Origin of the sequence: Photorhabdus thracensis, from assembly GCF_001010285.1 — a bacterium.
GTDB lineage: Bacteria > Pseudomonadota > Gammaproteobacteria > Enterobacterales > Enterobacteriaceae > Photorhabdus > Photorhabdus temperata.
Genome location: NZ_CP011104.1, coordinates 1,037,228 through 1,152,570 on the forward strand (window position 1 = coordinate 1,037,228; position 115,343 = coordinate 1,152,570).

At 43.8% G+C, this 115,343-nt stretch carries 82 protein-coding genes, 2 tRNA genes, 3 rRNA genes and 8 pseudogenes (2 of these 95 running past the window's edge); 34 read left to right on the plus strand and 61 right to left on the minus strand.

What is annotated here, in order from left to right; translation table 11 throughout:
- Window positions 1-688, plus strand: the end of a protein-coding gene (locus VY86_RS04135) for a non-ribosomal peptide synthetase (protein ID WP_052760771.1). 20,492 nt of this gene lie to the left of the window's left edge; the window shows 688 of its 21,180 coding nt (coding positions 20,493-21,180); its start codon lies off the left edge, out of view; it ends in the stop codon at window positions 686-688.
- Between the two features lie 193 nt (window positions 689-881).
- Window positions 882-2,531, plus strand: coding sequence for a cyclic peptide export ABC transporter (locus VY86_RS04140; protein WP_046974041.1), 1,650 nt, complete (start codon window positions 882-884; stop codon window positions 2,529-2,531).
- A gap of 575 nt (window positions 2,532-3,106) precedes the next feature.
- Here the strand turns inward: VY86_RS04140 and fbpC are convergent.
- The 9 genes from fbpC to cysJ all read right to left on the minus strand — a co-directional run bounded on the left by fbpC (window position 3,107) and on the right by cysJ (window position 15,546).
- Window positions 3,107-4,162, minus strand: coding sequence for a ferric ABC transporter ATP-binding protein (fbpC, locus tag VY86_RS04145; protein WP_046974042.1), 1,056 nt, complete (start codon window positions 4,160-4,162; stop codon window positions 3,107-3,109).
- 15 nt (window positions 4,163-4,177) lie between these two features.
- Complete coding sequence (locus tag VY86_RS04150) at window positions 4,178-6,256, minus strand: ABC transporter permease (RefSeq protein ID WP_046974043.1); 2,079 nt, start codon at window positions 6,254-6,256, stop codon at window positions 4,178-4,180.
- Between the two features lie 131 nt (window positions 6,257-6,387).
- Window positions 6,388-7,419: an ABC transporter substrate-binding protein gene (locus tag VY86_RS04155; protein WP_046974044.1), complete on the minus strand. Its 1,032-nt coding sequence runs from the start codon at window positions 7,417-7,419 to the stop codon at window positions 6,388-6,390.
- A 17-nt stretch (window positions 7,420-7,436) separates the two neighbouring features.
- Entirely contained in the window at window positions 7,437-8,768 is a 1,332-nt protein-coding gene (gene uhpC, locus VY86_RS04160; RefSeq protein ID WP_046974045.1) for an MFS transporter family glucose-6-phosphate receptor UhpC, read from the minus strand.
- 88 nt (window positions 8,769-8,856) lie between these two features.
- On the minus strand, window positions 8,857-10,401 hold the full coding sequence (locus tag VY86_RS04165) for an MASE1 domain-containing sensor histidine kinase (RefSeq protein WP_046974046.1): 1,545 nt from the start codon (window positions 10,399-10,401) through the stop codon (window positions 8,857-8,859).
- Entirely contained in the window at window positions 10,398-11,030 is a 633-nt protein-coding gene (locus VY86_RS04170; RefSeq protein WP_046974047.1) for a response regulator transcription factor, read from the minus strand. Before VY86_RS04170 ends, VY86_RS04165 begins: the two co-directional genes overlap by 4 nt.
- A 252-nt stretch (window positions 11,031-11,282) precedes the next feature.
- Window positions 11,283-12,017 (minus strand): phosphoadenylyl-sulfate reductase, encoded by a 735-nt coding sequence (locus VY86_RS04175; RefSeq protein ID WP_046974048.1) that lies wholly within the window; start codon window positions 12,015-12,017, stop codon window positions 11,283-11,285.
- Window positions 12,014-13,744 carry an assimilatory sulfite reductase (NADPH) hemoprotein subunit gene (gene cysI / locus VY86_RS04180; RefSeq protein WP_046974049.1) on the minus strand — a complete coding sequence of 577 codons (1,731 nt, stop codon included), beginning with the start codon at window positions 13,742-13,744 and terminating at the stop codon, window positions 12,014-12,016. The genes VY86_RS04175 and cysI overlap by 4 nt, the downstream gene beginning before the upstream one ends.
- Window positions 13,744-15,546, minus strand: a complete 1,803-nt coding sequence (gene cysJ / locus VY86_RS04185) for an NADPH-dependent assimilatory sulfite reductase flavoprotein subunit (protein WP_046974050.1) — start codon at window positions 15,544-15,546, stop codon at window positions 13,744-13,746. The genes cysI and cysJ overlap by 1 nt, the downstream gene beginning before the upstream one ends.
- A 266-nt stretch (window positions 15,547-15,812) precedes the next feature.
- On the opposite strand from cysJ, the gene queD reads away from it, so the two are divergent.
- Window positions 15,813-16,175, plus strand: a complete 363-nt coding sequence (queD, locus tag VY86_RS04190; protein ID WP_046974051.1) for a 6-carboxytetrahydropterin synthase QueD — start codon at window positions 15,813-15,815, stop codon at window positions 16,173-16,175.
- Between the two features lie 41 nt (window positions 16,176-16,216).
- Here the strand turns inward: queD and queE are convergent, their stop codons facing one another.
- Window positions 16,217-16,888, minus strand: a complete 672-nt coding sequence (gene queE / locus VY86_RS04195) for a 7-carboxy-7-deazaguanine synthase QueE (protein ID WP_046976705.1) — start codon at window positions 16,886-16,888, stop codon at window positions 16,217-16,219.
- Window positions 16,889-17,058: 170 nt separating this feature from the next.
- Between queE and VY86_RS04200 the strand changes: the two genes are divergently transcribed.
- Window positions 17,059-18,441, plus strand: a complete 1,383-nt coding sequence (locus VY86_RS04200; RefSeq protein ID WP_046974052.1) for an amino acid permease — start codon at window positions 17,059-17,061, stop codon at window positions 18,439-18,441.
- Between the two features lie 311 nt (window positions 18,442-18,752).
- On the opposite strand, the gene VY86_RS04205 is transcribed toward VY86_RS04200, so the two are convergent.
- The 7 genes from VY86_RS04205 to gmhB all read right to left on the minus strand — a co-directional run bounded on the left by VY86_RS04205 (window position 18,753) and on the right by gmhB (window position 25,927).
- On the minus strand, window positions 18,753-19,535 hold the full coding sequence (locus VY86_RS04205) for an endonuclease/exonuclease/phosphatase family protein (protein WP_046974053.1): 783 nt from the start codon (window positions 19,533-19,535) through the stop codon (window positions 18,753-18,755).
- 139 nt (window positions 19,536-19,674) lie between these two features.
- Window positions 19,675-19,751: transfer RNA gene (locus VY86_RS04210), tRNA-Asp, on the minus strand.
- A 198-nt stretch (window positions 19,752-19,949) separates the two neighbouring features.
- Window positions 19,950-20,065: ribosomal RNA gene (gene rrf / locus VY86_RS04215) — 5S ribosomal RNA — on the minus strand.
- A gap of 116 nt (window positions 20,066-20,181) precedes the next feature.
- Window positions 20,182-23,092: ribosomal RNA gene (locus VY86_RS04220) — 23S ribosomal RNA — on the minus strand.
- A gap of 189 nt (window positions 23,093-23,281) precedes the next feature.
- Window positions 23,282-23,357: transfer RNA gene (locus VY86_RS04225), tRNA-Glu, on the minus strand.
- An 82-nt stretch (window positions 23,358-23,439) separates the two neighbouring features.
- Window positions 23,440-24,985, minus strand: a 16S ribosomal RNA gene (locus VY86_RS04230).
- The 16S, 23S and 5S rRNA genes sit together here with 2 tRNA genes alongside, the layout of an rRNA operon.
- 375 nt (window positions 24,986-25,360) lie before the next feature.
- Window positions 25,361-25,927, minus strand: a complete 567-nt coding sequence (gene gmhB, locus VY86_RS04235) for a D-glycero-beta-D-manno-heptose 1,7-bisphosphate 7-phosphatase (protein ID WP_046974054.1) — start codon at window positions 25,925-25,927, stop codon at window positions 25,361-25,363.
- Between the two features lie 185 nt (window positions 25,928-26,112).
- On the opposite strand from gmhB, the gene metN reads away from it, so the two are divergent.
- From metN to proS, 6 genes are all read left to right on the plus strand, one after another.
- Entirely contained in the window at window positions 26,113-27,144 is a 1,032-nt protein-coding gene (metN, locus tag VY86_RS04240; protein ID WP_046974055.1) for a methionine ABC transporter ATP-binding protein MetN, read from the plus strand.
- The gene (locus VY86_RS04245; protein WP_036838473.1) at window positions 27,137-27,790 is read left to right on the plus strand and encodes a methionine ABC transporter permease MetI; all 654 of its coding nucleotides are present in this window, start codon (window positions 27,137-27,139) and stop codon (window positions 27,788-27,790) included. The genes metN and VY86_RS04245 overlap by 8 nt, the downstream gene beginning before the upstream one ends.
- A 64-nt stretch (window positions 27,791-27,854) precedes the next feature.
- Window positions 27,855-28,670 carry a MetQ/NlpA family lipoprotein gene (locus VY86_RS04250; protein WP_046974056.1) on the plus strand — a complete coding sequence of 272 codons (816 nt, stop codon included), beginning with the start codon at window positions 27,855-27,857 and terminating at the stop codon, window positions 28,668-28,670.
- Between the two features lie 196 nt (window positions 28,671-28,866).
- Window positions 28,867-29,214 (plus strand): Rcs stress response system protein RcsF, encoded by a 348-nt coding sequence (rcsF, locus tag VY86_RS04255; protein ID WP_324251565.1) that lies wholly within the window; start codon window positions 28,867-28,869, stop codon window positions 29,212-29,214.
- Window positions 29,211-29,918, plus strand: coding sequence for a tRNA (N6-threonylcarbamoyladenosine(37)-N6)-methyltransferase TrmO (gene tsaA / locus VY86_RS04260; RefSeq protein WP_046974058.1), 708 nt, complete (start codon window positions 29,211-29,213; stop codon window positions 29,916-29,918). Before rcsF ends, tsaA begins: the two co-directional genes overlap by 4 nt.
- A 125-nt stretch (window positions 29,919-30,043) precedes the next feature.
- The gene (gene proS / locus VY86_RS04265) at window positions 30,044-31,762 is read left to right on the plus strand and encodes a proline--tRNA ligase (protein WP_046974059.1); all 1,719 of its coding nucleotides are present in this window, start codon (window positions 30,044-30,046) and stop codon (window positions 31,760-31,762) included.
- 120 nt (window positions 31,763-31,882) lie between these two features.
- Here the strand turns inward: proS and nlpE are convergent, their stop codons facing one another.
- Window positions 31,883-32,548, minus strand: coding sequence for an envelope stress response activation lipoprotein NlpE (nlpE, locus tag VY86_RS04270; protein ID WP_046974060.1), 666 nt, complete (start codon window positions 32,546-32,548; stop codon window positions 31,883-31,885).
- Window positions 32,549-32,880: 332 nt separating this feature from the next.
- Here nlpE and rof point away from each other — a divergent pair, with 332 nt between their 5' ends.
- Window positions 32,881-33,147: a Rho-binding antiterminator gene (gene rof / locus VY86_RS04275; RefSeq protein ID WP_046974061.1), complete on the plus strand. Its 267-nt coding sequence runs from the start codon at window positions 32,881-32,883 to the stop codon at window positions 33,145-33,147.
- A gap of 139 nt (window positions 33,148-33,286) precedes the next feature.
- On the opposite strand, the pseudogene VY86_RS23000 reads toward rof, so the two are convergent.
- Window positions 33,287-34,198, minus strand: a pseudogene (locus VY86_RS23000) (transposase).
- Between the two features lie 129 nt (window positions 34,199-34,327).
- Between VY86_RS23000 and VY86_RS04285 the strand changes: the two are divergent.
- From VY86_RS04285 to VY86_RS04320, 9 genes and pseudogenes are all read left to right on the plus strand, one after another.
- Window positions 34,328-34,988: pseudogene (locus tag VY86_RS04285) on the plus strand (ISAs1 family transposase); the annotation flags it as partial.
- A 144-nt stretch (window positions 34,989-35,132) separates the two neighbouring features.
- Entirely contained in the window at window positions 35,133-35,693 is a 561-nt protein-coding gene (locus tag VY86_RS04290; protein ID WP_052760774.1) for a cysteine peptidase family C39 domain-containing protein, read from the plus strand.
- A gap of 38 nt (window positions 35,694-35,731) precedes the next feature.
- Complete coding sequence (locus VY86_RS26410) at window positions 35,732-36,019, plus strand: ABC transporter transmembrane domain-containing protein (protein WP_420800622.1); 288 nt, start codon at window positions 35,732-35,734, stop codon at window positions 36,017-36,019.
- Between the two features lie 58 nt (window positions 36,020-36,077).
- Window positions 36,078-37,214 (plus strand): ISAs1 family transposase, encoded by a 1,137-nt coding sequence (locus tag VY86_RS04295; protein WP_046973608.1) that lies wholly within the window; start codon window positions 36,078-36,080, stop codon window positions 37,212-37,214.
- A 22-nt stretch (window positions 37,215-37,236) separates the two neighbouring features.
- Window positions 37,237-37,719, plus strand: a pseudogene (locus tag VY86_RS23010) (ABC transporter transmembrane domain-containing protein); the annotation flags it as partial.
- A 73-nt stretch (window positions 37,720-37,792) separates the two neighbouring features.
- On the plus strand, window positions 37,793-38,317 hold the full coding sequence (locus VY86_RS04305) for an ATP-binding cassette domain-containing protein (protein ID WP_082111175.1): 525 nt from the start codon (window positions 37,793-37,795) through the stop codon (window positions 38,315-38,317).
- A gap of 44 nt (window positions 38,318-38,361) precedes the next feature.
- Window positions 38,362-39,471, plus strand: a complete 1,110-nt coding sequence (locus VY86_RS04310; protein WP_046974065.1) for an ISAs1 family transposase — start codon at window positions 38,362-38,364, stop codon at window positions 39,469-39,471.
- Between the two features lie 37 nt (window positions 39,472-39,508).
- Window positions 39,509-39,742, plus strand: coding sequence for an SEL1-like repeat protein (locus VY86_RS04315; protein WP_046974066.1), 234 nt, complete (start codon window positions 39,509-39,511; stop codon window positions 39,740-39,742).
- 11 nt (window positions 39,743-39,753) lie between these two features.
- Complete coding sequence (locus VY86_RS04320) at window positions 39,754-40,752, plus strand: SPM autocatalytic domain-containing protein (RefSeq protein ID WP_052760775.1); 999 nt, start codon at window positions 39,754-39,756, stop codon at window positions 40,750-40,752.
- Window positions 40,753-41,197: 445 nt separating this feature from the next.
- Here the strand turns inward: VY86_RS04320 and VY86_RS25640 are convergent.
- Both VY86_RS25640 and VY86_RS04330 read right to left on the minus strand, forming a co-directional pair.
- Window positions 41,198-42,048, minus strand: a pseudogene (locus VY86_RS25640) (DDE-type integrase/transposase/recombinase); the annotation flags it as partial.
- A complete protein-coding gene (locus VY86_RS04330) occupies window positions 42,049-42,453 on the minus strand; it encodes a hypothetical protein (protein WP_228940596.1) in 405 nt (134 codons plus the stop codon).
- A 38-nt stretch (window positions 42,454-42,491) separates the two neighbouring features.
- Here VY86_RS04330 and VY86_RS23970 point away from each other — a divergent pair.
- The 4 genes and pseudogenes from VY86_RS23970 to VY86_RS24500 all read left to right on the plus strand — a co-directional run.
- Window positions 42,492-42,955 (plus strand): annotated as a pseudogene (locus VY86_RS23970) (IS982 family transposase); the annotation flags it as partial.
- A gap of 94 nt (window positions 42,956-43,049) precedes the next feature.
- Complete coding sequence (gene ltrA / locus VY86_RS04340) at window positions 43,050-43,859, plus strand: group II intron reverse transcriptase/maturase (protein ID WP_238591664.1); 810 nt, start codon at window positions 43,050-43,052, stop codon at window positions 43,857-43,859.
- A gap of 29 nt (window positions 43,860-43,888) precedes the next feature.
- Window positions 43,889-44,158 (plus strand): group II intron maturase-specific domain-containing protein, encoded by a 270-nt coding sequence (locus VY86_RS25645; RefSeq protein WP_228940717.1) that lies wholly within the window; start codon window positions 43,889-43,891, stop codon window positions 44,156-44,158.
- Between the two features lie 73 nt (window positions 44,159-44,231).
- Window positions 44,232-44,403, plus strand: a pseudogene (locus VY86_RS24500) (IS982 family transposase); the annotation flags it as partial.
- 89 nt (window positions 44,404-44,492) lie between these two features.
- On the opposite strand, the gene tilS reads toward VY86_RS24500, so the two are convergent.
- From tilS to rpsB, 18 genes are all read right to left on the minus strand, one after another.
- Window positions 44,493-45,821: a tRNA lysidine(34) synthetase TilS gene (gene tilS, locus VY86_RS04345; protein ID WP_046974067.1), complete on the minus strand. Its 1,329-nt coding sequence runs from the start codon at window positions 45,819-45,821 to the stop codon at window positions 44,493-44,495.
- A 184-nt stretch (window positions 45,822-46,005) separates the two neighbouring features.
- The gene (gene accA / locus VY86_RS04350; RefSeq protein ID WP_046974068.1) at window positions 46,006-46,965 is read right to left on the minus strand and encodes an acetyl-CoA carboxylase carboxyl transferase subunit alpha; all 960 of its coding nucleotides are present in this window, start codon (window positions 46,963-46,965) and stop codon (window positions 46,006-46,008) included.
- A 12-nt stretch (window positions 46,966-46,977) separates the two neighbouring features.
- Entirely contained in the window at window positions 46,978-50,460 is a 3,483-nt protein-coding gene (dnaE, locus tag VY86_RS04355; RefSeq protein WP_046974069.1) for a DNA polymerase III subunit alpha, read from the minus strand.
- 57 nt (window positions 50,461-50,517) lie between these two features.
- Window positions 50,518-51,105, minus strand: coding sequence for a ribonuclease HII (gene rnhB, locus VY86_RS04360; RefSeq protein WP_046974070.1), 588 nt, complete (start codon window positions 51,103-51,105; stop codon window positions 50,518-50,520).
- Window positions 51,105-52,289 (minus strand): lipid-A-disaccharide synthase, encoded by a 1,185-nt coding sequence (gene lpxB, locus VY86_RS04365; RefSeq protein ID WP_046974071.1) that lies wholly within the window; start codon window positions 52,287-52,289, stop codon window positions 51,105-51,107. The genes rnhB and lpxB overlap by 1 nt, the downstream gene beginning before the upstream one ends.
- A gap of 4 nt (window positions 52,290-52,293) precedes the next feature.
- Window positions 52,294-53,082 (minus strand): acyl-ACP--UDP-N-acetylglucosamine O-acyltransferase, encoded by a 789-nt coding sequence (gene lpxA, locus VY86_RS23975; RefSeq protein WP_046974072.1) that lies wholly within the window; start codon window positions 53,080-53,082, stop codon window positions 52,294-52,296.
- Between the two features lie 3 nt (window positions 53,083-53,085).
- Complete coding sequence (gene fabZ, locus VY86_RS23980; RefSeq protein ID WP_021324819.1) at window positions 53,086-53,538, minus strand: 3-hydroxyacyl-ACP dehydratase FabZ; 453 nt, start codon at window positions 53,536-53,538, stop codon at window positions 53,086-53,088.
- 120 nt (window positions 53,539-53,658) lie between these two features.
- Window positions 53,659-54,687 (minus strand): UDP-3-O-(3-hydroxymyristoyl)glucosamine N-acyltransferase, encoded by a 1,029-nt coding sequence (gene lpxD / locus VY86_RS04380; protein WP_046974073.1) that lies wholly within the window; start codon window positions 54,685-54,687, stop codon window positions 53,659-53,661.
- A 3-nt stretch (window positions 54,688-54,690) separates the two neighbouring features.
- Window positions 54,691-55,188, minus strand: a complete 498-nt coding sequence (skp, locus tag VY86_RS04385; protein WP_021324817.1) for a molecular chaperone Skp — start codon at window positions 55,186-55,188, stop codon at window positions 54,691-54,693.
- 126 nt (window positions 55,189-55,314) lie between these two features.
- On the minus strand, window positions 55,315-57,708 hold the full coding sequence (gene bamA, locus VY86_RS04390; protein ID WP_046976708.1) for an outer membrane protein assembly factor BamA: 2,394 nt from the start codon (window positions 57,706-57,708) through the stop codon (window positions 55,315-55,317).
- 34 nt (window positions 57,709-57,742) lie between these two features.
- Window positions 57,743-59,098, minus strand: coding sequence for a sigma E protease regulator RseP (gene rseP, locus VY86_RS04395; protein ID WP_082111177.1), 1,356 nt, complete (start codon window positions 59,096-59,098; stop codon window positions 57,743-57,745).
- A 29-nt stretch (window positions 59,099-59,127) separates the two neighbouring features.
- Window positions 59,128-59,976, minus strand: coding sequence for a phosphatidate cytidylyltransferase (gene cdsA / locus VY86_RS04400; RefSeq protein WP_046974075.1), 849 nt, complete (start codon window positions 59,974-59,976; stop codon window positions 59,128-59,130).
- 9 nt (window positions 59,977-59,985) lie between these two features.
- The gene (ispU, locus tag VY86_RS04405) at window positions 59,986-60,747 is read right to left on the minus strand and encodes a (2E,6E)-farnesyl-diphosphate-specific ditrans,polycis-undecaprenyl-diphosphate synthase (protein ID WP_046976709.1); all 762 of its coding nucleotides are present in this window, start codon (window positions 60,745-60,747) and stop codon (window positions 59,986-59,988) included.
- A 217-nt stretch (window positions 60,748-60,964) separates the two neighbouring features.
- The gene (gene ispC, locus VY86_RS04410) at window positions 60,965-62,161 is read right to left on the minus strand and encodes a 1-deoxy-D-xylulose-5-phosphate reductoisomerase (protein WP_046974076.1); all 1,197 of its coding nucleotides are present in this window, start codon (window positions 62,159-62,161) and stop codon (window positions 60,965-60,967) included.
- Window positions 62,162-62,303: 142 nt separating this feature from the next.
- A complete protein-coding gene (gene frr / locus VY86_RS04415) occupies window positions 62,304-62,861 on the minus strand; it encodes a ribosome recycling factor (protein WP_046974077.1) in 558 nt (185 codons plus the stop codon).
- 119 nt (window positions 62,862-62,980) lie between these two features.
- Window positions 62,981-63,709: a UMP kinase gene (gene pyrH, locus VY86_RS04420; protein ID WP_046974078.1), complete on the minus strand. Its 729-nt coding sequence runs from the start codon at window positions 63,707-63,709 to the stop codon at window positions 62,981-62,983.
- 148 nt (window positions 63,710-63,857) lie between these two features.
- Window positions 63,858-64,715, minus strand: a complete 858-nt coding sequence (tsf, locus tag VY86_RS04425; RefSeq protein WP_046974079.1) for a translation elongation factor Ts — start codon at window positions 64,713-64,715, stop codon at window positions 63,858-63,860.
- Window positions 64,716-64,865: 150 nt separating this feature from the next.
- Window positions 64,866-65,591, minus strand: a complete 726-nt coding sequence (gene rpsB / locus VY86_RS04430) for a 30S ribosomal protein S2 (protein ID WP_046974080.1) — start codon at window positions 65,589-65,591, stop codon at window positions 64,866-64,868.
- A 437-nt stretch (window positions 65,592-66,028) separates the two neighbouring features.
- Here rpsB and map point away from each other — a divergent pair, with 437 nt between their 5' ends.
- From map to VY86_RS04450, 4 genes are all read left to right on the plus strand, one after another.
- On the plus strand, window positions 66,029-66,826 hold the full coding sequence (gene map, locus VY86_RS04435) for a type I methionyl aminopeptidase (protein ID WP_046974081.1): 798 nt from the start codon (window positions 66,029-66,031) through the stop codon (window positions 66,824-66,826).
- Window positions 66,827-66,964: 138 nt separating this feature from the next.
- Window positions 66,965-69,613 carry a bifunctional uridylyltransferase/uridylyl-removing protein GlnD gene (gene glnD / locus VY86_RS04440; protein WP_046974082.1) on the plus strand — a complete coding sequence of 883 codons (2,649 nt, stop codon included), beginning with the start codon at window positions 66,965-66,967 and terminating at the stop codon, window positions 69,611-69,613.
- Between the two features lie 49 nt (window positions 69,614-69,662).
- On the plus strand, window positions 69,663-70,487 hold the full coding sequence (dapD, locus tag VY86_RS04445; protein WP_046974083.1) for a 2,3,4,5-tetrahydropyridine-2,6-dicarboxylate N-succinyltransferase: 825 nt from the start codon (window positions 69,663-69,665) through the stop codon (window positions 70,485-70,487).
- 209 nt (window positions 70,488-70,696) lie between these two features.
- Complete coding sequence (locus VY86_RS04450; protein WP_023044746.1) at window positions 70,697-71,083, plus strand: DUF3461 family protein; 387 nt, start codon at window positions 70,697-70,699, stop codon at window positions 71,081-71,083.
- Window positions 71,084-71,142: 59 nt separating this feature from the next.
- Here VY86_RS04450 and VY86_RS04455 read toward each other — a convergent pair whose 3' ends face one another.
- The gene (locus tag VY86_RS04455) at window positions 71,143-71,592 is read right to left on the minus strand and encodes a flavodoxin (RefSeq protein ID WP_021324805.1); all 450 of its coding nucleotides are present in this window, start codon (window positions 71,590-71,592) and stop codon (window positions 71,143-71,145) included.
- 669 nt (window positions 71,593-72,261) lie between these two features.
- On the opposite strand from VY86_RS04455, the gene VY86_RS04460 reads away from it, so the two are divergent.
- Window positions 72,262-73,326: a hypothetical protein gene (locus VY86_RS04460; protein WP_046974084.1), complete on the plus strand. Its 1,065-nt coding sequence runs from the start codon at window positions 72,262-72,264 to the stop codon at window positions 73,324-73,326.
- Window positions 73,327-73,548: 222 nt separating this feature from the next.
- On the opposite strand, the gene truC is transcribed toward VY86_RS04460, so the two are convergent.
- From truC to VY86_RS24510, 11 genes and pseudogenes are all read right to left on the minus strand, one after another.
- A complete protein-coding gene (gene truC, locus VY86_RS04465; protein WP_046974085.1) occupies window positions 73,549-74,295 on the minus strand; it encodes a tRNA pseudouridine(65) synthase TruC in 747 nt (248 codons plus the stop codon).
- A gap of 1 nt (window position 74,296) precedes the next feature.
- Window positions 74,297-74,629, minus strand: coding sequence for a YqcC family protein (locus VY86_RS04470; protein ID WP_036838526.1), 333 nt, complete (start codon window positions 74,627-74,629; stop codon window positions 74,297-74,299).
- A 535-nt stretch (window positions 74,630-75,164) separates the two neighbouring features.
- Window positions 75,165-75,716, minus strand: a complete 552-nt coding sequence (gene syd / locus VY86_RS04475; RefSeq protein WP_023044750.1) for a SecY-interacting protein — start codon at window positions 75,714-75,716, stop codon at window positions 75,165-75,167.
- Between the two features lie 1,142 nt (window positions 75,717-76,858).
- A pseudogene (locus tag VY86_RS24505) lies at window positions 76,859-77,722 on the minus strand (filamentous hemagglutinin N-terminal domain-containing protein); the annotation flags it as partial.
- A gap of 62 nt (window positions 77,723-77,784) precedes the next feature.
- Window positions 77,785-79,464, minus strand: a complete 1,680-nt coding sequence (locus VY86_RS04485) for a ShlB/FhaC/HecB family hemolysin secretion/activation protein (protein WP_052760776.1) — start codon at window positions 79,462-79,464, stop codon at window positions 77,785-77,787.
- A gap of 2,124 nt (window positions 79,465-81,588) precedes the next feature.
- Entirely contained in the window at window positions 81,589-81,969 is a 381-nt protein-coding gene (locus tag VY86_RS04490; RefSeq protein WP_023046454.1) for a hypothetical protein, read from the minus strand.
- Complete coding sequence (locus VY86_RS04495) at window positions 81,966-82,559, minus strand: CdiA family toxin C-terminal domain-containing protein (protein ID WP_152552729.1); 594 nt, start codon at window positions 82,557-82,559, stop codon at window positions 81,966-81,968. The genes VY86_RS04490 and VY86_RS04495 overlap by 4 nt, the downstream gene beginning before the upstream one ends.
- Window positions 82,560-82,697: 138 nt before the next feature.
- Entirely contained in the window at window positions 82,698-82,961 is a 264-nt protein-coding gene (locus VY86_RS04500) for a DUF8617 domain-containing protein (protein WP_021324798.1), read from the minus strand.
- Window positions 82,961-83,887, minus strand: a complete 927-nt coding sequence (locus tag VY86_RS22505; RefSeq protein WP_052760777.1) for a hypothetical protein — start codon at window positions 83,885-83,887, stop codon at window positions 82,961-82,963. The genes VY86_RS04500 and VY86_RS22505 overlap by 1 nt, the downstream gene beginning before the upstream one ends.
- Before the next feature lie 144 nt (window positions 83,888-84,031).
- A complete protein-coding gene (locus VY86_RS04510) occupies window positions 84,032-84,442 on the minus strand; it encodes a DUF6911 family protein (protein ID WP_023046451.1) in 411 nt (136 codons plus the stop codon).
- Window positions 84,439-87,936 carry a DUF637 domain-containing protein gene (locus tag VY86_RS24510; protein WP_052760778.1) on the minus strand — a complete coding sequence of 1,166 codons (3,498 nt, stop codon included), beginning with the start codon at window positions 87,934-87,936 and terminating at the stop codon, window positions 84,439-84,441. The genes VY86_RS04510 and VY86_RS24510 overlap by 4 nt, the downstream gene beginning before the upstream one ends.
- 41 nt (window positions 87,937-87,977) lie before the next feature.
- On the opposite strand from VY86_RS24510, the pseudogene VY86_RS23035 reads away from it, so the two are divergent.
- Window positions 87,978-88,136 (plus strand): annotated as a pseudogene (locus VY86_RS23035) (IS5/IS1182 family transposase); the annotation flags it as partial.
- Between the two features lie 3,028 nt (window positions 88,137-91,164).
- Here the strand turns inward: VY86_RS23035 and VY86_RS04520 are convergent.
- Both VY86_RS04520 and VY86_RS26655 read right to left on the minus strand, forming a co-directional pair.
- On the minus strand, window positions 91,165-91,668 hold the full coding sequence (locus VY86_RS04520; protein WP_021326925.1) for a hypothetical protein: 504 nt from the start codon (window positions 91,666-91,668) through the stop codon (window positions 91,165-91,167).
- Complete coding sequence (locus VY86_RS26655) at window positions 91,668-100,865, minus strand: two-partner secretion domain-containing protein (RefSeq protein WP_238591571.1); 9,198 nt, start codon at window positions 100,863-100,865, stop codon at window positions 91,668-91,670. The genes VY86_RS04520 and VY86_RS26655 overlap by 1 nt, the downstream gene beginning before the upstream one ends.
- A gap of 473 nt (window positions 100,866-101,338) precedes the next feature.
- On the opposite strand from VY86_RS26655, the gene queF reads away from it, so the two are divergent.
- The 3 genes from queF (at window position 101,339) to xni (ending at window position 104,490) form a co-directional block, all read left to right on the plus strand.
- Window positions 101,339-102,187: an NADPH-dependent 7-cyano-7-deazaguanine reductase QueF gene (gene queF, locus VY86_RS04530; RefSeq protein WP_046974086.1), complete on the plus strand. Its 849-nt coding sequence runs from the start codon at window positions 101,339-101,341 to the stop codon at window positions 102,185-102,187.
- Window positions 102,188-102,297: 110 nt separating this feature from the next.
- Complete coding sequence (ppnN, locus tag VY86_RS04535) at window positions 102,298-103,665, plus strand: nucleotide 5'-monophosphate nucleosidase PpnN (RefSeq protein ID WP_046974087.1); 1,368 nt, start codon at window positions 102,298-102,300, stop codon at window positions 103,663-103,665.
- A 66-nt stretch (window positions 103,666-103,731) separates the two neighbouring features.
- Complete coding sequence (xni, locus tag VY86_RS04540; protein WP_036837271.1) at window positions 103,732-104,490, plus strand: flap endonuclease Xni; 759 nt, start codon at window positions 103,732-103,734, stop codon at window positions 104,488-104,490.
- Here xni and VY86_RS04545 read toward each other — a convergent pair.
- From VY86_RS04545 to VY86_RS04580, 8 genes are all read right to left on the minus strand, one after another.
- Window positions 104,487-105,863 carry a TolC family outer membrane protein gene (locus tag VY86_RS04545; protein ID WP_036837273.1) on the minus strand — a complete coding sequence of 459 codons (1,377 nt, stop codon included), beginning with the start codon at window positions 105,861-105,863 and terminating at the stop codon, window positions 104,487-104,489. The two genes, xni and VY86_RS04545, sit on opposite strands and share 4 nt — an antisense overlap.
- A gap of 2 nt (window positions 105,864-105,865) precedes the next feature.
- On the minus strand, window positions 105,866-107,194 hold the full coding sequence (locus VY86_RS04550; protein WP_036837274.1) for an HlyD family type I secretion periplasmic adaptor subunit: 1,329 nt from the start codon (window positions 107,192-107,194) through the stop codon (window positions 105,866-105,868).
- A gap of 66 nt (window positions 107,195-107,260) precedes the next feature.
- A complete protein-coding gene (locus VY86_RS04555) occupies window positions 107,261-108,985 on the minus strand; it encodes a type I secretion system permease/ATPase (RefSeq protein ID WP_036837275.1) in 1,725 nt (574 codons plus the stop codon).
- Between the two features lie 91 nt (window positions 108,986-109,076).
- Window positions 109,077-109,463 carry a protease inhibitor Inh/omp19 family protein gene (locus VY86_RS04560; protein WP_021323496.1) on the minus strand — a complete coding sequence of 129 codons (387 nt, stop codon included), beginning with the start codon at window positions 109,461-109,463 and terminating at the stop codon, window positions 109,077-109,079.
- A 52-nt stretch (window positions 109,464-109,515) separates the two neighbouring features.
- Window positions 109,516-110,967, minus strand: coding sequence for a serralysin (gene prtA / locus VY86_RS04565; protein ID WP_274521081.1), 1,452 nt, complete (start codon window positions 110,965-110,967; stop codon window positions 109,516-109,518).
- A gap of 1,241 nt (window positions 110,968-112,208) precedes the next feature.
- On the minus strand, window positions 112,209-113,309 hold the full coding sequence (rlmM, locus tag VY86_RS04570) for a 23S rRNA (cytidine(2498)-2'-O)-methyltransferase RlmM (protein WP_046974089.1): 1,101 nt from the start codon (window positions 113,307-113,309) through the stop codon (window positions 112,209-112,211).
- Window positions 113,302-113,697, minus strand: coding sequence for a DUF423 domain-containing protein (locus VY86_RS04575; protein WP_046974090.1), 396 nt, complete (start codon window positions 113,695-113,697; stop codon window positions 113,302-113,304). The genes rlmM and VY86_RS04575 overlap by 8 nt, the downstream gene beginning before the upstream one ends.
- Window positions 113,698-113,760: 63 nt before the next feature.
- Window positions 113,761-114,681, minus strand: a complete 921-nt coding sequence (locus VY86_RS04580; protein WP_046974091.1) for a transcriptional regulator GcvA — start codon at window positions 114,679-114,681, stop codon at window positions 113,761-113,763.
- Window positions 114,682-115,123: 442 nt separating this feature from the next.
- Here VY86_RS04580 and csdA point away from each other — a divergent pair, with 442 nt between their 5' ends.
- On the plus strand, window positions 115,124-115,343 hold the 5' portion of the coding sequence (csdA, locus tag VY86_RS04585; protein ID WP_046974092.1) for a cysteine desulfurase CsdA. Its footprint extends 989 nt past the window's final position; only the first 220 of its 1,209 coding nucleotides appear in the window; it begins with the start codon at window positions 115,124-115,126; its stop codon lies beyond the right edge, outside the window.

Genomic DNA, 115,343 nt, shown 5'->3' on the forward strand with positions numbered 1-115,343 from the left:
GCACCTTCCTCCTTATATTAGCGTTGAAAGTACGGCTCACGCTTATATTCAGGCCATTCGTCAAACACAGCCTCATGGCCCCTATCACCTGCTAGGGCATTCCTTCGGTGGTTGGATAGCCTTTGAGATCGCGTTGCAACTACAGGCTCTGGGAGAAAAGGTCACTGATCTCATACTCGTTGATACCAGTGCTCCTGATCCGCAGGATAGTGTTCCTAAAGCTGTCGGCCGGATTGAAACGTTAATGAAGTTGATCGATATCTACAACATGATATTGACTCAACCATTACCGTTTACCAGACAAGACTTCGAAAACCAAGAACCGGATGAACAGATTCGCTCCCTGCTTCGAGCCTTGGTGAATGCGGGCATTTTCCCAGAGAATGTGAGTACATCTCTGTTGCAAGGTGTTGTCCAAGTTATGCAAGCCAATCTGAACACGAGTTATACACCACATACCAGCTATAAGGGCCTTGTTTATCTGATTAACGCTAAAGAAGGAGATGCTGATAAAACAGCAAATCACGAGAAAATGTGGCGTAGGCATGTTACTCAGCTAAGTACGATAATCGCACCTGGTAATCACATGACCATGCTGTCTAGCCCACACGTTAATCAACTTGCCACTTTACTGTGGGAAAAATTGGATTATGTGAGCTCTAATTTCGAGGGTTTGTTCATGAAGTAGAATAACCCGATTTTGTTACCTTAAGCCAGCCTTGCGGGGCTGGCATTTTATCATCCTTTATCTATCTGGCTTTCAGTGTAGTGGTGTGGAAATTTGCTTCCTTGGATTAGACAAGGTTTAGTGTGCCACCCGCCAGAAGGGATAAATACATTATGTTTAACGCCAGATTATGTACAGAATTTATGGATTATAAATGAACACTTCGAAAATTAAACAACCGACCTATCGGATCTTACTCTCACTGTTATACCGTTCACGCTGGGCACTTGCCATTGCCGTTTTTGCCAGCATTGCTAATGGTATTTCCAGCGTTTCTTTGATCACATTAATCAATAAAGCAGTGACAACCGCCAACGATAGCTATTCCTCGCTCGCTTGGTATTTCGGTATTCTGGCTGTGCTAGCCATTGCCTGCCGCATACTTAGTGGCGTGATTTTCGCTAAACTGAGCCAGAATACGATGGCAAAGATGCGCGAACTCATCTCAGAACGTGTTACCCGTGCACCATTCCGTCAGATTGAGGTGCTTGGCGCCTCTCGCGCTCAATCCATCATCACTGACGATGCAACCAATGTATCACTGTTATTCTTCACTCTGCCCAATATCGTGATGCAAGGTTCAATTGTATTGGGCTGCCTGGGTTATCTGGCCTGGTTGTCGTGGCCCGTATTTTTCTTAGCGCTGGCTATAGTCATCATTGGTTCACTCGGTTATAGCCTCGGCGGAACTAAAGCTATCAACTCATTCAACGCAGCGGGCAAAGCACAAGATCGCCTATTCAGCCATTTCAACGCATTATTCTCTGGCGCAAAAGAGTTAAAGTTACACTTCTCACGTACTCAGGCTTTCTTCACTAACTCCCTTGGTCATGAAATTGACGCAGTACGCCAGCATCGCACCCGTGCTTTCGGTGTTTATGCCTTCGGTGCTGGCTGGATACTCTTTTTATTCTATATGTTTCTGGGGCTGGTTATATTTGCCCCGACGGTAATACCGGGCCTCGAAGTAACGACACTCGCTGGTTATGTGATTATATTTCTGTTTATGTTGATGCCATTAGACGGTTTGTTAAACAGTATTCCAGCACTGAATGCGGCGCGTGTATCGCTGAATCGCATTGGAAATGTATTATCAGAGCTGAATGAGCAAGACCAATTTACACAGCAGATTTCTGCTAATGAATTCGGTGAAGCTACTTTACTGCGCCTGTCTGGCCTTACCCACAGTTATTATCGAGAGAAGGAAGATAAGGTATTTCAACTTGGTCCAATCGATATGAAACTAAAACGAGGGGAAATTACTTTTTTAATTGGCGGTAACGGCAGTGGCAAAACGACTCTCGCTAAGTTGTTGGTCGGACTCTACACACCAGAAAACGGCACAATTACCGTTGATGGACATGTGATCACTGACAACAACAGAGCCAACTATCGTCAACTATTCTCGGCGGTTTTCTCCGATTTCTATCTCTTCGAAACATTGATGGGTTTGAGCGATACCGATTCGACATTGGATTCACGTGCTAATGAATTGCTCACTAAACTACATTTGGATCACAAGGTAAAGATTGAAAATGGATGTTTCTCAACTCGCGATTTGTCACTGGGACAACGAAAACGTCTTGCTCTAGTGGTTGCCTATTTGGAAGATCGGCCATTCTATCTGTTTGATGAATGGGCCGCTGATCAGGATCCGCTGTTTAAGACGGTGTTCTATCAGGAGCTATTACCCGAGTTGGCTGCGCGCGGTAAAGCAGTACTCGCTATCACCCACGACGATCGTTTCTTTCACTTAGCCGATCACTGTATCAAGCTGGAAAGTGGTCGACTCCTTGTCAATTAAGGAGCAAATGGTAATAGCTCAATAACATTGCTGGATAAATATGGTCAACCTGCGCCATTAGGTAGTATTAGAATGAATGGCATAGTTAAGAATGTGTTTAATATTGATGTTGAATACTCCAAGATTTTTATAAATTCCACATTAAAGCAGTTTTCTTCTTTTGTTTCTACGAAGATAGGAATGGACACATGATTATTTGCCATTGGTTTTTACCTCCTGAAAAAGTTATATTTTAATATTATTGACAATCATAAATAGCTAATAAATTAGTGACTGACTATGGCGATTTTATGATGATGGATATGTAATTCCTTGCCCCAGCTATAATAGTTGGGGCAAGGCAAGCATTTTTTCTTATGAACTAACGTATAATCTAAATAAGTGCGATTAATATCGCTCCATTTTAGCCAAACCGGGTTTATTTCCTGGAGATGGAGAACAAGCTCCCATACATCCTCTGACTTTCCTCAACAAATGACTGAAAATTTCTAAATTATTCACTATTTTCCGTGTAACAGGTTAAATTTAAAGTAAAAATTCATATCTTTAACAAAAAGTACGCTTTTTAAATCAAATTAACTTTTGCTTTTCTCTGCCAAAATAAACATCCCAAATGGATGAATCTCCAGATAATAATTATCGCCAACATTAGGCTGTAATTGGGTCGCATTAATCTGTAGCAGCAGAGTTTGATCTTGCCAGTTTACTGTGACTTCATATTGTGGACCCATATAAGCCACATGACTAATGGTACAACGCTGGCTCGCATTTCCATGACGGCTTAGGGTAATGGCTTCTGGCCTGACACCAACCGTTACCGATTGACGGTTGGTGGTAAAGTTTTCTGGCCGTGGCAGGCGATAGTGGAAAATTTCCACATAATCAGAACCCAAAGTGGCAGGGAAGATATTGGCATCCCCCATAAAGCTCGCCATAAACTCAGATGCAGGTTGGCGATAGAGCGTTTGTGGCGCGCCAATTTGCATGATTTTGCCTTTGTTCATCACCAATACGGTATCGGAAACCGCAAATGCTTCACTCTGATCATGAGTGACATATAACGAGGTGATATTGAATTGTTGCTGCAATTCACGGATCTTTTCACGCATACTACGGCGCAGATTAGCATCGAGGTTACTGAGCGGCTCATCAAAAAGCAGGACTTTTGGCTTAAGGATCAGAGCGCGGGCAAGTGCAACACGTTGCTGTTGACCACCAGAGATCTGATCTACATAACGATCTTCAAAACCAGCCAAGTCTACCAGTTCCAATGCTTCTTTAACCCGCGCGCGTACCTCTGCTTTAGGTCGCCCCAGCATTTTCAGTCCATAACCAATGTTTTCTCCCAGCGACATATGCGGAAACAGGGCGTAGGATTGGAATACCATACAGATATCCCTCTGCTGAATAGAACGATCTGTAACGTCTTCACCATCAATGAAAATTTTACCTTCGCTGGGTTTTTCCAGCCCGGCAACCAGACGCAATACGGTGGTTTTACCACAGCCGGATGGCCCTAACAGCGTTACCATATGCCCTTGTGGGATAGACAAATCCAGATTATCGATCACGGTGTTGCTACCGAACCGTTTGGTTACATTTTTCAGTTCGACAAAATTTTGTTGTGCCATGTCGTCACTCCGTGATTACTGTGCATTTTTGGCTTTGGAACGGGAAACCCGTGCTTCGCCAATCAGATAGTCAAATAAGAAAATAATGGCCAGCATGACCACAATCAGAATAGAGCCGTAAGCGATAGCGACACCATACTCACCATCTTCCACCCGGTTCAGGATATAAGCAGTCGCTACGCGGGTTTCGGGTGTCACCAGAAATACAATAGCGCTGACGGTAGTAATGGCGCGAACGAAGCTGTAAATCAGGGCAGACAAGATTGCCGGGCGCAATAACGGCAACAGAATATGGAAGATGGTTCTCATCGATCCGGCGCGCAAGCTCAACGAAGCTTCATCCAGTGATTTATCAATCTGCCCAAGGCCGGCAATTCCTGCGCGGATACCTACCGGTACGTTTCTCATAGTCATAGAGATAATCACGATAGCCGCGGTGCCAGTGAGGTAAAAAGGTGAATCATTGAAAGCCAAAATATAGGAAACCCCGGCAACGGTACCCGGTACGGCAAAGCACAGCATAGTGGTAAATTCGATCGTTTTCTTACCACGGAATTCCTGACGTACAACGATATAAGCGATAAGCAGACCAAAGATAGCGGTGATGGGGGCGGCGATACCGGCGTAGAGCAGTGTATCCAGTAATGAAGGCCATGCACCATCATGCATCCCCTGACCAAACAGCTTGATAAAGTTATCCAGTGTCAGTGTGTAATCCACTCCCCAGTTTACGGTGAAACTGCCGTAGAAAATGCTGCCGTACAACAGAACGTTGAACACAACCCAGATAAACAAAATGGCACAGACACCCCAAACCAGAGAAATCGGCAGCGGCTGTACATCACCACGATAGGATTTACCGGAAACCGTGACATAGGAGCGTTTACCAATCCACATATACTGAACGCAGAATATCAGCAGAGAGAAAACCAGAAGCGAAGCGCCCAGCGTACTGGCTGCTTGATAATCAAGTTGGGAACCGGTGATATAAAAATAAATCTGGGTCGCCAGTACATCAAAGCTACCACCCAGTACCAGTGGGTTACTGAAATCCGCCAGCGATTGAACAATCACGATCAGGAAAGCGTTTGCCAGTGCAGGTTTCAACAGCGGAATAAAAACATGGAAGAAAGTTTGATAGCGATTGGCGCGCAGAGTATAGGCGGCTTCTTCCAGTGAAGGATGGATAGTTTTAATGGCGCCATCAAGGATCATAAACGCCATTGGCGTAAAGGCCAGTACCTGAGCCAGCCAGATACCGGTAAAACCATACAGCCAGTTAGTATTGGTGAGACCAAACCAGGTCGCCATAAACTCAGTAATATAACCGGAACGGCCCATCATTAGTGTGACGCCTAAGCCGACAACAAACGGTGGTGTGACGATAGGTAAAATAGAGAATACCCGGCCAATAATGGCGGAGCGGCGGGCGATTCTGGCGGTATAAATTGCCAGAACCAATCCGAAGAAGGTACAGCCTACACCCACGGCTAGCGAGAGCAGAATGGAGTTAGTGATAACCTGAATAATATGTGCCTGTCCCAAGATCGAGATAAAGGCAAACGGAGCAAATTGACCGGCATCATCCGTAAACATCGGTATAAAGATGGCGATACTTGGATAAAGGATAAATGCCCCGATCAGGACAATAACCGCAACCAGTGAGCCGATAACAAAACGATCACCACCCAGCCATTCAAGGCGGGTCAGAGCGAGGGTAATAATTGCGCTCAGTGAGATAAACAGAATAATCGTCGAGTAGCCCAGTCCACGGCCGATAATGGCTGCACTGATAATGACAAACAAGGCGCATAATAAGGCGTAACCCGCATCAAAATAGTGCCGGTTACGCTGATTGCGGTTTGCTGGTGTAAGTGGGCGCAGTAACAGCGCCGATGGGAGTAGGAACCACGATAAACTGACGTTTAATCCGTTCCAGCCATAGGCGGTGAAAATTTCATCTTGAGTGGAGTCGAAAAGGCCGTAGTCCAGGCTCCAGGATGGCAAAAGGGCGAAAGCCAGCCATGTCAGGGCAATCCACCAGAACACAGCATCCCGCTTCTGTCTGGTAGGCAAAGTAAGAGTGTAAGACATAATTTCCCTCTTTTATTATTATCGTGAGGCAACAACAGTAAGAATCTATCCTTGGGACGTTATGAGTACGGGAAAACAAGATAGCCCGATAGATAGTTTCTAAGGGCGGTGTTATCCGCCCTTGATAGACTTTATTTAGCCATCTTCACATCTGTCACCCATTCGGTGATGAGTGCTTTACGCATATCATTGGCGCCAAATTTATCCATGTTGTAATTGATCAGCTTCAGATCGGACAATTTAAGTGCCAGAGGAGACGCTTTTGCCGTGGTATTGGTCAAGATCTGATAGGCTTTACCTTTCTTCCAGCTCAGTTCTTGTGCTTCTTTGGACAGCGCCCAGTCAATAAACAGTTTAGCGTTGTCCATATTGCGGGCATTTTTGATGATACTGACGCCGCCGATTTCATAACCGGTGCTTTCACATGGTGCGATAAGTTTCAATGGTGCACCATTTTCCACTTCCAGAGAGTAATCATGCAGGAAGCCGATGCCGATGGCGGATTCACCACGGGCGGCGTTACGTGCTGGTGCGACACCGGATTTGGTGTACTGGGAAATGTTGGCGTTCAGCTTTTTCAGGTAATCAAATGCCTGATCTTTGCCCCATAACTGGACAAAAGTTGCCAGTGCAGTGTAAGCGGTGCCTGAACTTTGAGGGTCCGCAATCTGAATTTCACCTTTATAAATCGGTTTGGTCAGATCTTTCCAGCAGGTTGGAACAGGGATATTTTTCTCTTTCAGACGTTCGGTATTGACGCCATAGCCAAGAATTCCGACGTAAACCGCAGAAGTGTAGTTGCCCTTACGTTTGGCCGGATCACGGAACTGTGGCATGATCTGCGTAAGATTTGGGGATTTATATGGGGCCAGCAGATCCATCTCTCCCGCCTGAGAGTGTGGATCCAGCGTGCCGCCGTACCAGACGTCAGCTTGTGGATTGCGTTTTTCCGCTTCAATTTTCGCCAGAGTACTGCCTGAACCGTTACGGACAAACGTAGTTTTTACATTATATTTTTCACCGAATGCTCTGGTTTCGGCTTCACACAAGGCGTTAGTCGCACTGCAATAAACGATCAAACGGCCGGCGGCCTGAGCACTGTGGGTAAATGCAGCAACGACCAGGCCCGCGGCGATAAGTGTAGAGAGAGGTTTCAGTTTCATTATTTTGTCCTTTGCATTCAGAACTTCTTATCATTGAAAAGTAGCGATGCTACTCCTGCCATATGTTCCCTTTTACTGACGTCTGCCATTAACAGTGGCATCAACAGCAAACCCATCATGGCGGCTGCGATGGTGAGCAGGGCAAACATCCCTGACCAGCCATAATGTGCAACGACCTGACTTAGCGGCCAGCCTGCCATTGCAGCGCCCAGGTAGGCGTACAACCCCAGATAACCAGTGACTGTTCCGGCGGCTTGTTTATGGCAATATTCTGTTGCCGCCAGCCCAATCAGCATTTGCGGGCCAAATACAAAAAAACCGATACTGAAAAAACAGACTGCCAACAGCACATAGTGATGAATGGGCATTAGCCACAATGCGGTGACAGAGATAAACACCCCCAGAGCAAACAGTAAAATCATCGGGGCACGTTGACCGCGGAACAGTAAATCAGATCCCCAACCGGAAAAAAGTGCGCCTGTCAAACCGCCCAGCTCAAACAGCGAGAGTGTGGCGTTGGCACTGAGCAGATTGGTACCATGTGTTTCTGACAGCCACAGATTTCCCCAGTCATTAATCGCCATTCTGATGAGGTAGACCAGAATGTAGGAGAGCCCTAATAACCAGATAGTTCTGTTAATCAGAATCGTGTCCCGCAGTATCTGCATCATCGGCATGGGTGGCGATAACTGCTCGTGTTGAAGCTCCAGTGAATCCTGTCGCCAGTGCCCCACACTGGGTAAACTTTGCCTTTGTGGTATGTCGCATAACTGATGGCAGAGCCAAATGCCCAGTAAAATGCCGATAATTCCCGGCATCATCAGTGCTGCTTGCCAGCCGTAAGTCGTCGCCAAAAAAGCTGACAGCATCGGGATAGTGACACCAACAATATTGATGGAGATATTCCAGCATCCCCACCAGAAACCCCGTTCATTGCAGGAGTACCAGTGTGTCAGTAACCTGGCGCAGGGCGGCCATCCCCACCCCTGAAAGAAGCCGTTCAGTGTCCAGATAAGCAGTAGTGCAGGAAATGATGAACAAAAAGCGAAAATAATGTTCAGCACGCCCGTCATCACTAATCCGGCACCCATAAACCAGCGATAGCCGGTGCGATCATGAAATACACCGGAGACAAATTTTGAGCCGCCGTAAGCCAGGTAAAACAGACTGGTTATCCAGCCAATATCCCCTTTATCCAGCCCCAGCTCCAACTGCATGACCGGCATAACAAAGTTGAAGCTTTTTCGTGTCAGATAAAATGCAGCATAACCAATAATCATGGAAATCAGCAAACGGCTGCGCCAGTAGCGATAACGTTGTGAAACTTGTTCCTGGCTGGTGGTTTGCATATGCGACTCCTCCATGAAAAAGGAATGTAAAGAAACATTAATGAAAATGGATGGGATAAGGTTTTAGGTAATTAGGAATCATTCTTAGTTATGCTTGATTTTCATCAGAATTTGTGGGCAGGTTAACAATTATCCGAGTGCCGTTATCGTTGTTTAACTGCCAGTCTCCGCCTAACGCCCGGATGCGCTCTTCAATCCCCTGGAGGCCAAATCCGCCTTTCCTTTTATCTTCAGTGATACCAATGCCGTTATCACTGATTCTGAGTTCGATCACATCCCTGCATTGCCGCAGCGTGATATTGATGCGGGTCGCTTTGGCATGTTTGCTGGTATTGTTCAGTAACTCCTGAACCAAGCGATAAAGGGTAAAGACCACTGTTTCATTCGCTGGATTTTGGGGAAGTTGATAATTCAACTGGCAATCAATACCCTGCTGCTTAAAAGCAAACTCATTGATTAAATGGTGGAGCGCTTTTTCTAAAGACATCTCTTCCAGAACCGGTGGTCGCAATTGGCGCAGTAATTGACGAGTAGATTGATGGATTTGTTGGGCAAGATGATTGATTTGCTCTGCGATCGTTGCTATTGCCGGGGTAGTGGCAGTGCGTTTTACCAGTGTTGCCTGAATTTGGATAGCAGTAATATTTTGCCCAATTTCGTCATGTAACTCGCGGGCAATACTTTTGCAGATATCTTCTTCTGTGTGAACCAGTTTCTGCATTAGAATATGGCGGGCGGTTAACTCCTTCTCCAATAATTCACGGTAGCGTTGCAGGTTTTCAGCGAGTTGCTGTTGACGGCTGATGGCTATTCCAAGCCCTATTCCTAATAGCGCCTGAATGGTCAGGAACATCTCCAATTCGCGTAAATCGTTAAAAGCGCCACTGAATTGCCGGGCTGACGTTATCATCAGACTGCCCAGTAAAGCTGCCAATACGCCACCTTGCCAGCCATAGCGATAGGCCATAAATACATTGGGAATAAATACCAGGGCTACCAAAAGCCTCTCAATTTCCGGTGACATAAAGATCTGAGCACTCAATCCCAGAAAGCAGAACAGACAGCACCACATCAGCAGTGAAGTACGTAACTGTGGATCCGGATGGTCAGGTTCCAGCATATTTCTCAGATGCTGCTGACGCAGATATTCATAGATCAGGTAAACAAAAGGCGATAGTAAAACACCGCCGGTCAAAGAGGTAAGAAACAGATGGCTGGCGCTGGCAGTCAGAAAAAATCCCAGGCAAACAGCCTGTAACACACTATTGGCGGCTACGGCTGCCAGCAAAATAGAGAGCCGTTGCCAATATAAAGTATAGCGCCACCAGATCCGCTGTACCATAAAGGTAGGCATCAGGCTGAGAAATGGCGATAACAGAATAATATTGTTAGTAATAAGCTGCTCGCTATCGAGCCATAGCAAGATGATAACCTCGGTTGCTAACAGGGTTGGCAGGTAGCGACGTCCCAGCAGAACAAGCAGCGCCAACCGTAACCCTTGTGGCAGCAGCAGTGCAGCCTGTTGCCCATTGTCATTCAGGTAGAAGCTGATGGTCCACAGAGCAAGCCAGCTCAACGAATAAAAAATCAGCAGGAATAGTGATAACAGGCCAAATCGTGTTCCTCCGTTCATACGTTACCTGTCAGAATCTGATGTTGCAGGGCATAATGAACCAGCTCGATCGTGCTCTCGCACTGCAATTTGCCAAGAATATTGGCACGATGAACATGAACAGTTTTATGGCTGAGATTAAGTTGTTCGGCGATAGCTTTAACAGTGATGCCATTGATGAGCAAATCAAATATTTCCCGTTCTCTGGGCGTTAGAGCTTGCAGTGCTTTAACTTCTTGTGGTGTTTGACGCAGGGCTTTCAGGGCATCAGCACACAGATAAAAACCGCCTTTATGTACCGAGCGTACTGCCTGTACTAATTCTTCCGGGCCGCATCGTTTGGTGAGATAACCGCAGGCTCCGGCATCCAACGCGCTTTGTACAAATGCGGTGGTGTCATAAATGCTGAGAATAATGGTGCGAAAATCAGGCCGTTTTTGCCGTAACCGAGTGAGCAGATACAAACCACTCTCATCCGGCATAGCGATATCCATCACTGCCACATCAATAGGGTTTCTGAGTAAATCCAGCCAAGCTTCGCTGGCACTGGCGTATTGTCCGACAATCTCAAGATCATGCTCAAGCGTTAGTAATTGGGCAAAACCGGAACGGACGACTACATGGTCGTCAATAAGTGCAACTTTAATCATAGTTTTTATTAAGAAGTCATTATAAATACAATAAGTTTCATGATGTGCAGGAATGGCAGGTTGTGCAAATTAATCAACTAAATCTGCAAGAAAGCTAACAGATTTAGTAAATTGTAAGGTGATAATTAAGTAGATAAGTGGAAGGGATTGTTTGTCAACTATGCGACCCGGCTGCGGAAGCAACCACGCCTGTCCCCGCCATAAAACAAAGCGAAGGCTTTATCATCAATCCACTCAGGAAATATCCATTTTTTAATTTTCATGTAACCCACATTCTCGCTTTAATCCAAAGAAACGGGTTTGTTCTTCACTCATGCCCGGTTCCCATTTTTGGGTTGTATGGGTATCGCCAACAGAGAGATAACCCTGTTCCCATAATGGATGATATTCCAAACCATGCTTTGTAAGATATTGATACACACGTCTATTATCCCAGTCGATAATCGGCAAGATCTTAAATACACCACGCTGTATAGACAAAACCGGTAATTTTGATCGGCTTTCAGATTGCTGGCGACGTAAACCAGCAAACCAGCTTTGCGCATTCAGATTTTTTAAAGCACGATTCATTGGCTCGACTTTATTAATCTGATTGTAACGTTCTATTCCCTCTACACCTTGTTCCCACAATTTTCCATAACGAGCTTCTTGCCAGGCTGGAGAGTGTTCAGCACTGAATACTTGCAGATTCAGTTTCAGCTGCGTTGTTAATTTATCTATGAATTGATAAGTTTCAGGGAATAAATAGCCAGTATCGGTAAGGATGACAGGAATATCCGGGTATTCCTGTGTCACTAAATGAAGACATACCGCCGCCTGAATGCCAAAACTGGAAGAAAGAACAAACTCCCCCAGCAAATTCTCCAATGCCCAATTTACCCGCTGATGAGCATCCATAATTTCAAGTCGCTGATTAATTTCAACCAGTGATGTCTCCTGCTGTTCTGTCTCCACTCCAACCAATTGTGATAAGCTGAGTTGGCTCATACCGCCTCCTGCCAATCATAAAAATCGCGGGCAGAATCCAGTACCGGTTTGATAATATCGGTACGGATCAGGAAATCGCCAAAGCCCTCATTTGGTTGCCGCCCTGCCGCCCAACGCCCGATAAGTTCATCCATGATGGATAAGATCGCTTCAGAACTGATATTTTCTTTATACATTCGAGGAATACGGGTACCGATCCGGTTACCGCCAAGATGAAGGTTATAACGATCAAGCGCTTTACCCACCAGCCCCACTTCCGCCAACATAGCTCTACCACAGCCATTTGGGCAACCTGTCACCCGCAAGACAATATGTTCATCACCAATACCATGTTTATTCATCAGTTGTTCAACGTAAGTGACAAACTCCGGTAAGAATCGTTCAGCTTCAGCCATTGCTAACGGGCAGGTTGGGAAAGAGACACAGGCCATTGAGTTTTCACGCTGGACTGTGGTTTTATTATCAATCAGCCCATGTTCTCGAGCGATAGTTTCAATTCGTTGTTTTTCACCTTCAGGAATACCAGCAATGATTAAGTTTTGGTTGGCTGTCAGGCGAAAATCCCCTTTGTGGATTTTTGCAATTTCGGCAACACCACTTTTCAGTGGCCTGCCAGGATAGTCCAAAAGGCGGCCATTCTCAATAAACAGCGTCAAATGCCATTTATCATCGATTCCTTTCAACCAGCCAATTTGATCACCACGACCAGTAAATTCATAAGGCCGGATTGCTTCAAATTTCACGCCTGCGCGTTTTTCCACTTCCTCTTTAAAGGTGTCAACACCAACCCGCTCCAACGTATATTTGGTTTTGGCGTTTTTACGCTCGGTCCGGTTCCCCCAGTCACGCTGAGTGGTCACTACAGATTCAGCAATCGCCAATGTATGCTCAAGCGGAATATAACCAAATTCACTCGCCATACGTGGATACGTATTTTTATCACCGTGAGTCATTGCCAACCCCCCCCCCACCAGCACGTTAAAACCAACCAACTTGCCAGCTTCTGCAATAGCAATAAAGTTCAGATCGTTGGCATGTAGATCAACATCATTCTGCGGAGGGATAACAACCGTAGTTTTAAATTTACGAGGCAAATAAGTCGCACCAAGAATCGGCTCTTCATCAGTAGTTGCAACTTTTTCCTCATCCAACCAGAGTTCAGCGTAAGCTCGGGTGCGTGGCAGCAAATGTTCTGAAATTTTCTTCGCCCATTCGTAGGCTTGCTGATGCAGCTCGGATTGAATAGGATTCGAAGTACAAAGCACATTTCGGTTAACGTCATTCGCTGTCGCAAGCGAATCCAGACCAACCTGATTCAGTAATTGATGTGCAGGTTTTACATCCCCTTTCAAAATGCCATGAAATTGAAATGTCTGACGGTTAGTCAACCGGATACTGCCATACAGAGTGTTCTCTTCAGCAAACTTATCAATACCCAGCCATTGTTGCGACGTAATAACACCGCCCGGCAGACGACAGCGCAACATCATCGCATGGCGTGGCTCCAGTTTTTGCTCTGCCCGTTCAGCACGGATATCACGATCATCCTGTTGATACATGCCATGAAAGCGAATTAGCAGGAAATTGTCCCCTGCAAAACCTCCCGTTAAGCCATTGGTTAAATCTTCACTGATTGTACCTCGCAGGAAGTTACTCGCCTGCTTCATGCGCTCACTATCAGCCAGTTTACCTTCGACAATCAAAGGACCATGTTGTTTATCACTCATTAGTACACATCCCTCTGATAACGGCGCTCAAGGCGCAGTTCACTTAAGAATTCATCTGCCTGTTCGGTATCCATGCCACCATACTCAGAAATAATATCCAGCAATGCACGCTCCACATCTTTCGCCATGCGGTTTGCATCACCACATACATACAGATGTGCCCCTTCCTTGATCCAACGCCATACTTCTTCGCCCTGTTCACGCAATTTATCCTGAACATAAACTTTATGCTGCTGATCGCGGGACCACGCCAGATCAATACGAGTCAACAGGCCATCTTTGACATAACGCTGCCACTCCACTTGATAGAGAAAATCTTCCGTAAAATGTGGATTACCAAAGAACAGCCAATTTTTCCCCTCAGCGCCATCTGCATCTCTTTGCTGCATAAATGCCCGGAATGGAGCTATTCCGGTTCCCGGCCCAATCATAATGACAGGTGTTTGCGGATTGGCAGGCAAGCGGAAATTGTCGTTATGCTCGATAAAAATACGAATATCGCCCTCTTCCTGTAAGCGATCTGCCAAATAACCGGATGCACCACCAGTGCGAGCCCGGCCATCAATTTCATAACGAACAACACCGACTGTAATATGAACTTCATTTTCTACTTCAGCCTGAGAGGAGGAAATTGAATAAAGCCTTGGCGTTAGAGGCCGCAATAAATCAATAAACTGTTGAGCTTCTGGCTGAGAAGCAGCCTCTCTTACCATATCAGCAATAGGTTTATTGTGAGCGTATTGCTGTAATGCCTGTTTATCGGCAATCAGAGACAGTAATTTTTCATTTTTTGCCAGCACAGCATATTTTTCTACAATCAAGCTAGTGTTTTGGGTTAGTTCAATATGGCTGATCAGTGCTTCCCTTAATGGTAATTTCTGACCATTAACCTCAACCTGTTCTGTTCCTTCCAACCAGAGTAGATTCAACAATTCATCCACCAGAGCTGGATCATTTTTAAACCAGATACCCAAAGCATCACCCGGTTGATAGCGCAGACCTGAATCTCCCAGATCAATTTCAATATGGCGAACATCTTTATCAGAACCACGGCCCGTTATTTTCTGACAGGTTGCTAAGGCCGCTGTCAATGGCGCCTGCTTAGTATAAGGAGTTGAAAAAACTTCATGTACCGATTCGCTCTGTACAGAAGTAACCGCCGTATTTGTCCGCATAGGAATACGCTGTTTCAGGATTTCAGTTAATCGCTTACACCACTGAGCCGCAGCCTCCTGATATTCCACATCACCATCGACACGATCCAGAAGCCGTTGAGCTCCCAATTCATTCAGACGATTATCAAAATCTTTTCCTACCTGACAGAATTTTTCATAAGAAGTATCACCCAGACCAAAAACAGCAAACTCAGTATCACTCAGCTTCGGCGCCTTTTTAGAATAAAGATATTTATATAATGCAATCGCTTCTTCGGCTGGTTCTCCTTCACCTTGCGTAGAAGCGACAATGATGAGCATTTTCTCTTGAGCAATTTGTTTGAATTTATAATCACCGGCATTGAACAGATTAACATTGAGTTTCTCTGCCAACAGATCATCACGAAGCTGTTCAGCTAAACGACGGGCATTACCTGTTTGTGAAGCTGAAATTAATGTAATCGTCTCCTGTGCCGGAATCACTGGAGCCACGGACTGAACCTTTGGCTGTTGATTCATCATTCCCCAAAAATAACCAGACAGCCAGGCTAACTGATTCGGTGAAAAATCCCCAATTGCCGATTGCAAACGCGCCAGCTGTTCAGGCGAAACCGGCAGAAGTGAAATTGAAGGTGGTTTTATGCTCATTATCCTGTGCTGCCCTTTACGATTACCAATGTCTGTTATCTTTAGTAAAGAAAATAAATAGGGTATTTAGTAAGGTTATCTCAGCAACTTGTCACTATTTAAAGAAACTATCGCAATATCAAATAACCAAAACGCCTAACCATATTTACAGATTTAATATATCTATAAAACTGTTAATAAGGGCAATTGCAAAAAAAGGAAAAAACCGGGTTTAATTCAGAAGATCGGGTAGAATAGCGGGTTTTTTGAAGTCAGGGAGAACCACTATGAATACAACAATTTTTAAAGATTTTCAGTTTGAAGCCGCCCACCACCTGCCACATGTTCCAGAAGGCCATAAATGCGGGCGCCTACATGGGCACTCATTTATGGTTCGGCTGGAAATTACCGGGGAGGTCGATCCTCATAGTGGTTGGATTATGGACTTTGCTGATCTAAAAACTGTATTTAAACCCGTTTGGGAACAGTTAGATCACCACTACCTGAATGATATCCCTGGACTGGAAAACCCAACCAGCGAAGTACTGGCAGCCTGGATTTGGGCTAAGGTTGAACCCTCAATTCCACAACTCAGTGCCGTTATGGTGAAAGAAACCTGTAACGCAGGATGTATTTTCCGCGGAAAGTGAAACAAATTACTGCACCAGGAAACCTCCAGTGCAGTAATCTCTCAGGCAATATTCAAATACTTATGTGTTTGCATAGAAAGCCGCCAATTGCGCGCAATACAAGTTTCAATACATAAACGGGTAGCGTCTTCTTTCTGGCTAATCGGTTGCAATGCAATAATACGCGATGAGTTGTCATCCAATGCCGCTAATAACTCATCCAGTGCTTCAATGTCTCTTTCACGTGCAACTGGATGTTTTATTTCATTAGCTCTCTGCAAAGCTTGCTGCAATACCTGATAACCACCACGCATTTTAACTTTTGGCGAAACTGTCACCCAAGTGGCAGAAGAACATTTAACATAATACGTACCACTGGTTTCTATCTGGCATTGATAGCCAAGGCTTTCGAACTCTTCAGTCAGAGGAGTAAGATCATAAAGGCAAGGCTCACCACCAGTAATAACAACATGACGCGCGGTATATCCCTGTTGAACAAACAGTGCTGCAATTTGCTTAGGTGATGCTTCACCCCATTCATCGCTTTCACGCGTCTTCAGTAAGATTGACTCCAGCATTCGTTGCTTTGCGGCTTCTTTCTCCCAAGTGTGTTTAGTATCACACCAGCTACAACCGACCGGACACCCTTGCAGACGAATAAAAATTGCCGGGACTCCCGTAAAAAAACCTTCTCCCTGCAATGTCTGGAATATTTCGTTAATCGGGTAAAACATAAAAATCTCTGGTTTCATTAGATAGGAGCGCATTATTACAGATATCTATCCCGCGGACATCAATCTTTATGGTAAGGTACAGGGTTTGCTTCGCTCGGCTAATTATAAAGCTTGTCGGGGCATTGTGTGCTTAAAATATATCTAGCCTGAGAAAGTGACAGGAATAAATAATGCAGAATAATGAAACTCAGCTGAAACGGGGTCTAACCGGGCGGCACATCCGCTTTATGGCATTAGGCTCCGCTATAGGCACAGGGCTGTTCTATGGCTCCGCAGCTGCTATCCAGCAAGCAGGCCCAGCCGTATTACTCGCCTATTTAATCGGCGGGGCCGCCGTATTTATGGTGATGCGTGCATTAGGTGAAATGGCTGTTCACCACCCAGTAACCGGTTCTTTTTCACACTATGCCAGCTATTACCTCGGCCCTTTGGCCGGATTTCTAACCGGATGGAATTATATATTTGAAATGCTGATTGTCTGCCTGGCTGACGTTACTGCATTCGGCTTTTATATGAAGCTCTGGTTTCCTCATGTGGAACAGTGGATCTGGGTGCTGAGTATTGTCTGCTTCATTGGCGCAATTAATCTTTGCCATGTGAAGATTTTTGGTGAAATGGAATTCTGGCTGTCTATTGTGAAAGTTACCGCAATTATTGCTATGATTATCGGCGGCATGGCTATCATGATATATGGATTCGGTCAGGAAACAGACCATGTAACCGGTATTTCCAGTTTATGGGAATATGGCGGTTTTATGCCTAATGGCATCAGTGGTGTAATAGCTTCACTTGCCATTGTGATGTTTGCTTTTGGTGGTATTGAAGTTATTGGCATCACTGCCAGCGAAGCTAAAAATCCTGAAAAAACTATTCCAAAGGCAATCAATGCTGTTCCTTTCCGTATTTTACTGTTCTACGTATTGACCCTGTTTATTCTGATGTGTATCTATCCGTGGAATCAAATTGGTCAGGAAGGAAGTCCATTCGTACAGATTTTTTCCAGCTTAGGTATCAATTCTGCGGCTAATATTCTCAACATTGTGGTTATTACTGCCGCAGTTTCTGCGATTAACAGCGATATTTTTGGTGCCGGCCGCATGATGTATGGCATGGCCCAAGAAGGACAGGCGCCTAAATCATTCACCAAGCTGAGCCGTAATGGTGTACCGTGGATGACGGTGGTCGTTATGTCAGCCGTCCTGCTGATTGGCGTTGTTCTTAACTATCTGCTTCCCAATGAAATTTTCGTTATCATTGCTTCTATCGCAACATTTGCCACTGTGTGGGTATGGCTGATGATCCTGCTTTCTCAGGTTGCTATGCGCCGCAAAATGAGTAAAGAAGAAGTTAAAACACTAAAATTCCCTGTTCCTATGTGGCCAATAGCACCAATATTAACAATTATCTTTATGGTATTCGTTATTGTATTACTGGGCTATTTTGAAAAAACCCGTATTGCATTAATTGTGGGAGTTGCATGGGTAGCTTTATTGTCAATTACCTATTTCTTGAGCATAAAGAAAAACACTTCCCAAACTCATCAAATTAAATAATTCATCCTGATAAATGCCAGAATAATCTGGCATTTATTTTCATTTATCTGAATATGATATAATTAATATTTCAATATTATTTTGTTAAGCAGTGTAAATTAAATAATTTCAATCTATTTATATCATTGCATTTTGTTTTCTAAATTGTAATGATTATATATTACTTTAATAAGAATAATTTTTTATTTTTTAAATATAAATCAACTTACACATAACAAAAAATTAATTTCGTTTACTTTCAACAAGTTAAATTAAAAATCAAATGATAATCTTTTATAAAAAATAGATAAACATACTTTTAAAATAAAATATTAATAAAAATTTGCAATAAGAGGATTATGATCAGAAGCATCTGTAGGCATAACAATAGCATTAGCTACATTTAACTCTCGATAAAAAATAAAATCTAAAGGTCTTCCAAATACAATTGTTCGACAGTCATCAGCAAAAGATACTTCTTTAAGATGTAAATGTCCGGTAAAACGCTTAAGAGCATTTAATCGTTGCTTACTCCATGCATTAAAGTCACCAGCCATAATTACCGGGCCATTATGTAAACGAATATGAGCACCAATATTATTCAGCTGACGGCTATATACATCCACACCAAAGCTGAAATTTATCGCATGTACATTAATAACCATCAACTGGCGATTATCCTGTAAAGAGTAAACCGTGATAAGAGCTGATTTAGATAAACGTAAAAGAGGCTCTTTCTCTCTCAATGGGCAACAATAGATAGGGTGAGAAGCTGCTAGCGTCATTACACCAGAGGGATGTTGAGGCAATAAAAATGCGGGAACTTGATCAGCTGTCAGATAATTTGAAGTAGCAAATTCAACTAAATCAGGGGTTGTCTGCGCTTCTTGCAATAAAATTAACTGGCTTGCATCAGTAAGTTCCTTCAAAACCTTTCGCCATGAAGGACGCTGCTGTTTATAAATATTCCATACAACAACCCTAAGCTCATTTGTATCAGTAATCAAAGGGATACCTACAGGTAATGACTTTCCAAGCTGATAGGTTGACATCGGAAAGACACGTTCAACAGGTTGCCCAGCGACATATCTTATTGCATAGGTTTTCTTTACCACGTGAAAAACCTCTTCAATGCAGAAAGTAATATTAAAACTTTCTGATTCTATCAAATATAATGAGGGAATTATTGATTTTAATATTTATTAAACAGAAAAAAACCCTGAGATTTCTCTCAGGGTTTCTCTGGAAATTAAGTGGCGGTGCGGACGGGGCTCGAACCCGCGACCCCCGGCGTGACAGGCCGGTATTCTAACCAACTGAACTACCGCACCACCGAATTTCTTGTTCTCTATGTTGCTACCACAACATAAAATCTCAACACCAATCAGGGTAGTCTACGAACGGACCTTCTGCCATTCATCCTTCGGACCGTCGCTTTCCGCGACGTTCAAAATCACTCTCTGCAATTTTGTCCGACTTTCTACCCACAACACTCTGTGTCATTCTTCATCACACAAAGCTAAATTAAAGCCTGGCAGTTCCCTACTCTCACATGGGGAGACCCCACACTACCATCGGCGCTACGGCGTTTCACTGCTGAGTTCGGCATGGGGTCAGGTGGGACCACCGCGCTATCCCCGCCAGGCAAATTCATTTCATCCCGACCGTTATCTGCCTTCTCGACACATAACCATCCGAATCAATCTCTCAAACAAGCCAAAAATTCTCTCTTCTCTCGCCCCAAAACACCTTCGGTGTTGTAAGGTTAAGCCGCTCGGTTCATTAGTACTGGTCAGCTCAATGCATCGCTGCACTTACACACCCAGCCTATCCACGTCTTCGTCTTAAACGTTCCTTCCGTGACCTTACGTCAAGGGAAGACTCATCTCAAGGCAAGTTTCCCGCTTAGATGCTTTCAGCGGTTATCTCTTCCGCACTTAGCTACCGGGCTATGCCATTGGCATGACAACCCGTACACCAGCGGTGCGTCCACTCCGGTCCTCTCGTACTAGGAGCAGCCCCTTTCAATCTTCCTGCGCCCACGGCAGATAGGGACCGAACTGTCTCACGACGTTCTAAACCCAGCTCGCGTACCACTTTAAATGGCGAACAGCCATACCCTTGGGACCAACTTCAGCCCCAGGATGTGATGAGCCGACATCGAGGTGCCAAACACCGCCGTCGATATGAACTCTTGGGCGGTATCAGCCTGTTATCCCCGGAGTACCTTTTATCCGTTGAGCGATGGCCCTTCCATGCAGAACCACCGGATCACTAAGACCTACTTTCGTACCTGCTCGAGCCGTCACTCTCGCAGTCAAGCTGGCTTATGCCTTTGCACTAACCTCACGATGTCCGACCGTGATTAGCCAACCTTCGTGCTCCTCCGTTACGCTTTAGGAGGAGACCGCCCCAGTCAAACTACCCACCAGACACTGTCCCCGATGCGGATCACGCACCCGGGTGAGAACATCGAACATTCAAGGGTGGTATTTCAAGGATGGCTCCATGCAGACTGGCGTCCACACTTCCAGGCCTCCCACCTATCCTACACATCAAGGCTCCATGTTCAGTGTCAAGCTATAGTAAAGGTTCACGGGGTCTTTCCGTCTTGCCGCGGGTACACTGCATCTTCACAGCGAGTTCAATTTCACTGAGTCTCGGGTGGAGACAGCCTGGCCATCATTACGCCATTCGTGCAGGTCGGAACTTACCCGACAAGGAATTTCGCTACCTTAGGACCGTTATAGTTACGGCCGCCGTTTACTGGGGCTTCGATCAAGAGCGTCGCACTGACGTGCTAACCCCATCAATTAACCTTCCAGCACCGGGCAGGCGTCACACCGTATACGTCCACTTTCGTGTTTGCACAGTGCTGTGTTTTTAATAAACAGTTGCAGCCAGCTGGTCTCTGCGACTGGCTTCAGCTCCGGGCGCTCGGCCCTTCACCTACCGCCAGCGTGCCTTCTCCCGAAGTTACGGCACCATTTTGCCTAGTTCCTTCACCCGAGTTCTCTCAAGCGCCTGAGTATTCTCTACCTGACCACCTGTGTCGGTTTGGGGTACGATTCAATATGACCTGATGCTTAGAGGCTTTTCCTGGAAGCCGGGCATCAACCACTTCACCGCCGTAGCGGCTCGTCATCACGCCTCAGTGTTGCAGCAGAACGGATTTGCCTGTCCTGCCCACCTACACGCTTAAACCGGGACGACCGTCGCCCGGATGGCCTAGCCTTCTCCGTCCCCCCTTCGCAGTCACATTCAGTACAGGAATATTAACCTGTTTCCCATCGACTACGCTTTTCAGCCTCGCCTTAGGGGTCGACTCACCCTGCCCCGATTAACGTTGGACAGGAACCCTTGGTCTTCCGGCGAGCGGGTTTTTCACCCGCTTTATCGTTACTTATGTCAGCATTCGCACTTCTGATACCTCCAGCGGGCCTCACGACGCCGCCTTCGCCGGCTTACAGAACGCTCCCCTACCCAACGACACATTCATGTCGCTGCCGCAGCTTCGGTGCATGGTTTAGCCCCGTTACATCTTCCGCGCAGGCCGACTCGACCAGTGAGCTATTACGCTTTCTTTAAATGATGGCTGCTTCTAAGCCAACATCCTGGCTGTCTGAGCCTTCCCACCTCGTTTCCCACTTAACCATGACTTTGGGACCTTAGCTGGCGGTCTGGGTTGTTTCCCTCTTCACGACGGACGTTAGCACCCGCCGTGTGTCTCCCGTGATACCATTCTTCGGTATTCGCAGTTTGCATCGGGTTGGTAAGCCGGGATGGCCCCCTAGCCGAAACAGTGCTCTACCCCCGAAGATGAATTCACGAGGCGCTACCTAAATAGCTTTCGGGGAGAACCAGCTATCTCCCGGTTTGATTGGCCTTTCACCCCCAGCCACAAGTCATCCGCTAATTTTTCAACATTAGTCGGTTCGGTCCTCCAGTCAGTGTTACCTAACCTTCAACCTGCCCATGGCTAGATCACCGGGTTTCGGGTCTATACCCTGCAACTTATGCGCCCAGTTAAGACTCGGTTTCCCTGCGGCTCCCCTAAACGGTTAACCTTGCTACAGAATATAAGTCGCTGACCCATTATACAAAAGGTACGCAGTCACCCCTATTAATAGAAGCTCCCACTGCTTGTACGTACACGGTTTCAGGTTCTCTTTCACTCCCCTCGCCGGGGTTCTTTTCGCCTTTCCCTCACGGTACTGGTTCACTATCGGTCAGTCAGGAGTATTTAGCCTTGGAGGATGGGCCCCCCATATTCAGACAGGATACCACGTGTCCCGCCCTACTCGTTGAGTTCACAACTTGTGTGTTTTGGTGTACGGGACTCTCACCCTTTACTGTGCGACTTTCCAGACGCTTCCACTAACACACCCGCTGATTCAGACTCTGGGCTGCTCCCCGTTCGCTCGCCGCTACTGGGGGAATCTCGGTTGATTTCTTTTCCTCGGGGTACTGAGATGTTTCAGTTCCCCCGGTTCGCCTCGTTTGACTATGAATTCATCAAACGATAGTGCAACGGATTGCACTGGGTTTCCCCATTCGGACATCGCCGGCTATTACGCTTCATATCAGCTTACCGACGCTTTTCGCAGATTAGCACGTCCTTCATCGCCTCTGACTGCCTAGGCATCCACCGTGTACGCTTAGTCGCTTAACCTCACAACCCGAAAATGTCTCGGATTGCCGATTGTTGAGAGACTGGTCAATAATACCTCGGTGATATTATCGACGGTTTCAATTTTCAGCTTGTTCCAGATTGTTAAAGAGCATTTATCGTTAAACCGACTTCATCAGAAATCCGCTTAACGATAACACGACGACGGCTTTCACCCGTCATCACCGCAAGTGGCGTCCCCTAGGGGATTCGAACCCCTGTTACCGCCGTGAAAGGGCGGTGTCCTAGGCCTCTAGACGAAGGGGACACAATGGCCGGCTTCGCAGACGCGTCTTGCTCGACTTTCATCAGACAATCTGTGTGAGCACTGCACTCAACCGCATCTCAGGTAAGGAGGTGATCCAACCGCAGGTTCCCCTACGGTTACCTTGTTACGACTTCACCCCAGTCATGAATCACAAAGTGGTCAGCGCCCTCCAAACGGTTAAGCTACCGACTTCTTTTGCAACCCACTCCCATGGTGTGACGGGCGGTGTGTACAAGGCCCGGGAACGTATTCACCGTAGCATTCTGATCTACGATTACTAGCGATTCCGACTTCATGGAGTCGAGTTGCAGACTCCAATCCGGACTACGACAGACTTTATGTGTTCCGCTTGCTCTCGCGAGGTCGCTTCACTTTGTATCCGCCATTGTAGCACGTGTGTAGCCCTACTCGTAAGGGCCATGATGACTTGACGTCATCCCCACCTTCCTCCGGTTTATCACCGGCAGTCTCCTTTGAGTTCCCACCATTACGTGCTGGCAACAAAGGATAAGGGTTGCGCTCGTTGCGGGACTTAACCCAACATTTCACAACACGAGCTGACGACAGCCATGCAGCACCTGTCTCTCAGTTCCCGAAGGCACTTCGCTGTCTCCAGCAAATTCTGAGGATGTCAAGAGTAGGTAAGGTTCTTCGCGTTGCATCGAATTAAACCACATGCTCCACCGCTTGTGCGGGCCCCCGTCAATTCATTTGAGTTTTAACCTTGCGGCCGTACTCCCCAGGCGGTCGATTTAACGCGTTAGCTCCGGAAGCCACTCCTCTTAGGGAACAACCTCCAAATCGACATCGTTTACCGCGTGGACTACCAGGGTATCTAATCCTGTTTGCTCCCCACGCTTTCGCACCTGAGCGTCAGTCTTCGTCCAGGGGGCCGCCTTCGCCACCGGTATTCCTCCACATCTCTACGCATTTCACCGCTACACATGGAATTCTACCCCCCTCTACGAGACTCTAGCCAACCAGTCTTAGATGCCGTTCCCAGGTTAAGCCCGGGGATTTCACATCTAACTTAATTGACCGCCTGCGTGCGCTTTACGCCCAGTCATTCCGATTAACGCTTGCACCCTCCGTATTACCGCGGCTGCTGGCACGGAGTTAGCCGGTGCTTCTTCTGCGGGTAACGTCAACATACCGCTCTGTTCAAGCGGTATCCTTCCTCCCCGCTGAAAGTACTTTACAACCCGAAGGCCTTCTTCATACACGCGGCATGGCTGCATCAGGCTTGCGCCCATTGTGCAATATTCCCCACTGCTGCCTCCCGTAGGAGTCTGGGCCGTGTCTCAGTCCCAGTGTGGCTGGTCATCCTCTCAGACCAGCTAGGGATCGTCGCCTAGGTAGGCCATTACCCTACCTACCAGCTAATCCCATCTGGGTTCATCCGCGGGCGTGAGGCCCTTTCAGGTCCCCCACTTTGGTCTTGCGACATTATGCGGTATTAGCCACCGTTTCCAGTGGTTATCCCCCACCCTCGGGCAGATCCCCAGACATTACTCACCCGTCCGCCGCTCGTCAGCAAAAATGCAAGCATTTTCCTGTTACCGCTCGACTTGCATGTGTTAGGCCTGCCGCCAGCGTTCAATCTGAGCCATGATCAAACTCTTCGATTAAAAGCTTGATGCTCAAAGAAACTGACTGTTCATTCGTTATGAATTAACTGTTGTTCACTCTTTAAGACTTTAGTGTATTCTTTTGTGATACCGTCTTGTGAGTGCCCACACAGATTGTCTGATTAATTGTTAAAGAGCAGGCTGAAATAAAAAGTAATATTCTCGTTCAGCCGGGCTGCGTATACTACGCTTTTCGCCCGCAGAGTCAAGCGCTTATTTGCTTTGTTCTGCCTGGCCTCACACGTTTTGTCAGCGTTGTGTCGGTCAGTGGTGGCGCATTATAGGGAGTTCTTCGGCGCTGGCAAGCGTTTATTTAAAAAAAACTTTCGCCCGCACACTTTTTCAACAAGACGATGATATAAAGAACAAAAAAGCCTACTTCCTGATGCTTTTAATCGCTTTAGGCAAGTCTGCAAGGCTATTTATTATCAAATCAGCCGCTTGTTCTGCTTCATTTGTAATTGGTTTGCCTGTACGAACTAATACCCTAGTACCAACTTTCGCCATCACCGCCGCTTGCATATCTTCCAGTTTGTCACCAACCATATAAGAAGCAGCCATATCAATGCCAAGCTCCTTCTGTGCATCCAGCAGCATACCTGGTTGTGGTTTACGACAATCACAACTCTTCTTATATTGTTCTTCAGTCGCATCTGGATGATGGGGACAATAATAAATGCCATCCAAATCTACACCGCGATCTGCCAGTGACCAATCCATCCATTCTGTCAATTGCAAGAATTGTTCTTCATTGAAAATGCCGCGGGCAATACCTGACTGGTTTGTGACTAATACCAGTGCATACCCCATTTTTTTCAATTCAATCATGGTTTCAATGGCACCATCGATAAATTGAAAATCATCTACTTCGTGTACATAACCATGATCGATATTTATTGTTCCGTCACGATCTAAAAATACGGCAGGAATACCTTGTGTCACCCGATTGCTCCAAGCAATGTAAGAAGTTCTCAGTATCGCATGATTTAGCCATGAATGAGAATGCAGCAATTAATTTATTCCCAGTTGACTTGGACGTCTAGACACCTTAACATCCGATTTAACTTAGTAGTTTGTTTTCTCAAAATGTTCAAACTACCAATTTTCGAATTTTTATAAGAATAAAAATGATAAAACTATTTCATATCAATAAAATATTCCAGCAGGGTGCCCGCTCTATCAACGCACTTTCAGATATCAGTCTGCATGTTCCGCAAGGACAAATTTACGGTGTCATCGGTTCATCCGGTGCGGGCAAAAGTACGTTGATTCGCTGTGTGAATATGCTTGAGCGTCCAACTTCCGGGCAAATACTGGTTGATGGCCAGGATTTGACTATCCTATCTGATAGTGATTTGACCCATGCGCGTCGCCGTATTGGCATGATTTTCCAACACTTTAATTTGCTATCTTCGAGAACAGTTTTTGGCAACATATCCTTACCTTTAGAATTAGATAATGTTCCAAAGACGGAAATAAAAAAACGGGTAGATGAGTTATTAGAACTTGTTGGCCTTGCAGATAAACACGATGCTTACCCGGCAAATCTCTCTGGTGGACAGAAACAACGTGTTGCTATTGCCCGTGCCTTAGCTAATTCACCTAAAGTACTTTTATGTGATGAAGCAACCAGTGCTCTGGATCCAGCAACAACCCGGTCTATTCTGGAATTATTGAAAGATATTAATCGCCGTCTGGGTCTGACTATTTTGTTAATTACACATGAAATGGATGTCGTCAAACGTATATGTGACCAGGTTGCAGTTATCAGCGGTGGGCAGTTGATTGAACAGGATATTGTCAGTGAAGTGTTTTCTCATCCCAAAACACCTATCGCTCAGGCATTTATCCAGTCAACTTTGCATTTGGATATCCCTGAAGATTATGTGCAAAAAATGCAAAGCACCCCAGCCCCAGATCTTAGCCCATTATTGAAACTGGAGTTCACCGGTCAGTCTGTAGACGCACCTCTGATTTCGATGGCAGTACGTCGTTTTGATATTGATATGAATATATTAAGTTCCCAAATTGATTATGCCGGTGGAGTAAAATTTGGTGTGATGTTAGCGGAATTACACGGTGAAAATGGCGGTGTTGAGTCAACAATTAAATTTTTACAAGACCATCATGTGAAAGTAGAGGTTCTCGGTTATGTCTGAAGGAATGATCTTATTGCTAGCTAAAGGCGTCTGGGAAACTCTGGTAATGACTTTTGTTTCTGGTTTCTTTGGCTTTATTATTGGGCTGCCGATAGGTGTCTTGTTATATGTCACCCGCCCTGGTCAGATTATGGAAAACAGTAAACTCTATCGTTTTCTTTCAGCGATAGTGAATGTTTTCCGTTCTATCCCATTTATTATTTTACTGGTATGGATGATTCCTTTTACCAGATTAATTGTTGGAACATCTATCGGTTTACAGGCCGCCATTGTTCCATTAACCATAGGTGCCGCACCATTTATCGCCCGTATGGTGGAAAATGCTTTACTGGAAATTCCATCAGGATTAATTGAAGCAGCTCGCGCAATGGGAGCGACTCCGTTCCAGATTGTGAAGAAAATTCTGTTACCTGAAGCGTTACCAGGTTTGCTTAATGCAGCTACAATTACCCTGATTACGTTAGTAGGTTATTCCGCAATGGGAGGTGCTGTAGGTGCGGGTGGATTAGGCCAGATTGGCTACCAATATGGTTATATCGGCTATAATGCAACAGTAATGAACACCGTATTAGTGTTACTGGTTATTTTAGTTTACTTAATTCAATTAAGTGGTGACCGTTTAGTTAAAGCCACAACACGCAAATAATAAAATTATTTTAAAACAGCACCGATATCGGTGCTAATAAATCAGTATTCAATAGGGGTAAAGTATGTCTGTTAAATTAAGAACCATCGCAACTATCAGTGCTCTTTTAGGTTCATTAATTCTGGCTGGTTGCGGGCAGGAAAAACAAGATCCAAACCATATTAAAGTAGGCGTTATCGTTGGTGCAGAACAAGAAGTTGCTGAAATTGCGAAAAAAGTAGCCAAAGATCAATATGGTCTTGATGTAGAACTGGTCACTTTTAATGATTTTGTATTGCCAAACGAGGCTCTGAGTAAAGGTGATATTGATCTGAATGCATACCAGCACAAACCTTACATGGATCAACAAATCAAAGATCGTGGTTACAAATTGGTCACTGTTGGCAACTCTTTTATTTATCCAATTGCGGGTTATTCCAAGAAAATTAAATCCCTGGATGAATTACAGGATGGTTCTCAAATTGCGTTACCAAATGATCCAACGAACTTAGGCCGTTCTTTATTACTGTTACAGAAACAAAACTTAATCAAACTGAAAGATAACATAGGATTATTACCAACAACACTGGACATTGCTGAAAATCCTAAAAATCTAAAATTGGTTGAGCTGGAAGCACCACAATTACCACGTTCATTGGACGATCAAAAAATTGCTCTGGCAATCATTAATACGACATATGCCAGCCAAATCGGCCTGACTCCGGCAAAAGACGGTTTATTTGTCGAAAATAAAGATTCTCCATATGTAAACCTGCTGGTTAGCCGTGAAGATAATAAGGACGCTGAAAACGTTAAGAAATTCGTTAAAGCATATCAATCCGATGAAGTTGATGAAGCTGCCAATAAAATTTTTAACGGTGGTGCGGTGAAAGGCTGGTAATCTTTCATATTACACTCATCGATATTAGACAAATCAGGCGGACAGGTTGTCCGCCTGATTTGTTATGGCATCATGTTTTCGATATTTTTTTGTTAACCTGATTCTATTCTCTTAACTCTGACAGTAAAAATTCGAGGATCTATTAATGCGTAAGCTGTTTATCTCTTTGTTAGCTCTATTCATAACAGGATGTTCAATGCAACAAACAGCATTTACTGACTCTTCTCAGTTATCGGATATGAGGCACAAACAAGCATTAACCGAAGAAAAAAAGAATCTTTCTTCATCCGTAAAGTTGTATACCAAGAGTGAAGAGTTAATAAATGCCGCATTTAAAGATTTAGGAATTGTTTCTGGTCAATCATGCCGTGGTTCTTTACAGGATCCACCAGCTAATATCGCCGTAGCACGTAACCAGATGATAACGAAGGCCGCTCATTTGAATGCTAACGCAGTTTTATTACATCAGTGCGAGATGTTATCAGGTCAAGGATGCTACCAGATAGCAATATGTGAAGGTTCAGCTCTGCTTATTACTCAATGACCGATTTTAATTTCACACAAATAGGGGTTATCCACTCCCCTTATAAAGAAAAATTTGCCGTTCCACGCCAACCAGGTCTTATTGAAGATGGCGGAGGGCAATTGGTACTTCTTCCACCCTATAATCAACCAGATGCAGTTCGTGGTTTGGAACAATTTAGTCATCTGTGGGTTATTTTTATTTTCCACCAAACAATGGATGGCGGCTGGAAACCAATGGTGCGTCCTCCCCGTTTAGGCGGCAATGCAAAAATGGGCGTATTCGCAACCCGTTCAACTTTCAGACCGAATCCAATTGGTATGTCTCTGATTGAACTTAAAGGAATTGAATACAGAAAAAGCAGTGTTACTCTGGAATTGGGCAGCCTGGATTTAGTTGATGGCACACCGGTTATTGATATCAAGCCTTATCTGCCTTTCGCTGAATGTCAGCCACACGCTGTAGCAGGTTTTGCTCAAGAAGCACCTTCCGCCGGTATGGAAGTGATATTTTTACCTGCCGCCGAACAACAGCTCATCTCAGTTCAGGGCACTTACCCGGATTTACGCCGTTTTATCAGTCAGGTCTTGGCTCAAGACCCTCGTCCTGCTTATCGGAGAGGAGAACAGGAAAATCGAGAATATGCCGTTCATTTACTGAATTTTAATGTACGCTGGAGAATCTGTGGCACACTGACTAAAGTGTTTTCCATTGAACCCCTTTAAAAATCAGTATATGCCCTTTTGACATCTTAAACTCGCTGGTAGACTAAAGACTTATTTTCGTTTTTTATTAGCTGGCAAATTTCTGCCAGTCAGAAGCAATTTGCTGCTCTAATGGAACCCTAACAATGCGCACTAGCCAATATCTGCTCTCTACATTAAAAGAGACTCCTGCCGATGCAGAGGTTGTCAGTCATAAACTGATGCTTCGTGCGGGCATGATCCGTAAGCTCGCTTCAGGTCTGTATAATTGGATGCCTACAGGTGTCCGCGTACTAAAAAAAGTTGAGAAAATTGTTCGTGAAGAGATGAACAATGCCGGAGCAATTGAAATATCTATGCCCGTCGTACAGCCGGCAGATTTATGGCAGGAAAGTGGTCGCTGGGAACAGTACGGCCCAGAATTACTGCGTTTTGCTGACCGGGGGGATCGCCCTTTTGTGCTGGGTCCAACTCACGAGGAAGTCGTTACTGATCTGATCCGTAATGAAGTCAGCTCATACAAACAGTTACCGCTGACTTTATTCCAGATCCAGACTAAATTCCGGGACGAAGTTCGCCCTCGCTTTGGTGTAATGCGCTCCCGGGAATTCTTAATGAAAGATGCTTACTCTTTCCACGCTACCCAAGAGTCACTACAAGAAACTTACGACAATATGTACAAAGCCTACAGCAAAATCTTTACCCGTATTGGTTTGGATTTCCGTGCTGTTCTGGCAGACACCGGTTCTATCGGCGGTAGTGCTTCTCATGAATTTCAGGTTCTGGCTGCCAGTGGAGAAGATGATATCGTTTTCTCCACTGAATCCAATTATGCAGCTAATATTGAATTGGCCGAAGCCGTCGCTCCTGCTTATGATCGTGCAACACCAACAGAAGAGATGCATCTGGTAGACACCCCAAATGCAAAAACAATTGCTGAACTGGTTGAACAATTCAATCTGCCAGTTGAAAAAACGGTTAAGACTCTGATGGTTCATGCAGCAGAAAATACGGGCCATAAATTGATCGCCTTATTGGTCCGCGGCGACCATGAACTTAATGAAATCAAAGCAGAGAAATTATCTTTGGTTGCCAGCCCTCTGACTTTTGCTACCGAAGAAGAGATTCGTGCAATTGTAGGTGCCGGCCCAGGCTCACTGGGACCTGTCAATCTGCCAATACCTGTTATTATTGACCGCAGTGTGGCGGTGATGAATGACTTTGGCGCAGGTGCCAACATTGATGACAAACACTATTTCGGTATCAACTGGGAACGTGATTTACCAATACCAGCAGTCGCTGATATCCGTAATGTTGTTGAAGGTGATGCCAGCCCAGATGGCAAAGGATCGCTGCTCATCAAACGTGGCATTGAAGTTGGTCATATCTTCCAACTTGGCACCAAGTATTCTGATGCAATGAAAGCAACCGTTCAAGGCGAAGACGGCCACAATCAGATTGTCACTATGGGTTGTTATGGTATTGGCGTTACCCGTATTGTCGCCGCAGCGATTGAACAAAATCACGATGACCGCGGTATCATCTGGCCTGATGCAATTGCACCATTCCAGGTCGCTATTCTGCCAATGAATATGCATAAGTCATATCGTGTTAAGGAAGTTGCAGAGAAACTGTATGCCGATCTGCGCACCAGCGGTATTGATGTTATTTTCGATGATCGTAAAGAACGCCCAGGCGTGATGTTTGCTGATATGGAGCTTATTGGCGTGCCACACACTATCGTTATCGGTGACCGCAATCTTGATAATGGCGAAGTAGAATATAAATATCGTCGCAATGATGAAAAACAGATACTGAAGCTAGACGATGTTGCTGATTATCTGAAGCAACAACTTGGTTGTTAATTAGGGTTATTACAATAACTCATTGAGCGGTATGGTGATAATGGTCAGACCACAAAGACGCAGTCAGTGAACTCGTTTTACTCTTCTGGCCCATTATCACCATTCATACTGAAGCTAGAATTATTTCTTCATATTACAAGATTTCGATTTATCGAAATGAATTTTACCTGTCTGAACCAAGGCAGAATTAAATAGCCCATCCTCCATTGAAGGGCTCACGCTATAATAGCCTTCAACTTCAACATAAACCGGCGTTCCACCTTCTACGCCAGCTTGATGATAGCCTTGCTCCAAATCCAAACTTTCCGGCACGTCATAACGCTTACCTGTACTACAATCGGTGAATGAAGCGGCATCAGCTATGTAACTGTATTCACCCGCCAGTTTTTCTGGTTTTACCCGTTTCAGCTCATAGTTGAATGACGATTCAATTGTGTTGCCTTCCATATCCAGCATTACCAGATTTCCATCTTTCGGCAAATAGTAATATTTCTGGTCATCTGATTTTGCCAGACGGATTTTTTCTCCATCTTTCGCCCATTGACCGGATTCAAAGAATGACTGATCACCATCACGAGAACCAAGATAAGTTTGTTCCAGAATATAAGTACCATCATCATCCAATAACAGTGTGGTATCAATACCAGAACAATCAGCACAAGGAAGAACACCATGAAAAGTCTGATCCATTGGCTGTGAACTCGTTTGCTGTACCAAGTTACCTTGACATCCCACCAAAGCAGATACGCCCACAGCAACTAACGCTGTTAAAAGTTTTTTATTCACATTTATCTCCAAACAGTATAATGAGCTCTGTGACTCATCTTAATTAGTAACACAAAGAATATAAGATTATTGCAGCTTAATAGCGCAAATACCGTCCTTTTTAAGGATGTTACCCAATAGTAGCGAAATGATATGAGCCGATTTTAATACTTTTGTCAGGAACTTACTGTGAAATAAGACTTTTATTTATTTACCGTTCAGAGAGAACAGCCAAAGTTATTCATTAATCACGATTGATTTCCTGTGCTATAGTCATTAATAGTGCTTTTGAGTTACAATTTTTAACAACCACAGGCGGCAATAACCGCCACTAACCATAGTGGTGAGCAAATATGTCTATAAATATTGAATATCAACCAATTAACTGTGACGACTATGACAACCTTGAATTGGCTTGCCAACATCAGCTCCATCTACACATAAAATTACGAGGTGGTGAAGTTATTGAAGGGAAAGCCTGTGATTTGATTTTGAGAAAGAAAGTTGAATACCTGATAATCGAAGCAGCAGATAATCCCCGAGAACTGCGGTTGGATCATATCGCCAGTTTCAGTCACCCTGAAATCGGTACTGTTATTGTTGAACATTCCGAATCCTGATAAGAAACAAGAAACAGCCGCCTCTGGCGGCCAGACCGCTGACAAACCTCGTTGAAAATAACGGGGTTTGTTCCTTTCATTATGAATCATAATGCCATCCATTTTCCTCACTAAGCTGGTTTAATCGCCCGACAAGGCGTTATTTTCGCTTCTCCTGCAATGAAATGCCCGCTCTCCAGAGATAAAAACAACAAAGCATCGCGACCAGCAATGCTATCTTCTTGATATTTTGGGCTGTTGCCGCCAGTAGACGTTGTATCTGAACTTTTCAGCAACCCACGGAAACGGGCATAACGGTGACCATGATGCTGCTTCGCATCCGCAAAACTGCGTTCTATCGTCTCCTTTCGTCGTTTGTAGCGCTTTTTTCCCCACGGGGGTAATCGGTTTTCTCTGGCCTGCTCTTTACTGACCTCCCAGATATGGCGGGTTATCATTTTTCCGCCTTTCGCGTGAGTGCAGGCGGTGCATAAACCCGCTTTCCGGGTCGGTGGTATGACCTTCGTCTTTCTCTGCCGTTCCTTTAGGGCTGGCTTCAGGCTTTTTTTCCGGCCGCCGCCCGGTCTTCAGTGACGGCTTTATCCAGTGCATCACAATAGGCGCCGGGGGAAACCGGCCGCATGACATTCTCCGATTTATGCGGATTGGCGCTGGCTTTCAGGTGGGTGCTGTCGGTATAGAGTACGTGTCCGCCCACGAATCCTTTGACCATCGCCTGTTCAACAATGTGGTCAAAAATCTGCTGGAAGACCGCGGTATGATTGAAACGGCGGCGGCGGTTCTGACTCAGGGTTGAGGCATCAGGGACCTTCTCTGTCAGTCCGAGGCGCAGAAACCAGCGGTAAGCCACATTAACCTGAATTTCCTGAACCAGACGGCGTTCACTGGGGACGCCAAACAAGTAGCCGAGTAACATCATTTTAATCAGCATGACCGGATCGATAGCAGGACGGCCATTATTGTGGCAATACAACGGGGCGACTAATTCGCGGATAAATTCGAAATCAATGGCGGCATCGACTTGATGGACCAAATGATTTTTAGGGACCAGCTCGTCAAGAGAGAACGTTTCTGGCGGGAAAGTCTAGAGAGGGGATGTTCTTAATATGGTGGCAAGCTCCGTTGAATGAACGGAACTTAATTAAAACAAAGTACCGGATAAAAAACCAGCGTTTTGTCAATAACCTGCATTCCTGAACCTCTCCAATTATTGGTGCTGGAAGGATGTTTTGTGAGCATTGATGCTGTGGGAACGCAAACAAAAATCGCCGATATTATCCTGAAAAAATCCGCGGATTATTTGCTGTCAGTAAAAGATAATCAGCCGACACTGGCTGCTGAAGTCAGCGCGCAATTTCACGCTTTTTGGGCGAGTACGCCAAAAGATATTGCCGGACCATCTTTCTGCGAACAATTTAATAATCAGCATGGCCGCCGGAAACATCGCCGATACTGGCAATTCCCTGTTGGTGAGCAGATGCCCATTTGTCAGAAATGGAAAGCAAAGACGATAATAGCAGTCCAATCTGAACGGACAGAAAAAAGACGTGGGCATGATTTTGTCCGATTCTATATCAGTAGCCAACCAATGAATGCGGAGAAAGCCTTGCAAGCGACACGATCTCGAGAATCATTTACACTGGTTACTTGATGTTACGTTTCGAGAAGATAAACTCCAGGCCCGGATGGGATTTGCCGGTGAAAATTTAGCTGTACTAAGAAAATGGATTTTGAACATGCTGAAACAGAATGAATCCCGCAATTTAAGTATGGAAAATAAACGCAGGCTCTTTTGTTTAAATGATGATTATTTATTCGAATCCTTGGGTTTGTTTATATAATGAGTTTTGATGCGTTAGCCCTGACTCAGATACCGATCTAAATGGTAATAAAATTTGATGAATTAATAACTTTCCATTGATTATGAAGATTATCTTATATATAATTATGAGAATTAGAATTAATTATTCAGGATGAGGGTCAGATTGTCTCAATCGTTGGTAACAGGGCTAGTTTTGATTGCAGGGTATCATGGTATTAATTTGGATAGCTCCGCAATAAAACATCAATTTTCTGATAAAAATGGATACTTTGGTGTCACTCAGTGGTTATTGGCAGCTAAAGAACATTCACTCCGTGCTAAATTAGTTAAGAAACCAATTGATAGACTTAAATTTATTCCTTTACCATCTCTAGTCTTAGGTGAAGAAGAATCGTCGTTTATTTTACTGAAAGTAGAAGACAATAAATATCTTATCTATGATATAAAAGAAAAAAACAATCGTATTATTAACGAAAATGAGTTCGATGCTATTTATTCTGGTCAACTGATTCTCGTTTCTTCAAAGAAATCAGTCTCTGATAAATTGCAACGTTTTGATTTTACTTGGTTTATTCCTTCTATTGTCAAGTATCGCCATATATTCATCGAAATTTTAGTATTATCCATTTTTCTTCAGGTCTTTTCATTAGTAACACCTCTTTTTTTCCAGGTGGTGATGGATAAAGTTCTTGTTCATCAAAGTTATAATACTATAATACTTTAGATATTATTGCTTTTATCGTTGTTGTTCTCTTTGATGTCATTTTAACTGGATTAAGAACTTATCTTTTTTCACATACGACGAATAAAATAGACATTGAATTAGGCTCAAAGTTGTTGAGTCATATAATAAACCTTCCTATTCGCTATTTTGAAGTCAGACGAGTAGGAGATATAATAGCTAGGATAAAAGAACAAGAAAATATTCGCCAATTTTTAACTGGGCAGGCGTTCACATCTCTTTTAGATTGTATATTTTCTTTTCTATTTATTATCGTGATGTGGTATTACTGCAGGGTGAGATCACGAACGTTATTTAATCAAAATTAATCCATTTGACCCACGAATTCAATTGTGATCTTATACTCCTTTTTTCGGGAGTACCCTAATGGAACTTGATGCTTTTTCTCAACATTTCGGTGAAATCAAAGATCCCCGCCAGTCTGCCAAAATCAGCTATCCTCTGTTTGATGTGCTTTTTCTGACAATGTGTGCCGTCTTGACGGGCGCTGAAGGTTGGGAAGATATCGAAGACTTTGGGAATATGCGCATTAACTGGCTTCAGGAAAAGGGATTTTTTCAAACCGGCTTACCTGTACATGATACAATAGCGCGTATCATTTCCCGCCTTGACCCTGTCCAGTTTCAACACTGCTTTATTCGCTGGACGCAGGCGGTAAGCAAACGTACCGAGGGTGAAATCATCGCGATTGATGGCAAGGCATTACGGGGAACCGGGCATTGGCATAAACGATTATCGGCTATCCATATGGTGAGCGCATTTGCTACGGCCAATGGCGTTGTCATGGGACAGTTAAAAACTGAAAAAAAATCTAATGAAATCACTGCGATCCCGAAGTTAATTGATTTACTGGACATCAAAAGTTGTTTGGTCACCCTTGATGCGATGGGATGCCAGACTAAAATTGCTAAAAAAATTATCGCCCAGGGGGGTGATTATCTGCTGGCGGTAAAAAATAACCAGGAAACGTTACATCGCGCAGTTAAACAAACACTGTCAGCGCAAGTCACTGCCGTCAGCCAATCAGAAAATGTCTGTATAGAACAAGGGCATGGGCGAATTGAATTACGTGAATATCATGTATTACCGGCGGGCGAACTTGCCTCGCAATTTCCGGAATGGGAAGGCTTAAAAAGCATTGGTGTGGCAATACGATATCGCCTTGATAAAGCGAGAAAAAAAGAATCACTGGATTATCATTATTATATCAGCTCTGCGGAACTTGAATCAGACCGTTTTAGGGAGGCGGTACGGGGCCATTGGGGTATCGAAAATTGCGTCCATTGGGTGCTTGACGTATCAATGAATGAAGATGCGTGTGCCATTCGTCGCGGGAATGCTGCTGAGATATTAGCGGGTATGCGGCACTTCTCGCTTAATATGCTGCGTGCAGAAACCAGTGTAAAAGCCAGCATGCGACGCAAAGCAAACATGGCCAATATGAGCAGTGAGTATTTGGACAAAGTTTTAATTGCAGGCTTTCAGGTATTGGGCAAGAAATGAACATTCATGCTCTTGCCCTGGGTATTACTGCCCTTCTTTAACCATAATTATTTTAATTTCTCTCCCGTTCTATATTGTTCTATCTGTAATTATTAGTCCTATTTTAAGAAGGAGATTAGATAATCAATTTTCTAGAAATGCTGATAATCAAGCTTTCTTAGTTGAAACGGTAAACACAGTTTCAACATTAAAATCATTAGGAGTTGAGCGGCAAATCATAAATCGCTGGCATGAATTATTGCCAGCATATGTTGGCTCAGCCATGAAAGTTACCCGTTTAGCAATATTGGGGCAACAAGGTGTCCAATTAATTCAAAAAATAGTTTCTATTTTAATTTTATGGTTTGGTGCTCATTTAGTGATTAATAGTGAAATAACTGTTGGGCAGCTTATTGCTTTCAATATGTTAGCTTCTCAGGTTACTGCTCCTATTATTCGCTGAGCTCAATTATGGCAAGATTTTCAACAAACGGGGATTTCTGTTGCACGATTAGGTGATATTTTAAATAAGATTCCAAAATAGCGCTACATCTTATACTACTCATAATTCTATATATAACAATGGGTTGAAGAAGGCCATGTGTAGCAAAATTATGAAATGTTATTTAAATACTCCTATAGAGCATTCTGAAAGTAGTGTGAATTTATCTTCACTACGCGGTGAAGTCACATTTGAAGATGTTTGTTTTCGCTACCAAGCGGATGGAAAATGGGACATAAATAACTTATCTCTAAATATTAAGGCCGGAGAAGTTATTGGTGTAGTTGGTCGTTCCGGTTCGGGAAAAAGTACTTTAACTAAGCTCATTCAACGCTTTTACATTTCTGAAAAAGGAAGAATCATGCTTGATGAGTTGGATTTAGCATTAGCTGAGCCAACTTGGTTGCGGCGTCATATTGGTGTCGTACAACAAGAAAATGTACTGTTTAACCGAACAATAAAAGAAAATATTACGCTAACCCAGCCATCTGCATCTTTAGAACTGATTATTCAAGCTTGTAAACAGGCTGGTACCCATGATTTTATTATGCAATTGTCTAAAGGGTATGATACCCCAGGGCGCGAGCATACTTTTTTACCCCCCCCCTTGAATGAACCGTAATTATATGATCTCATTCTCCTTATTTTTCTTTTTAATACTCGCCCATGAATCCGAACCAGACCCTGATTGAACATTTAACCGTTGTGAAAGAAACTCGTTCTGACATCAATCGTCAATACGAGCTGATTGATGTTATTTTTCTTGTCATCAGCGCCATTCTCGCTGGCGCTGAAGGTTGGCAAGATATTGAAACTTATGGTCGGGCCAAAATTACGTGGCTGAAAAAATATCGCCCCTTTCTCAGTGGAATACCATGCCGACACACGGTTGCCAGAATTGTGCGCGCTATTGAACTTGATTCGCTGTTGGAGGCTTTGCTCAACTGGATCAATGAACAACGTGAACAGGCAGGGAAACCGGTCATTGCCTTCGATGGAAAAGTTCTGCGACGCGCCTACCGTAATGAAAAGCAAAACGCCGTCCAACTGGTCACGGCATATGATACGGAACAAGGATTAGTCCTGAGCCAGAAAGCCACTGCCACGAAAAACGGGGAAATCAGTATCGTGCGGCAGATGTTGGATATCCTTGACCTGAAAGGCAGCATCGTCACGCTGGATGCTTTGCATTGTCAGCGCCAAACGCTGGAAAAAATCAGCGAAAAGAAAGCCCATGTCGTGGTTCAGGTGAAAAAAAATCAACCCCATCTGTGGGAAGCCGTCCAATCGCAATTTCAGGCGGTGTTTGATGCCGGTAAAGAAAAAATTATCACGGAAGTTAAGCAAGAAGCCCATGGCCGGCGTGAAGAGCGTTATGTGTTTCAGTTAAGGCCCCAATTTACGGCAGAATTAATCGAGAAATGGCCGACCATTCGTAGCATTATCGCCGTAGAACGTCACCGGACACAAAATGGCAAAGGAACGGTGGACACGTCTTATTATGTGAGTTCCCTTTCGCCCAAGCATAAATCACTGGGATATTATATTCGCCAGCATTGGCGGATTGAAAATACCCAGCACTATATTCTTGATGTGGTCTTTAAAGAAGATGATTCACGAATTGTTCTGGAGGGTGCAGTTGAGAATCTGGCCTTATTCCGTCGTATCGTCCTGAATCTGGTCAAACAATGCGATTGCGGGGCACCGAGCCAAAGGAACAAGCTTAAAAAAGCGGGTTGGTGCGATGATTATCGGGCAAGAGTTTTCTTTGGATGAATAGCAGTCAAAGTATGCTCGTGCCCTGGGGCAGGGGGTGAGACAAGATTATCAAAAAGCCTTGCAATATTATAATGAAGCAATCAAGTTAGATAATAATAAAACATCTTTACACAATTTGTCCAGATTATATTTATATGGATTAGGGGTAGAAAAAAACAGAGAAAAAGCATTGGGATTACTTAAAAAATCTGCTGATTTAGGAAATAAGCAGGCAATGAGTGATTTGTATTGGTTAAAGCATTCCGAGTCAAAATACGAATATAAATAAAGGAAAAATATATGGATAAAATAATAAAATTTACTCCATCTTATTACAGAACAGATGGTAATTATGTCACCGTACATGTTGCGAAACCAGGAACAAAACTAAATAATCCAGATGGAACCACGGGGACTTCACTCACGGGGCATATCTGGATGACAATAGAGACATCAAGTGGACAAAAAACTGATGTTGGATGGTCAACTGGCGACTCTTTAAAAGTAGGAGGGTATGATAATATCAGTTTAAATGATAGTGCTTTATACGATAAAAGTACGGTAAAAAGTTATACCACAGAACTGATAAACCCAAGGATGTCTGCTCTGATAGATTGTATTAATAAAGTACCCTTAGGAGAGTTTCCTGGATTTTCCAAGAACTATAATCTTTTTACTAATAATTGCATTACTTTTGTTAAAACATGCCTTAATTATGTTGGCTTTAATATGGGTAATTCGTTGTTACCTAATTTTACTCCCAGTGGAAATTATAGAAGTCTTGCACAAATGATAGAGAAAAATTATAACACTGCAGATGAGTGGGGTGATCAATGGACCTATATGAATAATGACTCTAATCTTTCACCATTAGTTATTGATTTAAATGGTGATGGAGTGGGAACTATACCAGAAGGAGAAATATATTTTGATATGAATAATGACGGAATTAGTGATTCCATTGGCTGGATTGATAAGAACGATGGTTTTTTAGTTTATGATAAAAATAATGATGGAAAGATAGAGTCTGGAGGAAAGCTTTTTGGAAATTATAGTGAAATTAATGGAGAAAATAATTTTAAAAATGGATTTGAAGCATTATCAGAACTGGACTCCAATAATGATTCCATCATATCAAAGTGTGATAAAGAATGGAGTAAATTAAAAATATGGAAGGATGAAAACAGTAATGGCATTGTAGATAAAAATGAGTTGATGAGTTTACCTGATGTAGGAATTAAGGAGATTAATTTAAAATACCAAGAGGAATTCTATATCGATAAATCTGGTAATAAATAACGTTTCATAATTCTGCCACACATGGACTTCTTCAACCCATTGTTATACATAGAATTATGAGTAGTATAAGATGTAGCGCCATTTTGGAATCTTATTTATACAGAATGAAATCTCTAAAGTTACCTGGAATAATGGTAAAACAACGGATATTGTTGATGTATGGTTTAAATCTCATCCTAAGTTAACAAAGGAAGATATTAATACCTCTACACAACAAGAAATTCATAAAATGATTAACTCTATGGCTGAATTTGGCGTTGAAGGTATTAGTTCGTCAACCACTCAAATAACACCACGACAGGATACCCCGATTACAGTATTAGCAACGCCTCTTTTAGGTTAGTAGTATATTATTTATTATAACCGTTAACCTAACAGAGATGTTGTATTTATTAGTTTCTGTTAGGTTTATTTGTCCTAAATAGCTATATGGACACTGTAGTGGTCAACTAATTCCGGACAGTAAATTAGAGAGAGCCTCAGCTTTTGCCGGTGGCACATCCTCGTTGAACTGATGTGGCTGGCTCCAGTTGTAATAATCCATCAGGTAAAAACTCATATCCCGCTGGGCTTCTGCTCTGGTCATATAACCGGTTACAGGCACCCATTCTGATTTCAAGTTTCTAAACAGCCTTTCCATTGGGGCATTATCCCAGCAATTGCCACGGCGGCTCATACTTTGCGTCATGCGATAACGCCACAGCCTTTGCCGGAATGAACGGCTGGCATACTGGCTACCCTGGTCTGAATGGAACATCACGTTTTGCGGTCTGCCGCGTTGCTCGTATGCCATGTCCAGTGCTTTAACCACTAAATCCGCATCGGGCTTTGCCGATAATGCCAGCCGCCTTCTGCCCAGATAGAGGTAATATCACCGCACCAGACGCTATCTGGCGCACTAACGTCAAATTCCCTATTGAGATGATTCGGGATATCCAACCGTTCAATCCGGGCTGTTTTATAACGGTGTGGGCCAGGCTGCTTGCTGACTATCCCGGCTTCTTTCATCAGGCTTCTGATCTTGAAACGCCCCATCTGATACCCCAGAGCACGCATCATGTCCAGTCAAGTTTTGCTACCCGCTGAGTGGCGGCTTGCTTTAAATAACGCGTTGATTTTACTGCGCTGCTCTAACCGTTCAACATTAATCAGCCTGCTGCAATGCTTGTGTTCGTAATAACTGCTGGCGGCAACATCAAACACGTCACAGACCCATTCCACCGCTTCATGCTCTCTTAACGGGTCTATCAGCGAGTATGTTCGAGTTCGTCCGACATCAAGAGAGCGGTAGCTTTCCTAAGAAACACATTCGGATTTTGGGTGTAATTCCCAGCCAAATTCTTCAGTCCGTCGCTTTAAGTTCCTTATCACACGGTCACGATACGCTTTTTCATATTGCTCTTCTCCCGGATCTTGATATTGCATGCCATAACGCATTGCATTGTAAAAAAGGACGGCGATTTTTCTGGCGGTTGCCGTTACTGCTTTTGCCTTACCAATTCGGGCCAATAAACGACGATAAAATGCCCCTAATGCTGTAGAAGAGCGTCCTACCGTCGTGGCGGCTAAACGTAAGTGCGCGACAATACGATTATTGCTTTTGCGTGAATGTGATGACAGCTTTTTACCTCCACTGATCTTGGAGCCGGGGCACAGTGTAGGCCAAGAAGTAAAATGTTTCACGGTTGGCCATTTTGTCATGTCCGTCCCACATTCAGAAATCATTCTCAATGCCAAATAACGATTTTCCAACCTTGCTCAGTTACTCCCATTTTGTCAGTGTGGCGCCTTCTGTTTTGGCTTCTCTGTGCAGCTGTCTGACACAATTAAAAGGGAAACCCACAGGAATAGCTTTTATTGATTCCACGAGCTTACGTGTTTGCCATAACATCCGTATTCCTCGTCATAAAGTTTTTGATGGCGTGGCACAACGAGGAAAAACCTCAATGGGATGGTTTCAAGCTACATTTGATTGTTAATCACCAAGGTGAAATCATATCGATTAAAGTGACGGCAGGTAATGTGGATGATCGAGAACCTGTTCGCGAATTAACGGGGGTCTCTTTACGGTGATAAAGGTTATCTAAGCCAGGAACTCGCAGATGATCCGGTCAAAACCGGCGTCACTTTTATCACGAAAAAGCGCTGTAACATGAAAGTTCGCCTACTTGCTGAGTGGGATAAGATACTGTCAGGCAGGAGGAGATACGGAGGTTAAGGCAAAACCGTTTGTCATTGAGAAAAGGGATGTGTATCGTGCCGGGTTATTGGTTAAAACCAATCAAGGTGCGGCAGGCGTGGAGGGTCAAACCCTCGCGGATTTTGAATCCAATCTGAAAGATAATCTGTACAAACTCTGGAACCGCTTATCATCGGGCAGTTATTATCTGCCCCCGGTGAAAGGTGTCGCTATTCCCAAGAAGTCGGGAGGTGAACGTCTGCTGGGTATTCCCACGGTTGCGGATCGCGTGGCGCAAATGGTGGTCAGGCTTCATTTCGAACCGCTTGTTGAGCCTCATTTTCTGCCGGATTCTTATGGCTACCGACCGAATAAATCGGCAATTGAAGCCATCAGAGTAACAAGGCAGCGATGCTGGCAGCAAGATTGGATATTGGAGTTCGATATCAAGGGCTTGTTTGACAATATTCCTCATGATTTACTCATGAAATCCGTGAGGAAACACACAAACAGACCGTGGATCTGTCTGTACATCGAACGCTGGCTAACTGCACCGATGAAATGCCATGGTGAGGTGTTATTCCGGGAGAAAGGCACCCCACAGGGAGGAGTTATCAGCCCGGTGCTGGCAAATCTGTTCCTGCATTATGTGTTCGACAAGTGGATGCAAAAGCATCATCCCCGGCTGAAGTGGTGTCGTTATGCTGATGATGGTCTGGTTCACTGTCAGAATGAAGCTCAGGCCAGAGAAATACGGAAAATACTGGAGCGACGTTTCAGTGAGTGTGGACTGGAACTGCACCCGGACAAAACCCGGATTGCCTACTGCAAGGATGGGGACCGAAAGGGCAGGTATGAACACATCAGTTTCGATTTCCTTGGATACACATTCAGGCCAAGATGGGTGAAGAACCGCAAAAGGCCATGAGATTCAAAATTCGCAAGTTGAGGATCCGAATGCGGACAGAACTGAACTTAACACAGATGGCAAACTGGCTAAATCCCATGATAAGTGGATGGTTGAGCTATTATGGTCAATTTTGTCGTTCAGAGCTGTATAAGGTATTCAGGCAACTCAACAAAGCATTAGTGCGCTGGGCCAGACGAAAGTACAAGGCACTGAGCAGGCATAAAACCCAGGCTTCAAAACGGCTTCAAAGGATTGCAAAGCAGCATCAGGGGTTGTTTGCCCATTGGCGGGCAGGAATGACAGGCACGTTTGCTTGATGGGAGCGGTATGAGTCGAGAGGCTCACGTACCGTTCTGCGAGAGGCTGCGGGGGCAGTTCCCGCGGTCTACTCAACCGATTAACGGACAATTAAAAACGATTTCTCAGAGAGAACATTCACACCACCGGAGTATAAACGGATTTCTGTTAACGGTCTTAGGGCCTGATTGCTTACTGTCTCAAATTGAAGAAACCGTCACTGAATGTTTCTTACTCGGAAGATGATTTCTCAGTGACAGCTTAAACAGAATTCGGGTTAATTAAAACAAAGCACCGGGTAAAAAACCAGCACTTTGTCAATAATCTGAGCCGCCTATGGCGGCTTATAACGCTTTATTTTAACAACGTTTTATTCCAGTTAATTGTCAATATTCTCTGCCCTTCTGCCGCTTCGCTTTCTTTGGTGATAAAAATACCTAATGCAGCTATTAGTTGTTCATTGTAATAAAGCAATGGAATTCGCTCTCTAAGCCATGGAGCAACCCCAAACTCCTGCCACAATTTTTTACTGTGCCGAGAGTGTTGACGACCCACAATACTCATCATTCCCTGAACACCAAAGCGGATAGTCACCCGCTCATTATTAGCCGGGGCCCTTACTTGAATACCACGATCAGAAATATTCAGTTCTCCCAGGCGATCCGGTAATACCAACGGATTACAAATATCCCACTCAAGAATAGTGTCTCTCAAAGATTGCAATTGAGGAACCAACCAAAGTTTTTGCTTATAACGCCGTACATTATATTGACCAAATTGTAGCTGGGGCTCAGCATCAGTGCGAGCAAGAGCCACCTCATACCAAAGCCTGTGAAGCTGCTCCCGTGAGGGCATTTTCATGTCATGGTAACTAAACCAACGGCGTAACAAAGCATTTCGTTTAGCTTCCGAGCACACTTCCAAAGGTGAAATACCTAAAGCGCCATCCTGAGTTACTAGCTCTTTCAGAGATTCATTCAACAACTCATCCAGAAGCTGCTCCTGCTCACCACATAAACTTGCGCTACGAGCAACAGATTGTGGGAAATGCGGCCAGCGTTGATTCAGTAACGGCATAACATGTAAGCGCAGAAAATTCCTGTCATAACGATCATCCTGATTACTGTCGTCTTCGATCCAACTCAGACGATGTTCACTGGCATATATTTCCAACTCACTCCGGCTATAACCAAGCAGTGGGCGAAACAATAATGTATCAGCAAACTCGGCAACCGGAGGCATAGAAGCAAGGCCAGCCGGACCGCTACCACGCTTTAGTGCCAGCAAAAAAGTCTCCGCCTGATCATCAAGATGTTGAGCAGTTACCAAAATTTCATCTTTTTGTAATTCACACTCGAACATCTGATATCTGGCATCACGGGCAGCAGCTTCAATGCCCTTTTCACGGGCATCTATCGTTACTCTTTCAAAACAAAATTCCACTTGCCAGTCATCACAGATCTGTTGACAATATTCAACCCATTGATCTGCTTTTGGATTTAAACCGTGGTGAATATGCATTGCCCTCAGCTGAACTTCCTGATTGTGCTGATTACGCCAATCGACTAACAAATGCAGCAAAACTGAAGAATCAAGACCACCACTGAATCCAACCAGGATTTTCTTATGTTCACCAAACTGTTTAGCTAAAGTGAAAAATAGTCGCTCATCAATTTTTGTCATTACAGACTCAAGAGTTCCTTAATTTGCAACAATCATGAATTCATTATCATCTGCGTCATTAAACTAAGAACCACTGCTCCCCAGATAATATTTTCTACTACTTCGAAACAGTAAAGGATGGACGTGGCTGAAATTTATCAATTCCAGTCACGTCCATCCTTTACTTAAGCAATTAGTTCAGATCTCAACAATAACCATATTGCATCAGGCGCTGATAACGACGGTTCACCAATTCTTCAGGTGCCAAATGATCAAGAGCTGCCAGATCAGCCAATAACTGAGCTTTTAGTGATGCTGATATTGCTTCGTAATTACGATGCGCACCACCTAATGGCTCTGGGATCACGGTATCGATTAATTCCAGCTCTTTTAAGCGAGGAGCAATGATCCCCATTGCTTCTGCCGCCAGAGGCGCTTTTTCCGCACTTTTCCACAGAATTGAAGCACAGCCTTCCGGGGAGATAACAGAATAAGTACTGTATTGCAGCATATTCACTTTATCACCGACACCGATTGCCAGCGCACCACCGGAACCGCCTTCACCAATCACGGTACAAATAACAGGCACAGACAAACGGGACATTTCACGCAAATTGCGGGCAATAGCCTCAGACTGACCACGCTCTTCCGCGCCAACGCCAGGATATGCGCCAGGAGTATCAATGAAAGTGATAATTGGCAGTTTAAAACGTTCCGCCATTTCCATCAGACGCAGAGCCTTACGATAGCCTTCCGGCGCTGGCATACCAAAATTACGGCGGATTTTTTCTTTTGTTTCACGGCCTTTTTGATGACCAATAATCATCACCGGACGCCCATCAATACGAGCTAAACCACCAACAATTGCTTTGTCATCAGCGTAAGCGCGATCACCCGCCAGCTCTTCAAAATCAGTAAAAATATGCTGAATATAGTCCAATGTATAAGGACGGCGTGGATGACGGGCAAGTTGAGCAATTTGCCAAGCACCTAAATCTGAAAAGATTTTGCGAGTCAATTCCAGACTTTTTTCCCGCAAACGTTGTACTTCTTCATCCAGATTTATATCTAATTTTTCATCTTGACGGCTAACTGCGGTTAGCGAATCAATTTTCGCTTCCAGCTCGGCAATCGGCTGTTCAAATTCAAGAAAATTCAGACTCATAACATTCCTATTTTAGTCAAATTCTAATTCTACCTGCTCATTACCCAGCAGAGTTCGCAAATCTGTCAGAAGGTTATCCGTTGGCGTTACCCTCCATGTCGCGCCAAATCTTAAACGGGCGCGGGCGTCTTCCCTCTGGTAATAAAGATGAACCGGTATCGTTCCAGAACGATGTGGTTCCAAGGCACCACGAAGACGATTCAACAATTGATCATCAATTTGCCTGTCTAACAGCGAGATAGCAAGCCCACGCGCATATTTTTCACGCGCTTCACTAATATCCATTAATTCACGGGCTGTCATTTTAAGACCACCGTTGAAGTCATCAAAACTGACCTGCCCCGTAGCTATCAATATCCGGTCCTGTTCCAACAAATGCCGGTATTTCTCCAGGGCATCGGAAAATAGCATGACTTCCAGACGTCCTGAACGGTCGTCCAATGTACAAATACCAATCCGGTTACCCCGTTTAGTTATAATCACTTTGGACGCCAGCACTAAACCTATCACAGTCGTTACTTGACCACGCGGTGTCGGATTCACATCTTTTAACCGTAATCCATTAGTATAGCGCTCAATTTCTTTTAAATAACGTGTGATTGGGTGCCCAGTTAAATAGAGCCCCAACGTTTCCCGTTCACCATCAAGGACAACCTGTTCCGGCCATTGAGCAATATTGGCATAAGAACGTTCAACTTCTTCCGGCGCGTCAGCTAATACACCAAACATATCAGTCTGACCAATAGCTTCTGCTTTAGCGTGTTGATCTGCCGCTTTCAGGGCATCTTCCAGAGAGGACATCAGTGCCGCACGGTGCGGCCCCAGACGGTCAAACGCCCCTGACATGATCAGCTTTTCCATCACCCGACGATTTAATTTCTTAGTGTCAACGCGAGCACATAAATCAAACAGTTCTCTAAAATAGCCGCCTTTCTGACGAGCTTCGATGATCGCTTCAATCGGCCCCTCACCTACCCCTTTAATTGCTCCGATACCATATACGATCTCCCCGTCATCATTAACATGGAAATGGTACAGGCCGCTATTAATATCAGGTGGTAATATTTTCAGCCCCATGCGCCAGCATTCATCAATCAGCCCAACGACTTTTTCTGTATTATCCATATCAGCAGTCATTACCGCAGCCATAAATTCAGCCGGATAATGTGCTTTCAACCATAAAGTCTGATAAGAGACCAATGCATACGCAGCGGAGTGAGATTTGTTAAATCCATAACCAGCAAATTTCTCTACCAGGTCAAAGATTTTCATTGATAGTTCGCCATCAATGCCGAGTTTTTTGGCTCCATCCTCAAATACGGAACGCTGCTTCGCCATCTCCTCCGGCTTTTTCTTGCCCATTGCCCGTCGGAGCATATCTGCACCACCGAGAGTATATCCCGCCAGCACCTGAGCAATCTGCATCACTTGTTCCTGATAAAGGATAATGCCGTAGGTTGGCTCCAAAACAGGTTGTAAAGATTCGTGCTGCCATTGTACATCTGGGTATGAAATCTCTTCCCGACCATGTTTGCGGTCAATGAAGTTGTCCACCATGCCTGATTGCAAAGGGCCTGGGCGAAACAGTGCCACAAGCGCAATCATATCTTCGAAACAGTCGGGACGCAGGCGTTTGATAAGATCCTTCATACCACGGGATTCGAGCTGGAATACCGCTGTTGTTTCAGCGCGTTGCAGCATATCGAAGCTCTTGGCGTCGTTCAGCGGAATCGCTGCGATATCAATTGGGTCTAGATCTTTCTTCGCTCTGCGTGCGTTGATCATTTCCAACGCCCAATTGATGATAGTCAACGTCCTCAGTCCGAGGAAGTCGAATTTCACCAACCCAGCATATTCCACATCGTTTTTATCAAACTGAGTAACCGGGTTCAAACCTTCCGGGTCACAGTAGAGAGGCGCGAAATCCGTGATCTTAGTTGGGGCGATAACGACCCCTCCGGCGTGTTTCCCCGCGTTACGGGTAACACCTTCCAGTTTACGCGCCATATCTATCAGCGCTTTAACTTCCTCATCCGCTTCATAAATTTCAGGAAGTTGTGGCTCTGCGATAAATGCCTTTTCCAGTGTCATACCGGGATCAAGCGGTATCAATTTAGAAATTCTGTCAACAAACCCGTATGGATGCCCCAGCACGCGGCCAACATCCCGGATGACGGCTTTCGCTGCCATCGTACCGAATGTGATGATCTGAGATACAGCATCACGACCATATATATCAGCCACATGATCAATCACCAGATCACGTTTTTCCATACAGAAATCGACGTCAAAATCAGGCATGGAAACACGTTCAGGATTAAGGAACCGTTCAAACAGCAAATCAAATTCCAAAGGATCGAGATCAGTTATTTTCAGAGCATAAGCCACCAAAGAACCGGCACCAGATCCACGCCCTGGACCAACAGGAACACCATTGTCTTTCGACCACTGAATAAATTCCATCACGATCAGGAAGTAGCCGGGGAATCCCATCTGGTTGATAACCCGAAGTTCAACATCAAGTCGCTCATCATATTCAGGACGCTTTTCTGCCCGTACTTCAGGATCCGGGTAGAGAAATGCCAAACGCTCTTCTAACCCTTGTTTAGATCTATCGACCAGATAATCTTCAGTGCTCATTTCTCCCGTCGGGAATTGCGGCAGGAAATACTCACCAAGGCGGATAGTGACATTACAACGCTTAGCAATTTCTACACTGTTTTCCAGCGCTTCGGGAATATCAGCGAATAGTTCACACATCTCCTGTTCACTACGTAGATATTGCTGAGGACTGTAATTTTTCGGGCGTTTTGGATCAGCTAATGTATAGCCATCATGAATCGCCACGCGGATCTCATGAGCATCAAAATCTTCACTGTCGATGAAACACACATCATTAGTCGCAACAACAGGCAAGTTCTTTTCTGTCGCCAGTGCAACCGCTGCATGAAGATAACTTTCTTCATCTGCACGGCCAGTACGAATTAGCTCCAGATAATAACAATCGGGGAAATGCTCCTGATAAAACTCAAGGCATTGGTCTACCATAACCTGATTACCACGTAACAGGAATTTGCCAACATCTCCCATACGGCCACCAGAGAGCAGGATCAACCCTTCTTTATGGTTTATCAGCCATTCCTGTTTAATTGTCGGGCCAACAGTACCATATCCCTTCTGATAAGCCTCTGATATCAGTAACGTCAGGTTATGATAGCCAGTATTATTGCGCGCAAGAATGGTCAGGTTAGCGTACTCATCACCGAGCAACTCGCTTTCCATATAGAAATCAGCACCAATAATCGGTTTTATTCCCGCCCCATGAGCACTGCCGTAAAATCTCACCAGCCCACACAGGTTAGTAAAATCAGTGATCGCAAAAGCTGGCATACCTAATTGAGCAACCTTTTTCACTAAAGGGCTGGTTTTGGCTAAGCCATCAATCATTGAATAGTCGCTGTGGACACGTAAGTGTACAAAACGGGGTTCGGCCATGTGTTTGTCCAGATGATATTGATTTGAAGAATAGCTGTATTCAGTCAACAAGTTAACTTACAGGCCAATTGCTCTTTTAACCGGCGCAAAGCTTTTACGATGATGTTTTGTCGCTCCCAACAGAGCCAGCTTTTCTAAATGAAATGCCGTTGGGTAGCCTTTATGTTTAGCAAATCCATATTCAGGAAATAATTGGTCAAGTTCAGCCATTTCCCGATCTCTAGTCACTTTCGCCACGATAGAAGCCGCACTGATTTCAGCGACCAGCCCATCGCCTTTTATCACCGCTTGTGCAGGCATTGACAATTTAGGGCAACGATTACCATCAATCAGCACATATTCAGGCGAAATAGACAAGCCAGCCACAGCCCTTTGCATCGCAAGCATCGTTGCGTGCAAGATATTCAGTTGATCAATTTCTTCTGGCTCTGCGCGCCCCAGGCTCCAACACAACGCTTTTTCTGTAATCTCCAGATACAATGCTTCACGGCGTTTCTCACTGAGTTTTTTAGAATCAGCCAGCCCGGCGATCGGCTTGGATGGATCTAAAATAACAGCCGCGGTCACAACTGCGCCTACTAATGGGCCTCGGCCAACTTCATCAACTCCGGCAATCAGATTTGCCTGAGGATATATAAATTCCATCATTTTCCTGCTAATTCCAGCACAGCTTGTGCAGCTTGTTCATCAGCATTACAGCGGATGCTTTCGTGCAGATGTAAAAATGTCTGTTTCAATGCTTCAACTTTTTCACTACCTTGCAGTAATGACAACAATTCATCTGCAAGTTTCTGCGGCTGACACTTTTCCTGCAATAATTCTTTAACCAGCTCTTTAGCAGATAGCAAGTTCGGCAATGAAACATAAGGTGTTTTTACAAGACGTTTTGCCAGCCAGAAAGTAAAGGGTTTCATCCGGTAACCTACGACCATCGGGCATTTTGCCAGCATACATTCCAGAGCAGCCGTGCCAGATGCCAAAAGTGCAGCATCACTTGCGATCATAATTTCACGCGCTTTGCCATCCACAAGGTGGACATTCAGATCTGGCGTAGTTTCCTGTTTGATTCGCTCGAATTGTTCACGCCGTTTAGCATTCACTAACGGCACAAACACATACAAATCTGGCATTTTTTGCCGCAATAACTGAGCAGTTTTAAGAAAATCAGCACCCAGCATCTCAACTTCAGAATGGCGGCTCCCTGGCAACAAAGCCAGACAAACGGCCTCTTGCGGGATACCTAATAGCTCACGTGCTGCCGCTTTATCCGGCTGTAACGGCATGGCATCCGCCATTGTATGCCCAATAAACCGGCAAGGAACATTAAACTTATCGTAAAACGCTTTTTCAAAAGGTAAGAAGGCCAGAACCATATCTGTGGCTTTACCAATTTTGAAAACGCGCTTTTGACGCCAGGCCCATACCGACGGGCTGACATAATGAATAGTACGGATGCCCTGCTGTTTTAACCGGCCTTCCAATGTAATATTGAAATCCGGCGCATCAATGCCCACAAACACATCAGGTTTCAGCTCTGTGAAACGGGTTGTCAGATCCTTACGGATTTTCAGCAAACGAGGAAGACGTTCAAGAACTTCGACAACCCCCATTACCGCCAGCTCTTCCATCTCATACCAGGCTTCACAACCTTCAGCCTGCATAAGAGGACCCGCAACACCAACAAAACAGGCATTGGGTATTTTGGCTTTTAATGCACGGATTAAACCTGCTCCAAGGATATCACCGGAGGTTTCTCCGGCGACTAATCCAATCGTCAGCGGGTGTAGACTATCAATAGAAGAAATGGTAGCCAAAGGAGTATCCTTCATCTACTTAACGGATAATGCCACGGGTAGAATTTGCCAGAAAATCGCTGAAGATTTTTACATGCTGATTATCTTCAGCCAACTTAGCAATTTCCTGCTGTGCTTCTTCTAAAGTTTTCCCGTTACGATACAATAACTTGTATGCATTTCTAATTAAATGTAATGAATCTTTATCAAAGCCACGACGTTTCAAACCTTCAATATTAATGCCAAAAGGTGTTGCATGATTACCCTGAGCAATAACATATGGAGGAATATCCTGTACCACACCGGAGCAACCACCCACCATAGCATGAGAGCCAATTTGACAAAACTGATGAATCGCGCTCATACCACCGATGATGACATAATCTCCCAGAATAACATGCCCTCCCAAAGTACCATTATTAGCAATGACACAACGATCACCGATAATACAGTCATGAGCGATATGAGCATTAATCATCAACAAATTATCATTGCCGATTTTAGTTAAACCACCACCTTGCTCAGTTCCACGATGAATGGTCACACTTTCGCGGATACGGTTACGATCACCAATTTCAACTCTGGTTGGTTCACCGTGATATTTCAGGTCCTGATTCATTTCCCCAATTGAGGCAAACTGAAAAATCTGATTATCACGGCCGATTTTAGTTATTCCATTGACAACAACATGAGATTTCAACTCTGTACCTTCGCCAATTTCAACCTGAGAACCAATGCAACAAAATGGGCCAATACGAACATTGGCATCAATAACCGCGCCATCTTCTACAATAGCGCTAGGATGTATATAAGCGGTTTCATCAATCATAGACTAGACCTCACGACGGCGAGCGCACATCATTTCTGCTTCGCAAACCACTTCTCCATCGACTTTTGCTACGCCTCTACAACGAGCAACCCCTCGACGCTCTTTAATAAATTCAACTTCTAAAATCATTTGGTCCCCAGGCACTACCGGGCGTTTAAAACGGGCACCATCAATAGCAGCAAAATAATAGAGTTCATTTGGCTCCAGTTTACCTACACTCTTAAATGCCAGAATTCCGGTGGCCTGTGCCATAGCTTCAAGGATCAGAACACCAGGGAAGATAGGTTTGCCTGGAAAATGCCCCTGAAAGAAGGGTTCGTTAAAAGATACATTTTTAACTGCACGTAGGAATTTACCTTCCTCAAAATCAAGAACGCGATCCACCAATAAAAACGGATAACGATGCGGAAGCAGATCTAAAATTTCTTCAATGTGCAGAGTATGATTATCACTCATCTAAATACTCTTCCTGTCTAAAAAGGACTAATTGTATTAACGACACGGCCCGCTTAAACCCTAAATCCAGAGTTCCCAGGCAGGCCGCAAAAATAAAACACAACCAAAAATATAGTGCAATTACTCTTTTTTGCCTTCCAGCTTACTCTCCAGTGACTTAAGACGTTTATTCATTTCATTGATATTCATGACTAAAGCTGCTGTCTTACGCCAAACTTTATTTGGTTGTAATGGAATGCCAGAGGAGTATACACCAGGTTCAGTGATTGGGCGCATCACCATACTCATCCCCGTGACTGTTACCTTATCACAGATTTCCATATGCCCATTAATGACACTGGCACCACCAATCATACAATAACGACCAATTTTCAGACTACCAGCCATGATCACACCGCCAGCAACTGCTGTGTTATCACCAATGATAACATTATGGGCAATCTGACACTGGTTATCGATAATGACGCCATTACCGATAATGGTATTGTCCAAAGCACCCCGATCGATAGTTGTGCAGGCGCCAATCTCAACCCGGTCACCAATAATGACTGAACCTAATTGAGGGATTTTAACCCAATTACCGCGATCATTCGCATAGCCAAAGCCATCAGATCCGATAACGGCCCCTGACTGAATCAAACACTGCTCACCAATTTCAATATCATGATAAACAGAGACATTTGCCCAAAGGCGGCTTCCCTCGCCAATATGCGTATTTTTGCCAATAAAGCAACCAGCACCGATCACAACATTGTCACCAAGAACAACGCCGGATTCGATAACAGCATTAGCGCCAACGGAAACATTATTACCCAGTATTGCCTGAGGTGAAATCACCGCAGAAGGGTGAATATCCTGTGCGGGAACCGGTGTTGTATCCATAATCTGGGCCATATAGGCATAGGCCAGATAAGGATTGGCAACAATCAATGCCGGAACATTACAATAAGGAAGATCTGACTCGCGGAGAACGACAGCGGCAGCCTGACATTCACCTAAACGTTCACGGTAACGGCTGTCAGACAAAAAAGTGATCTGTTCGTTATTAGCCGAATGCATTGGGGCAATACTGGTGATGACCACATCGCCATCACCATGTAATTGTGCATTCAACTGCTGAGCTAAATCAGCTAATCGAATTGAAGGCATCTATTATTTAACCTGTTTCAATACACTTGCCGTAATGTCTTTGCCAGATACTGAATAAGCAACAGCATTCGCATCAACCACAACGTCATAGCCTTCTTTACCTGCAACTACTTTGATTGCGTCCTGGATACGGCTCAGAATTTTATTGCGTTCTTCCATTTGGCGACGACGATTATCTTGCTCAAAAGCCTGGGCTTTTTTACCGAACTCTTCACGTTTAGCCATAACGTCTTTTTCCAGATTAGCGCGCTCGCTGGATTTCATGGTAGAACCATCACGCTGTAATTTCTGAATTTTGGTCTGCAAATCAGCTTCCATTCTTTGCAGCTCAGATGCGCGGCTTTTAAACTCATTTTCCAACTGTTTCGCAACAGCTTCACGGGCAGGCAACTGCTGGAAAATCTCACCGACATTTACAACGGCAATTTTGTCTGCTGCCTGAGCACCAGCAGAGAAAGCTAATGCAATACCGAGGCTTGCTGCACACAACAATTTCTTCACTATAAACTCCTTAAACCACGCTATCTGTAACATGTTGGAAAACTTCGTTAATGCCCTGAAACCAATGATTTCAAAGCTTGCTTTATCAATAATCTGTTTTATCAATAATAAGATAAAAACGCATTATCACCAGGTTTTACCAATATTAAATTGGAATTGTTCTGATCTATCACCTTCGTAGTCTTTGATCGGCTTAGCATAAGAGAACACCAGCGGTCCCAAAGGAGATATCCATTGCAATGCAATACCCGCTGAAACACGGATATTACCTGGTTTACTGTAATCAGGTATTCCTTTGGCTTTCATTACAGCAGAATCACTCCAGTCAGTATCCCAAACTGTACCTGAATCAATAAAGAATGAAGTTCGGACAGAATTCGAGTATTTACCATCAAGGAATGGCGTTGGTGTGATCAACTCAAGGCTGGCGACTGCCATTGCGTTCCCCCCCACAGCATCACGGGATGGGCTATTTTCCTTAGGACTCCCGTCCTTATTCAAGTAAATAGCCTTAGGACCGATATTGTTGGAACGGAAACCACGAACTGAACTGGCGCCACCTGCATAGAAGTTCTCATAGAATGGTAACTCTTTACCGCCGACCCCATCACCATAGCCTAAACGACCGCGCCCCAAAATCACCCAAGTACGCGCATCATTAATTGGGTAGTACGCAGACGTATCAAAAGTCACTTTATAGAATTCGTTATCCGAGCCAGGGATGGTTACTTTACCGTTCAGAGTCGATTTCACACCCGATGTTGGGAAGAAACCACGGTCAAGGTTGTTGTACGTCCAACCTACATTCAGAGAGAAATCATCCGCTTTAAAGTCAGCTTTACTTTCAAGACTTGGATTCTCACCCATAGACCTCAGATAACGCCACATTGCTGCCTGAGGGAGCATCTCGGATAGAGAGTTATGAATATAGCCCAACCCAAAACGTAAGGAGTTATTTTCATTAATCGGGAAACCAAGGAAACCATCTATACCATAGCTTTGGTTGGTATAACCGGACAAATCAGCATCATCAGCTCTGAAATCGTTATAGAATACCCGACCACCGAGACTCACCCCATTAACCGTAAAATAAGGATCAGTGAAAGAGACTTCTGCATAAGTTGAATAGTCATTCTTACTGGCATTAACCCCAACAGAGTTACCTGTTCCCAACCAGTTATCCTGCTGAGCACCAATCTGGAAACTGACGCCGCTCTCAGTACCGAAACCAATCCCAAAGTTCAGAGAACCAGTATTACGCTCTTTAACTTTATAAACGATATCTACCTGATCAGGGCTGCCGGGTATACGCTGAGTTTCAACATCTACAGTTTCGAAATAACCCAAGCGGTTAAGACGTTCTTTACCCAATTCAACCAGATCACTCCCCAGCCATGCTCCTTCCATCTGACGCATTTCACGACGCAAAACGGAATCTTTACTGGTGTCATTACCAGAGAAACGGATTTTACGAACATAGAAACGGTTACCTGCATCAATATTGACATGCAGTTTTACTGTTTTGTCCTGATCATTGATTTCAGGTTGAGTCATCACCCGTGGGTAAGCATAACCATAACGGCCAAGCAAATTTTTGATTTCACTTTCCATTTTAGTCACCTGAGTCCCGTTATACAGAGAACCAGGCTCAATGTTAGCCAGTTTAGTGATTTGTGACTGATAACCCGCCATATTACCGTTCAGGTCAATACCAGATATTTTGTATTGATCTCCCTCAGTAATATTCAACGTGACATAAATACCTTTTTTATCCGGCGTCAAACTGACCTGAGTCGAATCAATGTTAAAACGGGCATAACCGCGATCAAGATAAAAACTGCGCAACACTTCAAGGTCACCAGCCAGTTTTTGTTTCTGATATTTCTGATCAGCAGTCAGATTCCACCATGGCACATCATCTCTAAGTTGGAAACGATTCAATAACTCATCAGAAGAAAATGATTTGTTACCTACGATGTTAATCTGCTGAATTTTTGCCGAAACACCTTCAGCGAAAACCAGTTTTAAATCGACACGATTGCGTGGCAGTGGCGTAACAACCGCTTTTACACTGGCGTTGTATTTACCCACACTGTAATAGAAATCCTCCAACCCTTTTTCGATATTAGATAACATAGTGCGGTCAAGTGCTTCACCAACCCGAACACGAGATGCCTCAAGGTTCTGTTTCAGCATGTCATCTTTCACCGATTTATTGCCGGAGAAAGTAATGCTGGCAATAGTCGGCCGTTCTTTTACCTGAACAATAAGTGTATTGCCATCACGCAGGACACGAACGTCTTCAAAGTTACCAGTAGCAAATAGTGCATGAATGGTACGACCGATATCTTCATCGCTGACCGTATCACCTACGCGAACTGGCATGTTCAGTAATGCTGCACCTACGGCAACGCGTTGAAGACCTTCAAAGTGAATGTCCCGAACTACGAACCCGTCTGCACCGTACGCAGTGGCGCTGCCAAACAGCAGCGACGCTATGAGTAACTTTTTCATCGCCATCGTTGTAATGCGTCTTCCTAACCAGTCTTCCGCTTTAAAAGCGGGAGAAATCATTGAAAAGTGCAAGCCCCATCAATAACACCAATACTATGGCACCGATGCGATAGCTGAAGTCTTGTACACGCTCGGAAACCGGCCCACCTTTTATCTTTTCGATAATCAAGAAGAGCAAGTGTCCACCATCTAACACAGGTAATGGAACCAGGTTAATGATCCCAAGATTGACACTTATTAGCGCCAAAAACATCAAATAATACACCAAGCCTGAATCAGCCGACACCCCTGCCCCTTTGGCAATAGAGATAGGCCCACTCAAGTTGTTAACTTTCACATCACCAACGATTAGCTTACCCATCATATTGACAGTTAGCCGCATCAGCTGCCAGGTCTTGTCTCCTGCCTGATAAATGGCAGAGAAAGGCCCGTATTGCTGAACCATTTTATATTCGTCTGCTAATGGAATAACCCGCAGTTCCACACCGGCAAAGCCAACCTCCTTACCCCTGGCTTGCTGCCTTACTTCCGGCGTTATAGAAAGAGAAATAATATGACCAGCCCTATCCACTGAAAGTTCCAGTGGGACATTCGGATTATTACTGACAAAGGATGTAAAAGTATGCCAAGCATCTATTTCCTGACCATTAACTTTAACTATCCTATCCCCCTTTTGTAAACCGGCCTTTTCCGCTGCGGTACCAGGAGCCACATTCTCCAGCAGAGAATCCAAACGAGGGCTGACAGGCATAATCCCCAATGACAACACGGGATCCTGTTTATCGGGGTTAAAGCGCCATTGCCGCAAATCCAGAATTTTCTCTACCGGATGCGATGAACCTGGAGGTATGACCTGAACAGTCATGTTCTCATCACCTATCTTACTTATCAGAGCAAAACGAACTGAATTCCAGTCAGGCGTTTCGATACCATCTACAGATTTTAGTTCCATTCCTGATGAAATATTTGCTTGCGCAGCAATAGAATCTGGTTTGATATCTGCAACGACAGGGCGTATTGCCGGCACACCAAGAATAAACACCAACCAATAAACCACAACCGCCAGTAAAAAGTTAGCAATTGGCCCGGCACTGACAACCGCAGCACGCTGACCAATAGTTTTATTATTGAATGCCATATGACGGTGTTCAGGAGAAACAGGTGAAACACGCTCATCAAGCATTTTCACATAGCCCCCTAGTGGAATAAGGGCTATGACATATTCAGTTCCCTGACGATCCGTACGCCGCCATAGCGCTTTACCAAAACCAATGGAGAAACGTTCAACATGAATACCACACTTTCTGGCCACCCAAAAATGACCGAACTCATGCACAGTGATCAATATACCCAGCGCAATAATAAAAGCCGCCAGATTCCAGAGAATTCCCATCATATTCCTTTAAACGCCGTCAAACAGAGAAATCAAAATACCAACAATATCAGGCCGGCAAAGACAGGGATCGCCGCAGTCAGGCTATCGATACGATCCATCACACCGCCATGTCCCGGAATTAACTGACTGCTGTCTTTAATACCAGATTCACGTTTGAACATACTCTCAGTCAAATCACCAAATACAGAAGCGATAACGACAATGGCAGAACACAACATGAGTTTTTCAGGCATTACTGGTACTGGAGCATATTTACCAAATAACCATGAAATAATAGCCGCAGTTATTAAACCACCAACTAATCCTTCCAGCGTTTTCCCTGGCGAGACTTTTGGCGCCATTTTGTGTTTACCTAAAGTACGTCCGAATAGATAAGCACCAGAATCAGCTCCCCATACCAATAACATGACATACAGCAACCACCATGCACCGTGATATGAATTGTCATCATATCCCTGAGTCCGTAAGACCATCATTCCACAGTAAAACGGCACTAATGTCAGGACGCCAAACAAGAGGCGCAATAACATGGATTTCTTCCAGATTAAAGCGGAAGAGGGATAGGTAATCACCAGAAGAGTCGCAACGATCCACCAAATCATCCCCATCCACAGGATAAAGGTAATTTGCTGTTGTTTAATCAGATCAGTGAAATCTGGCAGAGTATACTGTAAGGCCAATAAACCGATAGCGAACAGAACAGCCAGAATAACCCGTTTCTTTTGGCTAAATAAGCTGGCGAATTGCCCCCATTCCCATGCAGCAAGGACTGAAACAGCTATAATAACCAGCCCGAAAGCGTCTGGCGGCAGCAAGAACAAAGCGGCAATCACAAGAGGGATTAATATCACAGCCGTTATAAGGCGGTACTTCAGCAAGAGCTCCTCCTATGATCCCACATCGGCATCGTCTGGTATTGTTCCGCCAAACCGGCGTTCTCTTTTCGCAAAGGCATTAATTGCACCTTCAAAAACGGTTTCATTAAAATCAGGCCAGAGTATATCGGTAAAATAGAATTCTGCATAAGCTATCTGCCATAACAGAAAATTACTGATACGATGTTCACCACCGGTTCTGATGACCAAATCAACTTGAGGTTGCTGGTTCAGATTAATGTAATTATTGACTAATTCCTCAGTAATATCCTGTGGTTCAAGGGAGTTATCCTTAATCTGCCGGGCAATTTTCTGAACACTTTGAACTATATCCCAACGACCACCATAATTTGCAGCAATATTAAGTTGCAGACCAGTATTATTAGCAGTCAACTTAACCGAGCGGCAGATACGCTCCTGTAAACGCTCACTGAACCGGCAGATATCACCAATAACAGATAATCTAATATTATGTTTATGTAAGCTTTTGATTTCGCTATCTAGTGCAAAAATAAACAACTCCATTAAAGAGCTGACTTCCTGCTCCGGCCGGTTCCAGTTTTCACTGCTGAAAGCGTACAGAGTCAACGACTCAATTTTGTGTTTAGCAGAGAAACTCACCGCACTCCGTACCGCCTTAATCCCTGCACGATGGCCAAAGACTCTTAATTTCCCACGTTTCTTTGCCCAACGGCCGTTACCATCCATAATAATGGCAACGTGTTTAGGTAATAATGACGACAAATCGTTCTGATGATGATCGCTGGATAATATCACTCAATTAATCCTTTACTGGTTAGGGTAATTCTTTTGCAAATTCAAGCATCCAAACATAAAAAAGCCGTGTCTTGTATCACGACTTGGGTAAGGATCTAATTATCTGAAAGAAAATCCTCCAAAATCTGAACTGTTAATTATACCAACCAACAGTTATACGAAAACTATACCATCAGGTAAAAATGCGAACAAATACCCATTTGCCAAAGCAATACTATCTAATAAATGAGCTGATAGTCTTTATAGCTGAATCTCTTGCGAGCTGATCAATCTGTAAGACTTCTTCAATGCTCTGAGGTTCCGGTAAATTTAATTTTTCTACAACCTGCCGGTTTATAATAGCAATATCTGTGAAAGAGATTCCATTTTGTAAAAAAACTTTAACGATTTCTTCATTCGCTGCATTCAGCACTGTAGTTGCAGCCTGACCTTCGTGGCAAGCTTCAATAGCCAGCTTCAAACAGGGATACCGTTCATAATCTGGCTTCGAAAAAGTCAGAGTGCCTAAAGAGCAAAAATCAAGAGGTTCAACACCGGAAGCAATACGATTTGGGTATGCCATTGCATAGGCAATCGGCGTACACATGTCCGGTGTTCCTAGTTGAGCGATAACGCTACCATCCTGATAACGGACCATTGAGTGAATGACAGACTGAGGATGGATCACCACTTCCATTTCCGCAGCAGATGCATTGAACAAACAACACGCCTCAATGTATTCCAGCCCTTTATTCATCATTGTCGCAGAATCTACAGAAATCTTGCGCCCCATCGACCAATTCGGGTGAGCGCAAGCCTGGTCCGGTGTCATAAAAGCCAACTGTTCCAAAGGGGTATGGCGAAAAGGCCCACCCGAACCTGTCAAAATGATATTAGCAACCCCGTGTTGTTTCAGATCCCCGTACCCAAGGTTCTGTTGTATTACCTCAGGTAAACTCTGGAAAATAGCGTTATGCTCGCTGTCAATGGGTAGCAATTGAGCATTATGCCTCACCACGGCATCCATAAAAAACCGGCCGCTGGTGATCAGGGATTCTTTATTCGCAAGTAAAATCTGTTTACCCGCCCGGATAGCAGACAGTGTTGGCAGTAAACCCGCAACACCGACAATCGCAGACATTACCTGATCAACATCATTCAAAGCAGCCAGATCACATGCAGCCTGTTCGCCGAAAAGTACTTCGGTCTTACAACCTTGTTCAATAAGCAGCTGTCTAAGCTCTTTTGCGGAAACTTCATCCGCCATCGCAGCATATTGAGGCTGAAATTCCAGACATTGTTCAGCCATAACCTGAACATTCTTCCCGGCGGCAAGCGCCGTTATTTCAAATTTATCAGGATGATTGCGAACTACAGCAAGTGTACTTTTGCCTATAGAACCTGTGGAACCAAGGATGGTCAACCTTTTCATACTGATACTCTGAATTGCTCTGTTTGATGTGTATTGATACTTGTCTGATTTGCCTGGCTATGAATGCCCATGACCTCAGAGAAATGCCGGATAAAAAATAGCGCCGCACGATAGCGACGCTTAATGTATCTCATGAAAGAGATTAGAACTCCATCAGTTCTTCTTCTTTCTTGGCTAAAGCTTCATCAACTTTTTTGATGAAATTATCGGTCAACTTCTGAATATCATCCTGTGCACGACGTTCATCATCTTCACTGATCTCTTTATCTTTCAGCAAAGCTTTGATTTTATCGTTAGCATCACGACGGATATTACGCACAGAAACACGCCCTTGTTCAGCTTCACCACGAACCACTTTAATCAGATCTTTACGACGTTCTTCTGTCAATGGGGGCAAAGGAACACGGATTGTTGTACCCGCAGAAGAGGGATTCAGACCTAAATCAGAAGCCATGATTGCCTTTTCAATCGCCGGAGTCATAGTACGATCAAATACCGTGATAGCCAGAGTACGTGCATCCTCAGCAATAACGTTAGCAATCTGACGCAGAGGTGTAGGCGCACCATAATACTCAACAGTGATACCGTCCAACAGACTTGGTGAAGCACGGCCAGTGCGAACCTTACTGATTTGGTTTTTAAGTGCTTCGACGCTTTTTTCCATACGGTCTTGTGCGTCTTTTTTGATTTCATTAATCACGTTACAAACCCTTGGGAACTGGTTGTTTTTCAAGCCATAAGTCATTATGACCATGTTTATTACATTTGACGTATCAGGCGACTAATCATACCGCCAAACATCTCGGGTGTCTCTGAACATTATTCGTGGAAAATCAGGGTACCTTCATTTTCACCCATTACCACACGACGCAGCGCACCCGGTTTATTCATATTAAATACACGAATTGGTAAGCTATGATCACGAGCCAGAGTAAATGCCGCCAAATCCATGACTTTTAATTCACGCTCTAATACCTGCTGATAAGACAGCCTATCGAACAATACCGCTTCCGCATCTTTAGCCGGATCAGCAGAGTAAACACCATCTACTTTAGTCGCTTTTAGCACAACATCTGCTTCAATCTCAATACCACGCAAACATGCTGCCGAATCTGTAGTAAAGAACGGATTGCCAGTACCCGCAGAGAAAATAACAACCCGACCATGACGTAACAAACTAATCGCTTCTGCCCAACTATAGTTATCGCAAACGCCATTTAAAGGAATGGCAGACATTAAACGGGCGTTCACATAGGCGCGGTGTAATGCATCCCGCATTGCCAGACCATTCATCACTGTTGCCAACATGCCCATGTGGTCGCCTACTACACGGTTCATTCCTGCTTCAGCCAAACCAGCACCACGAAACAGGTTACCCCCGCCAATGACGACACCGACTTGTATGCCTAACTCAACCAGTTCTTTGATCTCTTGAGCCATGCGGTCTAAGACGCTGGCATCTATACCAAAACCTTCTGCACCTTGCAGGGCTTCGCCGCTGAGCTTAAGCAGGATACGCTGATATACGGGTTTTGCATTGGTTGCCATGATGTTCTGTCCTAAAGCAGAAAAGTATATTGGGGATTTACATACATCCAGACCACTCTGACCAGATGCAAAAACTCAACGCCTACTGGAATAGACGGTTTAGATTAGATAAAACAGAACCGCCATTTGGCGGCTCTGTTTATAGAAATTAAGACTGTTTACTCATTGCAGCAACTTCTGCTGCGAAGTCAGCCTCAACTTTCTCAATACCTTCACCAACTTCATAACGGATGAAGTTGGTCACTTTAGCATTGTTCTCTTTCAGCAGATCGCCAACCGTTTTGCTTGGGTCCATCACGAAATGCTGACCAGTCAGAGAGATCTCGCCGGTGAATTTGTTCATACGGCCAGAAACCATTTTCTCTGCGATTTCGCGTGGCTTACCAGACTGCATTGCGATATCGAGCTGGATTTGGTGCTCACGCTCAACAACTTCAGCAGGTACATCACTTGGGTTAACATATTCTGGTTTGCTTGCGGCAATGTGCATAGCCACATGCTTAATCAGCTCTTCATTAGCACCTTCAGCTGCAACCAGAACACCGATACGCGCACCATGCAGGTAAGTACCCAGTTGTTCACTTTCTAATACAGAAACGCGACGAATGTTGATGTTTTCACCGATTTTAGCAACCAGTGTAGTACGCTGTTCTTCGAACTTAGCTTTCAGAATTTCAATGTCAGAGACTTTATCAGCCAATACTGCTGCCATCACTTCTTTACCGAAAGCGATGAAACCTGCATCTTTAGCAACGAAGTCAGTTTCACAGTTCAGCTCAACCAAAGCACCGAATTTACCATCAGCAGCCACTTCCACCAGGATGATACCTTCAGCAGCAACACGGCCAGCTTTCTTAGCCGCTTTCGCCTGACCTGATTTGCGCATGTTGTCAATGGCTAACTCGATGTCGCCATTCGCTTCAACCAGCGCTTTTTTACATTCCATCATACCTGCGCCAGTACGCTCACGCAGTTCTTTTACCAAAGCAGCGGTAATTCCAGACATTTGTTTTATTCCTCGATGTATCCCGCAGGAAGATAATATTCCACATGGATAGTTCTTATATCAGATACGTAAAAGGGGGCCATAACAGGCCCCCCTAACCAATATATTTCAATACCTGGTTAATAAGGGCTCAACAATGAGCTTGCCTTATTATTCAGCTTCTACAAAGCTTTCTTCTGCCTGAACAGCCAGATCTTGAGAACGACCTTCACGAACAGCGGTAGCAACAGCACCCAAATACAGTTTTACTGCACGGATTGCGTCATCGTTACCAGGGATGATGAAATCAACACCATCTGGATCAGAGTTAGTATCAACAACAGCAAATACTGGGATACCCAGATTGTTCGCTTCTTTGATAGCAATGTGTTCATGTTCAGCATCGATAACAAACAGAGCGTCAGGTAAGCCGCCCATATCTTTGATACCGCCCAGGCTGTTTTCTAACTTACCAAGTTCACGAGAACGAATTAACGCTTCTTTCTTGGTCAGTTTGTCAAAAGTACCGTCCTGAGACTGTGCTTCTAAATCTTTCAAACGCTTGATGGACTGGCGAACGGTTTTCCAGTTAGTCAGCATACCGCCTAACCAACGGTGATTAACGAAGAATTGATCACAGCTAAGGGCTGATTCTTTAATCGCTTCGCTTGCAGCACGCTTAGTACCAACAAACAGGATTTTGCCTTTGCGTGAAGCAATTTTGTTCAGCTCAGCTAACGCGTCGTTGAACATTGGAACAGTTTTTTCCAGGTTGATGATATGCACTTTGTTACGAGCACCAAAGATGAATGGTTTCATTTTTGGGTTCCAGTAACGAGTCTGGTGACCGAAGTGAACGCCCGCTTGCAGCATATCGCGCATGGAAACAGTTGCCATTGTAAACCTCTGTAAAATATTAAGTTGGGGTTATGCCTCCACGAGCCCCATAACACCGACTCTTTAGCTGCATGTTCTGCATGAGAGCACCCCGGTGTATGTGCCGACCCGTGTGTGTTATTTACACAGTGAGTATATTTAACGCCTCTGGTGTTTTGCCTTAGAAACAAATACACAGAACGCCGGCGCGCTTTATATCATAAACCAGCTTAAGACACCAACTTTTGTTGTCATTTTCTGATAGCACAATGTGGAAAGAAAAACGCAGTTATGACGGATATTCCTAATAAATACAAGTAACGGGGGAAATGGGGAAATATGGCTACCAACGGTTATTGGCAGATATTCTGTAGGCTGATACCATTGGTTCAATAATTTCTTCCCTATTGATAATCATACAACCAGCAGATTTGCTGGCTTTGAATGGACAAGTTTTCATGGCAATCTCAATTAAAACCTCTGAAGATATTGAAAAAATGCGCGTCGCCGGCCGCCTGGCGGCGGAAGTACTGGAAATCATTGAACCTTACGTCAAACCCGGAGTGACAACAGGTGAATTGGATCGCATCTGTCACGATCACATCACCAATAAACAACAGGCTGTTTCAGCTTGTCTTGGTTATCACGGTTTCCCAAAATCTGTCTGTATTTCTGTTAATGACGTCGTTTGTCACGGTATCCCAAACGATGATAAGGCTCTGAAAAATGGTGACATCGTTAATATTGATGTGACTGTCATAAAAGAGGGCTTTCACGGCGATACCTCAAAAATGTTTATTGTCGGTAAGCCAACCATTCAGGGTGAGCGTCTATGCCGCATCACTCAGGAAAGCCTCTATCTGGCACTGAAAATGGTAAAACCAGGTATTCGCCTGCGCACTCTTGGTAAAGCCATTCAACAGTTTGTTGAAGCCAAGAATTTTTCTGTGGTCCGTGAATATTGTGGTCACGGCATCGGTGCGGTCTTCCATGAGGAACCTCAAGTACTCCACTATGATGCAGATGATGGCGGTGTTGTACTGCAAAAAGGGATGGCTTTCACTATTGAACCTATGGTTAACACTGGCGATTACCGCATCCGTACCATGAAAGATGGCTGGACAGTCAAAACCAAAGACCGCAGTTTGTCTGCTCAATATGAACACACGATTGTTGTGACTGATAACGGCTGTGAAATCATGACCCTGCGTAAAGAAGAGGAACCCGTTCTTTCCGCCGTCCTGGTCAATGAATAAGTTAAACGCTAAATTGTGAAGCCTTACTGAAACCATACAGGGCTTCCAATCTCTTTCTCTGGCAATATCTCCTGTTCAACACGATATTTTCTCAGTAATCTGGCCGTTATGATTCGCCTTTCTCACGGGTTGATACTTATGCCAGCAGATATCGCCACAATTCAGGCTCCTGTCCCGCCACTTTCCCCAGCTGATTTTTCCTGTGATGATCTTCACTACCCGGTGTTGAAACAACACCTTGAAGAATTTCAACTTTGGCTCGAACATGCATTTAAAGCAGGAATTTCCGCAGAAGCCTTGATTTCTGCCCGCAGTAATTACATAGATCAGTTACTAAAGCAGTTATGGAATGTTTATGGGTTTGATAAAATTTCATCACTTTCATTGATTGCGGTCGGCGGATATGGCCGACGGGAACTGCACCCGCTATCTGATATTGATGTACTGATACTCAGTGAGCAACCTCTTACACAACATCAAGCTCAGAATATTGGACAATTTATCACCCTGCTGTGGGATATCCGGCTGGAAGTAGGCCATAGTGTTCGTACATTCGAAGAATGTTTGCTGGAAGGGCTGTCAGACCTGACTGTTGCGACAAATTTAATCGAATCACGGTTAATCTGCGGCGAGCTGTCACTTTTTCTTCGATTACAGCGACATACCTTCAGTGATGGTTTCTGGCCTTCCACTGAATTCTTTGATGCCAAAATTGTCGAACAGCATGAACGCCACCAGCGCTATCACAGCACCAGTTACAATCTGGAACCTGATATCAAAAGCAGCCCCGGAGGGTTACGGGATATCCATACCTTGCTGTGGGTTGCCCGCCGCCATTTTGGAGCAACCTCAATAGATGAAATGGTCGATTTCGGCTTCCTGACAGCGGAAGAACGTAACGAATTGAATGAGTGCCAAAGCTTTCTTTGGCGTATCCGCTTTGCCCTTCATCTGGTCGTTAATCGTTATGATAATCGCCTGTTGTTTGATCGCCAATTCAGCATTGCTCAGTTACTGGGCTATCAAGGAGAACGTAATCAGCCGATAGAGCGGATGATGAAAGATTTCTACCGAATGACACGCCGCGTCAGCGAACTCAACAATATGCTGCTGCAACTGTTTGACGAAGCTATACTGGCGCTGGAAACCAGAGAAAAATCCCGCCCACTGGATAGAGAATTCCAGCTACGTGGACAATTAATTGATCTGGTCGATGAGACACTGTTTATCAAAGATCCTACAGCGATTATGCGGATGTTTTATCGCATGGCTGAACATGCCGAAGTTCAGGGCATCTATTCTACTACGTTACGCCAGCTCCGTTATGCCCGCCGCAATTTAAATCAGCCATTGTGTGAATTACCCGAAGCCCGCAAAATCTTTATGGATATCCTGCGTCACCCAAGGGCAATTGAAAGCGCATTTGTCCCCATGCACCGCCACAGTGTTCTTGGCGCTTATACACCACTTTGGGGCAATATTGTCGGCCAGATGCAATTTGATCTGTTTCACGCATACACCGTCGATGAGCATACAATCCGCGTGCTGAGAAAACTGGAAAGTTTTGCTGATGAGAACAACCGTGCAGCCCATCCGCTCTGCGTTGAACTATACCCGCGTTTACCTCAGCTTGAGATCCTGCGCCTTGCTGCGCTGTTTCACGATATCGCCAAAGGGCGTAATGGTGATCATTCTGAACTTGGCGCTGAAGATGCGCTGGCATTTTCACTGCAACATGGACTTAACTCACGAGAAGCTGACTTGGTGACCTGGCTGGTTCGTCATCATCTATTAATGTCAGTCACGGCTCAACGGCGAGATATCCAGGATCCGGAAGTCATTAAACAATTTGCCCATGAAATACTCAATGAAACCCGGTTACATTATCTCATTTGCCTGACAGTCGCGGATATCTGCGCAACCAACGTCAACCTGTGGAATAGTTGGAAGCAGAGCTTATTACGGGAACTCTATTTCTCTACAGAGAGCCAATTGCGCCAGGGAAATACACCGGATATGCGGGAGCGCATCCATCATAACCGCTTTCAGGCTCTTGCGCTTCTGCGCCAGGACAATATTAACGAGCAGAAACTGCATCAGCTTTGGAGCCGTTGTCATGCAGATTATTTCCTTCGCCATACCCCAAGGCAACTGGCATGGCACGCCCGCCATCTGGTGGCACATGATTCTCAAGATCCGCTGATACTGATCAGTACAAGGCCAACTCGCGGCGGTACCGAGATTTTTATCTGGAGCCCAGACCGTCCTTCCCTATTTGCAGCGGTTGTCGGCGAACTGGACAGACGCAATCTCAGCGTTCATAACGCTCAGATATTTACCAATCGTGATGACATGACGATGGACACTTTTGTGGTACTGGAACCCAATGGTCATCCTTTAGCACTGGATCGTCACGAAATAATACATAACGCACTTTTGCGGGTCGTTCTGGATCCTTATACCAAAACACCCAAAGCACGAAGATTGCCAACCAAACTGCGTCACTTCAATGTACCAACAAAAGTGATCTTCCTGCCTACCCACAATGAACGGCGAACCTATATGGAGCTATTCGCGCTGGATCAACCAGGATTACTGGCCAGAGTCGGCAATATTTTTACCGAAATGGAGGTTTCACTGCATGGTGCGCACATCACTACGATCGGCGAACGTGTCGAAGATTTTTTTGTGCTGGCGGATAAGGACCATAAAGCATTAGATAAAAAAGTCAGAGAAGAATTGTCAGAAAGGTTGACAGAAACCCTAAATCCAAAGGATAAAATATAACTGAATACAAGCCCCCATGATTCGGCTGATAACCAAGGAAACAGATGTAATGCAGCAATTAAAATCCATTATTGAAAGTGCTTTTGAAAATCGCGCAACTATTACTCCAGCAACAGTCAACAGTGAAACACGTGATGCCGTTACTCAGGTCATCAATCTGCTGGATAGTGGAAAACTGCGTGTTGCAGAGAAAATTGACGGTCAGTGGGTCACACATCAATGGCTGAAAATGGCGGTACTGCTCTCTTTCCGTATTAATGAAAATCAGGTCATGGATGGCGCCGAAAGCCGTTATTTCGATAAAGTCCCGATGAAATTCGCTGACTACGATCAAGCGAGGTTTGAAAAAGAGGGTTTTCGCGTGGTTCCTCCTGCGGCAGCGCGCCAGGGAGCCTTTATCGCCCGCAACTGTGTGCTGATGCCTTCGTATGTCAACATCGGCGCCTATGTTGATGAAGGAACAATGATAGATACCTGGGCAACTGTCGGCTCCTGTGCCCAAATTGGTAAAAACGTCCATTTATCCGGCGGCGTCGGTATCGGTGGCGTGCTGGAACCATTGCAGGCCAACCCGACCATTATTGAAGATAACTGCTTTATCGGTGCCCGTTCTGAGATCGTAGAAGGTGTCATTGTCGAAGAAGGTTCTGTGATTTCAATGGGCGTCTATATCGGTCAAAGCACCAAAATCTACGATCGTGAAACAGGCGAAATCCATTATGGCCGAGTCCCTGCCGGCTCTGTCGTTGTCTCTGGCAACCTTCCATCGAAAGATGGCAGCTACAGTTTGTATTGTGCTGTCATTGTGAAAAAAGTGGATGCCAAAACACGGGCAAAAGTGGGCATTAATGAACTCTTAAGAGCGATAGATTAAACTTTAAAATAGCGGATAATAAGTCCGCTATTTTTTTGCTTTTTATCATCATTACCGACCTCAGTAAGTGTTATTAATATAGGTAGTTTGAACGTGGACAATGTGCACAACCCCGAGCGTACACAGAGTACATAAGGAGTTTAAGCATGAGCCAAATTCAAAATGACGCATTAATAACCTACTGGGAAAAATACCCTTAAGGTGGTGCCATGTACGATAACTTAAAGAGTCTGGGGATCACATATCCCGAAGAAATTGACCGCTACAGTCTGCGTCAGGAAGCTAACAACGACATCCTGAAAATCTATTTTCGCAAAGATAAAGGAGAATTCTTTGCTAAAAGCGTGAAATTCAAATATCCACGTCAACGCAAAACGGTTGCTTCAGACAATGCAGAGCAAGGATACAAAGAGATCAACGAAATCAATACTAACCTACGTTATGTAATTGAAGAGTTGGATCAAATTTGCAAACGTGATCAGGCAGACGTCGATTTGAAACATAAAATCCTTGATGACCTGCGCCATCTTGAACACGTTGTTGCCAATAAAATTGCCGAAATTGAAGCCGATCTGGAAAAACTGACCCGCAAATAATGGCAGTTCCTTATAACTACACCGCTTATATCCTACCTGGTATAAGCGGTGCATTAAGATTAGCCAACTAATTCGCCCCACTGTTTGATCCAGGACTGAGCAAAAACTTCCGGTTCAGCTTCTTCCATTGCATCCACCAGAAGAACCTCACCGATTCTTATTGCTCCCTGCTCGTGTAACAGCTCATCAAAAGTACGACCACCACCACAAAAATTCTCGTAACTGCCATCACCCAAAGCGATAACGCCATAGCGTAATTCCGGCTGATAACCTAATTCATCTCGCAAAGCACAATAAAGCGGCTGAATATTATCAGGCAAATCCCCTTGTCCAGTCGTTGAAGTGATAACTAAAATTACCTGATTCAGATAGGATTGCCACTGTTCCAACTCCCCCTCTTCAAATACTTCTATCTCATGGCCTTGTTGTTCAAGAATTAGCAATGCTTCTTCTGCAACTGCCAAGGCATTACCGTAAACAGTACCAACAAAAATACCAATCTTCGCCATCGCCTATTATCTCTTTTTAAAGGAACTATTAATTATCCTCGCTGGCAAGCACAGAAAATTCAACCCTTTCCAAATCAGGGATAATTACTTTACCAACTAAGTCGTCGTACCGATCAAATGTTGCCACTGTTGAGCGCCCTCTGTCATGTAAACAATATCTCATCAGCACTAATGACTAATAATATATACCCAATAGATTTCAAGTTGCAGCGCGGCGGCAAGTGAACGCATCCCCAGGAGCATAGATAACTATGTGACTGGGGTAAGTGAACGCAGCCAACAAAGCAGCAACTTGAAAGATGAAGGGTATATCTGTCAGGCTAATTACGGACAGATGCACTGATCAATGACAGTGGCTATTCTACATAAAACGGTAACAGGTAATCGCCAACATTGTATCTTTAACAACTCCTGCAAAATTAAATATAATTCAAATGGATAACTTAAACTCCCTATAAAAACCACCATTAAGTAGCAAAATAAAGTGGTATTAAACTCAGTTATTCAGCCAATAATAATTTAATATTAACATTACTTTTTGGGAAAATTTTAACTGATAATATTTTCATTGGTATTAAAAATTACTTATACTCTATTTCAATGAAAATAATAGTAGAATGAAATTACTAGAATGACAGAAGTCAATACTGCATAAGGATGATGATCACCATGTCTAATAATAGGGCTGTCGTGCTTAGTGTGTTATTAAGTGCCGCAAACATCACCGGCTCATCTGGTCTAATGATCTGGGTAGATACCGTACTTAAAGATGGAAGCATAGTTTTAAATGCTTATATTCCTGTTTTTTCCTATTTATTAGGACTCTCTCTGGGATGTATAACAATATCCTTTGTCATCCAAAAAATTAATACTCTTTCTTTCAGAAATAATCTCTTTGGATTATTCTTATTATTAGCAACTGTCAATTGCATTCTCTTTTCAGGAGAAAAAATATTTATTCCTATTTGGCTGGATGCTCTGCATAGAATATTATGGGGAGTAATAAGTGGATTTATTGTCATAATGGGAAGAAATATTCTTATAACCGAAGGAAATGAAAATAAAACGAATAATAATTTCTCTATTTTAAGCCTTGCATTATTAAGTCTGCCATTTTTAATCCCGGTTATTTTCTCCCTCCTCAGCTTGAATTCCCGTACATCAGCAGATTTCTTTGCTGCATTTATTTATTCCATTTCTTTAATTATTTATTTTGCCAGTCATAAGAATAATACGTTAAGAAAACCAAAACAAGATATTAAAGACTCTATGATTATAAGAAATAAATTAGGTGTTTTCTTTGCCTTTCTTAGTCTGGTTATAATAAATGTTTGCTTTTTTCTATCCTTAATGATTATGCCAGCAGTCAGGACAAAATATTTCCAACATATTAATATGGTTCATATGTATACTATATTGTTGATTATATGGTTCCCTTGTGCAATTGCGATCATTAAAGTGATGAAACCAGTACCTTTCAGAAAAAAAATCATAGTAGGTAATATCATTCAGTTATTTGCCCTTGGATTCTGTTTACTTGGCATTATCATGGGCTCGGGTATATTCTATTTGTTATTTACGATCCTGGTATTTTTAGCTAATACACTGATGCAACCTGTTTTTTTCTCTTACCTGGGTTTATATTCTAAAAATTCTCTTTATACCTTGGGTATGCAATCAGGTGTTTATATATTTATTACTATGATTATTTTATACTATTTACTTAGGTGCTGAAATTGAAGAAATAGTCGCTGGATTCACAATATTATTAATTTCTTCAGTAGTCACCTCAACTATTTTTCGTTCAATGATTAATTCCAAAAAAACAATAATATTAACCAGTAGAAACCAATAATATTATATATTAAAAACTTCCATTTATAATATTTTATTTATTCTTGCCTTTGTCTCTTAATTAAATCAAGAGACAAGGCAAACAGGTATTCTTTCTTAGTCCTAATTATTGTCATATTCCAAATCAGGGATAATGCCTTGCCAGCCAAATTGTTGCATCAGATATTGCCACGACGCATCCCATTTTGCCGTAAGAGATAACTTCTCACCGGTCACAGGATGATTCAATTCAAGCAGACTGGCATGCAGCATCAACCGGCTGGTTTGGTAATGAGTGATAATCCCTCTGTTTTGCCGTAAATCACCATGTGTCGTATCACCAATAATTGGATGACGAATATGTGCCATATGCCGTCTCAATTGATGTTTCCGGCCTGTTTTCGGCGTCAGTTCCAGCAGACTAAAACGTGATGTAGGATAACGGCCAATCTCTACCGGACATTCTACTTTCGCCAGTGGTCGGTAATAAGTCACACTGGGTTGAGCCTCTTTATCACTGTCTGCAAATTTATCGGCAATTTTATCCAGCTCTTCAACCAAGGCATAATCGATAATATCGGGTTCCAGCACATAGCCACGCACGACAGCATGATAAATTTTTTGCAACTGATGATATTCAAACTGTTGAGAAAGCTGACGGGCAACATCACTGGACAGCGCCATTAACAATACGCCTGATGTCGGCCTGTCCAGACGATGTACAGGGAAAACATGCTGACCAATCTGATCACGCAATGTCTGCATAACAAAGCGTGTTTCGTGGCGAGCCAACCAACTACGATGAACTAACCAACCAGCCGGTTTATTAACCGCCACAATATACTCATCCTGATATAACACTTCCAACATATCAGAAGTTATCCTGAATAAATAAGCGATCCAATGCGCGAAGATGTTCAAGCAGTTGCTGACAACGCCCGGTAGCCTCTTCTTTATAGGATTCTTCAAAATAAGGAGCGATAGCGAATGCCGCAGGTAACTTTGCGCCCTGTTCCAGCAACGTATACATTCCCGGAATTAATACCCACTGCAACCACTCTTCAGCCAGCATCGTATCAATTGAAAATGGTTCAACACTTTCGAAAGCTTCCGCTTTAGGGGGATGACTTTGCCATAGGTCAATTTCCCTCATGGCGTGTTCAATTAGTTGTAATTTTTGCAGAATTTGTTCTTCAATACTCATATTTTCAGTCTGATAAATATTTATTCAAAGCTACCAAGCTCATAAGAATATCATTGATAGCCCTTAAGCTGAAAATTTGCTTTTTCCATCAATCAAATAAAGAGAAGGGAGCGAACCAGCGCTCCCTTTAAATTGTGCTTTTATAGCAGTCCGGCTAATAGTTTGCTCCCTGCTCACTCCCTGACAGATTATCCTTAATTGGTTATCCCTTACCCATCATTTTTATTTATATTGCATACAATCCTGTTATGCATTGCATCAGTCATCCTGACCATCATCACCCTATTTGTCCTTGAGAAGTTATGCGCAATGATTCCTTTCCTGCGAGAGACAGAATGAATTAATTCGCTGTATGAAACAAGCTATACAAATGGAACCGGTAAGTCAGTAAAGGAAATTAAATCTGTAATTATTTATAGGCTATTGAAATAAAATAAAAATAATAAACTGATGTTAAATTTACCAAAGTAAACAATGACATCTCTTACATAAAGTGTAAGAGATATCTCACAAATTCAGAGTTAAAAATCCGGGACTACCGAATGAAGGCGGGTTCGATTGCACCAAGAAACTCAACTAAGTCGGTAAATAGGCGAGTTCGTTTGTTACTGCCAAACTGCTCCAGAATCACTTCACCGGTCAAATTACATAGAGAAATGATACTCATATCCGAATCCATAGTAGCGATAAATGCTGTTGGTGATAGTTTCAGCCGCTTTTGCGTCACCAAATGCCCTATCAGGTTCTCCTGTAAACGGATAAAGTCATCCTCACTCCAGACCTGAATCAAACTAAACTGCTGGCCTTCAAACATTACCGTCATATCACCGGCCAATTGCGATGTATAAAAATCATGAATCGCTGGCTGTAATTGGATATCCAGTGCAACTTCAACTCTATTCAGCTTATCTTCTGAAGGAAAAGGCTGCGGAAGCCAGTAAACCATGTCATTACCAGTATGGGTAATGCAAGGTGATGGCACACCATAAAGCTCACTGCTGGCAGGTGAGGCCCCGGTTTCCTTTTGCCATAAATCAACATAACGACGGGTAAAATCAGCCAACGCCTCTGTAACATTAGAAATCATATTATTTTCAACCAGTAACTGTTAGGGTGTGCTTAATGTTATTGTAAACCAAATATTCTGACTGTTCCCCTGCCTAAAGGCTATAGATATCTACACATCACCAAACTGACCCAGAATATTTGTGGCTAACATTGTACGTGGTGGCGCGATTATTGATGAGTAACATGATCCCCACGCAGAGGGTATTCGCCAGACGCTGGATGCAATCAAAAATAACGATCACCTGATTGCTACAACGTTTCAGACAGTAGGAGAAAAAGGGTAAGATGGTTTTGCTTTACTGCGAGTGACTAAGGTACCTACACAGTTAAAACGTTAATCCCCAGAGAGGGATTCTCGCCATCGTAAAAAGTCCTTTATCACGGTTTTAGTTAAATCACATTAAAGGCATAAAAAGAGGCATAGCTTAAATCAAACCGCAGAAAATCAATGCTATTGGTGGATGAAAGCAGTGTAAATCAAGTTTAAACGAGCGTATTTAAGATATCGCGGTGTTACATAATAACGCTAAAAATCACCCGGTTCGTATTCGATTAAATCATTTATTTGCGAATTTTGTTATTCCTATTTTTCATGAGTAATTATTTAACTGGCTGATGAAAAATTTATTCCCAATTGAAAACGCTATTAAAGTCGGTTCCTTTTGGAAAATAGGTTGTCTGATTAACCGATTAATATTTTTATATATCCCTTTTTACGGGATATATAAGCATTAATAAAGACAATTCTTTTTCTTATTTTCATTGATAGATTTATGATAAGCAGGTTTTAAACTGTTATTAAAAACCATTTTTTTAACCTCTGATTTTAACTGGTATAAAAAGGTTTTATCTGTTGTTTTTACTGCTTTTAACATTTGCTTTTTATTAAGTTTAATCATCATGGTATATTATGTTTTACGTTTTATCAACGTTGATTATACTTGATTTTATCTTTGCTGACACTGTTTTACTGGCAATCCTGAGTAGTTTTAATAAATCAGCCTCGTTTGTTTTATCTTCATAAATCGAACCTGTAGTGATGTGATGTATTCCTGAAACTAACTTCACTGGATATAAAAATGTCAGAGTATTCGGTGGAGAAAAAGGGGTGTCCATCACATCGTTTTGGATAAGTCTCCCTGATTATCCACCAGAGCGACCGCCGCCTGAGAGGTCAGCATTAACGTTTAAAGTAATATCACGCTGGTCGCTGGTTAACTCTTTCAGATTAACCCCAACGCCATCCTCAGTGGCAACCAGCCGGATTTTATTGGCATACATGCCGCCCAGCGCTTTGGTATCAATGGCTAATTGCGGTTTAGCGCCTTCTCCGGCGAGCGGGTTGACCGTGCCGTCTTTTAAACTGATGCGGTTGGTGCCCTGCGTCAGCGACAGGGTGTTGGCCTGAATTTTTCCATTTAATTCCGTCGCCCGGCTGATAATATCGACATAATCCGTTGCCTTGCCATCCAGCCCTTTGCCGCCAATGGTAATCTAGCCTTGTTTAACTTCTAACACTTCCAGTGCACCCTGTTTGTCAAACTGGGGTTTCCCGGTGGTCAGGGTTGCACTGGCAGTATTGATAAAACCACAGCCATCACAGGTAATGCCATTGGGGTTGGCAATCATCACATTGGCTTTATTGCCGACAATTTCTAACTGACCTTGCAGCTCAGAGCGTCCGTTGCCGGTGACTTCATTAATAATCAGTTCAGCTGCTTTGCCTTTCAGGTTCGGGTTGGCGTTAAGTTGCCCGGCCAGTTGTGATTGAGCCGTTTGGGTAGCGTTATTGAGTATGGCGCCTTGAGTGGCAACGTTAAACGCTTGATAGGTGTTATGGGATATCCCCGCCTCATTCGGTGTGGCGATATTCACAACCGGGACATTACCCTGATTTTGTACCTGTGTTTGGTGATTATCCGGCGTTATCCCGGCGGCTATAGCCGGATGAAGGGGATAAACGACGGTCAGGTAAATTAAAAGATAACTCGTGGCCCTTGTTAAAGGGGTGCTACGTTGACTCATGTATCAGTCCTTATTTTATTGCAATGGAAATGTTTTGTTTCAATAAGTTATGTCTTGCGTTGTTACAAAATCAGTGATGCAGACCAGTAAACCACCCAGTGATCCGGTTTCAGGTAGTTAGGGTAAGTGAGTGGTTTGCCAACAGTTATCGCCTGATTGAATCGGCGGTGCGTTAGTGAGAGACCAAGTGTGGTGCCGGTGACATTACCGCCATCAATTTGTCCTGCTTTTCCTCGTAACCAACCCGTATCCAGCGCACCGGTTAAGGCGAGTTCACCCAGTACAGGAAACTCTGAAATTCGCCAGTTCAGCTCATTGCGCCAATATCCGCCGCGATTGCCGGTGAGAGATTGCTCTTTAAATCCCCTGACGGAATATTGTCCTCCCAGCGAGAGGCGTTCGCTGGCGTAAAGGTTGTCGGGCGTGGTCTGGCCGTAAAGGGATGAGAGGTAATAAATGGAATCCGTGACTGGCATAAAATAGCTGGCACTCAGGCTAAATTTACGGAATTGGCTCCGTGGTGCATCCGGGAAATGGGGATCCTCTTTTGTCGCACTGAACACCGGTAAACCGTGGCTGATTGCCGGGTTAAACGTGATATAGCCACCTGCCAGTACTGAACTGTAGTTAATGCCAAGGTTAATAGCGCTTAACGTCGGGCTGCTGATGGATAATTTCTCTCCCGCCAGCAAATTGGTCGTCTGGCGGCGCGTCAATCCCAGATCCAGCGCCAGCTTCTGTTCGCCATCACGGTATAACGCCCGGTTTATTGCCAGCTGGTGCGTCTGGCTGGCGCCTTCGTAGCGATAGGCCTGCGAGTCAGCCGGAATATTCTGAAAAGAGTCATTCCACGCGTACTGATAACTGAACAGCCAGTAGCCATAAGGGATCATTACATTAGAAGTGAGGCTTCGGTTTTGATGGTTATTGCGAAAATCACTGTTATGGCTGGCAGACAATGACCACTGATCAGCGAGATGTAATGGATTATCCAGGTTTACACTGGCATTGATTTGCCCGGTGCCGGTACTTTTCTGACCACTGTTATCCGCACCCAAGCTGGCACTGATCGGTAAGCGCGTCGAGGTTCGTTTTAAGATAACCGCAGAATAACCGGGTTGTTTTCCTGGCTGAATATCAATGGCGACCTGTTGTGAGGGCAGGCGGTTCAGGCGTTCCATGCCTTGTTCAATATCCCGCAGATTGAGTGTCTTGCCAATCATGCCCGGAAAGGCCATTTTGAGTGAACATGGTGTTTCATCATCAAGGCTGATTGACTCAATTTTGCCTTCATTCACGGTAATCATGAGGGTACCGGAGGATAAATCCTGCGCTCTGAGGTCAGAGCGGGATGTGACATAACCCCGTTCGATATAGGCATTCGATACTTTACGCACCAGCTCATTAATCTGCTGCAAAGTTAAACAATGAGATAAGTAAGAGTGAGTCAAGTTCTGTTTGACTGACCTTGACAGGCTTTCTGCACCCACAAATTCAATCTGTTGAATGGTGTGGCAAACAGATTCAGCTGCATCCGGCGTTAAAACGGGGGATGGGGATACGGTGATATTGTGACGCAGCGCTTCCCGCTGTCGTTGGGCTTGCTGCAACAAGGCTTTTTGTTGTTGTGTGATGGTTTCTTGATCCGCCGAGCTGACAGGAATTGCCGCCGGTGCCAGTGCGGAGATGACCAGCAGGATAAGCCCGGTCAGGCTGCGGTGATAAAACGGTAATTTTCCCATAGACAATAATTAACAATCTGATAATGACATTATTAAACTATTCTAATGTGGCATTAATTTATTGTCTGAATGGATAGTGTGAAATGTGATCAAGATCTGGATCTTTAATCCTGACAATGGGCAATGCGATATATTAAATGCTGTAAAACGGTGATAAGGATGAAGGTAATCTTTTATACATCAATAACAACTCTTTAAGTTACTTAATGGTATTGTGTCCCAAATCCAGCAGGCGTGCGATATCTTGCTGACTATTCTCCAGCGCATTTGTTGCCCGGTGAGCGAGTAGCGACGTCAGTTTTCAAGCGTGATTTGATTGTTTGGCGGTGTTTTTAAATAGACTGGTTGACTAAAAGTCTGCAAAATTTTACGCGCTTTTAATGGCTTAAGGCATAGATTTAAATAAAAAGTGTTTAAATTTTAAAAAATAGATTTATTTTATATTTAGGATATCTTTTTTTACGCTTTTTATCTTGGTTTCATTAATATAGGCTCGTCATGTGATTTTATATTTTCATTTAACTCCATTCAATCATATTTATTTAAATGATGTTTAGATAAATCGGTAAATTAATTTCATAATATCTTATAAAATTAATAATAGTAAAAAGTCTGGGGAATTAATTATCCAGGGTAGATTCACATTAAAGGTAATAAAAAGATTAATGACTTAAATAAAACCGTATAAAAGCAATGCTGTTGAATAGGAAAAAACAGTGTAAAATAAGGTTAAATGGGCGATTTAAGAGACCGTGATTTAAATAATATATTTGCGTATTTTTTTACTCATTTTTTCATTTTCGGTTATTTAACTGGCTGATAAAAAGTTTATTTACAGGTTAAAAAAGTTATTAAATCTGGTTCATTTTTAAAAATACATTATCTAATAAATCTATTTAAAATTCTTATTTACACTTTTTTACTTGGTATATAATCATTAATAATCCCAATTGTCTTTTACCGATGTTTTTATAATTAAAAAGTTTTAAACTGTTATTGAAGTCCATTTTTTAATCTTTTATTTTAATCGATATAATAAGGTTTTAGCTGTTGTTTTTACTGCTTTTAACATTTGCTTTTTATTAAGTTTAATCATCATGGTATATTGTGTTTTACGTTTAATCAACGTTGATTATACTTGATTTTATCTTTGCTAACACTGTTTTACTGGCAGTTATGAGCAGTTTTTATAAATCATAATCCTTTATTTTATCTTCATAAATCAACCTGTAAATAGTCTGATGGTATAAAGATACTCTTTTATGCTTTTTCGGATAATCAACATCTTTTTTAAGCGTTTAAATCCTGCCAGATTAACCGTTTTATCCATTTATTATAAAGAAACGACTAAAAATCACATTCACATCAGGTTCTTAAGATAATATTCTTTTTCTCGCTGATTTATTTTCAACTCGCTGTTAATGGTGATAGTTAATGGACTTCGATTAAACTTAATTAACATCCTTTTAAAGTTTTCACTTATAGTTAAAGCTGTCTTTTATATAAAATCTTTAATATCTCTGTTTTCATTCTTTTAAATAGTCATGACAGGGAAGTTAAATGTAAAATAACTGGAAGATAACATTTTCGATGAATACATTAAACATAACAGGAAATAAGCCGTTTTTAGTGATTCTGTACCTTTTCAAAATCTGGTATTAATGGATACCTATTCTTTTATCGTCAGCTAACTAATCACCGAAAAGAAAACAGCTTACCGATCGCCAAAAGGGAAAACAAGTAAAAAGAGAAACTGCATTATGTTAAAAAGATGATAAATCTGTAAAGCGATTACCATTCCGAGGATTGCAGTTTTCAACTGGAGAGTAATACTACTCAATCTTGTCTTTTATCGATTCCATTTATCAATGGATTCCAAATAGGATGTATCCAGTCAATCAGTTATAACGGCACCTGTTCTATATTGAATGGCTTTACTGCCTGAGTTTTTATTGAGTTGTTGAATGTTTTATCCGGTGTTATTACAGCTAATTCAGCGGCCAAAACATCCAAGGTTAAATGGCCTGAATCCGGTGGAGTTCCAGACTCAGGTATTATTAGCCGCTTAATGTAACCTGTCCAACTTTTTGGGGTCACTTAAGTTAAATTGGGATATTATTATTATCAGGGATAACGTTCTCTTAGCTGTTCCATATACAATTCTACAGATGCTTTATCATTTGGATAAGCCTGAATATAGGCGTCTGTAATATATTGCATTAGTTGAACAAAATGATTAGGAGATATGGATAAACTTTCATATTCACCTAGAAAAAAAGTGACTTCATTAAATTCTTCTGGAATATCCCAATCTTGATCTAACGCATAACTAAAACCTTCAGAAGGAGAAAATCCATGGCCTTCGCTAGCCATTTTTAAAAATAATTTATAACTCATTTTATCTTCTGATAATGTGGCATAAATAACATCATATAGATCTCTTCCATGATCCTGATATAAATAGTCTTTGGTGGTCATCAGCCAACTTATTTGCTCCTTATTCATTTTGAACCTCTTGGTGGCATTGTAATAAATGCATTATTAATTTGTCCTGTTTTCGCATCTCGGGTTACTTGGAACCAATAACCATCAACTTTAACAGAATACTGTCTATGTTCAGGGTTTACTTTGAAATAGTTCTCAGCCTGTTGAGATGCTTTATTCGACATATTTATAACTCTGGAATCCGACAATATTTCAGAAACATAGGTTGTTTTTGTTTGTTCAGCTTTAAAACCTATCTGCTGTCCCTTATTATTAATCGCAGGAATTTGATATTTATACTCAATTAATCCAGGATAACCTTTATCAGTAATCGTAAGGTTTACTTTAGCGCCAGTCATTTCAACTGACTCTAAAAATGAGTCCTGGTTATGAGCACCGGAAATAGTCCCTTGTTTTCGATTTAATACTCCAATTTGGCTGTTATGCTCTGCTATTTGTGAAGACAAATTATCAGGAACTAATTTATTTTCGACCTGTACAACCCCACTAGTCCCCTTTCCAGCATACAACTTCTCATTTTCCATCAAGCGAGTTACAGCATGGGTATCAGGTTTAGCATTGCTTAACAGTGGTTTTGAGGCATGACTCAATTCTCCTGCCAGATGCAGCTTAAACAAATTGAACAGCGGATCAAAGAAGCCACTCAGGCACTGCAACGTATAACACCTGAGTGGTTAGAAGGATAAGACCATGTTTAATGCCCAGATAAACTGGGCGTTTTTATGATATTACTCGCTTTCTTTGATGTAAGCGTTATAAGAGCCGCCTTCATTCTCTAACCAAAATCGCCCGCACTCATGACAAGTTAGGACACTAGTTCGTTTAGAGTCAATTTTTGATATAAAGTCATCCGAATCAATAACATTATTATTAGTTTCTAATATCCATATAATTTCGTTAATAATCTTTTCAGCAATAAAAGAATATTCGTAATCATTATCTTCGTTAGATAAATTCATTACATGACCACATTTACAAGTAAATTTAGGCATTATTTATTCCTTATATTAGGTCTATCATATCTAACAATCTGTCCTTTAGAATTCTGAAAGAACAGAGTATTAATATTATTTGCCGTTGGTTTACCCCAAGTTCTGGCAACTACACTTTGTATATCTTTGGCTGATAAATCAGCTTGAATAATAATAGAATTAGTTTGTTTATTTTTTGCCTCTATCATCCTTAGTATTGATTTTTCAGTCATTGTTTTAGAATTAGGAGTATAAACATCAACTTTACCGATCCCTTCAACCCAAAGATCCTGAGTTTTTACTTTATGCTGATTAACTTCTTTTTTATAAGTCACATGATAACCTAAATCAGCAAATTTCTGACCAGCCCTAATTTCATCAGCATTTGGAGTCGCACCAGGTTCATAACTAACTTTACCTTGACGGACAGCTGGCAAATTTAGTGTACCTGTATTTGCTGTCTTATCAACCTGTGTCGTTCCCTTTCCAGCATACAACTTCTCATTTTCAATCAAGCAAGTTACAGCATGGGTATCAGGTTTAGCATTGCTTAACAGTGGTTTTGAGGCATGACTCAATTCTCCTGCCAGATTCTTCGCACCTTCTTGGGTATTACCTAATACTTTTACGGCTCCGGTCGCTAAAACGCCCGTGCCCACAGCCGCTTCCGGCGCAATGGCATCCGCAACAAAAATGCCCACGTTATTCAAGCACAAAGCCGGATTAGTTTTACACCCTTCAAGTGCAATACGCCCTGCCGCTGCCATTTCAGCCGACCCAGCCACTAGTATATAACCGCCATAAGCCAGCGCATAGCCGCCTGCGGCCACTGCGGTCACCGTTATCGCGGCATCCCGTCGCGCAATAATGCGTTCTGCCGCCGATTTATCCCCTTTCTCTGCCGCCAGGATATCTTTTTGATTATCAACCGATAACTGATGCAGCATATGCTCAGTCATGTTGTCTGGAGGGGATGAGTATTGAGCCGTTTAACCCAGAGTCGCTATTGACTGGATAAAGTATTATATCCTTGAAAGCTGGTGCTGACAGAGTAGGGTAAAACAGCCCCAGAGCGGGGCCGGGGCTGTTGTTTAATTGAGAAGTTCTTTTGATACATTACCTGTGTTAAAAAATTCTTTGAATACGCAATATATAAAATCGAAACTTTGAACTAAGGTTTTATCACTATGCATTTCACCCAAAATATCAATGTAATTTCCAGAGGCATTATCATTATTTGGTGTTCTTACATTATGTTCACCATCTATATCAAATTCACTTAATAATAGTAGGTAATTATTATCTTGTGAATACAAGGATAATTGATAAGGGCCTGATTCATCAGCAGAATTGTTTCTTATAGTCAATACACCAGTTCTATCTTGCATGTATTCTAACAGTCGGTATAGGTCCTGTTCAGAAGGTTTTATAACTGGGGAGAGCTGTTCTCTCTCTCCCAAATATGTAAGACTAAATCCCCCAATAACCATATCTAGATTCATTTAACCTCCCGTAAGGATTTCATTCCTGATTGCCAAATATATTTTTTTGGTAAACCAGTTATATCGTCTACAGCGTTGACAGTAACTGATTTTGCACCGGCAACCTCGGCTGCTGCTGCAATATCACCTCTGCAATAACCGCAAACATCTTTTCCTACCACTGTTATTTTCAAATCAGCACCTTTTGAAACACCTGCATTATAGGCTTGTTGAATAGTGCCGATTTCTGCATGAGCAGTTGCCATATTACCGTTTGGTAATTCTTTACCTTTAGCTATTTCTTTTGCCGAAATTCTATCGGTAATTAGAGTTCCTTGTTTCGCATTTGCCTGTTCAGAAGCTCTTGCCGTTTGATTCGTATCAGTAAATATTCTTCCATTCACTTCTAATTTAGCAGTAACTTTTGGGGTTATGGTTTCTTTTGTAGATGCTTTTTCAATCAAGCGAGTTACGGCATGGGTATCAGGTTTAGCATTACTTAACAACGGTTTTGAGGCATGACTCAATTCTTCTGCTAAATTCTTTACACTTTCTTGGGTGTTACCTAATACCTTTACCGTGCCAGCAGCCAAAACGCCAGTTCCAACAGCCGCTTCCGGCGCAATGGCATCCGCAACAAAAATGCCCACGTTATTCAAGCACAAAGCCGGATTAGTTTTACACCCTTCAAGTGCAATACGCCCTGCCGCTGCCATTTCAGCCGACCCAGCCACCAGTATATAACCGCCATAAGCCAGCGCATAGCCGCCTGCGGCCACTGCGGTCACCGTTATCGCGGCATCCCGTCGCGCAATAATGCGTTCTGCCGCCGATTTATCCCCTTTCTCTGCCGCCAGGATATCTTTTTGATTATCAACCGATAACTGATGCAGCATATGCTCAGTCATGTTGTTACGATAGACAAGCTCTGCGCTGTTAGCCGCACTGTAAGCGCCTTCGGGTGTATGACTAATCAGGGCACCTGACAACGCTCCGATCAATTTGGCTGTCTGGGTCTTAGTTTCATTACCCGTAAGCGCTTCCTGAAGCTTATGAATTTGCCGCTCGGCTTCATTCTTGTATGACGGTTCAAATAGCCGGCTTTCCATTGTTATCGCCGCTAATTCCGCAGCCAACGCCCCCACAGCCGCCCCTTTGGCATCACCGCCCGCGATTTCCGCCGCCAGGGCAGACACCGCTGCATGGCTAATCGCTTTACCGGGCACACCCAGAATTTCCCCGTTATCCCCAATCAGCCCGGCTCCTTCCGCATTGATCTGGTTACCGATATTACTTAATAACGCGGTTTGCAGATTATCCGTAAATCTGCCGCCATTGATGGCCGTGCCCAGTGTTGAACTCACGACGGATTGTGCCGCCATACGTTGGGCCACCTGGCTCCAGTCAGGGTGACTCAATAAGGGCAGTTGCGCTTTTAGGGGATCGACAACGGCTTTTCCTTCGGCCAGTTTTCCCCATCCCATCGCATGGTCCAATCCCCCTAATGCGCCACCCACCGCTATTTGGGTCACCAGGGATTTGACAGAATCGCGCTGCGCTAAGGTTTCCAGTGTCTTAGTGAGATCCCCTTTATTTTCGACTAAAGCCACCGCCGCCTGAGAGGTCAACCCGATCATTCCGCCATAAGCCGCCCCATAGACCGCGCTCGCCGTAGCCCCGGTGACGCCGGTTGCACCCACAGCACTATTTCCCGCCCAGGCCGCCAGGCCAGAGCCTGCGGTTACCGCCGCAACAGCAATCGCTATCACGGCCCCCGCGACAGGGTTTAAGCGGGTGCTTTTTTTGTCCCAACGACTGTAAGCGTCCTTAACTCTGTTCCACTGGACATCGTTGCGGTCTTGCAGATTTTTCAACCATTCGGTTCCCGGGGTGTTACCAAGTTCCATTAACGCGTCTTCCAGTAATTGCCCCGCTTTCACCTTTACATCCGCACTGATGCCGTCCGCCGCTTCCACCGTCAGGGTACCGCCAACCTGCACCGATGGGATGACCCAGCGCTTTTCACTGTGGCCTTTATCGTGGTGCGTGATGAAAAAACCATTTGACGTCGTGAGGGTCTGTTCAAAAGCGGTATTGGGCATCGCCCGGAAGTTCACTTTCCCCGTCTGGCTGGTGATTTTCGCGTTTTTCTGGGTGTCTATCCGGCTCACTTCCAGGGTCACGTCATCTTTTGCCCTCAGGTTGATATCCCCGCCGGCGGTAAATTCGGTGACTTTATTGGTTGAACGCTCTTTTCTGCGGGTTTCCGTCCTGGAGCCAAAAACTTTACAGGATTTAATGCCCAAAACACGGTTACAGCTTTTTTTCTCTTCTTCCCATCGGTAAACCTCCTCCATGGCTTGCGCATAGAGAAAACCGCCTGTTTCCGTGATATCCATCACGCCTTGAGCGATAAGTTCCGTGGCCTGGAATAGAATACTACCCTGAGCGTGAAGTGTTAATGCGCCGCCACTCTTCAACTGACTGGCGTGTTGCGTAAAGCGTCCACTGTTCCCTTCCCGAATAAATTCAGGCAATGATTCAAAACGCACATTCCCCCCGGCGGAAAGCCGCATATCACTGCCGGATGTCAAGCTCGTGCCGTATGTCAACAGGTTGCCAGCCGCCGTTAGTGTGAGATTGCGGGCGGCGTTGATGGTGCCGGTGGCATACAGGGAGTGTTGATCTTCATCGTTAACAGGCGAATATTTCTGGGCAGAGAAAATGAAATCCCCACTGGCATTAACCAACACGCTCCCCTGCGTTGAGGTTAATCGGGCCATCCTGCCCACGATATCACCCCCCGCACTGAGTTGCAGCTGATCACCCGCGGTGATTTGGGTGCGGGATCCCGCTAAATCGGCGACACGCAACAGGCTTTCTGACGTGGGGGGACGGGACATATCGATATCGTGACCGGCGCTTAATGTGACTTGTTGCCCGGCATTGAGACGGGCTCGCCGCAACATTAAGTCATTGCCGGCAAACAGATGAATATTGCCCGCCACGTTTAATTGACTCTGGCTGGCATTCAGGTTACGACCGGCACTGAATGTCAGATGGCGTGATTGATCGAATGAGGTGCCGTAGAGATCCAGATCGTGGCCCGCTGAAATCCGTAAATGATTTTTGGCCGACAGGCCAGACCATGAATAAAGCTGATCCCTTCCCATCCGGATATCGCCTTCACTCACCAGCAGTTCAACATTTTCCCCTGTCAACTCGGCGTGATCCGCGGCAATATCGTGGCCGGCAATGAGGGTCAGGTTTTTCTGTGCCGCCAATTTAGCCCGGCGGGCATTAATTTTATGCCCCGCATTTAACGTCAGGTGGATTGATTTATTTAACAATATCCCCTGGAGATCCAGTTCTTGACTCGCAAACAGGTGCACGTTGTTGCTGGCCGAAATACTTGCGCTGTCACCTCTCATCTGAATGTCGCCTTCACGTGCGAGCAGCGCAACATTTTCGCCTGTCAGTTCAGCGTCATAGGCAGTGATACCGTTGCCTGCCATTAGGGTCAGGTAAGGAAGAATCAGATGCCTGTCAAAATACGGACTTTAAAGCTCAAAGATGGGTTGTCGAGAGAACTCATAGCTGGATGAATCGCTTTCGCCGGATACTGATCCGATGGGAAAAGAAGGTCGAAAACTATGAAGCTATGTTACATTTTGCATGTGGGATTATAGTCTGGAACAAAACCCTATTGGGATAGACTCTTAATCTCTATGCTCTCGTTTTTAAATAGTAATTCGGTTAAATGTTTTGATATAACCTCATATTCTTATTATTGGGTTAACTCTGTTGTTTTATCACCTTATTAAAAAACTTAAAATCCGCTTTTAATTGATTAATAAGGCAAAATAACAACATTAATCCGATAACAAAAACATGAGATATATTAAAACATTTAACAGGATTAACCGTATTAAGTAAATTAGCATAAAAAATCAAGAAAAAGCTCAAAAAGCATTAAATAAATGAGTGTGATATTTAATACCATTAACAGAGAATTGAAAATAAATCAGTACATAAAAGAATATTATCTTAACAAATGGGTATTCAAAAGCTTTCTAGCCGTTATTTTACGAAGTAAGCCATAAAGAAATAGCTCAATTAAAAATGGATAAAAAGATTAATTCGGTAAGATTTAAAATTTGAAAAAATCTTGGAAAAATAACGACATGAATTGATTTTAGCGTTAAGTCATATTTAAGATATAAAAAGAAGCGTGATTTAAATCAAACGGTAGAAAAGCAATGCTATTAAACGGGATAAAATAGTGTAAAACAAGTTTTAACGGATGTATTTAATGTATCGCAGTGTTGCATAACAAACTCCACATAACAACGCTGTAAGTTATCCAGCTCGTATTCGGTTAAGTTATTTATTTGCGGATTTTGTTATTCCTGTTTTTTTGAATAATTATTTAACTGGTTTATTAAAAAGTTTATTCACCGGTTGAAAACGTTATTAAAGTCGGTTCCTTTTTGAAAATAGATTGTCTGATTAACCGATTCCTGTTTTTATTTATCTTTTTTGCGTGGTATATAAAACATTAATAAATCCGATTCTTTTTTCATTTTCACTTATGTATTTATGATAGGAAGGTTTTAAACTGTTATTAAAAGCCATTTTTTAACCTCTGGTTTTAACTTATATAATAAGGTTTTAGTCATTGTTTTTACTGCTTTTTATTAAGTTTAATCATCATGGTATATTGTGTTTTACGTTTAACTAACGTTAATTATATTCGCTTTTTATCTTTACTGACGTTGTTTTACTGGCAATTATGAACAGTTTTTATAAGTCTTTTATCTTCGTAAATCAATCCATAAATAGCTTGGTGGTATAAAGATACCCATTTACTTTTTCCTGATAATATCTTTTTTTGCTGATTTTTTTCAATTTTTCAGTTAATGGTTAATAGACTTCGATTAAATATAATAACTATTCCTTTAAAAAATATCATTTATGTTTAAATTCGTCTTTTATATAAAAGCCTTAATACATCTATTTTCGTGCTTTTAAATGGTTATGGCAGGACAGGTAAATGTAACATAAGCGGAAGATAGCATCGTCGATGAATACATTAAACATAACAGGGAATAAGCCGTTTTTAGTGACTCTATCCCTTTTCAAAATCTGGTATTAATGAGCGTCTACTTTTTACCCTTAGCTAACTAATCACCGAAAAAAGCAGCTTGCCGATCGACATCTACTTAAATGATGTTTAAATAAATCGGTCAACTAATTTAATAACACCTTATTATATCAACAATAGAGAAAAGTCGGACGGATTAATTAGCCATGATAAAATGGGTATTTAAGTGTTAATGGATTACGAAAAATAGTTTGGAAAAAACAACAGCATGGATTTATTTTGGTGTTAAATCACATTAAAGGTATAAAAAGAGGCATGACTTAAATCAAACGGTAAGAAAGCAATGCTATCAAACGAGATAAAATCGTGTAAAATAAGTTTAAACAGATGTATTTAATGTATCGCAGTGTTGCATAACAAATTCAATACAATAACGCTGTAAGTAATTCAGCTCGTATTCGGTTAAGTTATTTATTTGCAGATTTTGTTATTCCTGTTTTTTTGAATAATTATTTAACTGGTTTATTAAAAAGTTTATTCACCGGTTGAAAACGTTATTAAAGTCGGTTCCTTTTTGAAAATAGATTGTCTGATTAACCGATTCCTGTTTTTATTTATCTTTTTTGCGTGGTATATAAAACATTAATAAATCCGATTCTTTTTTCATTTTCACTTATGTATTTATGATAGGAAGGTTTTAAATTGCTATTAAAAGCCATTTTTTAACCTCTGGTTTTAACTTATATAATAAGGTTTTAGTCATTGTTTTTACTGCTTTTTATTAAGTTTAATCATCATGGTATATTGTGTTTTACGTTTAACTAACGTTAATTATATTCGCTTTTTATCTTTACTGACGTTGTTTTACTGGCAATTATGAACAGTTTTTATAAGTCTTTTATCTTCGTAAATCAATCCATAAATAGCTTGGTGGTATAAAGATACCCATTTACTTTTTCCTGATAATATCTTTTTTTGCTGATTTCTTTTCAATTTTTCAGTTAATGGTTAATAGACTTCGATTAAATATAATAAATATTCCTTTAAAAAACATCACTTATGTTTAAACCCGTCTTTTATATAAAAGCCTTAATACATCTGTTTTCGTGCTTTTAAATGGTTATGGCAGGGCAGGTAAATGTAACATAAGAGGAAGATAGCATCGTCGATGAATATATTAAACATAACAGGGAATAAGCCGTTTTTAGTGACTCTATCCCTTTTCAAAATCTGGCATTAATGGATACCTATTCTTTTATCGTCAGCTAACTAATCACCGAAAAGAAAACAGCTTACCGATCGCCAAAAGGGAAAACAAGTAAAAAGAGAAACTGCATCATGTTAAAAAGATGATAAATCTGTAAAACGATTCTCATTCCGAGGATTGCAGTTTTCAACTGGAGAGTAATATTACTCAATCTTGTCTTTTATCGATTCCATTTATCAATGGATTCCAAATAGGATGCAACCAGTCAATCAGTTATAACGGCACCTGTTCTATATTGAATGGTTTTACTGCCTGAGTTTTCATTAAGTTGTTGAATGTTTTATCCGGTGTTATTGCAGCTAATTCATCGGCCAAAGCATCCAAGGTTAAATGGCCTGAATCCGGTGGAGTTCCGGACTCAGGTATTATTATTCACTCTTCAGATACAGGTTTAATCCATAAGGATACTAGTGAATCATTTCTAAGTGCCATTGCTACATTATCAGCAAATTGAATAACAGTTATTCCAATAATCAATTCATCATCACCGATACATATCCATTCTGTAGATGGATCCTTAAATGCAGGCCATAAGTTTATGTTTGGAATGTCCATAGCAACACCTTGAATTAACTTAGTATTATTAAGATAAACGAAGATCTCACCAGGTAACATTGTAGGAATTAATAGTTCTTTTGATTCACAATGTTGCAATGGATATAAACCCCACGGGTAAAGTAATTTACCCGACTCAATCCCAACTTCAATTTGAAGTGTCCCAATGGTTAAAGATGTACATCCTTGATTACCTATTTTCTTTGCAATCTCAACATCAGAATAATCAATAAAATCTATCGAATATTCAGACTCTCGATAGATAAGTTTGCCCTGTAGAGGTTTGATACAAGGTTTCCATAAGAAATTCATGTTTTGCATTATTGACCACTTTTAAATAAAAAATGAAGCACAGTATTAGTGTTGGGATCCACAACTAACTCGTAGGTTCCCTTACTACCATTCATCATTCCAAGGACATCCCATCTTAATGCCCCCAGAACACCTCGTGGATCTGTGGAGGGTAGTTTAGAGTCCATAATTTCTTGTATCAATGCTCTTGAATTACCATAAGGTCTAACTCTATCCCCAGCTTTATTAATATCAATGAGGTGATTTTCGACGGTTTTAGTTAATTTAAGATTGCTTGCATTGATGCGTACACTCTCATTTATGGTACTCTTCGTCCCTTTTGTAACACTCTTGGCAGTATTAACCGCTACAGTTTCTGTTTTTACCGCCGCAGCTTCCGTCGCTGTTGCCGAGTTGCGCTCTATATATAACTTTTCTTTTTCAATCAAGCGAGTTACAGCATGGGTATCAGGTTTAGCATTGCTTAACAGTGGTTTTGAGGCATGACTCAATTCTCCTGCCAGATTCTTCGCACCTTCTTGGGTATTACCTAATACTTTTACGGCTCCGGTCGCTAAAACGCCCGTGCCCACAGCCGCTTCCGGCGCAATGGCATCCGCAACAAAAATGCCCACGTTATTCAAGCACAAAGCCGGATTAGTTTTACACCCTTCAAGTGCAATACGCCCTGCCGCTGCCATTTCAGCCGACCCAGCCACCAGTATATAACCGCCATAAGCCAGCGCATAGCCGCCTGCGGCCACTGCGGTCACCGTTATCGCGGCATCCCGTCGCGCAATAATGCGTTCTGCCGCCGATTTATCCCCTTTCTCTGCCGCCAGGATATCTTTTTGATTATCAACCGATAACTGATGCAGCATATGCTCAGTCATGTTGTTACGATAGACAAGCTCTGCGCTGTTAGCCGCACTGTAAGCGCCTTCGGGTGTATGACTAATCAGGGCACCTGACAACGCTCCGATCAATTTGGCTGTCTGGGTCTTAGTTTCATTACCCGTAAGCGCTTCCTGAAGCTTATGAATTTGCCGCTCGGCTTCATTCTTGTATGACGGTTCAAATAGCCGGCTTTCCATTGTTATCGCCGCTAATTCCGCAGCCAACGCCCCCACAGCCGCCCCTTTGGCATCACCGCCCGCGATTTCCGCCGCCAGGGCAGACACCGCTGCATGGCTAATCGCTTTACCGGGCACACCCAGAATTTCCCCGTTATCCCCAATCAGCCCGGCTCCTTCCGCATTGATCTGGTTACCGATATTACTTAATAACGCGGTTTGCAGATTATCCGTAAATCTGCCGCCATTGATGGCCGTGCCCAGTGTTGAACTCACGACGGATTGTGCCGCCATACGTTGGGCCACCTGGCTCCAGTCAGGGTGACTCAATAAGGGCAGTTGCGCTTTTAGGGGATCGACAACGGCTTTTCCTTCGGCCAGTTTTCCCCATCCCATCGCATGGTCCAATCCCCCTAATGCGCCACCCACCGCTATTTGGGTCACCAGGGATTTGACAGAATCGCGCTGCGCTAAGGTTTCCAGTGTCTTAGTGAGATCCCCTTTATTTTCGACTAAAGCCACCGCCGCCTGAGAGGTCAACCCGATCATTCCGCCATAAGCCGCCCCATAGACCGCGCTCGCCGTAGCCCCGGTGACGCCGGTTGCACCCACAGCACTATTTCCCGCCCAGGCCGCCAGGCCAGAGCCTGCGGTTACCGCCGCAACAGCAATCGCTATCACGGCCCCCGCGACAGGGTTTAAGCGGGTGCTTTTTTTGTCCCAACGACTGTAAGCGTCCTTAACTCTGTTCCACTGGACATCGTTGCGGTCTTGCAGATTTTTCAACCATTCGGTTCCCGGGGTGTTACCAAGTTCCATTAACGCGTCTTCCAGTAATTGCCCCGCTTTCACCTTTACATCCGCACTGATGCCGTCCGCCGCTTCCACCGTCAGGGTTCCGCCAACCTGCACCGATGGGATGACCCAGCGCTTTTCACTGTGGCCTTTATCGTGGTGCGTGATGAAAAAACCATTTGACGTTGTAAGGGTCTGCTCAACAGCGGTATTGGGCATCGCCCGGAAGTTCACTTTCCCCGTCTGGCTGGTGATTTTCGCGTTTTTCTGGGTGTCTATCCGGCTCGCTTCCAGGGTCACGTCATCTTTTGCCCTCAGGTTGATATCCCCGCCGGCGGTAAATTCGGTGACTTTATTGGTTGAACGCTCTTTTCTGCGGGTTTCCGTCCTGGAGCCAAAAACTTTACAGGATTTAATGCCCAAAACGCGGTTACAGCTTTTTTTCTCTTCTTCCCATCGGTAAACCTCCTCCATGGCTTGCGCATAGAGAAAACCGCCTGTTGCCGTGATATCCATCACGCCTTGAGCGATAAGTTCCGTGGCCTGGAATAGAATACTGCCCTGGGCGTAGAGCGTTAACGCGCCGCCACTCTTCAACTGACTGGCGTGTTGCGTAAAGCGTCCACTGTTCCCCTCCCGAATAAATTCAGGCAACGATTCAAAACGCACATTTCCCCCTGCGGAAAGCCGCATATCACTGCCGGATGTCAAATTTGTGCCGTATGTCAACAGGTTGCCAGCCGCCGTTAGTGTGAGATTGCGGGCGGCGTTGATGGCGCCGGTGGCATACAGGGAGTGTTGATCTTCATCGTTAACAGGCGAATATTTCTGGGCGGAGAAAATGAAATCCCCACTGGCGTTAACCAACACGCTCCCCTGCGTTGAGGTTAATCGGGCCATCCTGCCCACGATATCGCCCCCCGCACTGAGTTGCAGCTGATCACCCGCGGTGATTTGGGTGCGGGATCCCGCTAAATCGGCGACCCGCAACAGGCTTTCTGACGTGGGGGGACGGGACATATCGATATCGTGACCGGCGCTTAATGTGACTTGTTGCCCGGCATTGAGACGGGCCCACCGCAACATTAAGTCATTGCCGGCAAACAGATGAATATTGCCCGCCACGTTTAATTGACTCTGGCTGGCATTCAGGTTACGACCGGCACTGAATGTCAGATGGCGTGATTGATCGAATGAGGTGCCGTAGAGATCCAGATCGTGGCCCGCTGAAATCCGTAAATGATTTTTGGCCGACAGGCCAGACCATGAATAAAGCTGATCCCTTCCCATCCGGATATCGCCTTCATGCACGAGTAATTCAACATTTTCCCCTGTCAACTCAGCGTGATCCGCGGCAATATCATGGCCGGCGATGAGGGTCAGGTTTTTCTTTGCCGCCAGTTTAGCCCGGCGGGCATTAATTTTATGCCCCGCATTTAACGTCAGGTGAGTCGATTTATCTAACAATATCCCCTGAAGATCCAGTTCTTGACTCGCAAACAGGTGCACGTTGTTGCTGGCCGAAATACTTGCGCCGTTTCTGCCCATTTGGATGTCGCCGTCGCGGGCGAACAGCTCAACATTTTCCCCTGTCAGCCCGGCGTCATAGGCGGTGATACCTTTGCCCGCTGTCAGTGTCAGGTTTTTCTTTGCCGTCAATTTAGCCCGGTCAGCACTAATTTTATGACCTGCGTTTAACGTCATATTATCGGCTTTATCTAACACAATACCGTAGAGATCCAGTGCGTTGCCGGCAAACATCTGCATCTGGTTACTGGCCGAAATACTTACGCCGTCACCTCTCATCTGAATGTCGCCTTCACGCGCGAGCAGTTCGACATTTTCCCCTGTCAGCCCGGCGTCATAGGCGGTGATATCTTTACCCGCCGTGAGGGTCAGATTTTTCTTTGCCGCCAATGTTCCCTGGAGATTCAGGCTGTTACCCGCGATCATCTGCACCTGGTTATCAGCTGAAATATGCAAGCCGCCAATGCCCATCCGAATGTCACCTTCACGCGCAAGCAGCACAACATTTTCTCCTGTCAGCCCGGCTTGATAGACGGCGATATCTTTGCCTGCCATCAGGGTCAGATTTTTCTTTGCCACCAGTTTGCTGTCATTAACATCAATTTGACATTCGCCGATAACGGACAGGTCATTTTCCGCCTCGAGGTGCCCCATGCCGGTAATGTCACCGGCATGAAGCAGAATATTTTTAGCTGAGATTAATGCGCTCCCGCTGAATTGATGAATAAAGTCAGCCACCACATTCAGAGCGGCTGAAAGTTTACCGTCCATCCCGTTGTTAAAGTCGTGACCGGTTAAGATAAGATTTTTCTTCGCATGAAACTGGCTTTGACTGTTATCCAGCTTTGTCGCATTGATATAAGCGTTCATTCCCGCAGCGACGTTGGCATCCCAGGCATTATTTAATGCTTTAGTGCGAATAACGATATCACCATTATTGGTTTTCAACGTCGATGAAGTGTTGTTAATCCCAGTGCTTAAGTTACCGCTCGCATCTTTTTGCAACCAGAGATGATTATTTGCCTGAATCAAGCCCTTATTCTGATTATATAAACGGTCGATAAACAACCGCATATCACCTTCTGCGATAATCTTACCGATGTTGTTCAACGTGTTCGCGGCAAGCGTGATATCTTTCCCTGCCTGCATATGACTCTGTTCCGCCGTTTTAATGCCTTTACTGCTAACGGTGATATCCGTTTTGGCCTGTATATTGCCCAAAATCATCTCTCCATCAGCGGTCAAACGAATGTCACCTTGCGTTGCGTTCAGGTTGGTCAGATTGACAGCCTTGCCCGGCTCGGTACTCACCAGACGGATTTTATTGGCATACATTCCCCCCAATAACCCGGTATCAATCGCTTTCCAAGGAGCGAAACCGTATCCTGTCATCGGAACAAGGGTCCCGTGTTTGAAATCAACCCAATTGGGCCCTTGTGTCAATGTCAGGTTTTTCGCCTGCACTTTGCCGTTAAGTATCGTAACCCGGCTGATAATATCGACATCATCCTGCGCCGTTGCATCCAGCCCCTTTCCATCAAAGGTTATGGTGCCTTTTTTCACGTCTAAAGCCGCTAACGCGCCGTCTTTATCAAATACCGGTTTCCCGGTCGATAAGGTGACTACCGGGGTATTAATAAAGCCACAGCCATGACAGGTTATGCCATTCGGGTTAGCGATGAAGACAGGGGCTTTTTGCCCCACGACTTCCAACAGGCCCTGTAGATTTGAGGCTAAAGTCCCCACCACTTCATTAATAATCAACTCAGCCGATTGACCGTTGAAGTGAGGGTTTGCCTCAATTTGTCCCGCCAGTAGAGACTGCGTATCATGGGTAGCGTTATTCAATACCAATCCCGAAGTACCAACATTAAATTCCTGATAACGGTTATGTGAAACACCTCGGGAATTCGGGGCCGCAATATGGATAACAGGCAGGTTATTTCTCACGGCAATCCGCGCGCGTTTATCCGCCAGTTGAATCCCGGGTATTCCACCGGCTATTTCTGGAATATTGATGGTCAGTTGGGGGACATTGCCTAATGCAAGATCAATCAGTGCCGAAGTCACTGGGGTATATCTCCCGCCAGCTAAGCGCAACACGGCGCTATTTTGGGCGACTGCGGTCGCCCCTTCTGCCGATAATGTTGTCTCCGTCATATTGCTGCCGGCAATCAGGGTTAAATTGTTGCCGGCGGTGACGTTACCCACATCAAGCGAGTTACCACTCGTTAGGGTAATATCTTTCCCGGCGGTCAGGGAAATACCCGCTAAATTTATCCCCCCACCCGCGTGAAGCTCAATATTCTCATCCGCGGCCAAACGCTGATTAATATCAATCTGCTCATTACTCGCCACAAAGATATTTTTCGCCCGGTTAATTAGCGTATCTGAAAGCGATATTCCCTGTTCAGACAGAATACGCAACGTATTAACCGCAGAAATAATCGGTAATGCCGGTGTGCTTTCCGGCGTGTCACCCGGTGAAACAGAAGTATGATAACCGTTGGCAATCAAGGTAATGTCAAGACCTGAGATATCCGTGCCACGCACCGTAAAACTGTTCTCTCCCTGTAGCAGAACCTGGTTCCCGGCGGTGACATTTCCCCCCTCTAAAGACAAGGCTTTCGCTTTCATGGTGACATCACCGTCGGCATGAGTTCGTCCCTGATTCTGCAATATATCGGTTGTCAATATCAGATGTTGACCGGCTTGCATATGACTCTGTTTCGCCATGTCAATGCCTTTACCGCGCATGTTGATGTCCGTTTTGGCCTGCACATCCCCCAAAATAACCTGACCCTCCGCGGTCAAATTGATGTCGCCTTGCGTTGCCGTCAGATTAGTCAGATTGACCGCCTTACCCGGCTCGGTACTCACCAGATGGATTTTATTGGCAAACATTCCTCCCAATGACCCGGTATCTATCGCTTTCCAGGGGGTATAACCTTCCTTTGCAATAGGGACAAGGGCACCACGCTGTAAATCAACCTGATTGGGGCCTTGTGTCAATGTCAGGTTCTTCGCCTGGAGTTTACCGTTAAGCTGAGTGGTCCGGCTGATGATATCGATAGAATCTTGCGCCGTGGCATCCAGTCCCTTTTCACCCAGGGTGATGGCGCCTTTTTTCACTTCCAGAGCCGCTAACGCGCCATCTTTATCAAACACCGGTTTACCGGTGGATAAGGTGACCGCCGGGGTATTCACAAAGCCACAGCCATTGCAGGTCATGCCATTCGGGTTGACGATGAAAACCGGGGCTTTTTGCCCCGCCACTTCCAACAGCCCTTGCAGATTTGAGGCTAAGGTCCCCACCACTTCATTGATAATCAGTTCCGCCGGTTGACCGGTGAAGTTCAGATTCGCGCCAATGTGCCCCGCCAGCAGAGACTGAGTCTCGTGGGTCGCGTTATTCAATACCAGTCCTGAGGTCCCGATATTAAACGCCTGATAACGGTTATGTGAAACGCCCCGGGTATTCGGGGCCGCAATGTGAATAATCGGGTGATTGTTTTTCGAGGTGATGCGCGTTTGTTTATCCGCCAGTTGGATCCCGGGCACTTCCCCTTCGACTTCGGCGAGATTGAGGGTCAGTTGAGGCGCACCGCTTAACGCACGGTCAATCAGCGCCGTCGTCACCGGCGTATACTTGCCTTCAACTGAGTTATACCGCCCTTTAGCTGAGTGCAATTCGGGGTTGTGCTGGGTGATTGCCGTTGTCCCTTTGGCTAACAACGTGGCGTCAGTATCTACAATCTGACCGCCGGCATTCAGGGTTAAATGGTTACCGGCCGTGAGGGTGCTTTTTATTATCGGGAAGGGAAATGGGGCGGCGGAAGGTTCGTCTTCCTCATCGATAATATATTTTTTATCGCCATTTTCATATTCATAGGCGTCTTCCGTGCTGATATCGAGCGTATCACCACTGGTCAGGGTGATATCTTTCCCCGCCGTCAACGACAGGGTGCGCAGATCAATCACTTTTCCCGCATGAACCTCAATATTTTCATCCGCTTCCAGGTGACTGAGCGTGTGTAGACGCTGGTTGATGAGGGCTTGTTTAGTTTCATCATCGAGTCGAATCCCCCCAGTGCTGTTCTCCTCATCATCAAAATCCGCATAGGCAGCCATTTCAATCATCCCATTGGCCGCCAGGAAGACATTTTTCGCCTTATTGATCAGAATATTTGAAAGATTGATATGACCCTCGGCGATAATGCGCAGCATGTTATCCGCAGAAAGCGTGGTGAATGCCGGTATGCCTTCCGGGGTATCGTCGTCTCCGGAGACCAGAGAGAGCAGCCCCCGGCTGGCAAGCAAGGTCACATCCCGCCCGGCAATATCGTAGCCATGCATATTAAGATGTGACCGGCCATCCAGCAGGACATGGTTCCCGGCGGTTAAAGTCCCGCGGCCTAAATAGACGGTTTCTGCATTAATAGTGACGTTTTGTTCGGCCTGCATTGACGCAGAATTAACTAAGTCATTGGCGGTAAGCGCAATGTTTTTCCCGCTGATTAACGCCGGACCTGTGGGTTTCTTGCCTGCTTTAAACGGGTCCTTATCCACATCAAAACGAAATACCTGTTTAAATGTCGCCGTCAGATCGCCACCGGCACTGAGTTTACCGAGGCTATTCCCCTGACGGTCTTTTATCGCTTGCGTTGAAAAATTGTTGCCGGTCAGGGTGAGGTCTTGCGCCGCGCTTAACTCGCCAACATTGTTTATCTCATTAGCGATAATGCGGTTGTTTTTACCGGCGGTAATCACCGGGTGACTTTGCCCGGTTGCGTTGATGTTATCCAGTTTGGCCGCTTTAAGGGTGACATCCCCGCCCGCCCGGATTTGGCCCTGATTGTGGAGGGTGTCGGTGGTTAACGTTAGATGCTGACCCGCTTGCACATGGCTTTGTGCTGTTGTTTCAATGGCCTTGCTGTTGATGCTGATGTCTGTCCCGGCTTGTACTTGCCCCAGGATAATTTTACCCTCCGCGGTCAAACGGATATCGTCCTGAGTGGCGGTCAGGTGGGTGAGATTCACCCCCACCCCCGCTTCGGTAGCCACCAGCCGGATTTTATTGGCATACATGCCGCCCAGCGCTTTGGTATCAACGGCTAATTGCGGTTTAGCACCGTCTCCGGCGATAGGGTTAACCGTGCCGTCTTTCTGGTTGATGCGGTTGGCGCCCTGCGTCAGAGAGAGATTGTTGGCCTGAATTTTCCCGTTTAACTCCGTTGCCCGGCTGATGATATCGACATAATCCGTCGCCTTGCCATCCAGCCCTTTGCCGCCAATGGTGATCTGGCCTTGTTTAACTTCTAACGCTTCCAGCGCACCTTGTTTGTCAAACTGGGGTTTCCCGGTGGTCAGGGTGGCACCGGCAGTATTGATAAAACCACAACCATCACAGGTAATGCCGTTGGGGTTAGCAATCATTACGTTGGCTTTATTGCCGACAATTTCCAGCTGACCTTGCAGCTCAGAGCGCCCGTTGCCGGTGACTTCATTGATAATCAGTTCTGCTGCTTTATCTTTCAGATTAGGATTCGCGTTAAGTTGCCCGGCCAGCTGTGATTGGGCCGCCTGAGTGGCGTTATTGAGTACGGCGCCCTGAGTGGCGACATTGAACTCTTGATAGGTGTTGTGGGATATCCCTGCGCCATTCGGGGTGGCGATATTGACAACCGGGACATTACCCTGATTTTGTACCTGTGTGTGGCTATTATCCGGCGTTATTCCGGCGGCTATAGCCGGATGAAGGGGATAGACGGCGGTCAGGTAAATTAAAAGATAACTCGTGGCCCTGACCACCGGGGTGTTGCGTTGATCCATCGTACTTTCTCTTTTCTTAAGTTAATTTGGCTTTGGTGATAAAACGGGAATCTTTCCATAGAAAATATTGATAATTTGATAGTGACATAAGCAAACTATTCTAATGCGTGATTAATCGTCTGTCTGAATGGATAGTATGAAATGTGATCAAGATCGGGTTGTTTAATCCTGATAATGGGGAATGCGATGTATTAAATGCTAGGAAGTGGCGATAAGGATGGAAATACTCTTTTTTATATCAATAAAAGTACTTTCCGTTTCTTAATGGTATTACATCCCCAATCCAGCAGGTGTGTGGCATTCTGCTTATGTATTTGGGAATGTTTTTAAATGGGTTGGTCAATAACCTAAAAACAGGAGTTCCCCAAGGCTGATTAATAAAATAGGCGAACAAATAAAATTCTGACAAACACCGTAACTTGCTACACTTGAACGATGACTACTATTACTACCATCAGATTTTAAGGAATAACATGTCGTTATATCAGAATCACCAAGCTCTTGAACAACTTACACTGGGTAAAACCACTTTCTATCGTGACCAATATGATGCCAGCTTATTGCAAACGGTGCCCCGCAATATGAACCGTGAACCGCTGAAAATTTTCCCTGATAATTTACCGTTTCACGGTGCTGATATCTGGACACTATATGAACTGTCATGGCTGAATAGCCGTGGTCTGCCACAAGTTGCGGTCGGGCATGTCAGCTTAAATGCAACAAGTAAAAACCTGATTGAATCTAAAAGTTTTAAACTCTATCTGAACAGCTTTAATCAGACCCACTTTGAAAACTGGCAAACTGTCGAAGAAACACTACAGCGCGATCTGGCCGCTTGTGCTGAAGGTCATGTAGAAGTGACACTTCATCATTTGGATCATTTCAGTAATCAACCCATCTCCGCTTTTACCGGTGAATGTATTGACAATCAGGATATTGAAGTGACTGAATATAATTTCAATCGTGATTATCTGCAAGGTGCAGCACAAGGCCCACTGGTGGAAGAAGTTTTGGTTAGCCATCTGTTGAAATCCAACTGCCTGATTACCCATCAACCTGATTGGGGATCTCTCCAAATTCGCTATAAAGGACCAAAAATCAATCGGGAGGCGTTGTTACGTTACCTGATATCATTTCGGCATCATAATGAATTTCACGAGCAATGTGTTGAGCGTATTTTCAATGACTTACGACAGCTATGTGTCCCAGAAAAGCTCTCAGTCTATGCGCGTTATACCCGACGCGGAGGATTAGATATCAATCCATGGCGCACAAATAATGAAGACTTTATTCCAACGACAGGCAGACTGGCACGTCAATAAATCACTTTTCTGAGTGCCGTTTGTACAAAATAAGCTGAAATAGGCAATGTAATACATTCAGTTTAGTGATATTGATATGTAACTTATACACGGTATATAAGGAGTCATTCTTGATCACACATATCAACCCACTCGGCTCAATGGATTTATTATCTCAACTTGAAGTAGATATGCTAAAGAGTACTGCAAAAAGTGATCTGTATCGCCTGTTCCGTAACTGCTCACTGGCTGTACTCAATTCAGGTAGCCAAACCGATAATAGTAAAGAGCTGCTCTCTAAATACACAGATTTTGAAATTAACGTATTGCGCCGTGAGCGCGGGGTAAAACTGGAACTGGTGAACCCACCAGAAGATGCATTTGTTGACGGAAAAATTATCCATTCACTACAAGCTAATTTATTCGCAGTACTTCGGGATATCCTATTTGTTCATGCTCAGATTACCGATTCAGAACAACAGCATCATCTCGATCTGGAAAATGGTGCACATATCACCAACAGAATATTCTCTATTCTGCGCAACGCCAGAGCACTGCATACCAATGAAGAGCCCAATATGATCGTCTGTTGGGGAGGCCACTCAATCAGTAAGCAAGAGTATCAATATGGCCGAAAAGTCGGTAATCAGCTTGGGTTACGTAGACTCAACATCTGTACCGGCTGCGGCCCTGGTGCAATGGAAGCACCGATGAAAGGCGCGGCTGTAGGACATGCCCAACAGAATTACAAAAATAGCCGCTTTATCGGTATCACTGAACCCTCCATCATTGCAGCCGAACCCCCTAACCCACTCGTGAATGAACTGGTTATCATGCCAGACATAGAAAAACGTCTGGAAGCTTTTGTTCGTATTGCTCACGGCATCATTATTTTCCCAGGCGGCGTCGGCACAGCAGAAGAATTACTCTATCTGCTCGGCATTCTGATGAACCCGGAAAATCAGGGGCAAGTGCTGCCATTGATTCTGACCGGCCCGAAGGAGAGTGCGGACTATTTCCAGGTCATGGATGAATTTATTATTCACACATTAGGAAAAGAAGCACGACGCTATTATCACATTATTATTGATAATGCGCCGGAAGTTGCCCAGGTAATGAAAAAAGCGATGCCATTAGTGAGAGAGAACCGACACAGTACCGGTGATGCATACAGCTTTAATTGGTCAATAAAGATCAACCATGATCTGCAACAACCATTCGAGCCAGTACATGAAAACATGGTTAATCTCAATCTCTATCCCGATCAGTCACCCGAAAAACTGGCGGCATCGCTACGTCGTGCTTTCTCTGGGATTGTTGCAGGCAACGTGAAAGAGATTGGTATTCAACTGATTGAAAAACATGGCCCATTCAAAATCCACGGTGATGCTGAAATAATGCGCCGTATGGATAATCTGTTGAAAAACTTTGTGGGACAACACCGAATGAAACTACCCGGTGGCACAGCCTACGAGCCCTGCTACGAAATTATCCGCTAGAATTACCCAAGAAAAATGATGTCTGCTCCACGGATGGAGCATAACTCTGCTGAATAGTGACCTAATATGATACACCTTCTGATTGTTGATGCCCTTAACCTTATCCGCCGTATTCACGCTGTGCAGGGTAGCCCATGCATTCCCGCTTGTGAACATGCGTTAAGGCAGTTGATCCAACATACCAATCCCACACATGCTGTTGCCGTATTCGATGAAACAGACCGCAGTAATAGCTGGCGCCACCAAATATTGCCTGACTATAAAGCTGGCCGTTCACCAATGCCCGATAATTTGAAACAAGAAATGCCGCAGATCAGAGCGTCATTTGAGCAACAAGGGGTTGCCTGCTGGCACGCGCAAGGGCATGAAGCCGATGATCTGGCAGCAACGCTGTCAGTAAAAATCGCTTCCTCTGGTCACAGTGTGACAATTGTTTCTACCGATAAAGGTTATTGCCAGTTACTTTCACCGAATATCCGTATCCGGGACTACTTCCAGAAACGCTGGTTGGATATGCCATTTGTTCAACAAGAATTTGGCGTTTTACCGGAGCAGTTGCCTGATTACTGGGGCCTGGCGGGTATCAGTAGCAGTAAGATCCCTGGAATCCAGGGAATCGGCCCTAAAACCGCAGCCACTTTACTGCAACAGGCCGGTACACTGGATAACCTTTTCCAGAACCTCGATCAACAGCCCGATAAATGGCGCAACAAACTGGAACCAAATAAAGAAATCGCTTTTATCAGCCGGGAAGTTGCGTCATTACGTACCGATCTGGCTTTAACTGGCAATCTGCAACAACTCCGGCTGACAACGGCAAACTAGCGAAAATAACCGGCTATTTTATCCAGATGTTCGCCTTTTAATTCTCCGGCCTCATTAAGCAGGCCGATCCAGGCTTTAATATAGTTATATTTTGCCTGAGAAAGATCACGCCGGGCAGTATATAACTGTTGCTCAGCATTCAGGACATCCACATTAACCCGCTGTCCGAGAGCAACACTTTTGCTGGTCGCATCTACCTGCAAGCTGGCTGATTCAACGGCTATTTCATAAGCATTAATCCGTTTTTCGCTATTCAGGTACTGATTATAGTTGCGTCGTAATGCATTAAGGATTTCTCCCGCCTGAGCATCAAGATCATATTTAGTTCTGCCGTATTGTGCCGCTGCCTGACGCACAGCGGCAGACGTCCCGCCACCATTATAGATATTCATGCTCATCCGCAAGCCAATGGTATCGGTTCGATATTTTTGATCTACCGTATTATCGCTGCTGGATTCGTTTTCAGAATGGGAGGCGTAAAGTTCCAGCCTGGGTAAATAACCGGCCTGGTTACGTTGCACCTCATAATACGCCGCTTTCACTTCCTGACGGGAGGCAGCCAGAGCCGGATTGTTAGCTAATGCCAATTTTTCCCATTCCTCATAACGGCCAGGCGACAACTTCGATATCTGAAATTGTTTTTTACTCGATAATCGCTGTACCGGTAAATCAACAGGCAGAGGAACACCGACAATCAGTTGCAAACTGCGGATTGCCGCATCCAAATCGTCGTTGGCCGCTATCTCATCTGCAACAGACTGACTGTAACGGGATTGTGTTTCCACCACATCAGTACGAGTCCCCTCACCAGAAGTAAACAATTTCTTATTCAGTTCCAGTTGTTTTTCATAAGCCATTTTCTGCCGTACGACTAAATCAATCTGATCCTGCGCATAAGCCACATCCACGTAAGCATTCACGACCCGGACAGCCAGCTGCTGAAAATCTGCCCGAAAACGTTCATTACTCATCAAGGTGTGAGCCTGACTGGCTTTATAACGCGCCAATATTTCAAAATCCATCAATGGCTGAGTTATCACAATCGCTGCGTTATAACTGCGATATTGGCGATCCCGGGTTTCAGTGATCCTATTTCCCCGGCGATCATAACCAGCAGGATATTCCGTATGTTGCCAGTTCTTCGGTGAATTCTGATAAGACATCATCACTTTAGGTAACAATTCTGCTCTGCCAATTTTTTCGTACTCAGCCCCCCCCTCCTTCTCTTTTATTGCAGCAAGAAAAGTAGGATCATTTTCTAATGCCAGCGCATAAGCCTCTGTCAAACTTAGCGACCATGCAGGAAAAGAGAATAAACTGACGCTGAAAAGAATAAGCAAACCCACAGATAAAGAAGCATGATTCAATTTCATAATTACTCCTCTATCAACGATGTTGAAGCCCGATCCACCAATGGCTTAAACAGATAACTAAACAGGGAGCGGGAACCCGTTTTGACAAAGACCTCAACCGGCATCCCTGGCCTGATATCCAACCCTTTCAGTTTTTCCATCCCTTCAGGAGAAACAACGGCTCTCATCTGATAATAAGGTTGGCTGGTTGCAGGATCTACCAACCTGTCTGCGGAAACCATGACCACTTTTCCTTCAATTTTCGGCGTCCGGTTCTGGTTAAAAGCCGTGAACATCAGATCCACATCCATCCCTTTACTGATTTTATCCGCCAAATTAACCGCAACACGGGTTTCTACTTCAAGCGCCATCTGATCCGGCAGGATTTCCATCAGTTTTTCGCCGGGAGCAACAACACCACCTTGCGTAAAAACATTTAATCCGACAACTGTGCCATCAACTGGCGCGACAATTGAGGTATGGGTAAGTTCGAACTGTGCGGTATCCAGCTTATTTCTGTATTCGCTGGCAGCACCCTGCACCTCCGCCAATTGAGTGCGAACTTCCCGCTGATAGTCTGCTTTGCGCTGAATAATACGCTGCTGTGTTTCCTGTAACTGTTTTTCAAGCTGACCAGCACGTCCTACCATTTCCGCTATGCCGCTGTTGAGTTCAGCCTGCTCACGCAACAGCTCCAGATAACGGTTACGCGGGAAATAGCCCTCATCCGCTAAAGATTTAAGATTAGTTATCTGTTCCTTAAGCGCCACCTGCTGCACTCGCTTGCTGACAAGAGAAGATTTCAGCCCTTTAATCTGAAAATTTGTGCCTTCGGCAGATTGTTCCAGCCCTTCCAAGTCGCTTTGCAGCATTTCACGACGTGATGCAAACAGTTGTTTTTGCAGTACGATGATCTCTTTCACCCGGGGTTCAGATTGTAATTGCTGTAATATTTCAGGGAAAATCAGAGTTTCATCACCATGCTGTTCCGCTAATAAACGGGCTTCCGTTGCCAGCGTGGTATACAGTTGATCCTGAATCGCATCGACTTGGGCTTTTGCCTGCACCTGACTGAGCTGAACCAGTGTCTGACCCGCTTTGATTGTTTCGCCTTCAACAACCTTAATCTGGCTGATAATACCGCTTGCCGGGGCCTGAACGGTTTTACGGTTGCCATCCACCACCACCACGCCTGAAGAAGCAACCCCTTTATCCAACGGCGCCAATGCTGCCCAAATAAGAAACCCCAGGATCCCCACTCCAATCACTAACCATCCTAGTCGTAAAAAATGCCTTTCTTCCAGAGGCAACAATCCCTTTCCATCTCTTACCGGCGTAACCTGATCAGACATATCCACTCCCGGACAGAAATCTCCGTCTCAGCTATTTAATATTATTATGATTGAATGCCTATTTACTTATGATGCCTGTGCTACTGCCTTGGCCGCAGAATGTTCCTGATTTTGTTGCGATAAAGCCGCTATCACCTGCTGAGATGAACCAAACATCTTCATTTTTCCCTGAACCAGCAACAATATTTTGTTTGTCTGTGACAACAATGACATGCGATGAGTAATCACAATCACTGTTTTTCCTTGCGCTTTCAGTTGGGCAATAGCCTCATTCAGTGCTCTTTCCCCTGCTTCATCCAGGCTGGAATTAGGTTCATCCAAAACCACCAATGACGGCTCATCATATAACGCACGGGCAAGACCAATTCGCTGCTTCTGCCCACCAGATAACCCAACCCCTCCGGCGCCAATAACCGTGTCATAACCCTTATCAAGAGCCAATACCAGCTCATGAACACCCGCCTTCTGTGCCGCCTTAACAACCTTTTCCGGCTCCACTTCATTAAAGCGGGCAATGTTCTCAGCAATAGTGCCGCCAAACAGCTCAATATCTTGCGGCAAATAGCCTATTGAGGAACCCAATTCGTCTTTATTCCATTGATAAATATCGGCATTATCCAGGCGTACAACACCTTCCTGTGCAGGCCATATGCCGACAAGTAACCTGGCAAGGGTCGATTTCCCGGAAGCGCTGGGGCCAATTAATCCCAGCACATCCCCCGCATCCAGCGTAAAGCTGACATCCTGTAAAACAAATTTGCTGTTTCTTCCCGGAGGCGCGGCGGAAACTTTATCTACAGCCAAATTGCCTTTTGGTGCGGGTAATGACATTCCCGGTTTCCGTTCCGGTTGTTGTTCCAACAGGTTTGTTAACCGTTGCCATGATAGACGGGCGCCACTCCAGCCTTTCCAGGCTTGAATAAGTTGTTCAATCGGTGAAAGCGCACGCCCCATCAGAATTGAAGCCGCAATCATCATTCCCGGCGTGATATGCCCGCCAATCGCCAACCAGCCCCCTAATCCGAGGATCAGCGACTGTAATGCCATACGCACAGTTTTAGTAACTGAATTAATCACAGAAGCCCGTTCACTGGCAATGCGCTGGAAATTCAGAAAACGTTCATGCAACCCAAACCATCTCCGGCGAAGCACCGGCAACATGCCTAACGCTTCTATCACTTCTGCGTTACGTAAGTTAGTGCTGGCAAGGCTGGCTGAACGCAGAGAGAGTTGACTTGCTTCGGACAAAGGCTGACTTGATAACCATTGGTTCAGCGCAGCAAGGGCAATTAATACCAGAGCACCTACCAATGCCAACAAACCAAGCCAAGGGTTAAAAAGAAAAATAACCAGCAGATAGATTGGAAACCAGGGGGCATCAAAGAAGGCAAACAAGGCATTTCCGGTCAAAAACTGACGGATATTTGCCAAATCATTGAGCATCTGACCCGCATCTGTTGTGCCATTTTTCAGATTTGATTCATAAGATGCGGTATAAACACGATTATTCAGCTTCATATCAAGCTGACTACCAATACGAATGACAATCATGCTGCGGATGTATTCCAGCATACCCATCATGGTAAACATGCCAAGAGTAATCAGAGTCAACATCAGCAAAGTGATTTCATTGCCCGATGGCAACACTCTGTCATAAACCTGCAACATATAAACAGATGGAACCAACATCAGCAGGTTAATAAAGGCAGTGAACAACCCGATAGTCCAGAACACCCGGCTACGGGCACGAATGACATCAGTAATTTCATCCTTCGGGAGATGTAATTTCACAGTATTTCCTTAATCACTGTTTGATATATTTTTTTATCTTTCTAAAAAAATCGCCATCTGACGCTAACGTTTCCCGCCCTATCCACTTTTCTTATGCTTTGGGCTTCATCATCAATTCCCGGCCACCAGCAAAGCGGGCAAACCAGCCATCCGACTCCTGAGCGAAGAAAGCCAAACCACTGCCCTGCTCATCGGTAATCGTGATGCCATCAGGAGTAGGCCGCCACCCGGCAGGTACCTCGCCAAACATATCCGTCAAGCAGGCGCTATCACCGTTAAGTGACCAAATTGACCCCTCAGGTAATGGTTGGTCAGTCAATGAGACATCACATTGCTGATGTTCATCCGACAGTTGCCACACGCCTTTTAATTCACTGGCGTATGGGAGATGAAGACTACTTGCCATACTTCCTCCGATAACACTGAATACAAGAGAAACAAAGAGCACAAATTTCAGATACCAGGCTGAACAACTCATTCCGCCTCCAAACTCATAACCGCATCCAGTCAGATGCGGTTGTGTTGTTGTGTTATGCAAGGATAAAATCAGACTCTAATATCGGCTCTCCGACAATCTTTACCCAAAAATCATCGTAGGAGAATTTATCGCCCAAATTAATAGCGAAATCATTCACCTTGTTAACCGTATCATAGCGAAGCACTGCTTCTCCGACTGCGCCAGTGAACTCCCTGACAAACTTAACGCCACCTTTCCCTGCTTCACCCAGATCGAACAACGACACATCAATCTTGTCCTCACCGGAAACGAAGTCATGGATCCAATCACGCTCAAGAGGGGGTGATTCTTTAGCGCTCAGGTAGACAAAGGTATCTTTGCCTTCCCCGCCCCAAAGCTGATCTGCGCCCAGACCGCCGTAGATGATGTCATCACCGGCACCGCCCTTAAGAGTATTGTCGGCGTCGTTCCCGATCAGAATGTCATTACCACTGCCGCCAATCGCATTTTCAATTGTTACGCCACGGGCAATAGAGACGTTTCCTTTCAGGCCACCGACATCCGAGAAGGAAGCTTCATTCAGGTTGATGCGCTGATCCTGAGTAAAACCAGAGAAATCAAATGTGTCATTACCACCGGCATCCCAAGCAGTGAACAACAATTTGCTGTTCTCATCTTTTGCAGTAAAGAAGTCACGATCAGTGTTGGAATTAAAACCATATACAGTGTCATCTGTACGGGTTGTATTATTAGCGCCATACACTTCCTGAATGGCAGAAATATCGTTAAGTAATGGTGCGGAAGAATAAATACCTTTAAAGTCTTGTCCGGTATTTTTTTCACCGAAATAACTCATGACCGTATAAGCGCGGCTATCTTCAAAATACGTGGCGCTCTTCTTATAAGTCGGTCTTTCCTTATCAGACGCATTATATGCAGCGGGATGCTCTAACCCCAATGTATGGCCGATTTCATGAGTAAAAGTCTGACGGCCATAACCGTTTACGCCAATATCATTTTCTGAGAAAGTGCGGCTTTTCAGGTTATACCAGGTTCCTGATTGTTTCGATTCAGGGCTGGGAAGATAAGCAAACGCATAGCTCCCCGTCAAACTAGCGTCAAAGAAACCAAAGGTAATGTGCGCCTTATCCGAATCAGTTGTTTCAGTGAAATTAATATTAGCGACATCAGTCCAAGATTGTATTGACAGTTTCGCAGCAGTTCTTTGTTCTTCATTAAATGCTGAAAACCCAGTAATATGCCAAGGCATATTATCCGGTTCACTCTCCAGGAAACTATAAGTTAATTGGAAAGTTTCAGACTTATCGTCGCCCTGATGCCCCCAGCGATAATCACCTCGAATTAATTCTTTTGCAGCATTTTTACTTGGCTCATGCTCAACAACAATATTAGGATCCTTACCTGGTACATAAGCCTGTAACTGTGTCTGAAGCTCATTTGCCTTTGCTGATCCGATAAGTTCCGAGTATGAAATTTTCTTCTTTAAAGACATATATCTCTCCATAAATGCAGGACTTAGAATTTTTATTTAATTAAATACAAGTCAATAAAACCTGAGAACAATAGGCCCTCCAGGCCATACAAATAACAATGAAAATCCCTTTCACAACAACGTAACACTAAAGTTAATTATGTAAAAAGCAATTAACATATTTTTTTAATATAAACGTGATAAAAATAACATAAAACAAATAAGCGATTGTTTTATATCACATAACTATTTAAGACAAAAAAAACACCGCTAATTTCTTATTGATATTTTATTATAACTAAATTATCTATTATTTAATTGTCCACAAAGTAAAATTTAAAAATTTTATATAATTCTTATAAATAATTATAATTAGCAATTATCACCGTCAACCAAATAAACAGACCAAATACCAGATAAAAAACTCAATCTGCTTGCAATATTAGGCGTTCTGGGGAACCTGAAAGTAAATTGAGTTAGGTAATATCCATACAAAACCTATACGTTATTATTAATCAAGGTAACAACAACTCTGAGAAATCAGTAAATAAATTATATATAATAAGATAATTAATTATTTACTTACTTACTCTTAAGAGTTTCATCAAAATACAATTAAACTATATTTATAATTCCCAAATAACAGATAGAGACATCAATATAGTTGATTGAAGAAAATTAAAAATAAAATATAGAAACCAACAAGTAACATTTTGCAATATGAATTGAAAGAGTATTATATTTATCTGAATACCTATCGCAACGACTATTTAACAGAAAGAAAATATCTCAATAAAACACCCTAATTAACCAATATAAAATAGACACTCAATTGATATATATTCATAAAATAAACCAAGATTATAACCGAATAAAAAACAAGAAAAAATCCATTATAATTTACGACCTTAACGCATTTAACTATTTCATATTCAACCAATATATCATTAAAAATCACAATAATATATTGGATTTATTATTTAGCTTAAGTCAAGCAAAAAACCAACATTTACCAGACAAAAATCACACAATATTAATTATTGCATTAAATCATGATGACCTCACCATAGAATATGGTGTAATAGTTTATTTGTTGAATAAATGGGATAAATCATTTTAATGCATATTTTTATTTCACATAAAAATGAGAAATAAAATACAATAATGTCAACTAATACTGAAAAATGAAATCGCCTCAGATATTCTGAGGCGATTTGGATTTGGGAAGCTTTATTTTCGGAATTTATTCCGGAATGCGGATGAACATAAGTGAATCAATAATCATCCCGGTTGGCTGCATAAGCAGACCAAATACGGCGGACATGAACAGTTATTTCTTCTCTGTCATGATAAAGATGCTTTGCTTGAATTTGCGCATTTATACCATTTTCCTTTAATTGCAAATGCATTTTCTGCAAATTATGCGCCACTTCTTCATAACGCTTTTTCATCGGTAATTTAAGATTAAAAATAGCTTCCCGGCACCAGCCATTAACCAGCCAATCTGCCATTAGCTGAGTTACTTTTGCTGGTTTTTCCACCATATCACACACCAACCAATAAATATTTTTTGTCGAAGGTACAAATTTAAAACCATCAACTTTGTGATGTTTAACCTGCCCCGTATCCATCAAACTTTCCGACATCGGGCCATTATCTACAGCATGAACCATCATACTGCGTTTCACCAGTTGATAAGTCCAGCCCCCAGGACATGCGCCCAAATCAACCGCATATAAACCACTCGCCAAACGCTCTTCCCATTCGTCATAAGGAATGAAAACATGAAAAGCTTCTTCCAGTTTCAATGTTGAGCGACTTGGTGCATCTGAAGGAAATTTCAGCCGGGGAATGCCCATATAAAATGGTGAATTATTATTACTGTAAGAATAACCAACATAACAACAACCCGGAGCAATAAAGAAAACGTGTATTACCGGGCGATTAGCGTTTTCTCTAATCAGCAAGATCTTTTCCTGACGCATCGCATTACGCAGCGGAACAGTGAATTTCCGGCAAAATTTCAGTAACTCTTTGCTTTCGTTGGTATCAGGCACTTCAACCCGCAACTCACCTGCACGCTCCATGACGCCCTGTAACATACCAATAATCGGGCTTATCCGATCTTCAGGAGATAAATCCCGCAATAATTCACCCACGACCAACATTTGACGGGCAAAAATCAACTCGCGGAATGGTATCTCACGAATAAGCCGATCCGCGTCTTCATGTTGATAACACTCAAACAGGACATAACCACTGTTATCTTTTACCCGGGCAAAACCGTAAATCTCTTTTTGACCCGCTTTATCGGTGATTTCTGCTGCACACTCTTTTTCAAAACCAGGGCGGCAATATAAAGCAATTTTATTCATGGCGAAGCGCCGATTTCCTTAGACGCAAAGCGCCAATTAACACGAAGAGCCAGCCGATCAGAAAGCTGAGCCCTCCAACTGGGGTAATATAAGTAAAAAATTTAGCCTGCAATAAGGCCATACAATAGAGACTGCCACTAAACAATAAAATGCCTACCGCGAAAAAGACACCACTCCAGTAAAACCAGAGAATAACCCTACGCATCAACATGGCAGACATCACCATCATTGCCAAAGTGTGGATACCTTGATATTGCAGGCCGAGATCAATCCAACTTATCTGATATTTTGCCATCATCGGGGATAAGAAATGCGACCCAATAGCACCAAACGCCACATAGAAAAAACCACTGAAGCCAGCAAAGATAAGCATTAAACGACTATTCACTGTTATCTTCCTTTTTCACATTATATCTGAGAGTTCTTACAGCCCGAATACCTTATTCTTTTCTTATTCATTGGTAATAAAGCCCAGTTTCTCCTGCTCACTGGCTGCCTGTGCCAATACCCATTGCCGGAATGCTGCGATTTTCCCCAACTCAGCCTGATTGTCATGGCAGACAAGGTAAAATGCATTCTTACTCACTAATACATCATTAAATGGACACACTAAACGCCCGGCATCAATTTCAGTCCGAGCCATAACATTATTTGCCAATGCAATCCCCTGACCATGAACCGCGGCCTGGATCACCATTGCACTATGGCTGAATATTGGCCCTTGCTGAACATTTATCTGCTGCTGCATATCAAGCTGGCGTATATAAGCCTGCCAGTCACGGCGGGAAGAATCGTGTAACAACATATGGTGCGCCAAATCTGCGGGAGTTTTCAGCGGGTTTTCCCCGGTCAGTAACGAAGGTGCGCAAACGGGGAGTAAATATTCCGCATAAAGACGATCCGTTCGCAACCCCGGCCAGTTTCCACGACCATAAAATATAGCAACATCAACATCATCGGCGAGCTTATCTTCTTCTCTGTCTACCGCCTGTATCCTGACATCAATTCCCGGATAAGCTAAATTAAAGCTAGATAACCTTGGAACCAGCCACTGAATAGCAAAACTGGGTGAAAGACTGACAGTCAAAGCACCTTTAGCACTTCGTGCCTGAAGTTTACGCGTTGCTTCATTTATTGATGTGAATATTTCTTTAATATCCAGATAGTAGCTTTGCCCCTCTTCAGTCAACAATAATGATCGGTTGCGACGACGAAACAACTTCAACCCAAGGAAATCCTCCAGACTTTTCATCTGATGGCTAACTGCGGCCTGCGTCACAAATAACTCTTCAGCTGCCTTAGTAAAACTCAAATGACGCGCCGCAGCATCAAAAACCCGCAACGCATTCAGTGGTGGTAAACGTTTGGACATGTGAGCCCTTATGCAATGTTGGTGATACCGGTAACTCATTATATTTAGTTATTAGTTTTTGTAATCCGAATCATTATAAATTGTCCATTGAGGATACACCAGTAAATCCCTATAGTGGCGCCACTTCCTAAGCCGGAACGAAAAGTGAATTAGTTTTAACACTATGAAACTTTTGGCTTTGTGGTTGTGATGTTGTGTTTGCAAGTTGTCTGGAAAACCAGACTATGTAGCTTAAGCTACTGTTTTTTTTCACTTCCTGTACATTTACCCTGTCTGTCCATAGTAATTTTTAATGCACCGCGATTGCGGTGCTTTTTTTGTCATAATAGCGGGAACATGGCAATATTATTCAATGTAACAATCTATCCATTTTCAGCCAGAAGCAAGCGGTTCATCACCAACAGAATAATCCAATCAATAACCAAGAAACCGAAAAAACACTATGAAAAAGTTCGAACCAGAACAGTTCCGCCGGCAATTCCCAGCCCTGCAACAACAAACTGTATTCCTGGATAGTGCAGCAACTGCCTTGAAACCTCAAACCATGATAAAGGTAACTCTGGATTATTATCAATACAGTAGTACTACCGTACATCGCAGCCAACACCACACAGCGCTGGAAATCACATCTCGCTATGAAAATGCCCGGCAACAGGTTGCTG

Coding starts and splice junctions, on each gene's coding strand:
- VY86_RS04550 (WP_036837274.1), bottom strand. CDS start 107,194: ATGTCTGATCAGGTTACGCCGGTAAGAGATGGAAAGGGATTGTTGCCT.
- rof (WP_046974061.1), top strand. CDS start 32,881: ATGTCTATAAATATTGAATATCAACCAATTAACTGTGACGACTATGAC.
- VY86_RS04580 (WP_046974091.1), bottom strand. CDS start 114,681: ATGTCCAAACGTTTACCACCACTGAATGCGTTGCGGGTTTTTGATGCT.
- VY86_RS04485 (WP_052760776.1), bottom strand. CDS start 79,464: ATGGGAAAATTACCGTTTTATCACCGCAGCCTGACCGGGCTTATCCTG.
- queE (WP_046976705.1), bottom strand. CDS start 16,888: ATGTTTTACCCGATTAACGAAATATTCCAGACATTGCAGGGAGAAGGT.
- queF (WP_046974086.1), top strand. CDS start 101,339: ATGTCGTTATATCAGAATCACCAAGCTCTTGAACAACTTACACTGGGT.
- VY86_RS04245 (WP_036838473.1), top strand. CDS start 27,137: ATGTCTGAAGGAATGATCTTATTGCTAGCTAAAGGCGTCTGGGAAACT.
- queD (WP_046974051.1), top strand. CDS start 15,813: ATGAATACAACAATTTTTAAAGATTTTCAGTTTGAAGCCGCCCACCAC.
- VY86_RS25645 (WP_228940717.1), top strand. CDS start 43,889: ATGCGGACAGAACTGAACTTAACACAGATGGCAAACTGGCTAAATCCC.
- VY86_RS04170 (WP_046974047.1), bottom strand. CDS start 11,030: ATGATTAAAGTTGCACTTATTGACGACCATGTAGTCGTCCGTTCCGGT.
- cysJ (WP_046974050.1), bottom strand. CDS start 15,546: ATGAGCATAAAACCACCTTCAATTTCACTTCTGCCGGTTTCGCCTGAA.
- VY86_RS04330 (WP_228940596.1), bottom strand. CDS start 42,453: ATGACAAAATGGCCAACCGTGAAACATTTTACTTCTTGGCCTACACTG.
- VY86_RS04490 (WP_023046454.1), bottom strand. CDS start 81,969: ATGAATAAGGAGCAAATAAGTTGGCTGATGACCACCAAAGACTATTTA.
- VY86_RS04545 (WP_036837273.1), bottom strand. CDS start 105,863: ATGAAATTGAATCATGCTTCTTTATCTGTGGGTTTGCTTATTCTTTTC.
- VY86_RS04455 (WP_021324805.1), bottom strand. CDS start 71,592: ATGGCGAAGATTGGTATTTTTGTTGGTACTGTTTACGGTAATGCCTTG.
- VY86_RS04295 (WP_046973608.1), top strand. CDS start 36,078: ATGGAACTTGATGCTTTTTCTCAACATTTCGGTGAAATCAAAGATCCC.
- prtA (WP_274521081.1), bottom strand. CDS start 110,967: ATGGAGAGATATATGTCTTTAAAGAAGAAAATTTCATACTCGGAACTT.
- rnhB (WP_046974070.1), bottom strand. CDS start 51,105: ATGGAATTTATATATCCTCAGGCAAATCTGATTGCCGGAGTTGATGAA.
- glnD (WP_046974082.1), top strand. CDS start 66,965: ATGCCAGCAGATATCGCCACAATTCAGGCTCCTGTCCCGCCACTTTCC.
- pyrH (WP_046974078.1), bottom strand. CDS start 63,709: ATGGCAACCAATGCAAAACCCGTATATCAGCGTATCCTGCTTAAGCTC.
- map (WP_046974081.1), top strand. CDS start 66,029: ATGGCAATCTCAATTAAAACCTCTGAAGATATTGAAAAAATGCGCGTC.
- lpxD (WP_046974073.1), bottom strand. CDS start 54,687: ATGCCTTCAATTCGATTAGCTGATTTAGCTCAGCAGTTGAATGCACAA.
- VY86_RS04140 (WP_046974041.1), top strand. CDS start 882: ATGAACACTTCGAAAATTAAACAACCGACCTATCGGATCTTACTCTCA.
- VY86_RS04460 (WP_046974084.1), top strand. CDS start 72,262: ATGTCTAATAATAGGGCTGTCGTGCTTAGTGTGTTATTAAGTGCCGCA.
- VY86_RS04450 (WP_023044746.1), top strand. CDS start 70,697: ATGTACGATAACTTAAAGAGTCTGGGGATCACATATCCCGAAGAAATT.
- VY86_RS04560 (WP_021323496.1), bottom strand. CDS start 109,463: ATGAGTTGTTCAGCCTGGTATCTGAAATTTGTGCTCTTTGTTTCTCTT.
- VY86_RS04320 (WP_052760775.1), top strand. CDS start 39,754: ATGGATAAAATAATAAAATTTACTCCATCTTATTACAGAACAGATGGT.
- tsf (WP_046974079.1), bottom strand. CDS start 64,715: ATGTCTGGAATTACCGCTGCTTTGGTAAAAGAACTGCGTGAGCGTACT.
- VY86_RS04500 (WP_021324798.1), bottom strand. CDS start 82,961: ATGCCTAAATTTACTTGTAAATGTGGTCATGTAATGAATTTATCTAAC.
- rseP (WP_082111177.1), bottom strand. CDS start 59,098: ATGATGGGAATTCTCTGGAATCTGGCGGCTTTTATTATTGCGCTGGGT.
- VY86_RS04155 (WP_046974044.1), bottom strand. CDS start 7,419: ATGAAACTGAAACCTCTCTCTACACTTATCGCCGCGGGCCTGGTCGTT.
- fbpC (WP_046974042.1), bottom strand. CDS start 4,162: ATGGCACAACAAAATTTTGTCGAACTGAAAAATGTAACCAAACGGTTC.
- bamA (WP_046976708.1), bottom strand. CDS start 57,708: ATGGCGATGAAAAAGTTACTCATAGCGTCGCTGCTGTTTGGCAGCGCC.
- truC (WP_046974085.1), bottom strand. CDS start 74,295: ATGTTGGAAGTGTTATATCAGGATGAGTATATTGTGGCGGTTAATAAA.
- VY86_RS04250 (WP_046974056.1), top strand. CDS start 27,855: ATGTCTGTTAAATTAAGAACCATCGCAACTATCAGTGCTCTTTTAGGT.
- VY86_RS04165 (WP_046974046.1), bottom strand. CDS start 10,401: ATGAACGGAGGAACACGATTTGGCCTGTTATCACTATTCCTGCTGATT.
- ispC (WP_046974076.1), bottom strand. CDS start 62,161: ATGAAAAGGTTGACCATCCTTGGTTCCACAGGTTCTATAGGCAAAAGT.
- cysI (WP_046974049.1), bottom strand. CDS start 13,744: ATGAGTGATAAACAACATGGTCCTTTGATTGTCGAAGGTAAACTGGCT.
- VY86_RS04470 (WP_036838526.1), bottom strand. CDS start 74,629: ATGAGTATTGAAGAACAAATTCTGCAAAAATTACAACTAATTGAACAC.
- tsaA (WP_046974058.1), top strand. CDS start 29,211: ATGACCGATTTTAATTTCACACAAATAGGGGTTATCCACTCCCCTTAT.
- lpxB (WP_046974071.1), bottom strand. CDS start 52,289: ATGAAGGATACTCCTTTGGCTACCATTTCTTCTATTGATAGTCTACAC.
- VY86_RS04150 (WP_046974043.1), bottom strand. CDS start 6,256: ATGTCTTACACTCTTACTTTGCCTACCAGACAGAAGCGGGATGCTGTG.
- VY86_RS24510 (WP_052760778.1), bottom strand. CDS start 87,936: ATGGCAGGCAACGGTATCACTGCCTATGACGCTGAACTGACAGGCGAA.
- proS (WP_046974059.1), top strand. CDS start 30,044: ATGCGCACTAGCCAATATCTGCTCTCTACATTAAAAGAGACTCCTGCC.
- rpsB (WP_046974080.1), bottom strand. CDS start 65,591: ATGGCAACTGTTTCCATGCGCGATATGCTGCAAGCGGGCGTTCACTTC.
- accA (WP_046974068.1), bottom strand. CDS start 46,965: ATGAGTCTGAATTTTCTTGAATTTGAACAGCCGATTGCCGAGCTGGAA.
- rlmM (WP_046974089.1), bottom strand. CDS start 113,309: ATGAATAAAATTGCTTTATATTGCCGCCCTGGTTTTGAAAAAGAGTGT.
- lpxA (WP_046974072.1), bottom strand. CDS start 53,082: ATGATTGATGAAACCGCTTATATACATCCTAGCGCTATTGTAGAAGAT.
- VY86_RS04305 (WP_082111175.1), top strand. CDS start 37,793: ATGTGTAGCAAAATTATGAAATGTTATTTAAATACTCCTATAGAGCAT.
- rcsF (WP_324251565.1), top strand. CDS start 28,867: ATGCAACAAACAGCATTTACTGACTCTTCTCAGTTATCGGATATGAGG.
- xni (WP_036837271.1), top strand. CDS start 103,732: ATGATACACCTTCTGATTGTTGATGCCCTTAACCTTATCCGCCGTATT.
- dnaE (WP_046974069.1), bottom strand. CDS start 50,460: ATGGCCGAACCCCGTTTTGTACACTTACGTGTCCACAGCGACTATTCA.
- VY86_RS04310 (WP_046974065.1), top strand. CDS start 38,362: ATGAATCCGAACCAGACCCTGATTGAACATTTAACCGTTGTGAAAGAA.
- uhpC (WP_046974045.1), bottom strand. CDS start 8,768: ATGCAAACCACCAGCCAGGAACAAGTTTCACAACGTTATCGCTACTGG.
- tilS (WP_046974067.1), bottom strand. CDS start 45,821: ATGACAAAAATTGATGAGCGACTATTTTTCACTTTAGCTAAACAGTTT.
- VY86_RS22505 (WP_052760777.1), bottom strand. CDS start 83,887: ATGCTGCATCAGTTATCGGTTGATAATCAAAAAGATATCCTGGCGGCA.
- VY86_RS04200 (WP_046974052.1), top strand. CDS start 17,059: ATGCAGAATAATGAAACTCAGCTGAAACGGGGTCTAACCGGGCGGCAC.
- syd (WP_023044750.1), bottom strand. CDS start 75,716: ATGATTTCTAATGTTACAGAGGCGTTGGCTGATTTTACCCGTCGTTAT.
- VY86_RS26655 (WP_238591571.1), bottom strand. CDS start 100,865: ATGGATCAACGCAACACCCCGGTGGTCAGGGCCACGAGTTATCTTTTA.
- fabZ (WP_021324819.1), bottom strand. CDS start 53,538: ATGAGTGATAATCATACTCTGCACATTGAAGAAATTTTAGATCTGCTT.
- dapD (WP_046974083.1), top strand. CDS start 69,663: ATGCAGCAATTAAAATCCATTATTGAAAGTGCTTTTGAAAATCGCGCA.
- VY86_RS04510 (WP_023046451.1), bottom strand. CDS start 84,442: ATGAATCTAGATATGGTTATTGGGGGATTTAGTCTTACATATTTGGGA.
- VY86_RS04520 (WP_021326925.1), bottom strand. CDS start 91,668: ATGCAAAACATGAATTTCTTATGGAAACCTTGTATCAAACCTCTACAG.
- metN (WP_046974055.1), top strand. CDS start 26,113: ATGATAAAACTATTTCATATCAATAAAATATTCCAGCAGGGTGCCCGC.
- VY86_RS04175 (WP_046974048.1), bottom strand. CDS start 12,017: ATGAGCCAACTCAGCTTATCACAATTGGTTGGAGTGGAGACAGAACAG.